This window comes from Stratiformator vulcanicus (assembly GCF_007744515.1).
In the GTDB taxonomy this organism is placed as follows: domain Bacteria; phylum Planctomycetota; class Planctomycetia; order Planctomycetales; family Planctomycetaceae; genus Stratiformator; species Stratiformator vulcanicus.
On record NZ_CP036268.1, the window covers coordinates 3,488,412 to 3,603,754 of the forward strand.

Annotated in this window: 101 protein-coding genes and 1 pseudogene (2 of these 102 cut by a window edge); 39 read left to right on the forward strand and 63 right to left on the reverse strand. The window is 59.1% G+C overall.

What is annotated here, in order from left to right:
* Positions 1 to 1,116 carry the 5' portion of a ribonuclease E domain-containing protein gene (locus tag Pan189_RS13720; RefSeq protein ID WP_145364543.1) on the reverse strand. It extends 837 nt beyond the left edge of the window, so only the first 1,116 of its 1,953 coding nucleotides appear in the window; its start codon is at positions 1,114 to 1,116; its stop codon lies off the left edge, out of view.
* A 389-nt stretch (positions 1,117 to 1,505) separates the two neighbouring features.
* On the opposite strand from Pan189_RS13720, the gene sppA reads away from it, so the two are divergent.
* Positions 1,506 to 2,522 (forward strand): signal peptide peptidase SppA, encoded by a 1,017-nt coding sequence (sppA, locus tag Pan189_RS13725; protein ID WP_145364544.1) that lies wholly within the window; start codon positions 1,506 to 1,508, stop codon positions 2,520 to 2,522.
* On the opposite strand, the gene Pan189_RS13730 is transcribed toward sppA, so the two are convergent.
* The 5 genes from Pan189_RS13730 to Pan189_RS13750 all read right to left on the reverse strand — a co-directional run bounded on the left by Pan189_RS13730 (position 2,480) and on the right by Pan189_RS13750 (position 8,461).
* Positions 2,480 to 4,432: an anti-sigma factor family protein gene (locus Pan189_RS13730; RefSeq protein WP_145364545.1), complete on the reverse strand. Its 1,953-nt coding sequence runs from the start codon at positions 4,430 to 4,432 to the stop codon at positions 2,480 to 2,482. The genes sppA and Pan189_RS13730 overlap by 43 nt on opposite strands.
* Before the next feature lie 118 nt (positions 4,433 to 4,550).
* Positions 4,551 to 5,189, reverse strand: a complete 639-nt coding sequence (locus tag Pan189_RS13735; RefSeq protein WP_145364546.1) for an RNA polymerase sigma factor — start codon at positions 5,187 to 5,189, stop codon at positions 4,551 to 4,553.
* Between the two features lie 267 nt (positions 5,190 to 5,456).
* The gene (locus tag Pan189_RS13740) at positions 5,457 to 6,542 is read right to left on the reverse strand and encodes a prolipoprotein diacylglyceryl transferase (RefSeq protein WP_145364547.1); all 1,086 of its coding nucleotides are present in this window, start codon (positions 6,540 to 6,542) and stop codon (positions 5,457 to 5,459) included.
* Between the two features lie 150 nt (positions 6,543 to 6,692).
* Positions 6,693 to 7,544, reverse strand: coding sequence for a pantoate--beta-alanine ligase (panC, locus tag Pan189_RS13745; RefSeq protein ID WP_145364548.1), 852 nt, complete (start codon positions 7,542 to 7,544; stop codon positions 6,693 to 6,695).
* An 83-nt stretch (positions 7,545 to 7,627) separates the two neighbouring features.
* Entirely contained in the window at positions 7,628 to 8,461 is an 834-nt protein-coding gene (locus Pan189_RS13750; RefSeq protein ID WP_310820478.1) for a DUF1571 domain-containing protein, read from the reverse strand.
* A 399-nt stretch (positions 8,462 to 8,860) separates the two neighbouring features.
* Between Pan189_RS13750 and Pan189_RS13755 the strand changes: the two genes are divergently transcribed.
* From Pan189_RS13755 to Pan189_RS13815, 14 genes and pseudogenes are all read left to right on the forward strand, one after another.
* Complete coding sequence (locus tag Pan189_RS13755) at positions 8,861 to 9,532, forward strand: hypothetical protein (RefSeq protein ID WP_145364550.1); 672 nt, start codon at positions 8,861 to 8,863, stop codon at positions 9,530 to 9,532.
* Positions 9,529 to 10,278, forward strand: a complete 750-nt coding sequence (gene scpB, locus Pan189_RS13760; protein ID WP_145364551.1) for an SMC-Scp complex subunit ScpB — start codon at positions 9,529 to 9,531, stop codon at positions 10,276 to 10,278. The genes Pan189_RS13755 and scpB overlap by 4 nt, the downstream gene beginning before the upstream one ends.
* A 518-nt stretch (positions 10,279 to 10,796) precedes the next feature.
* Positions 10,797 to 12,140, forward strand: coding sequence for an outer membrane protein assembly factor BamB family protein (locus tag Pan189_RS13765; RefSeq protein ID WP_310820479.1), 1,344 nt, complete (start codon positions 10,797 to 10,799; stop codon positions 12,138 to 12,140).
* A 33-nt stretch (positions 12,141 to 12,173) separates the two neighbouring features.
* Positions 12,174 to 12,566: a hypothetical protein gene (locus tag Pan189_RS13770; protein WP_145364552.1), complete on the forward strand. Its 393-nt coding sequence runs from the start codon at positions 12,174 to 12,176 to the stop codon at positions 12,564 to 12,566.
* A gap of 167 nt (positions 12,567 to 12,733) precedes the next feature.
* Positions 12,734 to 13,975 (forward strand): hypothetical protein, encoded by a 1,242-nt coding sequence (locus tag Pan189_RS13775; RefSeq protein WP_145364553.1) that lies wholly within the window; start codon positions 12,734 to 12,736, stop codon positions 13,973 to 13,975.
* 107 nt (positions 13,976 to 14,082) lie between these two features.
* Positions 14,083 to 14,292 carry a hypothetical protein gene (locus Pan189_RS13780; RefSeq protein WP_310820480.1) on the forward strand — a complete coding sequence of 70 codons (210 nt, stop codon included), beginning with the start codon at positions 14,083 to 14,085 and terminating at the stop codon, positions 14,290 to 14,292.
* A 391-nt stretch (positions 14,293 to 14,683) separates the two neighbouring features.
* On the forward strand, positions 14,684 to 15,118 hold the full coding sequence (locus Pan189_RS13785; RefSeq protein WP_145364555.1) for a VOC family protein: 435 nt from the start codon (positions 14,684 to 14,686) through the stop codon (positions 15,116 to 15,118).
* Between the two features lie 55 nt (positions 15,119 to 15,173).
* On the forward strand, positions 15,174 to 15,530 hold the full coding sequence (locus Pan189_RS13790) for an ArsR/SmtB family transcription factor (RefSeq protein ID WP_145364556.1): 357 nt from the start codon (positions 15,174 to 15,176) through the stop codon (positions 15,528 to 15,530).
* Positions 15,502 to 16,407 (forward strand): SRPBCC family protein, encoded by a 906-nt coding sequence (locus tag Pan189_RS13795; protein ID WP_145364557.1) that lies wholly within the window; start codon positions 15,502 to 15,504, stop codon positions 16,405 to 16,407. The genes Pan189_RS13790 and Pan189_RS13795 overlap by 29 nt, the downstream gene beginning before the upstream one ends.
* Positions 16,408 to 16,446: 39 nt before the next feature.
* Entirely contained in the window at positions 16,447 to 16,947 is a 501-nt protein-coding gene (locus Pan189_RS13800; RefSeq protein WP_145364558.1) for an SRPBCC domain-containing protein, read from the forward strand.
* The gene (locus Pan189_RS13805; protein WP_145364559.1) at positions 16,944 to 17,447 is read left to right on the forward strand and encodes a DinB family protein; all 504 of its coding nucleotides are present in this window, start codon (positions 16,944 to 16,946) and stop codon (positions 17,445 to 17,447) included. Before Pan189_RS13800 ends, Pan189_RS13805 begins: the two co-directional genes overlap by 4 nt.
* A 35-nt stretch (positions 17,448 to 17,482) precedes the next feature.
* Positions 17,483 to 17,938, forward strand: a pseudogene (locus Pan189_RS21805) (SRPBCC family protein); the annotation flags it as partial.
* Entirely contained in the window at positions 17,936 to 18,373 is a 438-nt protein-coding gene (locus Pan189_RS21810; protein WP_445785728.1) for a YybH family protein, read from the forward strand. The pseudogene Pan189_RS21805 and the gene Pan189_RS21810, both read left to right, overlap by 3 nt.
* Entirely contained in the window at positions 18,373 to 19,134 is a 762-nt protein-coding gene (locus Pan189_RS13815; protein WP_145364560.1) for an MBL fold metallo-hydrolase, read from the forward strand. The genes Pan189_RS21810 and Pan189_RS13815 overlap by 1 nt, the downstream gene beginning before the upstream one ends.
* Positions 19,135 to 19,644: 510 nt before the next feature.
* On the opposite strand, the gene Pan189_RS13820 is transcribed toward Pan189_RS13815, so the two are convergent.
* From Pan189_RS13820 to Pan189_RS13835, 4 genes are all read right to left on the reverse strand, one after another.
* Positions 19,645 to 21,309, reverse strand: coding sequence for a glycosyltransferase family protein (locus Pan189_RS13820; protein ID WP_145364561.1), 1,665 nt, complete (start codon positions 21,307 to 21,309; stop codon positions 19,645 to 19,647).
* 29 nt (positions 21,310 to 21,338) lie between these two features.
* Entirely contained in the window at positions 21,339 to 24,131 is a 2,793-nt protein-coding gene (locus Pan189_RS13825; RefSeq protein ID WP_310820482.1) for a zinc-dependent metalloprotease, read from the reverse strand.
* 338 nt (positions 24,132 to 24,469) lie between these two features.
* Positions 24,470 to 25,225 carry a PP2C family protein-serine/threonine phosphatase gene (locus Pan189_RS13830; protein WP_145364563.1) on the reverse strand — a complete coding sequence of 252 codons (756 nt, stop codon included), beginning with the start codon at positions 25,223 to 25,225 and terminating at the stop codon, positions 24,470 to 24,472.
* A 59-nt stretch (positions 25,226 to 25,284) separates the two neighbouring features.
* Positions 25,285 to 26,040, reverse strand: a complete 756-nt coding sequence (locus tag Pan189_RS13835; protein ID WP_145364564.1) for a PIG-L family deacetylase — start codon at positions 26,038 to 26,040, stop codon at positions 25,285 to 25,287.
* A gap of 263 nt (positions 26,041 to 26,303) precedes the next feature.
* Between Pan189_RS13835 and Pan189_RS13840 the strand changes: the two genes are divergently transcribed.
* Positions 26,304 to 26,891, forward strand: coding sequence for a methyl-accepting chemotaxis protein (locus Pan189_RS13840; RefSeq protein WP_145364565.1), 588 nt, complete (start codon positions 26,304 to 26,306; stop codon positions 26,889 to 26,891).
* Positions 26,892 to 26,978: 87 nt separating this feature from the next.
* Here the strand turns inward: Pan189_RS13840 and Pan189_RS13845 are convergent, their stop codons facing one another.
* The 4 genes from Pan189_RS13845 to Pan189_RS13860 all read right to left on the reverse strand — a co-directional run bounded on the left by Pan189_RS13845 (position 26,979) and on the right by Pan189_RS13860 (position 31,075).
* Positions 26,979 to 27,689, reverse strand: coding sequence for a PTS sugar transporter subunit IIA (locus Pan189_RS13845; RefSeq protein ID WP_310820483.1), 711 nt, complete (start codon positions 27,687 to 27,689; stop codon positions 26,979 to 26,981).
* A gap of 211 nt (positions 27,690 to 27,900) precedes the next feature.
* A complete protein-coding gene (locus Pan189_RS13850) occupies positions 27,901 to 28,800 on the reverse strand; it encodes a sugar phosphate isomerase/epimerase family protein (protein WP_310820484.1) in 900 nt (299 codons plus the stop codon).
* A 219-nt stretch (positions 28,801 to 29,019) separates the two neighbouring features.
* Complete coding sequence (locus tag Pan189_RS13855) at positions 29,020 to 30,066, reverse strand: DUF3500 domain-containing protein (RefSeq protein ID WP_145364568.1); 1,047 nt, start codon at positions 30,064 to 30,066, stop codon at positions 29,020 to 29,022.
* Positions 30,067 to 30,376: 310 nt separating this feature from the next.
* On the reverse strand, positions 30,377 to 31,075 hold the full coding sequence (locus tag Pan189_RS13860) for a DUF2461 domain-containing protein (protein ID WP_145364569.1): 699 nt from the start codon (positions 31,073 to 31,075) through the stop codon (positions 30,377 to 30,379).
* A gap of 197 nt (positions 31,076 to 31,272) precedes the next feature.
* On the opposite strand from Pan189_RS13860, the gene corA reads away from it, so the two are divergent.
* Positions 31,273 to 32,388, forward strand: coding sequence for a magnesium/cobalt transporter CorA (gene corA / locus Pan189_RS13865; RefSeq protein WP_145364570.1), 1,116 nt, complete (start codon positions 31,273 to 31,275; stop codon positions 32,386 to 32,388).
* Positions 32,389 to 32,402: 14 nt separating this feature from the next.
* On the opposite strand, the gene Pan189_RS13870 is transcribed toward corA, so the two are convergent.
* Positions 32,403 to 33,509: an FAD-binding domain-containing protein gene (locus tag Pan189_RS13870; RefSeq protein WP_145364571.1), complete on the reverse strand. Its 1,107-nt coding sequence runs from the start codon at positions 33,507 to 33,509 to the stop codon at positions 32,403 to 32,405.
* 174 nt (positions 33,510 to 33,683) lie between these two features.
* Between Pan189_RS13870 and Pan189_RS13875 the strand changes: the two genes are divergently transcribed.
* Positions 33,684 to 35,207: a PcfJ domain-containing protein gene (locus tag Pan189_RS13875; protein ID WP_310820486.1), complete on the forward strand. Its 1,524-nt coding sequence runs from the start codon at positions 33,684 to 33,686 to the stop codon at positions 35,205 to 35,207.
* Positions 35,208 to 35,269: 62 nt separating this feature from the next.
* Here Pan189_RS13875 and Pan189_RS13880 read toward each other — a convergent pair whose 3' ends face one another.
* Positions 35,270 to 37,105, reverse strand: coding sequence for a serine/threonine-protein kinase (locus tag Pan189_RS13880; RefSeq protein WP_145364573.1), 1,836 nt, complete (start codon positions 37,103 to 37,105; stop codon positions 35,270 to 35,272).
* Between the two features lie 342 nt (positions 37,106 to 37,447).
* Here Pan189_RS13880 and Pan189_RS13885 point away from each other — a divergent pair, with 342 nt between their 5' ends.
* Positions 37,448 to 38,170, forward strand: coding sequence for a DUF1223 domain-containing protein (locus tag Pan189_RS13885; protein WP_310820487.1), 723 nt, complete (start codon positions 37,448 to 37,450; stop codon positions 38,168 to 38,170).
* On the opposite strand, the gene Pan189_RS13890 is transcribed toward Pan189_RS13885, so the two are convergent.
* From Pan189_RS13890 to Pan189_RS21430, 7 genes are all read right to left on the reverse strand, one after another.
* Positions 38,157 to 39,362: an FG-GAP repeat domain-containing protein gene (locus tag Pan189_RS13890; protein ID WP_145364575.1), complete on the reverse strand. Its 1,206-nt coding sequence runs from the start codon at positions 39,360 to 39,362 to the stop codon at positions 38,157 to 38,159. The genes Pan189_RS13885 and Pan189_RS13890 overlap by 14 nt on opposite strands.
* 24 nt (positions 39,363 to 39,386) lie before the next feature.
* Positions 39,387 to 40,001, reverse strand: a complete 615-nt coding sequence (locus Pan189_RS13895; protein ID WP_145364576.1) for a Uma2 family endonuclease — start codon at positions 39,999 to 40,001, stop codon at positions 39,387 to 39,389.
* A 30-nt stretch (positions 40,002 to 40,031) separates the two neighbouring features.
* Positions 40,032 to 40,634 carry a toll/interleukin-1 receptor domain-containing protein gene (locus Pan189_RS21710; RefSeq protein WP_145364577.1) on the reverse strand — a complete coding sequence of 201 codons (603 nt, stop codon included), beginning with the start codon at positions 40,632 to 40,634 and terminating at the stop codon, positions 40,032 to 40,034.
* 9 nt (positions 40,635 to 40,643) lie between these two features.
* Positions 40,644 to 40,967, reverse strand: coding sequence for a hypothetical protein (locus tag Pan189_RS13905; RefSeq protein ID WP_145364578.1), 324 nt, complete (start codon positions 40,965 to 40,967; stop codon positions 40,644 to 40,646).
* A 24-nt stretch (positions 40,968 to 40,991) separates the two neighbouring features.
* The gene (gene acnA, locus Pan189_RS13910) at positions 40,992 to 43,754 is read right to left on the reverse strand and encodes an aconitate hydratase AcnA (protein WP_145364579.1); all 2,763 of its coding nucleotides are present in this window, start codon (positions 43,752 to 43,754) and stop codon (positions 40,992 to 40,994) included.
* Between the two features lie 241 nt (positions 43,755 to 43,995).
* A complete protein-coding gene (locus Pan189_RS13915; protein WP_145364580.1) occupies positions 43,996 to 44,721 on the reverse strand; it encodes an ABC transporter ATP-binding protein in 726 nt (241 codons plus the stop codon).
* Between the two features lie 119 nt (positions 44,722 to 44,840).
* Positions 44,841 to 46,589, reverse strand: coding sequence for an ABC transporter permease (locus Pan189_RS21430; protein ID WP_310820488.1), 1,749 nt, complete (start codon positions 46,587 to 46,589; stop codon positions 44,841 to 44,843).
* 256 nt (positions 46,590 to 46,845) lie between these two features.
* On the opposite strand from Pan189_RS21430, the gene Pan189_RS13925 reads away from it, so the two are divergent.
* On the forward strand, positions 46,846 to 47,037 hold the full coding sequence (locus tag Pan189_RS13925) for a hypothetical protein (protein WP_145364581.1): 192 nt from the start codon (positions 46,846 to 46,848) through the stop codon (positions 47,035 to 47,037).
* 68 nt (positions 47,038 to 47,105) lie between these two features.
* Here the strand turns inward: Pan189_RS13925 and lysS are convergent, their stop codons facing one another.
* Positions 47,106 to 49,385: a lysine--tRNA ligase gene (gene lysS / locus Pan189_RS13930; protein WP_145364582.1), complete on the reverse strand. Its 2,280-nt coding sequence runs from the start codon at positions 49,383 to 49,385 to the stop codon at positions 47,106 to 47,108.
* 188 nt (positions 49,386 to 49,573) lie between these two features.
* On the opposite strand from lysS, the gene Pan189_RS13935 reads away from it, so the two are divergent.
* Together Pan189_RS13935 and Pan189_RS13940 are read left to right on the forward strand one after the other, a co-directional pair.
* On the forward strand, positions 49,574 to 49,816 hold the full coding sequence (locus Pan189_RS13935; protein WP_145364583.1) for a hypothetical protein: 243 nt from the start codon (positions 49,574 to 49,576) through the stop codon (positions 49,814 to 49,816).
* Positions 49,817 to 49,925: 109 nt separating this feature from the next.
* The gene (locus Pan189_RS13940; RefSeq protein ID WP_145364584.1) at positions 49,926 to 50,288 is read left to right on the forward strand and encodes a helix-turn-helix transcriptional regulator; all 363 of its coding nucleotides are present in this window, start codon (positions 49,926 to 49,928) and stop codon (positions 50,286 to 50,288) included.
* Between the two features lie 43 nt (positions 50,289 to 50,331).
* On the opposite strand, the gene Pan189_RS13945 is transcribed toward Pan189_RS13940, so the two are convergent.
* Positions 50,332 to 50,700 carry a hypothetical protein gene (locus Pan189_RS13945; protein WP_145364585.1) on the reverse strand — a complete coding sequence of 123 codons (369 nt, stop codon included), beginning with the start codon at positions 50,698 to 50,700 and terminating at the stop codon, positions 50,332 to 50,334.
* Between the two features lie 22 nt (positions 50,701 to 50,722).
* On the reverse strand, positions 50,723 to 51,283 hold the full coding sequence (locus Pan189_RS13950; RefSeq protein ID WP_145364586.1) for a restriction endonuclease: 561 nt from the start codon (positions 51,281 to 51,283) through the stop codon (positions 50,723 to 50,725).
* An 83-nt stretch (positions 51,284 to 51,366) separates the two neighbouring features.
* On the opposite strand from Pan189_RS13950, the gene Pan189_RS13955 reads away from it, so the two are divergent.
* Positions 51,367 to 52,392, forward strand: a complete 1,026-nt coding sequence (locus Pan189_RS13955) for a sugar phosphate isomerase/epimerase family protein (protein ID WP_145364587.1) — start codon at positions 51,367 to 51,369, stop codon at positions 52,390 to 52,392.
* Position 52,393: 1 nt separating this feature from the next.
* A complete protein-coding gene (locus Pan189_RS13960; RefSeq protein WP_145364588.1) occupies positions 52,394 to 52,621 on the forward strand; it encodes a Trm112 family protein in 228 nt (75 codons plus the stop codon).
* Positions 52,622 to 52,672: 51 nt separating this feature from the next.
* On the opposite strand, the gene Pan189_RS13965 is transcribed toward Pan189_RS13960, so the two are convergent.
* Positions 52,673 to 53,131, reverse strand: a complete 459-nt coding sequence (locus tag Pan189_RS13965) for a universal stress protein (protein WP_145364589.1) — start codon at positions 53,129 to 53,131, stop codon at positions 52,673 to 52,675.
* Between the two features lie 209 nt (positions 53,132 to 53,340).
* On the opposite strand from Pan189_RS13965, the gene Pan189_RS13970 reads away from it, so the two are divergent.
* From Pan189_RS13970 to Pan189_RS13980, 3 genes are all read left to right on the forward strand, one after another.
* Positions 53,341 to 53,943: a CPBP family intramembrane glutamic endopeptidase gene (locus Pan189_RS13970; RefSeq protein ID WP_145364590.1), complete on the forward strand. Its 603-nt coding sequence runs from the start codon at positions 53,341 to 53,343 to the stop codon at positions 53,941 to 53,943.
* A gap of 379 nt (positions 53,944 to 54,322) precedes the next feature.
* Entirely contained in the window at positions 54,323 to 57,304 is a 2,982-nt protein-coding gene (locus tag Pan189_RS13975; RefSeq protein WP_145364591.1) for an MMPL family transporter, read from the forward strand.
* A gap of 170 nt (positions 57,305 to 57,474) precedes the next feature.
* Positions 57,475 to 58,485, forward strand: a complete 1,011-nt coding sequence (locus tag Pan189_RS13980; protein ID WP_310820491.1) for a TolB family protein — start codon at positions 57,475 to 57,477, stop codon at positions 58,483 to 58,485.
* Here the strand turns inward: Pan189_RS13980 and cydB are convergent.
* From cydB to Pan189_RS14025, 10 genes are all read right to left on the reverse strand, one after another.
* Positions 58,479 to 59,495 (reverse strand): cytochrome d ubiquinol oxidase subunit II, encoded by a 1,017-nt coding sequence (cydB, locus tag Pan189_RS13985; RefSeq protein WP_145364593.1) that lies wholly within the window; start codon positions 59,493 to 59,495, stop codon positions 58,479 to 58,481. The genes Pan189_RS13980 and cydB overlap by 7 nt on opposite strands.
* 144 nt (positions 59,496 to 59,639) lie before the next feature.
* Positions 59,640 to 61,133: a cytochrome ubiquinol oxidase subunit I gene (locus Pan189_RS13990; RefSeq protein ID WP_310820492.1), complete on the reverse strand. Its 1,494-nt coding sequence runs from the start codon at positions 61,131 to 61,133 to the stop codon at positions 59,640 to 59,642.
* 121 nt (positions 61,134 to 61,254) lie between these two features.
* Entirely contained in the window at positions 61,255 to 62,352 is a 1,098-nt protein-coding gene (gene mnmA, locus Pan189_RS13995; RefSeq protein WP_145364595.1) for a tRNA 2-thiouridine(34) synthase MnmA, read from the reverse strand.
* Between the two features lie 360 nt (positions 62,353 to 62,712).
* Positions 62,713 to 64,770, reverse strand: a complete 2,058-nt coding sequence (locus Pan189_RS14000; RefSeq protein WP_145364596.1) for a peptidoglycan D,D-transpeptidase FtsI family protein — start codon at positions 64,768 to 64,770, stop codon at positions 62,713 to 62,715.
* Positions 64,771 to 64,831: 61 nt separating this feature from the next.
* Positions 64,832 to 65,389: a hypothetical protein gene (locus Pan189_RS14005; RefSeq protein ID WP_145364597.1), complete on the reverse strand. Its 558-nt coding sequence runs from the start codon at positions 65,387 to 65,389 to the stop codon at positions 64,832 to 64,834.
* Positions 65,386 to 66,330, reverse strand: coding sequence for a rod shape-determining protein MreC (locus Pan189_RS14010; protein WP_145364598.1), 945 nt, complete (start codon positions 66,328 to 66,330; stop codon positions 65,386 to 65,388). Before Pan189_RS14010 ends, Pan189_RS14005 begins: the two co-directional genes overlap by 4 nt.
* A 74-nt stretch (positions 66,331 to 66,404) precedes the next feature.
* The gene (locus Pan189_RS14015) at positions 66,405 to 67,445 is read right to left on the reverse strand and encodes a rod shape-determining protein (protein ID WP_145364599.1); all 1,041 of its coding nucleotides are present in this window, start codon (positions 67,443 to 67,445) and stop codon (positions 66,405 to 66,407) included.
* 418 nt (positions 67,446 to 67,863) lie between these two features.
* A complete protein-coding gene (locus Pan189_RS21435; protein ID WP_310820496.1) occupies positions 67,864 to 68,013 on the reverse strand; it encodes a hypothetical protein in 150 nt (49 codons plus the stop codon).
* Positions 67,994 to 68,857 carry a hypothetical protein gene (locus Pan189_RS14020; RefSeq protein ID WP_145364600.1) on the reverse strand — a complete coding sequence of 288 codons (864 nt, stop codon included), beginning with the start codon at positions 68,855 to 68,857 and terminating at the stop codon, positions 67,994 to 67,996. Before Pan189_RS14020 ends, Pan189_RS21435 begins: the two co-directional genes overlap by 20 nt.
* Positions 68,858 to 69,058: 201 nt before the next feature.
* Positions 69,059 to 69,727 carry a hypothetical protein gene (locus Pan189_RS14025; protein WP_145364601.1) on the reverse strand — a complete coding sequence of 223 codons (669 nt, stop codon included), beginning with the start codon at positions 69,725 to 69,727 and terminating at the stop codon, positions 69,059 to 69,061.
* Positions 69,728 to 70,486: 759 nt separating this feature from the next.
* Between Pan189_RS14025 and Pan189_RS14030 the strand changes: the two genes are divergently transcribed.
* Both Pan189_RS14030 and Pan189_RS14035 read left to right on the forward strand, forming a co-directional pair.
* Positions 70,487 to 71,371 carry an STAS domain-containing protein gene (locus Pan189_RS14030; protein ID WP_310820497.1) on the forward strand — a complete coding sequence of 295 codons (885 nt, stop codon included), beginning with the start codon at positions 70,487 to 70,489 and terminating at the stop codon, positions 71,369 to 71,371.
* 173 nt (positions 71,372 to 71,544) lie between these two features.
* Positions 71,545 to 72,831 carry a GspE/PulE family protein gene (locus Pan189_RS14035; protein ID WP_145364603.1) on the forward strand — a complete coding sequence of 429 codons (1,287 nt, stop codon included), beginning with the start codon at positions 71,545 to 71,547 and terminating at the stop codon, positions 72,829 to 72,831.
* 340 nt (positions 72,832 to 73,171) lie between these two features.
* Here Pan189_RS14035 and Pan189_RS14040 read toward each other — a convergent pair whose 3' ends face one another.
* The 3 genes from Pan189_RS14040 to Pan189_RS14050 all read right to left on the reverse strand — a co-directional run bounded on the left by Pan189_RS14040 (position 73,172) and on the right by Pan189_RS14050 (position 77,832).
* Positions 73,172 to 73,660: a division/cell wall cluster transcriptional repressor MraZ gene (locus Pan189_RS14040; protein ID WP_145364604.1), complete on the reverse strand. Its 489-nt coding sequence runs from the start codon at positions 73,658 to 73,660 to the stop codon at positions 73,172 to 73,174.
* A gap of 576 nt (positions 73,661 to 74,236) precedes the next feature.
* Positions 74,237 to 75,484 carry a hypothetical protein gene (locus Pan189_RS14045; RefSeq protein ID WP_145364605.1) on the reverse strand — a complete coding sequence of 416 codons (1,248 nt, stop codon included), beginning with the start codon at positions 75,482 to 75,484 and terminating at the stop codon, positions 74,237 to 74,239.
* A 263-nt stretch (positions 75,485 to 75,747) separates the two neighbouring features.
* Complete coding sequence (locus Pan189_RS14050) at positions 75,748 to 77,832, reverse strand: ATP-dependent helicase (protein WP_145364606.1); 2,085 nt, start codon at positions 77,830 to 77,832, stop codon at positions 75,748 to 75,750.
* 232 nt (positions 77,833 to 78,064) lie between these two features.
* Here Pan189_RS14050 and Pan189_RS14055 point away from each other — a divergent pair, with 232 nt between their 5' ends.
* Both Pan189_RS14055 and Pan189_RS14060 read left to right on the forward strand, forming a co-directional pair.
* Positions 78,065 to 79,003 (forward strand): dihydrodipicolinate synthase family protein, encoded by a 939-nt coding sequence (locus Pan189_RS14055; protein WP_145364607.1) that lies wholly within the window; start codon positions 78,065 to 78,067, stop codon positions 79,001 to 79,003.
* A 240-nt stretch (positions 79,004 to 79,243) separates the two neighbouring features.
* Positions 79,244 to 79,786, forward strand: a complete 543-nt coding sequence (locus Pan189_RS14060; protein WP_145364608.1) for a hypothetical protein — start codon at positions 79,244 to 79,246, stop codon at positions 79,784 to 79,786.
* Positions 79,787 to 80,112: 326 nt separating this feature from the next.
* Here the strand turns inward: Pan189_RS14060 and Pan189_RS14065 are convergent, their stop codons facing one another.
* The 9 genes from Pan189_RS14065 to Pan189_RS14105 form a co-directional block, all read right to left on the reverse strand.
* On the reverse strand, positions 80,113 to 80,382 hold the full coding sequence (locus Pan189_RS14065; protein ID WP_145364609.1) for a hypothetical protein: 270 nt from the start codon (positions 80,380 to 80,382) through the stop codon (positions 80,113 to 80,115).
* 51 nt (positions 80,383 to 80,433) lie between these two features.
* A complete protein-coding gene (gene tmk / locus Pan189_RS14070) occupies positions 80,434 to 81,099 on the reverse strand; it encodes a dTMP kinase (RefSeq protein ID WP_145364610.1) in 666 nt (221 codons plus the stop codon).
* Between the two features lie 2 nt (positions 81,100 to 81,101).
* Positions 81,102 to 82,448, reverse strand: coding sequence for a tRNA (N(6)-L-threonylcarbamoyladenosine(37)-C(2))-methylthiotransferase MtaB (gene mtaB / locus Pan189_RS14075; protein WP_145364611.1), 1,347 nt, complete (start codon positions 82,446 to 82,448; stop codon positions 81,102 to 81,104).
* A 95-nt stretch (positions 82,449 to 82,543) separates the two neighbouring features.
* Positions 82,544 to 84,172 carry a hypothetical protein gene (locus Pan189_RS14080; protein WP_145364612.1) on the reverse strand — a complete coding sequence of 543 codons (1,629 nt, stop codon included), beginning with the start codon at positions 84,170 to 84,172 and terminating at the stop codon, positions 82,544 to 82,546.
* Positions 84,173 to 84,272: 100 nt separating this feature from the next.
* A complete protein-coding gene (locus Pan189_RS14085; RefSeq protein ID WP_310820498.1) occupies positions 84,273 to 84,752 on the reverse strand; it encodes a thioredoxin family protein in 480 nt (159 codons plus the stop codon).
* Positions 84,753 to 84,953: 201 nt separating this feature from the next.
* Entirely contained in the window at positions 84,954 to 86,873 is a 1,920-nt protein-coding gene (locus tag Pan189_RS14090; protein WP_145364614.1) for a DUF4340 domain-containing protein, read from the reverse strand.
* A gap of 73 nt (positions 86,874 to 86,946) precedes the next feature.
* On the reverse strand, positions 86,947 to 89,673 hold the full coding sequence (locus Pan189_RS14095; protein ID WP_145364615.1) for a Gldg family protein: 2,727 nt from the start codon (positions 89,671 to 89,673) through the stop codon (positions 86,947 to 86,949).
* Between the two features lie 171 nt (positions 89,674 to 89,844).
* The gene (locus tag Pan189_RS14100; RefSeq protein ID WP_310820499.1) at positions 89,845 to 90,621 is read right to left on the reverse strand and encodes an ABC transporter ATP-binding protein; all 777 of its coding nucleotides are present in this window, start codon (positions 90,619 to 90,621) and stop codon (positions 89,845 to 89,847) included.
* 451 nt (positions 90,622 to 91,072) lie between these two features.
* Entirely contained in the window at positions 91,073 to 93,766 is a 2,694-nt protein-coding gene (locus Pan189_RS14105; protein WP_145364616.1) for an ICP22 family protein, read from the reverse strand.
* Between the two features lie 199 nt (positions 93,767 to 93,965).
* Between Pan189_RS14105 and topA the strand changes: the two genes are divergently transcribed.
* Entirely contained in the window at positions 93,966 to 96,614 is a 2,649-nt protein-coding gene (gene topA, locus Pan189_RS14110) for a type I DNA topoisomerase (protein ID WP_145364617.1), read from the forward strand.
* A gap of 59 nt (positions 96,615 to 96,673) precedes the next feature.
* Here the strand turns inward: topA and Pan189_RS14115 are convergent, their stop codons facing one another.
* The 3 genes from Pan189_RS14115 to Pan189_RS14125 form a co-directional block, all read right to left on the reverse strand.
* Complete coding sequence (locus Pan189_RS14115; RefSeq protein WP_145364618.1) at positions 96,674 to 97,327, reverse strand: UbiX family flavin prenyltransferase; 654 nt, start codon at positions 97,325 to 97,327, stop codon at positions 96,674 to 96,676.
* A complete protein-coding gene (ubiE, locus tag Pan189_RS14120; protein WP_145364619.1) occupies positions 97,324 to 98,079 on the reverse strand; it encodes a bifunctional demethylmenaquinone methyltransferase/2-methoxy-6-polyprenyl-1,4-benzoquinol methylase UbiE in 756 nt (251 codons plus the stop codon). The genes Pan189_RS14115 and ubiE overlap by 4 nt, the downstream gene beginning before the upstream one ends.
* Positions 98,080 to 98,281: 202 nt before the next feature.
* A complete protein-coding gene (locus Pan189_RS14125; RefSeq protein ID WP_145364620.1) occupies positions 98,282 to 98,563 on the reverse strand; it encodes a transcriptional regulator in 282 nt (93 codons plus the stop codon).
* Positions 98,564 to 99,007: 444 nt separating this feature from the next.
* Here Pan189_RS14125 and Pan189_RS14130 point away from each other — a divergent pair, with 444 nt between their 5' ends.
* The 3 genes from Pan189_RS14130 to fbaA all read left to right on the forward strand — a co-directional run bounded on the left by Pan189_RS14130 (position 99,008) and on the right by fbaA (position 103,826).
* The gene (locus Pan189_RS14130) at positions 99,008 to 101,887 is read left to right on the forward strand and encodes a hypothetical protein (RefSeq protein WP_310820500.1); all 2,880 of its coding nucleotides are present in this window, start codon (positions 99,008 to 99,010) and stop codon (positions 101,885 to 101,887) included.
* 318 nt (positions 101,888 to 102,205) lie between these two features.
* Complete coding sequence (locus tag Pan189_RS14135) at positions 102,206 to 102,673, forward strand: hypothetical protein (RefSeq protein WP_145364622.1); 468 nt, start codon at positions 102,206 to 102,208, stop codon at positions 102,671 to 102,673.
* A gap of 127 nt (positions 102,674 to 102,800) precedes the next feature.
* Entirely contained in the window at positions 102,801 to 103,826 is a 1,026-nt protein-coding gene (fbaA, locus tag Pan189_RS14140) for a class II fructose-bisphosphate aldolase (protein WP_145364623.1), read from the forward strand.
* An 83-nt stretch (positions 103,827 to 103,909) separates the two neighbouring features.
* On the opposite strand, the gene Pan189_RS14145 is transcribed toward fbaA, so the two are convergent.
* Entirely contained in the window at positions 103,910 to 104,737 is an 828-nt protein-coding gene (locus tag Pan189_RS14145) for a hypothetical protein (protein ID WP_310820501.1), read from the reverse strand.
* Positions 104,738 to 105,013: 276 nt separating this feature from the next.
* Between Pan189_RS14145 and ispF the strand changes: the two genes are divergently transcribed.
* The 3 genes from ispF to ruvA all read left to right on the forward strand — a co-directional run bounded on the left by ispF (position 105,014) and on the right by ruvA (position 106,747).
* Positions 105,014 to 105,502, forward strand: coding sequence for a 2-C-methyl-D-erythritol 2,4-cyclodiphosphate synthase (gene ispF, locus Pan189_RS14150; protein ID WP_145364625.1), 489 nt, complete (start codon positions 105,014 to 105,016; stop codon positions 105,500 to 105,502).
* Between the two features lie 88 nt (positions 105,503 to 105,590).
* A complete protein-coding gene (gene ruvC / locus Pan189_RS14155; RefSeq protein ID WP_145364626.1) occupies positions 105,591 to 106,109 on the forward strand; it encodes a crossover junction endodeoxyribonuclease RuvC in 519 nt (172 codons plus the stop codon).
* 14 nt (positions 106,110 to 106,123) lie between these two features.
* A complete protein-coding gene (gene ruvA / locus Pan189_RS14160) occupies positions 106,124 to 106,747 on the forward strand; it encodes a Holliday junction branch migration protein RuvA (RefSeq protein ID WP_145364627.1) in 624 nt (207 codons plus the stop codon).
* A 96-nt stretch (positions 106,748 to 106,843) separates the two neighbouring features.
* On the opposite strand, the gene Pan189_RS14165 is transcribed toward ruvA, so the two are convergent.
* The 10 genes from Pan189_RS14165 to ald all read right to left on the reverse strand — a co-directional run bounded on the left by Pan189_RS14165 (position 106,844) and on the right by ald (position 115,075).
* Entirely contained in the window at positions 106,844 to 107,806 is a 963-nt protein-coding gene (locus Pan189_RS14165) for a ThuA domain-containing protein (protein WP_145364628.1), read from the reverse strand.
* A 183-nt stretch (positions 107,807 to 107,989) separates the two neighbouring features.
* Positions 107,990 to 108,526, reverse strand: a complete 537-nt coding sequence (locus Pan189_RS14170) for a hypothetical protein (protein WP_145364629.1) — start codon at positions 108,524 to 108,526, stop codon at positions 107,990 to 107,992.
* Positions 108,523 to 109,032, reverse strand: coding sequence for a hypothetical protein (locus Pan189_RS14175; RefSeq protein WP_145364630.1), 510 nt, complete (start codon positions 109,030 to 109,032; stop codon positions 108,523 to 108,525). Before Pan189_RS14175 ends, Pan189_RS14170 begins: the two co-directional genes overlap by 4 nt.
* A gap of 321 nt (positions 109,033 to 109,353) precedes the next feature.
* Positions 109,354 to 109,551, reverse strand: coding sequence for a hypothetical protein (locus tag Pan189_RS14180; RefSeq protein WP_145364631.1), 198 nt, complete (start codon positions 109,549 to 109,551; stop codon positions 109,354 to 109,356).
* A 154-nt stretch (positions 109,552 to 109,705) separates the two neighbouring features.
* The gene (locus Pan189_RS14185) at positions 109,706 to 110,671 is read right to left on the reverse strand and encodes an acyl-CoA desaturase (RefSeq protein ID WP_145364632.1); all 966 of its coding nucleotides are present in this window, start codon (positions 110,669 to 110,671) and stop codon (positions 109,706 to 109,708) included.
* 188 nt (positions 110,672 to 110,859) lie between these two features.
* The gene (locus tag Pan189_RS14190) at positions 110,860 to 111,585 is read right to left on the reverse strand and encodes a response regulator transcription factor (RefSeq protein WP_145364633.1); all 726 of its coding nucleotides are present in this window, start codon (positions 111,583 to 111,585) and stop codon (positions 110,860 to 110,862) included.
* Complete coding sequence (locus tag Pan189_RS14195; RefSeq protein WP_310820502.1) at positions 111,582 to 112,487, reverse strand: sensor histidine kinase; 906 nt, start codon at positions 112,485 to 112,487, stop codon at positions 111,582 to 111,584. Before Pan189_RS14195 ends, Pan189_RS14190 begins: the two co-directional genes overlap by 4 nt.
* Positions 112,488 to 112,603: 116 nt before the next feature.
* Positions 112,604 to 112,939, reverse strand: a complete 336-nt coding sequence (locus Pan189_RS14200; RefSeq protein ID WP_145364634.1) for a hypothetical protein — start codon at positions 112,937 to 112,939, stop codon at positions 112,604 to 112,606.
* Between the two features lie 121 nt (positions 112,940 to 113,060).
* Positions 113,061 to 113,906, reverse strand: coding sequence for a sialidase family protein (locus Pan189_RS14205; protein WP_145364635.1), 846 nt, complete (start codon positions 113,904 to 113,906; stop codon positions 113,061 to 113,063).
* A gap of 77 nt (positions 113,907 to 113,983) precedes the next feature.
* A complete protein-coding gene (gene ald, locus Pan189_RS14210) occupies positions 113,984 to 115,075 on the reverse strand; it encodes an alanine dehydrogenase (protein WP_145364636.1) in 1,092 nt (363 codons plus the stop codon).
* Between the two features lie 167 nt (positions 115,076 to 115,242).
* On the opposite strand from ald, the gene Pan189_RS14215 reads away from it, so the two are divergent.
* Positions 115,243 to 115,343, forward strand: the 5' end (the start) of a protein-coding gene (locus tag Pan189_RS14215; protein ID WP_145364637.1) for a Nif3-like dinuclear metal center hexameric protein. It continues 778 nt past the right edge of the window; the window shows 101 of its 879 coding nt (coding positions 1-101); the start codon lies at positions 115,243 to 115,245; its stop codon lies off the right edge, out of view.

Sequence of the window (115,343 nt, forward strand, 5' to 3'; positions counted from 1 at the left end):
GACCGATTTCGAAACGTCCGGGCGAGCCGATGCCGGTTTCCGCTCAGCCACCATCGTCGGCGAGCCGCCCTGCAGCGACCGTACGACTGGTGGTTTGGGCGGCTGATTCTTATCAGCTTCACCATCGCCGTTGTCGCGGCTGAAACGGCGTTTCAATGCTGCGATCAAACCGCTTCGGCGAGGTTTGTTCGACGTCTCCGGCCGATCGGAGGCCTCGGCGACTTCGGGCTTTGATTTCGCCTCGGCTTGCGGCGACTTGGATTTCGACTTGTCGGCATAGGCCGAGCTATAAGTATTGGCTGCGATGACGGCGTCTCGATCGGTCGACTCGCCCGCCGAGCGGAACGGGGTCGCCGACGATGTGCGACGAACGTTGGCGTCAGCGCCATTTGCTTTCGCCGCCCCTTGGGTCGACTTAGCGTACGCTTCTGCTAGAGGAGAGTTCGGTCGGACCTGTTCGGGACGTGCCGGAAGCTGCGGAGCAGGCGCGGGCGGCACGACGGCGAACTCGGGCTTTGATTCCACGAGTGGCGATTTCGGCTCGATCGAGAAGGCCGGTTGAGCCCGACGAGCTTTCGCGGACAGCGACTTCACTGCAGGCGGAGTCGGCGGAGCGACGGGTGATCCGCTACGACGGTTGCTCCGGGCGATCATTGCTCTCAGTCGGCTGAGCACTCCCTTATTCGATTGGCTTTTTGTTTCTTCAACCTTCCTTTGTTCCACCTTCTTCGAAGGCGCGACGGTCTTCTCTGCCGAAGCCGCCGAGGCGACAACTTTCGACTTCGGAGCCTTCGGAATCGGAGCGAAAGTCAGAGGCTCGCCCATCGCCGGTGCCGGCGCCGGAGGAGGAGAAAAAGTAGTCTTCGCGTCGACTCGCGACGCCGGTGCCGGAGCAGCGGGCGGCACGAATGCGGCCGGTCGGATTCGTTCGCCGCGGTCGCGGGTTCCTCCAACTGCCGACAGCTCTCGCTGAATCGCTTCCTGGAGCGTCAATTGGGCCTCGGCCCGCACCGGTTCGCCCGCGGGGGCCAACCCCGGCGAAACGATTCCGGCGATCAACACCCCCGCCGCACAGCGTCGTGACATGACCGATTGAAACAGACGAGCATGACCCATTGTGAGTTTACTCCTAAGGATGGCCGGTCGAGGCCGACGCGGTGCTGCCGTTGAGAGCGGGGAACTCCGTCGGGACCGTGACCGCAAACATTGCGACCGGCCTGAATCGGAGGAATAATGCACTCCCGCGGAAGTCTGTATCGACGCCAACGGGGGTACCGGTTGTTCCGGGTGTGACGGATTTGACTGTCTTTCCGGAAGCAGTACCGGCACGGCCCGGACGATCGTGACGACCCGCAAGGCTTGCCTAAACTTCTGCATCGCCGCCAGACTTCGCAGTTTACATCGCGGTCGGATGCATCAGTCCAATTCGAAACGAATGCTGATGCCGCATCAACACGTCTGCGGCGGCTTCGATCACTTCAATCTCAACACAGCATGGATTTGCAATGTCGAGTCTTCCGACCGCTGACAGTCGCCCCGCGAAGCCGCCGCGTAAGAAACGGAAGTCGTCGTGGGCCGCCCGCCTACTTCTGTTGCTATTGATCTGTTCGATCGGCGCGAACGCGTTCATGTACTCGCAATATGAAGAGTACTTTCAATTCAATTCGCAGCCGAAGGAGTCCTTCCGCGACGGAGACGCGGACTCTGACGACAAGATTGCCGTGATCGAGATCGGCGGGACGATCATGCCCCCCGTCACGGAGCAGACCATTGACTCGATCGAAAAAGCCAAAGACGACGCGGCGGTCAAGGGCGTGATCTTATCGGTCGACAGCCCCGGGGGAATCGTCGCGGACAGCCATCAGATTTATCATGCCCTCAAAGAGCTGTCGGCGATCAAACCGGTTTACGTCAGCATGAAGCGGCTCGCCGCATCGGGCGGCTATTACGTCTCGATGGGTATCGGCGAACAGGGACGCATTTTCGCCGAACCGACGACCTGGACGGGATCGATCGGCGTCATTATTCCGCGGTACGACATGACCGAACTGGGCTCGAAAATCGGCGTGCAGGCCGACGCGATCAAGACCGGGAAATTCAAAGACTCACTCAATCCGCTGCGACCACTGACGCAAGAGGAGGTCGAGTTGTGGAACGCGATCATCGATGACAGCTTTGATCTGTTCGTCAAGGTGATCGTCGACAACCGCCCCGGCTTGGACGAAGCGAAAGTCCGAGAGCTCGCCACCGGACAGGTCTACACCGCCAATCAGGCGCTCGAGGCCGGACTCGTCGATGAGATCGGGTTTGAAGACGCGGCGGTCAAAGCGCTCGAAGCGAAACTCGGACTGAGCAACACCCGTATCGTCACCTACACCCATCCGGCCGATTGGTCCGCGGCGATCTCACTGATCCAAGCACGCGACCATCGTGCAGAAATCTTGGAAACGTTCCTGAACGCAGGCGTGCCGAGAGCCTACTACTTGTTCTCGTCACTCACTCCGGCTTCGGTCGGCGACTGAGCCTCGACGGCCCGCTGCTTCGACACTTCGGCCTTCACTTCGCCGGCGATCGGCGGCGTTTCAGTCGGGGTTTCAAACACGAAAAGCACGCGGATCGGTCGAGCTTTGGACGAATCGTTCTGCGACTGCTCCTTTGCCGCGGCGTGCGAGCCGCTCGATGATTCGTCGGCTGCCTCGACCGGCCTTCCGCCCTTAACTTCGGCGACGGCGGACTCTTTCTTAGCCGACTCGGCGAGGTCTTTATTCGAGTTGAAAGACGTCTTCCGATCCGCATCGTCGGAACTTCCTGCGAACAGTTCTTCACGATGCCTCAATAACTCTCTCGCGGCCAATCGCTCGCGCTTGTCTGTGCGCTGTCGGTTCATCGGGGATCCCCGGTCGATATTTCGCCGCGCGGGAAGTTCCGTCTCGTCGATCATCACCAATTGCTGCGTATTTCGCAGTACTGGACTGGGCAGCGGCTTCATCTGATCCGGCTTCAACCCCGGCTTCATCCCCGGCTTAATCTCAACGGCGGAACCGACCGCACCGCGATCCTCAAGCGAATCAGACGCTATCGCTCTCTCCGGTTCTATCGAGAAGGCGTCGGCGGGCTGCGGAGCCGTCGGAGCCTGCCCCGCTTCGGGTTGCCCATTGGGCGATCGAGCCAAGTCTAAATTTTGTTCGCGACGGATCGATTGTCCCGACTGACGATCTTTTCCGCTTTTCTGTTTGCCCAGTTCCGCCCCGGCACTCTCGGCGTTTTGATCGGCGACGAGTTCCTGCGACTTCACGCCCGCTTCGGTCGGCTGAGCGACCGACTGTTGAGCAGCGGACGGCTGGGCGACCGATGGACGAGCGGTATTGACCGCTCGCTCTAATTCCATGTTCAAGTTGCGGGACTTCTCGGCGAACTCTCGTAGAGCCAATTCCCGCGTCGGGGCTTCCGCCGATTCGGCTGTCGCAACCGCAGAATCCCACCCGACGAACAGGTCGTTGCGTTCCGCATCGTCAACGGCTTCCGCCACGCGGTCTTCGGTCGATTCCACAAACACCGCCAACTGGCGACGAGCATCCCGAACGTTCGAGCGGGATAGATCGACAGCCAACCCGTCGCGGGCACTTCTGCCAAGGCCCGTCGAAACGGGCTGAGAAAGCGGAACCGAGTTCCGCAGCAGCAATGTCTGGAATGTGTCGACCGCCTTGTCGACATCAAGGACGGTCACGTAAACGATCCGCAGATCGTCTCCGTCTGATTCGAGGTGCGACGATGTCACGCCGACTTCCGCGGGCGTACCGAAATCACTGCGAGCCGACATCGCCCGCATGCGGGCCGCCGCTTCCTCCACGTCGTCCCGAGCGGGAGCAGCCGCCACAAGCTCGTCGACCGAAATTTCTCCGAACGCGGAAGGCGCCGGTAACGATCGTCGCTCGGAGGCCCGGTCATCGAGACCCTCAACCGAATCAAACGCGGGGGCCGCCGCGGGTTCGGCGCTGAAGTCCCTCGCTGCTTCAGGCAGTCGATCCGATTCCGACCGCAGGTCAGTGATTGAGGTCTGGCTCGCTGAGTAGGGCTGACCAGGCACGAATATCGTGATGGCCAGACAGATCGCCAACAGCCCCCCGATAACGCCACCGACCGCGCCCCACGAGACACGTCGCCCCGAGGGCGAAGTGGTGCGGAATCCGGTCCTGTGTTTCTTACCTTGCCGTTCGGTCATTCGCTGATGAATTGCCGTGCGGAGCCCTTCGGGTGCCCGCTGACGGGGCGATTCTCGCAGAATTGTTCCGATCCGTCCGAGTTCGTCCAGTTCCGCCCGCATTTGCGGCGACGCCTCCAGCATCCGCTCAACCTCGGCGCGCTCCGCGTCCGTTACCTCCCCATCAAGGTAGGCGGACAGCAATTCGGATTGTCGCAGTGTTTCACTCATCTCACATCAACGCTGCCGCGATCGGCTCTTTCGTTCGGAATAGATTCAGTCAAACAGAATAAATGTAGTCACAACTGTCCGGTTTGGTGGCGGACCACCTCTTCTCGGTCACGGTTCGTCACCCTTCATTTCGCGTATCAGCCACATTGGCGACCGCCGGCGTCTGCGGTGTGATCGACTGCGGCGAACATTCCGCCTCAAAGATCACGCGTAATTTTTCTCGCAACTCGGCGCGGCCGCGATGGATTCTGCTACGAACCGTGCCGATCGGCACCTCCACCACTTCCGCTATTTCGTCGTACTTGAGTCCGTCGATTTCTTTCAGAACGATCACCGCCCGAAATTCATCGGATAATTCGTCAATCGCTTTCCAGACCAGTTCCCGTCGTTCCGCCATCTCGAGCGAATGGGAGGGAAACGTGTCTGACCGTTGATCAACCGGCTCGATGCCGGCCGACTCTCGAGCGGCATCGATCGACCCACTCTCCAAGCGTCGTTTTCGACATCGGCTGATCGCCGCATTCATGGCGATGCGGTGCAGCCACGTCGAAAATGCCGACTTGCCGCGGAATGTATCAAGTTTTTGGTAGGCGTGAATGAAAGCGTCCTGAGTGACGTCCCGCGCATCGTCGATCGATCCGAGAAAGCGCACAAGGACATTGAAGACGCGATCCTGGTGGCGTTCGACCAAGTGGCCGAAGGCCTCGCCATGACCGTCCAATGTCTCTTTGATGAGCTCTCGGTCGGTACTATTCACGGGAGTTGCAGGTTAGACGCGTCAAAAGATGCGTTCGTTCCCGAAATCTTCACAGATCGGAAGGCCTTTGGGAAACAAATCCGGAAATCGGCCCGAACGGGACGACGCACCGACAGTCAATTTCTCACACAAGCCCAACAATCAATAGCCCGACACGCCAGCAAGGCCTTCACCTTCCGGCCCGAAAACCGCTCGCTCTCCGTCAGTTAGGTCCGAATGCACTTCATTCATTCGCAAGACCGAGACGGCGATGGGGTGTGACTCAAATCAAATCGCGGGGGCGATTGGTCGGCTTCGCGTTCGGACGAACAAATAGACGGACAGCGCTACACCGGTCAGCACCACGCCAAAGCTGACGAACTGCGAAATCGTGAAACCGGTCCCGAGCTGCCCCATCTCATCGCCCCGAACGAGTTCAAGCAGGAAACGGGTCATTGGATACGACATCAAAGCGAACGCCGAAACCGATCCGGCCGGGGGCCTCAGACGAAACAACGAAATCGAGACCGCAGCCAAAATCGCCGCGTTGAGTGAACTGTAGATTTGCGTCGGATGCAGCGCGAAGGTCGCTTCGGCCGCCGGGTCGATGAAGCCGCGCATCAGCAAGATGCCGTAAGGCACGCTCCCTTCAGGGAACTGAATTCCCCATGGCAGCTCGCAGCGATCGCCGAAGCAGCAACCGTTGAGCAGGCACCCCATCCGCCCGAACGCCAGCCCGATGAAAAAGGACGGGAACACAATATCCGCCAGCAGCAGCGGCTCAACCTTGCGTTTGAACGCGAAAATCGTCCCGGCCACCAAAACCATCAGCACGCCCCCGTAAAGGACGAGCCCGCCATCCGAAAGGTTAATCGCCGCAAACACCATCTCGCCGATCGAGGTCTTGTCCGCCATCACAGTCGGCCAGTATTGAATCAGAAAGAACAGCCGAGCTCCGCCGATCCCCGCGGCAAAGACCACGATCACCAAATCCCAAATCAGTTCGGGATCGATACCCACCGATCGGGCGCGCCGGGCTGCCAGCACGGTGCCGGTCACGAACCCGAGAAAGACCATCAAGCCGTAACCATAGATGGGAATGCCCCCCGACAAGTTGCTGCCGATCGCCGTCGAGGTGACCACGGCTGGAAGGGCAAGGATCGCCAGCGCAATGCCGCCCCACATCGCCGCCGGGAAAACCCAGTCGACGGTCCCATTCTTGAGAGCGGCTTCGCGACGCACCTGCCAAAGCAGGAACGCCCCGTAGACGCACCACGCCGCCAACACGACGATCAGCCCCACTGCGGCGACACCATCGATCGGCTCGAACGAGAAAAACGAATCGGCATGGATTCGCAACAACACCTGACGCATCGGCAGACTCCCTCCGGCTTCCAGAAATCAGCGATTAATCACAATCATCAATAAATTCCACGAACAAGCCGCGCACGAAGTAAGCGGATGAATTGGATCGTCACGCTTGATCCGCTTACTTCGTGCGCGGCTTGTTGTTCGTTCCAATTATCAGCGCAGTTCATCCACCAACACGTTGTCGATCAGTCTCACCTGCCCGATGCGGATCGCCCCGAGCAAGACGAGCGGTTCCGCCGTCGATGCGGGGACTTTCAACGTCCTCGCGTTTCGGAGCACACAGTAATCGATCTCAATACCAGGGTCGCGACCAATTTGCTCTCGCATGGACGATTCCGCCGTGTGAAGATCGGTCGCCCCACTGCGCAGCTCATCGCGGGCGGCGAATAAGGCTTTCGATAACGCCAACGCACGCTGCCGGTCCGCATCGCTCAGGTAGCGATTCCGACTGCTCAGCGCCAGACCGTCGGCTTCGCGAACCGTTTCGCAGGTATTGATCTCGACCGGCACGTTGAGATCGCGACACATTTTGCGGATGACCAACTGCTGCTGAAAATCCTTCTGCCCGAAGAACGCAATATCGGGCAGCACGATCTGAAACAGCTTCAGCACCACCGTCGTCACGCCGTTAAAATGGCCCGGGCGCTTCTCTCCTTCCAGCACTTCCGTCACGCCACCAATGCGGACCTCGGCCGCAAAGCCATCCGGATAGATCGCCTCTTGCTGCGGTGCGAAAATCAGGTCGGCGCCAGTCGATTCACACGCGGCCGAGTCCGCTTCAAACGTTCGCGGGTAACGATCGAAATCTTCGTTCGGCCCGAACTGCGTCGGATTGACAAAGATCGAAACCACCACAAAATCACAGCGCTGCCGGGCCGCTCGGATCAGGCTCACATGGCCCTCATGCAAAGCCCCCATGGTGGGGACGAAACCGACCGACTTCCGCGAATCACGGGCTTCACGGACGGCGTCTCGAAGGCCGGCAATCGAAGTCAACGTCTCCACGGCACACGCTGCTCGGCAAGAACGGAACGCTCCCTATCGGTCGCGGCTAAACTTGGCAGCTCACCTCTCACGATTCACTCGAATCAAAATTGATACTGGGGATTTCGTCGGTCGAAATCGGCATCGGTGAGGCGGACATCCGTGCGAATCTTCGTGTAGGCGTAGTCCTCTACGAGCACCGGCTTGCCGCCTTGGACCTGCGGGAACCCGTACTGCTGCACACGGACCGGAAGGTACGTTTCTTTGTCGATCCAAAGCCGTGTGACATGCCACTTGAAGACGCGTCGCGGCACCGGATGTCGGCTTTCGATCACAAGGACCGGTCGCTCGTCGAGCTTCGCATCCGGGTAATATTTCACTTCGGTCTCACCGTATTTCATCTCCGTTTCGTATTGCCTGATGATTGCCGAAACGAGATTCTCCATCCCCATCCGCGTGATCGGATGCCGCGACTCCGCCATCGCCATGTTGCCTTGGGGATCAAGTTCCAACGTGCCCGCCCATGACGCCAGGCCGGTCGCTTCGTGGGCCAGCAGGTTGCCGTTGTTCCGGCCTTTGACATACAGCACTTCACGTCCCGCGTTATCTTTATTGATAAACCGCATGTAGACGCTGAAGGGTTCGCGGCGGAACTTGATCTGAGTCTGCAGCGACTTCATCTCACGATTGATGATTTCCCGCTTCGAAAACACGGCGGAATAGTCTCCCGCTTCCTGCACGGCTTTGAGGCTCCGCTGCGCCCATGCCATCGCCGGCTTGAGCGGATGTTCCTTTGATTCGCCATCGGCCTCCTGTGCAAACGCAGCGCTGCCGCCCACCGTCGAAATCGCGGCAACCGCAATGGTCAACGTGACCCGTCGCAACGATGAGGCGATCACAAACTGAGAGAAGAACTTGAGCGGTCCGTATATCGGCATGGGTCGGCTCCGGTCCGTCATGCGGCCCGACTTGGCGTCGGACCTGATTGAATAATTTACACAAACGTCGTGCGGCAATCGGCCGCGATTTTGTAGCGGTTACATCGTAACGACGCGTGAGAAGCCGTCTACACCCTCGACAGCCGACAGCGAAAAGTAGGCGAAAAGGGCATTCCCGGCGTTCTACTGCGGCATTACCCGAACATATTTTGCACGCCGTGTGCCAATCTGCTCCAAATAGCGGGTGATCGAAGAATTTTCCGGCAGGCCGGAACGCGAAATGCAATTCGGACCTTCAGAGCATGGAATGCTCGACGCCGCTGCCGACTCGGACGGGACGATTCGTCCCCAGCACTCCGTGACGCAGCAGCAATTCACGCCAGCGGGAAGGAGCCCGAAATGTCTCAAATCACCGGCTTTGTCCAATCAGCGATTTTGATCGTCCCGGTCGTCGCCGTCCCCGCCTTGGCCATGTTCGGCCCGCCGGCCGGCAGCGAGCGGTATCAGGGATCGGATCAACTCAAATTGGAGGGCGACTTCGGCGAGGCCCTCGATGACACGTTCGGCGGAGACCTCGGCATTGCCGCCGCCGACCCCGCATCCGGCCAGGCGCCCCGCGCCGGCGATGCAATCAATCCGCCCCCACGAAGTGAATTCGAACTGACCAACGCTCGGACCGACGCTGCGGTCGAGTCGTTTCCGTCCTCGGCATCCAACAGCGGTCGCTCACTCGACGACGATCCCGGCTTTTCGACGGCTGATATGTTCGCCTCACTCGATTCAGGACGAGAGCAATTCGCATCCGCCCCCCGCGACTCAAAGTACGCGAGCAAATCAGAGCACAACAGCGATTCGCTCGACTGGCCCGGTGCGATCGATCAGCTGAAACGGCACGGCATCGAACGCTTTGCGTTGACTGAAGGCAGCCGACCCGGCAATTTCTACTTCACGTGCGGCCTGCCACCGAGCGGCCCCTATCGGACCGTTCGCCGCTTCGAGGCCGAGGCCGCCAATCCGACCGCCGCCGTCGCCGATGTCTTACATCAACTTGAGGAGTTCGCCCGGCAGTGAGTGAATCGCACTGGGGCCGACCCGTCCGATTGCCGACCGCCGCGCCGCGATCGTGGTCCGATTATCGCTGTCTGCGTCCGTCAGCCCCGCACGTCGCCGCCCTTCGCCCGACCAATGGTCGACCCATACCAACGGGGCGGAACCTCGACCGCGGTCGCTCGGAGAAACTCGCCCGGCTCGAAGCCGCGCTATTCGTCGCCGACGGCCCGCTCACGTCCCGCAAGCTCGCCCAACACGCGTTGCTGGCAGATACGAAAGAAGCCAACGCGCTGATCGACGAGCTCAATGCCGCCTTCGATGCCGACAGTTCGGCCTTCGTGGTCGAACGAGTCGCAGCCGGGTTTCAATTGATGACGCGCCCGGAGTTTGCCACCTGGCTCGACCGGCTGCACTCCCGCACCGAACGGATGCAGCTCTCCGGCCCGGCGATGGAAGTCCTCACGATCGTCGCCTATCGCCAGCCGATCACACGGGCCGACATCGAATCGATCCGCGGCTCTCAATGCGCCGACATGCTGAAGCAACTAATGGAGCGCAAACTCGTCAAAGTCGGCGGACAGGAAGACACCCTCGGCCGCCCCTATCTCTACGACACGACCCGCGAATTTCTTGCCGAATTTGGTTTAAGAAACCTCAGCCAACTCCCCGATGCCGACGCGATGCGGAAACCGGCGTCGGGGGGAGTGGATGAGCCGGGTGACACTAATGATGGGGAGAGTGGTGCAGCGAGCGACGAGGAAGAATAGAGGCGTCTGCCTCCGTCAGTTGCAGCCACCCGCACAGAAATCAAGGCCCGGATCTGTTTGTCGACGATGCCGGTCACGAAATCGCCGCACCAATTTGGAACGCGGCCGAATGTCCGATCCGGATTGTGTGCGTGAGCTTCTCGGGATGTGCCGACCGCGCCTTCCGCACCGCCGCGTCGAATGTTTCGGCGACAAAGTAATCGCCGGACTGCGGCTCAATCGCGACGTACTCGCCTCGATGATCCGGCTCAAGCTAAGCTCGGAGTCGGGATTCGTAAATTTTTTTCGATCGAGCAACGACTGACTTCGTAGCTTCTGAGATCATTAAGAACTCCGATTTGTTCAGATTTCAGTTCGCAAGGATACCATACGGTTCGGCCCTCAATAAAGCTGAAAGGACACCGCAACCCGCGACGCGCGCCATCCAATTGAACGCGTGATTGCGAACGCGTTGGAGCCAACCGGCAGCTATCGCTTAAGATTGCGACACACCATACACCGCCTGAACGGAGATCGCTGTGAGTCTTAGACTGATCCTGCCGTCCGCCCTGATCGCACTCCTTGCCACAACCGCCCTCGCCGCCGACGGCCTTCCCGATGGTGCCGGGGACAACTGGCATCGCTGGCGCGGGCCGAACGGTGACGGGACCGCAGCCGAGGGGGCGACGCCGCCGATTCGTTGGAGCGAGACCGAGAACGTCAAATGGAAAACGAAGATCCCCGGCAGCAGCTACGCCACGCCGATCGTGTGGGAGGATCGCATCTACATGCTGACCGCCGTCGATACGGGCCGAAAGCCGTCGCGACCGGTGAAACCAGTGAGCGGCTATCAGAGCGCCGCGATGCCCACCACGTTGTTCGACTTTAAGGTCCTCGCACTCGATCGCAACAGTGGCGAAATCATCGGCGAGACCGTCTGCACCACGCAGGTGCCGCATGAGCCGGGGCACAAATCGACCGCCTACGTGGCGTCTTCGGCGATCACGGACGGCGAACACGTCTACGCGTTCTTCGGCTCGCGCGGCCTCTACTGCCTCGACACCCGCGGCGAGATTGTCTGGAAGAAAGACTTCGGCAAGCAGGAAACACGTGCCGCCTTCGGCGAAGGGGCAACGCCCGCGCTCTATGGCGACACGATCGTCGTGCCGTGGGATCACGAAGGCCCTGACTTCATCGCGGCCCTTGACGCAAAAACCGGCGAGGAGAAATGGCGAGTTAACCGCGATGAGCAAACCACATGGGTGACGCCGCTGATCGTCCCGCCTTCCAATTATAAAAGCGGCGATCGCGTGCAGGTCATCATGAACGCCTCCAATCGCACGCGTAGTTACGACCTCGCCACCGGCGAAGAGATTTGGGAATGCGGCGGACAAGCCTCCAACCCCATCGCCACCCCCGTGACCGACGGCGAAAACGTTTACTGCATGACCGGATACCGAGGCTACGCGGTGGTCGCGATCCCCCTCGACTCCAAAGGCGACATCACCGGCTCCGAACAGATCGCGTGGTCCGAAACGTACTCGGCCCCCTATGTCTCCTCGCCGGTCCTCTACGAGGGCACCCTCTACTTTCCCAAGAGCCGTGACGCGATCTTAACAGTCCTGAATGCCAGAACGGGCGTACCGATCGTCCGCCAGATGCGGCTCCCCGGCCTCGACACGACCTACGCCTCCCTCGCCGCCGCCAACGGCCACATTTATATCCCCGGCCGCAACGGCACGACCTTGGTCTTAAAACACGGCGACCGCCCCCAGATCGTCGCCGAAAACAACCTTCCCGGCGGCATTGATGCCTCCCCGGTGATCGTGGGGAAGCAATTATTTCTTAAGGCAGGGGCGGATTTGTATTGCTTTGAAGACTAAAATACCGGCCTTCACTCAAGTGAGACAGAGATTGTGGCCACCTACGAATACAGCTTGACGCAGCCGCCGGAAGAACCGCGCGAACGAGAGTTATGGCTGCAACATGCGGCCGGATTCATCATTTTCGAGGACGTCCGAGCGCATGCCCGTCGGCAAGTCAATTCGGAACTGAATGGTTCGGCTCGCGAGGCCGCCTTCCAAGCCATTGACGACGCCGTCGGAGGATTAATGCAAATCTTGGACGGCGTCTCCGGCACGTTGAGCAACGATACGCATTCGGTGGGCCTGCGTGTGACAGTCGAACTCGAAGACGTTGCCACCGGCAAAAGTGTTTCAACGGTTGATCTGGCCGAAGGCGACGGCATGTGCATGGGCTATCACGGCTGGCTTGAAGGTGACTACGGCGCTGAGCGACCTTTCGAATGACGCCAGTGAAGATAATCGCGCTGATTGAGTAGCTGATTGCAGTCTTGAAGAGCCACCGTATCCGAATGCGTGGTTAAGTTCAGCAGACTATCGATTGCCGAGCTTTGGTAGCCGTTGCAAGGCGGATTGCCACAACGACTTATCCGAGCAACAACTCTGAGAGCGACATGTACCGCGAACTTCATCCCGCTTTGCAACGCTCGTACTGTTTCGTCGTGACCGCGACTATTCTGAACCTCTTCGCCACAGTTGCGCATGGCGAAGAATTCCCGGCTGCACCGCCGGTGCCTTTGCAATCTCAATTAACGTTCTCGACGCCCAAGGCTGCTCGCACCGTTGCAGAGTTACTCTCGCACCTGGCGACCGCTCAAGGTATGGAGATTAATTTCCCCTCTGACGAAATCGAACGCTCACTCTTCCGGCGTAAAGATCGACCACTGAATCGCAAGCCGGTGACCGCGAAAAGCTATTGGGGCACGCTGAAACAACTTTGCGATCAATATGATTATCGGGTCAAACTATACAATCGGAATAAAATCGATTCCGACGACGGGGCAAGGATAAGTCGGGCTAAGATCGTCGACCGCTTTCTCCTAATACCGGCAATCGACAAATCTCCCTTCGTGGGCGACGATCGCCGACACCTCGTCGTGGCCGCGAGGACGCCTCCCAATGACATTTTGTGGGACGCCGCCATCTGCTCGTCGGAATTGGTCAACGGCGAACACCGACTCTCATTGGCGAAAACGTCGAGGTATACATCCTACCCGATTTTCGGCGTCTATTCCTGGGGATCGCCGATTCCCGAGAAAGCAGAGTTGCCGTTGGGCAAAGGCCGATGGGAGCTACACGGAACGCTCCGAGCGTTTGTTTCCCGGAATCGCTGGTCGATTCCTCTGAGGGGCTCACGTGATTGGAAACTCGGGACTGTTGGAACGGTGAAGGTCGACGACCGTGGATTAGTTAAATCCTTTCAACTCGGTGATCACGGCAAGTTGGGACCGTTCGCTGACGCGAAGCAGCTCTACCGGATCGACATCATCACGTTGAACAAGGCAAATGCTGTCGTAACGGCGGACAATAATGAGTTGGAATATTTGTGGGATGAGCAGCTATGCGGCTCGCAATGGAAGCAGGTCTGCCGTCGGATGATTGGAAAATCTCTGGTCCGTCCGACCGAAGCACGATATCTGCTTGACAGCGAACCGCTTCCACTGAGCATGCTAACGCACCTGAAACCGAATCAAATTCAAATCGCCGTCTTCGATCGACCAGATAGCTTCGCTCAGACCGGCACGCCTACACTCGAGATCGGAGCGTTCATTCCTTTCGAAACGGAATTTAAGCTCGATGTCGACGAGGTTGTCAGCCCTCGAAAAAATAAACAGCTATTGAAAGAGTCACCTTAACCAACGGGGTTCCTTCCGAAGGTGACGATATCGTAGCCAAAAACACCCGCCCCATCTTCTACACCATTCTCCTCGGCACGTGGGCGATCCTGTGGGTCGTCGCCTGCGTGCATGATCTGGTGTTAATTCGGATCGAGCCGCGGCATTTTACGGAGTTTCATTATGATATTCCGTGGACCCGTGATCTTAATTTGCTGGCGGTTCTCTACGCGAGCGGGGCGTCGGTTTCGCCGGGGTTGTTCTTCGGGTTGCTGCTCTACTATTGCGGCCGCTGCGGGCCGGGGGCGAAGTGGCGGCCCCTCGGACTTTGTTGGTGATCGCCGGGGCCGTGCTCGCGGCTGTGGATGTCCTGGCGTGGTGTCTGGGGGCGAGGGCTTGGCAGCGGGTCGCCCTAGTTCACCCGGCGATGTTCTTCCGGAGTTCACGCACGGAATTCTCACGACGCAAACGGTGCAATTGACGCTGGATGTCGCGGGGATCGGCGGGGATTGGTGACCTGCGCTGCGATCTGGCTGAGGCGATGGTCGAAGCAAGGTGAAAATTCTGTCGGCCGACCGGGCGGCTCGGGCGCATAATCCGGCTGATCACTTCTGCTCGCCGAAGTGCTTCAACTTTTTGAAATTGCTGATTGACGGTTTCAGTTCGCAACAGTATTTTACCGTTCGGTTATGTAACCGTTCGGTACAGTACTCTGGAGGGACGTGAGCCGTGTCGAAGACTCTGATTCAGCCGTATCTCATGTTCGGCGGGCGTTGTGATGAGGCGCTGGAATTCTATCAGCGGGCGATCGGGGCGGAGGTGCAGACGGTGATGCGGTTCAGCGAAAGTCCCGAGCCACCGGAAATGCCGCTGCCGCCCGGTTGGGATAACAAGGTCATGCACGCCGCATTCAAAGTGGGCGAGTCGCTCCTCATGTGCTCGGACGGCATGAGCACCGAAGTCGACTTCAAGGGAATCACGCTCGCCCTCTCGCTGCCGATGGTGGAAGAGGTTGGGCAGAAATTCAACGCCCTGGCCGAGGGCGGCAAGATCGAAATGCCGCTGCGAGAGACGTTCTATTCACCGAAGTTCGGAATGCTCTCCGACCGGTTCGGCATCGGATGGATGCTGCTGGTGTACTCGGACGAGCAGGATGATGGTTGAGGCTCGGCGTTTAAAATAGCACTTTTAAGCCGAAGGATCGGCAGGTTGCGAAACGATGCCAACACTCGACGCGACATTCTCCGCACTCGCCGATCCGACTCGCCGAGCGATTCTGCGCCGACTGTCAAAGGGGGAACGCTCGGTAACCGAACTCGCCGAGCCGTTCGACATGACCATGCCGGCGATCACCAAGCATCTTAAGGTGCTGGAAAAGGCCGGCTTAATTGAACGCGGACGGAAAGCGCAAACGCGTCCGTGCCGACTGGCAGCCGAGCCGCTGCGTGAAGCGCAGGAGTGGATCGACCAATACCGCCGGTTCTGGGAACAGAGCTTCGACCGACTCGATGATTACTTAAAAGAACTTCAACAAAACGAGGGCAGCGATGAGCGTACCGGCCGCCGGAAGAAGTGAAACGGATGAGCTGACCCTTCGCATGGAACGGACGTTCGACGCTCCGCGGGAACTCGTCTGGGCCGCATGGACGCAGCGAGAGCACATTTCAAAGTGGTGGTGCCCGGAAGACTTTAAAGTCACTTCGGCACAGAACGATTGCACTCCCGGCGGCTCGTGGCGTTGCGGCATGCAATCACCGGAAGGGGAGCAGCATGTCTGCGGCGGAGTTTATCGAGCGGTCGTTCCGCCACTGCGATTAATCTTCACGATGGCATGGGAAGACGAACACGGCGAACTGGACCAAGCGACGACCGCAACCGTGACCTTCGAAGAGGTCGGCGATCAAACCTTGATGAAATTCGAACAAACCGGCTTCGCCTCGACCCATGTCAGGAACGAGCACCACGACGGTTGGAGCGGGGCCTTCGAGAACTTGAAATATCTGCTGTCACGGACGCTCTTGCTGACGAGGAACTTCGACGCTCCGCGAGAACTGCTGTACGAAGTCTGGACCAAGCCGGAGCATCAGGTCCACTGGTGCGTCCCGCTCGACTACGAAATAATTTCCTGCGAAGACGACGCGCGAGCGGGCGGGACCTACCGGTGCGGCATCCGCGCCGCCGACGGCAACGAGTATTGGATGAGTGGCTGCTATCAAGAGGTCGTTCCGAGGGAGAAGCTGGTCAGCACCTTCGCACTCGAAGATGAACAGGGCCGGCCGGGTCACGAATCGATCGTCACCGTGCGGTTCGAAGACCACGACGGCGGGACCCGGCTGACGTTCCTACAGATGCTGTTCGAGAACGCCGCCGGCCGCGATGCTCATCACAAGGGCATGCTGAGCACGTTCGTCAAGCTGGAAAGCTATCTCGGACGGCTTCGCGTGACCGCCTGAGCTTCGATCTTCTCTTAATCCTTAACGAAATTTCGAATCATGGCTGACCTGCCGCAAGCTTCGGAAACGACGTTGGTGCTCACGCGAGTCTTTAAGGCCCCGCGGGAGTTGGTGTGGAAGGCCTTCACCGAAGCTGAGCATTTGGAGAAATGGTGGGGGCCGCGCGGCTTCACGACACGTGTCGAAGAACTCGACTTCCGCGTCGGCGGAAAGACCCGGTACGTGATGACCGGCCCCGACGGGGCCGAGTATCCGGTCGAAGGCGTCTTTCAGGAGATCGTTCCCAACGAGCGGATCGTCAGCACCGACGAGTTCGCCGAAGACTTTCATCACCCCGAGTTGGGCGAGCTCCCCGAAGGAATGGTGGTTACTTTTTTATTCGACGAACTCGACGAAAAGACTCGGTTGACACTCCGGATCGATCACCCGAGCGTTGAGAGCCGGAAGCAGCACGAAGACATGGGCGTCGTCGCCGGTTGGCATTCCAGCTTCGACGGCCTCGATGAGTACCTCGCCTCGACTCTGGAGAACCAAACATGACAACCATCGAAACGATTAAGGCAGCGTTGGAGCTTTGCTACAACTGGACCCACCGGCTGGCCGCGGATTGTAAGGACATCGCGCTGACCTTCCCGACACCCAACGGAGGGAACCACCCCATGTGGGTCGTCGGCCACGCGGCTCACGCGAGTGCGGGGCTGTTATCCCTGATCGACGGCCGACCCAATCCGTATGCCGAATGGGATGCGATCTTTCAGGGCGGCACGCAACCGGTCGCTGACCCGACCAAATATCCGCCGTATGAAGAAGTGCTCGCCGCCTATGAGGCGAGTCACCGTGCGCTGATCGAATACGTCGATTCGATCGACGAGTCGAAACTCGACGACCCGCCGGCGGTCGTGATGGAGGCCTTCGCCGACAATCCGGACTTTAAGACCATCGGCCGGCTGCTGCTGTTCATCGCGATGCACGACATGTCGCACCGCGGCCAACTCGCCGACGCCCGCCGGGCCGCCGGTCGCGGACCGCTCGACTTCTGATCTTAAAGAATCTTAAAAACGAAAGTTACAATTTCATGAATACCGCCCAATCGACCGCTGATCGCGAAATCGTCATCTCACGCGTTCTGAACGCACCGCCCGAGCTGGTGTTCGACGTATGGACCGACGTGGAGCATATCTCCAACTGGTGGGGCCCCGAAGGCTTCACCACCACGACGCACGAGGCGGCGTTCGAACCGGGCGGCACTTGGCATTTCACCATGCACGGGCCCGACGGGACCGACTACCCGAACCGCATCATGTTCGACGTGTTGGAGCGGCCGTCACGGATTGAGTATCGCCATACCGGCGAAGCCGCGACGGCCGATGTGAAGTTTAATTCAATAGTCACATTCGAGGCGGTCGAAGCCGGGACGCGGCTGACAATGCGGATGGTGTTCGACTCGGCCGAGATCCGTGATCGGACCGAACGCGAATACGGGGCCGTCGAAGGATTTCAGCAGACCGTCAACCGGCTCAGCCGACAGGTGCGACATGCGCAGGAGAAGCGCGCCATCGAAGCGGTCATCGGCCGCTGGTGCGAGACCCTTTCCGCCCGCGATCTCGACGGTCTCATGGAACTCTATGCCGAAGATTTCGTGCTCTACGACGCGATTCCGCCTTACGTCTCACGGGGACTGGCCGCGTACCGTCAGAATTGGGAGCAATGCCTGCCTTATTTTCCCGACGAGTTCGGCTTCGATATTCGTGAGAAGGAAATCGAAATATCGGACGGCCTCGCCGTGGTGCATTTCATTCTAAATTTTACGTCGCCTGAAGAAAACCACCCTGCCACGCAAACATGGATGCGGGCCACGTCATGTCTGCGGAAGACCGACACCGGTTGGAAGTATTTTCATGACCACGTCTCCGTGCCCTTTAATCCCGAGACGATGGCCGCCGTCACCGACTACGAGCCCAATTAATGCTTGAAATTCGCCACCTGAACTGCGGCTGGTTACAGTCGGGGTCCAATCCACGCGCCTCATGCCATTGCCTGCTGTTGCAACAGGGCGAGCGGCTCGTGCTGATCGACAGCGGCATCGGCCTGAAAGACATTGCCGATCCCGAGGGCCGTATCGGCCGGGAGATGCTCGATATCGCCGGTTTTCAATTTCACGAAGAGCTGACCGCCTATCGTCAGATTGAAGCGATGGATCTTAATCCGGCGGGCGTGACCCACGTCGTCTTGACTCACGGCGACCCCGATCACACCGGTGGTCTCGCCGATTTCCCCGACGCGACAGTGCACCTTTCCGCCGAAGAGCTCGCCGCGATTGAAGCGGGCGATTTTCGGTATCCGCCGGCGCAGTTCGAGCACAGGCCGCGGTGGCGAGCCGTCGGTCCGTCGGAGCAGCACTGGTTCGAGTTTGAAGCGCGGCCGCTCGACCTGGGGCTCGACGGCTCCGTGCAGTTGATCCCACTTTTCGGCCACACGCTCGGCCACTGCGGCGTCGCCATTCAGAGTGATTCCGGCTGGCTGTTTTACATCGGCGATGCCTACTTCCTCCGGGGCGAGCTCACCGATCCCGATCACCCCGTCGGCAAACTCTCCGCGCAACGCGCCGTGAACGACCCGCAGCGTCGCACGACGCTCGAAACGCTTAAGCGACTGCATCGCGACCATTCCGATGAAATCACGATGTTCGGCTACCACGATGAAACCGAGTTTTCGTTCAAGTCTTAGCGGACTCTCCTATAGGTCGCTGCCGCAGGCCCCTCCGCGGCGAGACGCCGAGCCGCGCAACCGGCTCCGCTCAGGTAGAGGACAGACGGTGCACCGCCTCTACTTACCCCGCTGGTGGGCGCAGCCGTAAGGCTGCGGTTACCCCCATGCAGCGGATGTTGCCGCGGCAAAGCTGCCGGGCGCGCGTCCGATTTTTTCGAAGTAGCTATCAGCTTTCGGCTATCAGCTCTCAGCAAGTAATGAGAGCCGAGAGCCGAGAGCTGAGAGCTGAGAGCTGAGAGCTTCAATTTGGGAGACCGTGTGTTTCACCCACGTAAAGATATTTGTTTGAAAAGGAGTGAGATCGACGCAGCGATTCCACCAGCCAGAACTTCACCACGCAGGTCAGTTTGATCAACCGGTTGGTCGACTAGAGCGAAACCCCGTAAGTGTAGCGGGTTCAGGCGGCGATCCTTGCGAATACGCAGGCGTTGTGCGTCTGATAGCCGCCACAGATAGCAGGAAACTGCTCTAAAGCACGCCGGCGATTGCGAAGCCGGTGACTGTGCCGATTAAGTAGAGGGTGAAGAACCCCTGCGCGATAGCGATCCAGCTCGGCGATAGCCGGGTTGCCGAACGCGGCTTGTCGCGTTCTTCATTCGTGATGGCGGCGGCGCTCAATACCACTAACAGCGGCATTAGCAGAATCCACAGTCGCGCCACCTCACCGGAGTTCTTTCCTGAAATCCACAAACCGCTCCATACGATTACAATGGCGAGCATCAACGCCCCGTAGTCGGTTAAGGCGGGCCGGCATAATTCACGCCAAAGCCCAATTGCGGCCGCGCAGCAAATCGCCGGTCCGGCCGCGATCAGGAGTTCAAGCGGATTAACCGCGAGCCATCCGAAATAGCTTCGTGAAAACTCGTCGTAAAACCTGGCGTGGTTCCATAAATTAAGTCGCCAGATCGAAAGCAAATCGACTCCGGCGAGATAGAAGCAAATCAGAATTAATGCGACGAATGCCGCGGCCGCGCCGCCGCGGAGCAGGGCGGACCGAATAGTTCCGCGATCTTGACAACCGAGAATCATACGCAAAATTTCGAATACTCCCACGACGGCCACAATCGGTAGCAAAGCGAGACTGAGCGTCATCCCGATCAACGCCACGGCGGCGGCCGGAATCGCCAGCCACCAGCGACCCGGAAGTTGCGACGCCGCCCACAGCGCTAAGAAGCAACAGCCGAACAGCGGCAGCAGCAGGTCTGATTTCGGAAGAAATAATGCGACCGCCGGCGTTAATGGCCAAAGTGCAGCCGCGTTCCACGCAAGGTCATCGGAAACGAACCGTCGGATTAAAAAATAGAGCGGCACGACCGTCGCTGCGGCAGCCAATTGCGTGAGCATGGCGAACGTCCAGATCGTCGCCTCGGCGGCCGGCGTCAATTCGCCGGAGACGGCGGGCAGGTCTTCACCGATCGATCGAAACACCTCGCGCGCCGAATGTGGTTCGGTATTAATTGCGAACCGAGTGAGAAACGGCGACGCCTCGAATATTGCCAAGAGCGAGCGATACGCCACGACCAGACCCGGCGGATGAGTGCCGATATGCAGCACATCGCCTTTGCGCATCCGATCTTCATAGGAAGCGAGGAACGAGCCGAGGTTGCGAGCGTCGTTGGCGGCCAGCGTGTAATAGCCGGAGGAGGAGGGGAAGTAGAGCACGACCGCCGCTTTCCCTAATCGATGCTGAGACCGGATCGGAGTCTGCTGCGCTACCCACAGCCAGACGAAACCGCCGCACACCAGCAACATCAGACTCACCGCTCGTGCCCGAGGAGCGTCAACGAAGAAATACCGCGATGCCCGTCTCACGAACCCGACATAGACGACCAGCGCGAAGATTGCCGGGACTGCCGCGAAGGCGGACAGCCAGAGCGGTTGCTCGATCCGTTCCCATGCCCATTCGCCTGGAATGCCGAGCGGGATCGGCAATGTTAAGAGCACTGCCGCGGCTGCGGTCAAAACGAAGGCTGCGATGTCCAGCGATGAGGGCCGTCCGGGCAGCAGGGTCGGCGTCAAAGAAAGACCGCTCCCGTCCTCGGGCGATTCGGGACGGGGGCGGTCGATATGATCGGCTGGCGGTTTCTTCGGCTTTTTTCGGCCCATAATATTCCGGCCGCCGAGGGGCGACATTGACGGATCACGGACCTGCCGAATGTCGTTTAACCGCCTCTATAAATCAATTGAGCCGTCCGAGCTCTTTCGATCGCGTCCTGACATTCGCCGAGATGGGCGGCCGTGTACGAATCGAGCTTTTCAGAGCTGCGATCCCGATAGGCTTCGATCTTCTTGTCGAGTTCGATCAGGTGCAGGCGTGCCAAATTGGAAATCGGTTTGAAGGCCGCCACGTAACTTTGCGAATTGGTCGACAGGTCGATCAGTCGCGAAAGGTGCTCCCGCTGCAGGTTTCGACGGAGGCTCGAAATCGCCGGGTTCCGTTCAGAGAATTCGCCTTCCATGTCTTCACCGTCGTTCGATAGCTCCGACCAGATTTCATCTTCGATCGCGTCCATCAAGCCCGAGAGCGTCAGAACTTCTTTACCGGACGCGACAAGGAGTTCGTTATCGTGAACCCGCCGCAGCGTCGTTGGGTTCATGAGCATTGTGAGGGTCGAGGACTGCAGGCGAAGCACCTGATCATGCACCGGCCATGTCGAGTCCTGCATCGCGGCGGACCAGCCCATCTCATCGAACCACTTGTCGGTCGTGAGGTGCCGCATCAGTTCGGGGGTCAGCCCGTATGCCTCGTCGCGGAACGATTTCTTAAGAACAAAGTCGAGTGCATCCCGCTGCACGTCGGCGGCAACCGGATCGATCGGAGAGCGACCATTCGGATCGCCCTTCTTGTCGCGATAGATATGCGCGCCGCCAACCCAGTTGGCCATCATGGAGACAGCCCGCAATTGCAGCCCCAGAGTCAACGTGTACCCGTCACGGGCTTTGGCCCACGACTCGCCTTCGGCGACAAAATCTTCGAGCAGTCGCTTCCGGTGAAATTCTGCCAGTTCCACCTGGTCGAACGCATATTTGAGCGGCTCTTGGCCGAAATCGTAACGCCGAGCGAGCGGATCGGGTCCGTAGGTGTCTTCGTCCGTCGCGTACTGAAGCTCCGGCTCGGCCACGCGCTTGAGAATTTTCTCCAAGTCGGAGTCGAACGTGTAACCGTACTCGATCGCCCAATGGTCGTACGGGCCGATCCCGAGCATCGTGTACGGCCCCTGCGTTTCGCCCGCGTCGAGGCGAACATTGGTCGGGTTGTAGTCCATCACGGAAGCCGCGATCGGCTTGTCGGTGTCGAACGACTCGGAATTAATTTCTTCGAGCGAGTAGAGCGACGAGCCCTTGAAGTTGTGTCGCAAGCCGAGGGTGTGACCGACCTCGTGTGAAACCAGATGCGCCAGCAGCGGGCCGACGAACGACTCTGGCATGCCGTCGATCATGCTTTCCTTCGGCTCGTCCTTCTCCTCTTTCGGCTTGCCCGCTTCGACGGCTTCTTTGGCTGCGAGGGCCGCCATGTGCATTCGCATCACGGCGGTATCGAAGGCCGCATTGGAGGCGGCCAGGCAGAACCCATTAACTTGGCTGCTGCGTCCGAGCAATCCGTCGAACTGGTCATCGCCGAGCATCTTGGTGCTGATCATCGAATCGGGATGTGCCCCGGCGCCGTCGACCAATTGCTGATCGATTTGGCGGCTGACCGCGTCTCGGGAAGCCGGGTGAGCCATTCGCACACGCGGGTCCCAACTCGGGTTGTCGGCGAGCCAAGCGAGCGTTTCGGCGCTGAATCCTTCGACGGCGATCTTCGGGAGAAGGTCTTCAAACTGAAAGCGGTAGTACCGGATCCAGCCGTCAGTCAGCACGATGTCGGCATCGAGAATTTCGCCGGTCAGTGGATGCACGCGGCTGGGCCCGATGGCGGTGCCGATGTCGTTATTGAGCCACCGCACGAAGTTGTAGCGAACGTCTTCGGGGTCTTTGTCCATGTGAGCCCCGGAGTTCTTGTCCTGGTAGTAGACCTCGATCGCGCTGGCGAGGCCGACGTTTTCGAACGCCTTGTTCCAGTACAAAATTCCCTCGCGGACCCAGCGTCGATACCGGATCGGCGTCGTGTGCTCGATGTAAAACACGATCGGCTTTTTGGGCGGACTGAGCGAAAGATCGCCGTCCGCCTTTTCGAGGTGCCAGCGATTGATGTTTCGAATGTTGACATCATCAGCGCTGTATTTGCCGAGGTCGCGGTAGGTCGTCGTAAAATAGCCGAGCCGCGTGTCGGCTCGCCGAGGTTTGTACTTTGGATTGTCCTTGATGAGGCTGATCGAATAGTGAAGCGTCTGCAGCGTGCCGCGTTGGTTAGCGACTTCGAAAGAGATCTCGATGTTCTCGGGAAACGCTTTCGCCGCTTTCAATTCGAAAATGCCCCGGAGCTGACGATTCTGTACTCCCGGGCCGAAGAACTTCTCGGCCTGTCCGACGAACAGGGCATCGCCATCGATCACGGGACCGCCGCCGGGACCGTTGGTCACAATCGGCACCTGCAACAGCACGCGGTCGGTGAAGAGTCGTTGGACCGAAGATTTCGATTCATCATCGCCCGTCGATCGAACTTCGACGTTCGGCTGAATCAGGGCGAGGGTGTTTTGATATTTCTTCCAGTAGACGTACATGTCACCGCTTTGCAGCCCCGCGAACAAATCGCCGGAGGCAACAGTCAGAGCGATGAAGTACTTCTTCGATTCGTAGCCCTTGGGCAATTCGAGGTAGACCTGGTTGTCGTCCGCCTTGGTGTGAACCGTCCACATGCTCCGGGCACGGTCGGCCGTCGAGACGACCTTTTCGAAGCCCTCCAGCACTTTCGCGTGCGGAGGCAGCTTGTCATCAGCTGATGCGGTCGAAGCTCCGATCGAAACCGAAAGGATCGTGAGAAAGGTCGTCGGGGAGAGCAGACCACATCGCATCGCATTTCTCCGGGGGAAGCAGTGGAAAGTACGCTCGGGAGGTCGCGGCAGAATCCGCAGGACCGATCCCATCGGACGTCTCGCGGTGAGACGCTTGAAGATCATACGTCGCATAGACGCCGATGGTTGGGAAATTGCCCGATGGCGACAACACTGCCGACATCACGCAAGGCCCCGAATCAGTATACGAGGGCGGGCCGGTCGGGAACATGCGGTAACCCACTGATTTCGTCGGTGGATCGGCGTTCGGCGTTCAGCGTTCGGCTATCAGCTGTCAGCGACGGGCCAATTGGCGCTTGGCGTTGCCCGATTGGTCGGTGACGTGACGAAACCGATGCTCAGTCTGCCTCGACGTCAATGACCACGCAGGTGATGTTGTCTCTCGATCCGCCGGCCTCGGCGGCGCTCACAAGTTTCTCGGCCGCGTCTTGGGGGTGGGCGTGGTCTTCGAGAATTTGCTGGATATTCTCGATCTCGATACCGTCGGTCACGCCGTCGGAGCAAAGCATGAACCGATCGCCGGGGGCCGGCTCGACAGGCGAAGCCTGCGTTCCCTTGGAACCATCTTTCGTACCGAGATATCGGTAAAGCACGTTCTTGTAGCGATGAGTCGCCGCATCTTCGCGGGTGATTGTCCCCGCATCGACAAGCGCCTGAGTCAGAGAATGGTCGGTCGTCAATTGCGAAGTCACACCGCCGGTGTGGTGGTAGCATCGACTGTCGCCGACACCGCCAATAAATAGTTGGTCGGCCACCCGCACCGCGAACACGAGTGTCGTGCCCATCTGATGCATTTCGGGGTCGACCTGCCCGAGCGCGATAATTTCGGAATTGGCGTACGCAACCGCCTCGTCAATGCACTTGACGATTTCATCATGGCGATCGGCGGCCACGTCGTCTTGAAAGTCGATCCGCTGTTCGAGCGTGCGGGAGAACAGTTCCGCCGCCATCGAGCTGGCTTTTTCGCCCGCCGATTGACCGCCCATTCCGTCAGCGACCAAGAAGTATCGGCACTCCGGATCGACGTAGAGCGAGTCCTCGTTATTGTCCCGGAAATTGCCGGTGATGCTCAGATGACCGCAACGAAATCGCATTCGAATATTGCCGAATCACTTGGAAAAACTGTGAGGAAACGCAGATAGAGTGGTCAGCATCATTTCGGATCGACGGGCCCGACCGGAGGCAAAACCGTTCGCACCAAATCATTCGTTCCGATCGTTGTGGATGACAAGAAGACCTCGCCGTATTTGAACCCCGCACCGGCACCGAAGAAACCGTTGATTCCTCGGACCATGTCGAAAACACGTTCCTTCTCGGGCGGAAACTGAGTCCGATACGCCCGGATGGATTCCAATTTTACGTCGAACGTTTCTGAAATATCCATGACGAACGCACCTGAATTCTCGGGCATTGACAGGGATTTCAAGGCTAGAGGATACCAGACCAGCTTGGAAATCGTATGGACCGGCAGATTGTCGAACTTCTCGTCCCACTTCGTCAAACGCGAATAAAAGACCGCCGCATCGGTAATCTGCATCGCCTGCCAGTGATCAGGAGAGGCGAGCGGCGTCTTACCACCGATCCCCAAAACGATTTTGGGACGGAAACGTCGAAACACTTTTGCTAATGCGACCCGTTCGTCGAATCCGTCGAACAACCGGCGATTCGGTAACTCCAGTGTGATCCGTTCCTGGATGCCGAGAATACCCGCAGCCTCCGCGGCTTCGGCGAGTCGGACCTCGGGACCGGGGCTCCTCGGTGTGGGCTCGCCATCGGTCAGGTCGACGATTCCGATCCGATATCCCTGCCGTACGAGCGACGCAAGAGTCCCCCCACAGGCGATCTCGACATCATCCGGGTGTGCCCCGACGGCGATCACGTCCAACGCTTCAGGCAATTGCTCAGGCATATATCAAACCGCCATCGTCGTTCATGCAAAGATTCGGACGGATTGGAATGTCACGGGCATCATCGTTTCGAGTTCGGCTTTTGCCGCCTCTGATGAAGCCCCGATCGATCCGGTTCTCGATTTCGCCGTCACAATTGATCTATTCGTTCGCAAAAACCGCGGGCGAATCACAGCAATCGCCTCGCGGCCGTTGTTTTTAACATAGGTTTGTCGTGATTCATTTCAATCGAGCCACTGCAATTCTTGCGAGGCACACCAGCGTGATGAACGACTCCTCCCCGACCGAAAAGCCGAAGCGAACGAAGCGATTCGTCAGTTGGGAAATCCAAGGCCAGACCATCAAGCATGTGCTGGCGTATTGGTTCATTTACCACGCGGTCTTGTGGCACGCGATCTTTTTGTTCGATTGGTTGAACAGCCGCGGCAAGATACTGACCGGCGAACGCCCTTTGATGTTCCGCGATCTGTATGCCCAATTCGTTGCTGAGAACTGCGGCATTCTGATTTGCGCGGTCCTGCTGCTGCCGATTCTCGTGATTGACGTCGTTCGACTAAGCCACAAGGTCGCCGGTCCGCTGGTCCGATTTCAAAATGCCCTCGCTGAACTGTCGAAAGGCCGGAAGGTCGAACCGATTCGTCTGCGCGACGGCGACTGGCTGGGACAATTTGAAACGTCGTTCAACGAGTTTCTCGCCTCTCAAAACGTGAAGACCGCAAACGGCAGGTCAGCGGAACCGAAGGCCGACACGGATAAGGTTCTCGAATCAGTGCGGCAAGATCAGGCTGATCGTGCAAATGAACGGGAAGCGCCGCTGGCCGATCGAGGCGTCGTCTCATCCGCCGGTCGATAGTTCAAAAGCGACAGGACTGACGTGACTGGGGAAGCCCGAGTTTCGTAACAGACCCGGCTCACGCAAAAAGCCCGCTTTTAACGTCGGTCACTTTTTCGCCGCGATCGCGGCGTCGGCCTGCTCGATAATTTGGAACACTTCGGTGCTGTCCTCCGCCATCCGCAGGGCGTGCAGAAATTCGGAATCGTTGGCCATCCGACCGAGCCGGGCCAAGACCCGCAGGTGCGTTCGCGAATCGCGGCAGAGGATCAGAAAGAACAGGTCGGTCAGTTGCCCATCGGGCGAACCGAACGGAATACCGCCCGGGGCATAACCGAAGGCCACGATCGAATCCCCAAGCGTTTCGGGCATCGGATTCCGCGGGTGCGGGAAGGCGATCCCACCGGCGAATCCGGTCGAAAGGTCATCCTCGCGTTCCATCACGGCAGCGAGCACGCGAGCCGGTTCCCAGACCTCGTAAGTGCGACCGGCCGCCTCGATCAGATGTTCGAGCACCGACCGCTTCGACTTACCGGTGATCGGGAATTCGATGGTTTCCGGCCTGATCAGATGCGAGACGGGCAGGTCTTCGAATTTGGCTCCCGAGTGCGTCGACTGCTCCACATCACGCAATTGCGAGTCGCTGAAGTCGCGCATTTCCTGCTCGAGCCATTGCGTGATCTCACGTCCGTGAAATTGCCAGACGCCGTCCCGCTTGCGGCCCGGTATCCGACCTCGGTTGGCCAGCTTTTCTAACTCGCGACGGTCGCGCCCCAGTTGCCTGGCCAACTCGTCGAGCGAGAGTGATTCCTCCTGCACAGATTTAACTCCCCACACATTCCAAACGCGAAACGTCGACCGACTGCCGCGATCGAGCGCTGTCATCGTGTCAGGGGCAGCAGTCCGGTCGGAAGTAGTGTAGCCGCACCGAGTCGCGATCAAACAGCTATCGAGCGACTTTGGGTGGAATCATCCAGCAAAAGAATGTCTAACCGGCAGCCGCCGACAGTCTTGGCATTTGAGAACGGAGTTATTCGACGTGACGCGATGTCTCGCGTTTCTGCCCGATGACGGCGTCGTAAATCCGTCTCCAGCGCTCCAGCTTTCGCGATTCAGAACGCGGCACCCCTTCGCCGTTTCGAGATGTCTCCACCTCGACCGCTCCGCAGAAATCGGCCCCGAGCAGGCACTCGTAAATGCCCGCGATCGCGTGGTCGGAAATGCGATCACCGTGATCAAGACGCACAGAAATCGAGGACGGGCCGCCGTCGCCTGTCTCGAATTCGGCAAGAAAGTGCCGAAACGACGAAACGCGACGAAACTGCGATGTGCGGAGCAGCATGTGCACGTTCGGTGCATCGATGTCCGCACACATTTCATAGAGCCGGTGAGGGCTTTCCGCCAGAGGTCGCTTCGCCTCCGCAATCGGGCAGGCCGCATCGAGCGCCAGTCGCACGCCGAATTCGTGGGCGTGCCATGCGATGCGGCGGATCGCATCCGTGGCGATGCGGCGGGCATGTCGCGGGGTGAAACCGCGACAGCCTCCCAACGATACATTTAAAGTGCGACAGCCCAGCATCGCAGCCAGCGGGAGCGAATCGAGTGCGTCGTACACGGCGGACGCGATCTCGCCTGCGCCCTGCTCAACAAACCCGCCAAGCCAACCAATACTGGAGACAAACTGCCCCCGGCATCGGACCCTTTCAACGACGCGTCGGGGCTCGATCGAAACCAGTTTGGGTCGATAAAGAGATACGCCTTCGATGCCGGCGCGGCCGACTTCATCAAGGGACGCGTCAAGATTCCAGTTGGAAGTCGACGTCTGACACGCCGAAAGCTTCAGCGTTCCCGCCGGCGGGCGCGGCTCATGTTCAAGATTCGGCCATTCAGTTTGGAAAGAACGATTCGCAGTTCCGACGTCGGCACGCACTGGCTCCGGTCCCCTCGTTTGCCGTTCCTGAAACAACAGCGGCTCGCCGACACACTCCGCGGTCGTACGCGAGCCAACCGAGTTCCCATTTCTAAGCCATTGTGAAAATTGTCGACAGAGACTTATCGACAATTTTCTCAAACCTTTTGAAACTCAAAACGAACTCTCCTCACACTATTGACATTCATCGCCTCTGCGTGTGGGGCGGGAAGTACGGCCTCAACCCTCCGCACTGATCTTCGCCGACGGGTCGCTGGCGACGTTGACCCAGACATGCACGTGAGGAGCACCGCGGAAATACCAGACGAACGATGGTCCCTCCAGCCGCCAATTGTCCCAGACCTTGTCTTCACCGATGTCCCCGGTCTCATAAAACGAAAGCGAACAGGCTTCGAGCCCACCGTTCTGCTTCAAGCAGCGGTGGACCTCTTTGCGATCAGATTCCCGATACGGTTCGAGGAGCGTGTCGAGTACGCCGGTCAGGTGCTCCCGTTGATCAGCCGACATCTCGGCCGCAGCCAGGCCGGGATATTTGCCCTCTTTCTGGAAGTGAACTTCGCTCTCAGCCGGTTCAAACGCCAGTAGAGCTTCGTCCCGCTGCTTGCCGTCGAGCATCTCGTAGAGTTTGTTCGCCTTGACCGCCTGCGGCCAAAACACGTTGCCGGGATGGTCGGGCTTTTCGTTGAAGCCGCGGGCCGCGTGTCCGTAGAAGATCGGCCCGCCGAAGGCGAAATGCTCGGTGCTGTCGCCATCGCAGCGGATCGTGAGGTGACGACCGGTCATAACCAGTTCGAACTTCCCGCTGCCCGGCTCACCGAAGATGGCAATGCTCTGCCGCTTGCCGTAGCCCCCCGCGTCGTCCTTGAGTTGCTGCCGGACCTTGCCGTGCCACTGTTTATCGTACAGACCGAAGAAGATTGCCTCGATCATTTCCTGCTGATCGCGTGTGAAGAATGGGCTGATCACACCCGGTCGCGTGATCCGCCAGTTATTGCTCACATGCAATCGCAGCGGCATGTCTTTGGACCGCTCATCGGTCTGATCCCAACCGAAGCAAATCGACTCCCGCTGCTTCGGTGTGAGCGACTCGTAGAGGTCGGCGACGAGGTTCTCCGGCTTCGCTTCGGCATCGTTCGCTTTGACTTCAGTGGGAGCCGCGCCGAGTGAGCCCGCCCCGAGCGTCATCGCAGCCCCCGCCGCAGTCGCCCCGAGAAAATGCCGACGGTCGAGTTCGCTGTCGATGTGAGTGAGATTCGGCAGATTCATCATACGGCTCCTGTTCGATGACATTTCGCGATGGTCCCGGGGTTGCCCACACATAGAACACCGCTGATCGGTTTATGTTCCGGGATTCGTGTCCACTCGACAAGGTAGAGACTGCCCATCGCAGAAACTCAACACCAGCCCGACGCGCCAGCAAGGGATTTCGCTCCGACAGACATGAAGTCCTCGTTGGGCGGGCTGTGCCCGCCCTCGAAAAGCAGGGAGCCTGCCAACGCGAAAGTCACGCAGAGTAAGATCTTGCCATCCCGAGCAAATCCCTTGCTGGCGCTGCGGGCTTGTGGGGGACTCAAACTTAGAACGGCAAGTCGAGCGCGGAGCACAGCCAACGCATCAGGGGTTTGGACGCCTTCATTCGTTCCACGATCCGATCGGGAAAGTCGATCGCCAACACATCCGCCCGTGACAGGTCGCACACGCCGATAAAACTCTTCCGGCGGAGGTCCTCGATTTGAGGATGATCCTTAGGGAAGCCCTGCGGTGCGGTCTTCAGCGATTCCCCGGCCAATTCGAAAGTCGATGCAAACGCGTGATTGTTCTTCGCGCGCAGCCAGTTATTTGGATCGGCATCGATCGATCCGCGGAGTTGCTTGAGCACCTTCGTCTCCGGCATCCACATCCCCGCGCCGACGAAGCACTCGTCCGGGTGAAGATGAATGTACCAACCCGGCGCGTGCACATCGGCCCCGAATTCGTGGCGGAAGTGAATGCCGACGTTTGTCTTATAGGGGGTTTTGTCTTTCGAAAAACGGGTGTCGCGGTAAATTCGCATGATCGAGCCGCCGACCTTTTTGTCGATCGCCTCGAAAAACTTCGACACCTTCTTCAACCGCGGCTGCATCGCCCGCACGAATTCCAACGCCGGCCCAATCACGTGCTTCTCGTAGCGCGGTTTGTGCTCGGCGAACCATTCCCGATCGTTGTGAGCTTCGAGATCGGCTAAGAAGCGGAACGTTTCTTTCTCGAAAAATGGTGATCGGCTTGCTTCCGGCATAATGCTTTTCCTAAGACGCGACTTTTGCGCAAAATCATAGAGCAACCGGGTTCCCCGCACACGGGCTCCAGCGGAAGTCAGAAATTCCTCGCTGAAAATGTCGTCATTCACTGTCGAAGTTCGGCAACCCCTTTTCACATCCGCTTGATTCGATCATCGCTCGCGCTCGCCGTTCGTTTCTGCCGCAGAGGTTCCTCATGCCGACATTTCGACTGTCCAAACGGGTGAAGCGACCGAAAGAGAAATTTCGCTTTCGCCGTCGCTCACAACCGGGATCGATGCCGGGCACGATCGCACCGCCGGAAGATGCACTGCCGTCGAAGATGCGGCTCATCGTGTTCGACCAAGAATCGTTCATCGAGGAATTCATCACCGATGTTTCGCAAATCGAGCAGTACCGCACGCCGGGCCGCATTTGCTGGCTCGATGTCGACGGCTACGGGGAAGTCGAGACGCTACTGAAACTCGGCAAGATGTTCGGTCTGCACGACCTCGCGCTCGAAGACGTCGTCAATGCTCATCAACGGCCGAAAGTCGATGATTATGACCAGCATCTGTTTGTCGTCGCGCGGATGGTCCAATTCGACCGTGAATTAAGTTTCGAGCAAATCGGCATGTTCGTCGGGAACGACTTCGTGCTGACCTTGCAGGAAGGCCACGAAGGTGACGGCCTCGATCCGGTTCGCGAACGCATCCGCCGCGGCAAGGGCCGCGTCCGCCGCTCCGGCACTGACTACCTCGCCTATACAATCATTGACGCGATCGTCGACGGGTACTTCCCCGTGTTCGAACAGTACGGGGCCCGGCTCAGCGACATTGAAGACGAGATTGAAAACGGAGCTGAGGAACAAACGATTAACGAACTTCACCGCATCCGCCGCGACGTCCGTTCTTTGCGAAAAGCAGTCTGGCCGCACCGCGACATGCTCAACGTCCTGCTCCGCCCCGTGACAAGTGGATTCATCAAAGACGAAACGCAGGTCTTCCTCCGCGACGTTTCCGACCACGTTTCGCAATTAATCGACGCCGCGAACTATTATCGAGAAATGTGCTCCGACCTGCGCGACTTTCACTCGTCGCAAATTGACCGGCGGAGCAACGACGTCATGAAAGTACTCACGATCATCGCCACGATCTTTATCCCGCTCAGTTTTATCGCCGGGCTTTACGGGATGAACTTTAATCCCCACGAGTCGCCTTACAATATGCCGGAACTGGATTGGTACTTCGGTTACCCGTTCGCACTGGCCTTAATGGCGGGAACCGTTCTGACAATGCTGACTTACTTCTGGCGAAAGAAGTGGATCGGTTAACTTTAGCGCAGACCTTAACTCGCGCACGCCTTTCGAAATTTCGAGAACGACGGGAAGTATCCGCTGACGTGGGGATAGAGCCATTCGCGGTCTTCGTGGCGACCGGGCCAGCGCTGCGTCGTCGGGTGTTTGACACTCACGATTTCTGCCGCTTCATTCAGACCGGGCAGTTCGGCGACGTCGCCGACAAATACCTGCAACCCGTCAATCCCTTTCGCAAGCTCGAGTGCAAACCTTAATCGCTGCGGGCTCATCGGATGCCGCTTTAAGAACTCCGGTTCAATGACCAGCACCCGGTCCGCATCTTCACTGCTTCGCCAGCGAGGATTAAGGTTCCACATATGATACAGCAGTAATGGGCGACCCGGCGTCAAACCGCGAAACTCGCAATCGGGCACCTCCACCGGCAATTCCGGTTCCGACGTGTGGTCAACAATCTCGGGAACGGGACGTTCGACAAGTTCCTCATAAGAATAATCGAGGAACGTCCCGCGCTGCCGGTGCCCGCTGAAGCGATTCATATTGTCTTGATTGGCCCAGTATTTTTTGTGCGAGAAACTTCCCGCACACCACTGCCAATTCAACGTGTTGCTCGCAAGGTCACCGTCGAGCAGATGATAGAAGAACCAATCGGCCCCGCGTCTCCAATAGCAATGTGCGACGTTGCAAACCGTCGACGCCAGGTACATCCGCGCGTGATTGTGGACGTAACCGGTCTCTATTAAAGCGCGAACCGAATCGTCAAGCACATCGACGCCGCTGTCGGCATCAAGCACCGCCCGCGGCACACCGTCGGCCCGCACGTCTGCCTGCTCTTCGCGAACGTCTTCAAAAATGGCCTCGCCGAGCGCTTCATGCACCCGCTGAAAAAATTCTCGCCACAATAACTCGTCCAGCAGCTTTGACGCTTCCTGTTTCTTAAATCGCTCCAAAACCGCGTCCCGCACTTCCGGCAACGTGATCACACCGTGCGTGAAATACGGACTCAACCGTGTGACATCGCCATCGAGTTGATTTCTCGTCTTCCGATACCTCGGCGGGTCGATGGCGGCAACCCGCTCGCGGATGGCTTCCAGATCGGTCGGAAAATTAAATCGGGGATGAATCTGTTCGGCAGGCATCTTCGGTCACGGCTTACTGAATTGTCGGTCCGCCTGATTTAAGGCGCTGATCCGAAGCTGACCAGTCCGATTCGGCGAACCCGATTTGTTGAGCACGTGTCGACAGAAGCATTGTGTCGCCAAGAGCGACAGTCCGAACGTCACTTAATGTTTCATTCAACTTGCAGCCGCGTCATGGCTCGTACGGCCCGAACAATTCCGACCAAGCGCAGCGATCCGAATCGCGCGTCGCTCTCGATCCCGATGCAGCGGCACCTGACCGAGTTGGGGCTTGAATCGGTCGAAGCGTACCGCGAATGGTGCCGGCAGAATCACTTCTCGACGAAGCTCGACAAACACTTCCGCCAATTGCGGAAGGAGCGAGAGGTCGCGAAGCGGGACGCTGCCGATGCGCGCCTGGTTCGCAAACAGAAGGCCCGCCGGTCGAAGGAATCGATCATCGCGCTGATCTGCAGCGGACGCGTGCTGTCGGGCGTCGTCGAAGACCCCGTCCTGAGCCACGTCGCCGCGATCGTGACCGGTCACAGCGGACAGAAGAAGCTGCCCCACAACGTGCGTCGCTCACTGCGCGCTCTGCTCGAGCGTATCGTGGCTACGCACTCCAAGTTGCTCGATCGGGACGAGCAGATTGCCGCCTACCACAGCGCGTCCGGCAACAGCTATGTCGAACCCCTCATCCGGATTGCCGTGCAGGGCGCTCGCTGGCTGCGTCCGCTCGATGAGTGGACGCCTTCGAGCCACAACACCCGTCGCCAATTTTCATCGCTGTTGCGGCATTTGTTCGTCGAATACGAGATGCCGGAGTTCTTCGAGGCGGCTTGGTTTGCGGCAAACGGTTCGTTGGGAGATCAGAAGCGGCAGTGGTTCCTGCATGTCGGCCGCGGTCGAAATCTGCGGGAATGCGACCTGCCGCTGCGACTTTCGAAGAAAATGGCGCATCACGTCATGCGGGCTCCCGGAGATCTGTCGATCGTGTCGGCGCTTCGCTGGGGTCAGGTTCTCGGATCGGGCGGCGACGAACGGCTCGCCCGGGCGGTCGTGGCGACGCGGCTCGGCCATTCATTCGAGAACGAGACGTTTTGGGAAACGGTCATCAATTGGCTCGTCCACAATCCGATCGTTCCGGCCGAGGTCGGGCCGATCATCGACTACCTGCAAAACCAGCGATTTGAAGAGGGCGTCGTGCGCGGCCCGCGAGGGCAGCGGCAACGGGTCGCCCCGCCACAGCCCCGTTTGACGATGCGCGGACGGACCGCCGATGCGATGTTGCGACAGGTCGCCGATTGGCACGGCCGGTTGGCGGAGACCGGCCGGATCGAGTTCCGCGACTGGCCCGCCTGCGGAATTGCCGGCTTCGAGTGGGCCGATGACAAGGCCGACCGCCGCAAACCCCGCTACTGGACGATTCGCGAACTGCTCAGCACACGCGAGTTGATCGACGAGGGTCGCCGGATGAGACACTGCGTCGCAACGTACGACGAATGCTGCGTCTGCGGCGACTCTGCGATTTTCGCCCTTGAAGTCGACACGCTCGGGGGAATTGAAAAAGCCCTGACGATCGAAGTCGACCTCGAGTCCCGAGAAATCGTCCAAGCTCGCGGAAAGGGTAATCGCGAGCCGACGGAGCGAGAGTTGTTCGTCGTGTCAAAATGGGCTCGCTGGACAGGGCTCACAATCAACCGTTACATCCGCGACTAGAGTCGACCCCGAATCCCCGTGGTGGCGACGGGACGAACGACGCCATGACGGCGCTCGTCGCCTTAACGCCGCCGCGGGGGTAGTCCGGGCCGTCCCGGTTTCTTCCCAAGTTCCGGCGGCGGGCCGGGCAATGTCAGCGTGTGGTCGCGCAGCTCCTGCTCGGTAATGCGTTGATTCCCATCCGCATCGGCCTTGGTAAAAATTGTTCGGACGAAACGCGGAACTTCGTTTGCGACCAGTTCGCCGTTGCCGTTTCGGTCAAACCGCATGAGCGAGTCGACGAACTGCTCGGCCCAATCGGGGTAGCGGGGCGGGTTATCTTCATCCGGTTTTGGCTCGCTCTCGGTCACAGCGTCAGGTTCGGTATCATCCATTGGTTCATCGACCGGTGAGTCAGCCGTCGCACTGCCATCATCCGGCTCACTCTTGATCGATTCCTGATCGATGGCAGTTTCCGGAGGTGATGGAATCGAGACCGACGGGGGCAGGGTGCTTCGATCAGGAGGCAGATCGATGCCACGTGAGTCGACTTCGTCTTGCTCCGATTTTGAATTCGGTCTCAGATCAATAAACCGCGGTCGCGTTTCGTTTTCGCTCACCGGTGGTTCGACCGTCGCGAGTGGCGGATTCGAGATCGGCGGATCGTTCGACGAAGCCAGAATTCCGCCGAACAGCCCGACAATCAACAGAATCGCCGCAGCGGGGATCGCCACCATCGCCCACTTCGGAAGGGTCGAATCAGATTTGTCGTTTGCCTTCTTTCGTTTGACCGGGCGGGGTAGTTCTCGCTCGTTCTTCGCGTTCGACTGGTGATTGCCGGTGGCCGGGGACGTTGGATTCCCCGTTGCCGCTTTGCGGCGAACTTTCTTCAGTTCGGTCGCGGCCCAGTCGGCAGCCGCGGCTGACCTTGAGTCGGCCACCGTTTCGAGAACCGCCGTCGCCGCTACGTATTGCTTTTGCGCGACGAGGCTGCGAACCAATCCCTGCTTCTCTTTGAGCATCAGCGTCTCGGCGACCGGTATCTCGCCGCTGCTTGCCTTTCGAAGAAACTTCGACAGCGACGCGGCAAACTCCTGCATCGTCGCGAAGCGTTCCGACCGATCTTTCTCGAGTGCACGGCGGCAGATCGCGGCCAGAGGGGCCGGCACATCGGCCCGCAGCTCCTGTGGCGAAGGCGTCGGCTTGGAGAAAATTTCACCGATGATCGATGCGACTGAACCGGTCCCGACGAACGGGACGCGACCGGTGAGCATCTCGAACAGCACGGCCCCGAGGGCGAATACGTCACTTTGAGGTCCGATTCTGTCCGCAATGCCTTCGAGCTGCTCGGGGGACATGTAAGCGGGCGTCCCCAGCACCAAACCGTGCTGCGTGACCTGTGTTTCCGCCCCGGCTCCGTATGAGCGGGCGAGACCGAAGTCCATCACGATCGGCTCGCCGCGATGGTCGATCATCACGTTGCCCGGCTTGAGATCGCGGTGAATGATCCCGGCTTGGTGGGCTTCGTGCAGAGCCAACGCGATCTTGCGGGTCAAAATCGCAGCCCGCTTCGGCTCCAGCGTCTTTCCACCCTCGATCAATGCCGACAGCGGTTTGCCGTCGATATAGGCCATCGCGATGTAATGCCGGCCCTCGTGTTCGCCGACATCGTAGACCGGGCAGATGGAGGGATGCGAAAGAGCGGCGGCGGATCGAGCCTCGCGATAGAACCGAGCGAGAAACTCCTCGTCCTGTTTGCCGTCGAGCTTCGGCACTTTCAACGCGACCTTCCGCCCGAGCTGGGAATCGGCCGCGAGGTAAACGGAGCCCATCGCGCCCGACCCGAGTTCCCGCTCGATCGTGTAGCGTCCGAAATCGGTCTGGATCGCCCCTGCCGACATCACAAATCCCCGCGTCACAGGTTCCGCATCGACCGCCGCAATTGATTGTCGTTGACGCAGAACAGACTCGCCCCTGAGTATTGGACCGCACGCGAGCTCCGGTGTCGACCACGCCGCCGTCGATTTGCCCGATCGACTCTGCTTGAGTAGTAGGGTGTAATCGTCACTCCGCGTCCAAGTCAGCCTTTTCAGCCACTATCGAATCATTCGGAGAAGCGGCCAATGCGAATTATTTTGAAACCCTCAAAAGCGATTTCAATACCAGCCAGAGGGACAAGCCGATGGTCGATCAACCAGCGATTTTCCCGACGGCTTGTCCCTCGGGCTTGTATGCTGGGCAATTTGAAACCGCTCCTAGCCATGGCGGTCATCTGCGGAGCAACTTGGGGTGTGCTTCCTGCCACGGCGAGCGGTGAAGAGGAAACCGAAGGCTTCGCCGTGGTCGAACTGTTCACCTCCGAAGGCTGCAGCAGTTGCCCGCCGGCCGATCGACTTTTGGCCGAGTTGGATCAGAAGGCCGAGAAGCAGGACCTGCCGGTCTTTGTGCTCGGGATGCATGTCGATTATTGGAACAGCCTCGGCTGGCCCGACCGGTTCTCCAGCAAAGAGGTCACCGCCCGGCAGCAGCGATACGCCAAATGGATGGAGCGCAAAGGCGTTTACACGCCGCAGATGATCGTGAACGGTTCGACCCACTTCGTCGGTTCCGATGCGAAAGCCGCCGAACGGGCCATCAATGCGGCACTCGAGCAGTCCTCCGATGTGACGCTGAACGCTGAAGTCGACAAGACTTCAGACGATACCGGCCGACTCGAAGGAATGGTCGACGGGGCGGAGCAAGAGATCGAAGTGATCGTTGTGCAGCTTCGCGATACCGCATCGTCGAAGGTCACCTCCGGGGAGAATTCCGGCCGAACGCTGACGCACGTCAATATCGTGGAGAAGTTCTGGGCCCGACCGGTCGATGAGCAGGGGCGGTTTACTCTTGACCTCGCCGATCGTGGCAATCACGAGTACGTCGTTTTCGCCCAGCAGAAAGCTGACGGGCGGATCGTCGCGGCGATATCGCTTAATTCGAAGTAGAATCCTCACGACCGACGTTGCGATACCAGACGACATTCTTTGTCTGCCGACCCGCCAGCAGGATATCGAGCCCGCCGTCGCCATCAACGTCCTTAATTTTCAGATCGTAAGCTTGTTGGCCGCCGTCATTGTCGAGTTCGTGCGCGGTGAAAGTGCCGTCGGCTTGGTTCTCCCACCACCAGACGCGTTCCATCGAGAATGAGCATCCGGCGCAGTCGATGTCGCCGTCGCCGTCGAGGTCGGCGACATCGAACGCGTGGACGTCGCGGACCCCGGAATCGACGTCGTGCCTGATCCAATCAGGTGCCTCGAACCATGCCACACCCTCACCATGTCCGGCACTAGCCAACACATCGCGTCGGCTGTCGCCATTCATGTCGACAGCCCGCGGATGAGTCGCCCCGGGCATGCGGGCGATTAAATGCTTTTGCCACGCTTCGACCGACTCGGCAGGTTGCTCCCACCACGTCAACGTCCCGCCTCCGGACGCACCGAGCAACAGGTCGCCGCGGCTGTCTCCATTCATGTCGGCGAAGTCGAGATAATGAGCCCGGCCCTTGGCCTCACCCTTTGAAATTAAAGTTCGACCCGGTAGATCCTCGCGGCTGGCGTCGATAGGAAAATCGAACCAGGCGAGGCTATCCTGATACGGTCCTTTGCGGAAGGTCCCGGCGAGCAGGTCGTCGGCGCCATCCCGATCGACGTCGCCGACCGTCACACCGTGGACGCCGTGCAATTCGCGATCAACAACGTGCAGCGGCCACTCCCGGTCAGTGGTCCCGATATTCTCGATCCACGCGATCGTCCAGTCGCCGCCTGTCGGCTCTTTCGGAGACCGACCCGTCGCGATGGCGTTGCGATGGAAAATCCAGTTCGAGGTCGACCGGGACATCACGACATCGAGGTCGCCATCGGCATCGCAATCGAGCGAGCACCCGTGAAGCATCCGGCCCGCCGTATCTTCGACAAGCACGACCTTATCACCTGACGGTTGCAGCACCGCCCAGACTTTCGACTCGCCGACCGCGATCAGGTCGAGCTTCCCGTCGCCGTTCGCATCGACAGCATCAACGGCGAGGACCGGCTGCGTCAGAGCGTAGGCCTTCCGCTCGAATCGAGTCTCGCCGCCTCGCGAGTTGGAACCGATAATTAAAACGATAATCGCGAACGTCAGCGCACGAATTGTCGACATCAGCGAACTCGCTTAACAATGAAATTAAATTTGCCAGTGACCGGGCGGGTCCGCCGATTCCACTTCAATCAAAGGCCGATCACTTCCTGCGGTCAGTCGCCATGTCAGCGGCACCGATTCGGTCGTGATCGCATCCCCGTTCACCTTTGCAATGCCGACCGATGACATCACCGGCGAGCCGTCATTGCGATATAATTCCAGTTGCCACGGATCACGATCGACAATTAAGACCTCTCGCGTGCCAACGGCCGTGTAGAATCTTAATTTATCACGACTTCTATCGCCGGGGCTGACGATCTCAATGGCGAGATCAGGCCCACCCTGCCAGTGGGTGCCGCGGTCGATCGCGGGATTGCCCTTTAAATAAACGGCGATGTCGGGGCATCGGTGATTCTCTTTCCAGTCGGCGGCGCGATCGCTGACGTTACAGCCAGGAAAAGTCGTCCCGCGCATCGCTTCGTCCGAGGCGAAATGGAGTGGCCTCAACAAATGCGTGATCAGTTCCTGATGCTGGTTGTCGCGTGACGGCATCACGATGTAGAGACCGTCCCAGACTTCGTCCGGGCGATCGACTCCTCGCTCTTGGCGATCGGTGACCAGCTTTTCGGAGAAAAATTCATCGAGAACCAGGACAGGCATCACAGACACTCAAACGTAAGCAAATCGGGGTCAAGGGAACTGACAGCGCAAACGTGCTTCAAGACCCGGACTCCCTTGCACGAAAATATTCAAGGCCGGATCATTCTTCAATCGCTGCAGAGCCGGGTTTGAATGATTGGCTTGGCCGTCTAGGAAACTTTCGATACGGTCAGCCGACCAAGCTACGAAGTCCGTTTCCGGAGCGAAGACAGCAGTCGCATTCGTAACATTTAATAAGTTATGCCACGGAGTCCCAGTAATTCGCGGGTCGTACGCGGGAAGGAAGAATAGACCGAGTTCAACGTGCTGCGTCGCGGCGCCGCCGATCCATAGTGTTGTTGATAACGCTTCGCCATACGCCCGCTCCACAAGTTGCCAACCACGATGCGGAACCCGATTTAGTGACGCCTCGGTAATCAAGTACACAACCATCCGACATTCACAAATCTTGAGCTTCAAGGCTTCAAATGGGCTTCCTGCCGCAAGCGGATAATCGCGTCGGTCAAACCATGGGATCACATTCCGTGACCGTAGCTCTTCATCAAGTTCTTCGACTAACCAGCTCTTATCTTCGGAGTCATGTGAGAGAAATACGTCGAAATAGCATCTCGGATAAGTTGGTATTGTGAACACGCGGCCAACCTATTGACTCGGAGGGGGCGACAGCATGGGAACAAGATCGGTTGGAGCAAGTGAACCCGTAATACACGCGATAACTTCTTCTCCAACACCAGTAGGATGGAGAAAAACGCCGTGTTTGATTTCTGCTAGACCGACATCAACAAGCCGAACGCCTGCGGCTTGTATTTCACCGAACCCATATTTCTCGGTTAAATCGGCTGCGATCGTCTGAAACGCCAGCCCATGGCCCATTCGGCGATTCGGGTCAATCCGTGAAAACGACCGAAGGATATCTTTGTAGATAGGTGGAAGTTCATCCGCATATTGCTTAAGTGAATCATTCATCGAATTGTCTCCAAATTAAGAGAACTAACTCTTCGCCAACTGCCGCAGCACTGTGTGGAGGATGCCGCCGTTGCGGTAGTATTGGACCTCGACGGGGGTATCGACCCGGCATTGGCAGGTGAAGCGGACTTCATCACCGTCCGATTTCCTGGCGAGAACTTCGACGGCTTGGCCGGGCTTAAGGTCATCATCGAGATGAATCTCAAACGTTTCCGTGCCATCAAGGCCGAGGAAGTCGCGATTTTCACCTTCGCGAAATTGCAGCGGCAGTACGCCCATCCCGACGAGGTTGGAGCGGTGAATCCGCTCGTAACTCTCAGCGATGACGGCTTCGACGCCGAGCAGGTAAGTCCCCTTGGCGGCCCAGTCGCGGCTGGAGCCGGTGCCGTATTCCTTACCGGCAAGCACGATCAGTGGCGTATCCTGCTTTTTATATTCGAGCGACGCGTTGTAAATCGTGGTCGTCTCGCCACCGGGCGGATAGGACGTAAAGCCCCCTTCGGTGCCGGGGGCGAGTTGGTTTCGCAAGCGGATATTGGCAAAGGTGCCGCGGGTCATCACGCGATCGTTGCCGCGGCGACTGCCGTAGCTGTTAAAGTCGTGATAGTCGACGCCGTTCTCCATGAGATACTTGCCGGCGGGTGAATCTTTCTTAATCGCTCCCGCCGGGCTGATGTGGTCAGTCGTCACGGAATCGCCGACCATCACAAGACACTTCGCCCCTTCGATCGCGGAGATCGGCGGGGGATCGGCATCCATATCAACAAAGAAGGGCGGCTCCTGAATATAGGTGCTCGCTTCGTTCCATTCATAAAGATCGCCCGTCGGGCTCGACAGTGCCTGCCACTCTTCGGGACCTTCAGTCGCTTTCGAATACTGGTCGCGATAAAACTCCGGCGTGACGCTGGCTTCAATCGTATCTTTAATTTCCTGCTGAGTCGGCCAGATGTCTTTCAGGAAGACGTCGTTGCCTGCGGAGTCTTTGCCCAGCGGCTCCGTACTCAGGTCGATGTCGGTCGTACCCGCGATCGCGTAGGCGACGACCAACGGCGGACTGGCCAGATAGTTCGCCTTAATATCGGGACTGATGCGACCTTCGAAGTTGCGATTCCCCGAGAGGACCGCCGCCGCGACGATGTCGTTTTCATTGATCGCCTTGGAGATCGGCTCGGGCAGAGGGCCGCTGTTGCCGATGCAGGTCGTGCAGCCGTAACCGACGGTTTGAAATCCGAGCGCGTCGAGGTCTTCATTAAGACCGCTCTTCTCAAGATAGTCGGTCACGACGCGGCTGCCCGGAGCGAGACTGCTTTTCACCCACGGCTTACGCTTCAGGCCTTTCGCATGGGCCTTCTTAGCGACCAAACCGGCCCCGATCATGACGGACGGGTTGCTGGTATTCGTGCAACTGGTGATCGCGGCGATGACCACGTCGCCGTGCTTAAGCTGAAAGGTTTCGCCGTCGTATTCGACCTCGACACCGTCCGCTCCCGGGTCTTCCATGACAGCGACCGACTCTTCCGCTTCCGTCGAAATCGGTCCTTCCGCTTCCCAACTTTCGACGGTCGATGAACCGGCGGGCGACTCCTTGCCGAAGGTGATCGAGAGGTCCTGCCGCCACTGGCTCTTCATCGCGGACAGATCGATCCGGTCTTGCGGCCGTTTCGGCCCGGCCATCGAGGGTTCGACTTCCGACAGATCGAGTGCGAGGCTGCTGGTGAATCGCGGCTCCGGCGATTCACTCGTGCGGAACATTCCCTGGGCACGATAGTACTGCTCGACGAGATCAACCTCTTCGTCGGTGCGTCCTGTCCGGCTCATGTAATTGAGCGTCTCGGCATCGACAGGGAAGAAGCCCATCGTCGCTCCGTATTCCGGTGACATATTCGCGAGCGTCGCCCGATCGGCGAGGGTCATCGAGTCGAGCCCGGGGCCGTAGTATTCGACGAATTTCCCAACGACGCCGTGCTGCCGAAGCATCTGCGTAACGGTCAGCACGAGATCGGTCGCGGTCGCACCTTCGGGCAGTCCACCCGTCAATTTGAAACCGACGACTTCGGGTGTGAGCATGTAGATCGGCTGGCCGAGCATGACGGCCTCTGCCTCGATCCCGCCGACGCCCCATCCGACGACGCCCAGACCGTTAATCATGGTCGTGTGCGAGTCGGTCCCGACGAGACTGTCCGGATAGGCGACGCCGTCTTTGGTGAGGACACCTTTGGCGAGATATTCGAGGTTCACCTGGTGCACGATTCCGGTCGCCGGCGGCACCACGCGGAAGTTGTCGAGCGCGGACTGGCCCCACTTCAGAAACTGATAGCGTTCCTGATTCCGCTCGAATTCTCGTTCGACGTTCTGCTTCAAAGCCAAGCCGTGAGCGAACGCGTCAACCTGCACGGAGTGATCGACGACGAGATCACAGGGAACGAGCGGGTTGATCTTCTTCGGATCGCCCCCCATGCGAACCATCGCCGATCGCAGCGCGGCGAGATCGACGACCGCGGGCACGCCGGTAAAGTCTTGCAGAACCACGCGGCCGGGCTTAAACGGCAACTCGTCTGCCGCCACATTTTTCGCGTCCCACGCCGCCAACTTCTTCACGTCGTCTTCGGAGACGACAAAGCCGTCAACGTTCCGCAGAACCGCTTCAAGCAGGACGCGGATCGAAAACGGCAGCGTGCCGATGTCGCCGAGACCGGCATCCTGCAACGCGGGGAGTGAGTAGTAAGTGAATTCGCCCGCCTTCGAGCTGACCTTTTTAACGGCCTGAAACGGATCCTGCGCACCCATCGATCGATAATCCTGCTGAATTCCGACACCACCCGCAGAGCAGCCGGGGCGGTGCGTTGATGTAACTCATCCGACGTGAGGATGTTACACGCCGGGAAGCCGGAATTACAGCAGGGAATGTCACCTTGAGCGGTGACGAGAAGCGAGAAGCGAGAAATATCGAGCGAAAAGTGATTGACCGCGACAGCAGACGGAAAAAGCCCCGTTTTGCCCACTTCGCGCTTCTCGCTTCTCGGCTTTCTTACGCCGCGGCGCGCGTCGTTTCAAGCCGTCCTTCGAACAGGCGGACGGTGCGATGGGCCCGTGCGGCGATCGATTCGTCGTGCGTGACCATCACCACGGTCAATCGCTCATCAGCATTGAGGCTTTCGAGCAGCGACATGATCTCGTCGCCGGAACTGCGGTCAAGGTTTCCGGTCGGTTCATCGGCGAGCAAAATCTGCGGATGCCCGATCAAGGCCCGCGCAATGGCGGCCCGCTGCATTTCCCCGCCCGAAAGTTCTTTGGGCCGGTGCTTAAGCCGATGCGTCAGGCCGACGCGTTCGAGAATGGAATGGGCTTCCTCGCGATATTGACCGCGATTCTTCAAGTAAGCGAAGAACCCGTCGCGGATCATCATGGGGGTCAGCACGTTCTCCAGCAGCGTCAGCTCGGGCAGCAGGTGATAGAACTGAAAAATGAACCCGAACACGCGATTTCGAATCTGATCGCGCGACCGTTCCGGCAGGTCATCGATTCGCTGTCCTTCAAGCAGTACCTCGCCGACATCGGGCGTATCGAGCAATCCGATCAGATGGAGCAGGGTGCTTTTGCCCGATCCCGACTGCCCGACGATGGAAAGCAACTCGCCGCGATGGACCGAAAGATTAACCCCTTTAAGCACCGGAACTTTGTGCTCCCCTTTGCGGTAAGTTTTTTCGAGCGCGACCGCGTCGATCTGCAAGGGTTGCGGTTTTGGCGACTTCATCGGACGAACATCCGACTTGGGCGATGCTGGGGCGATGGCAGTCGTCATGGCGACTCGGAATGACATGGAGTGAAGGGAGCGGGAATCAGCAGGCCGACGGCTGCGGCGCGCCGTGTGAATTATTCGTAACGCAGGGCTTCGACCGGCTTAAGAGCCGCGGCCCGTCGGGCCGGTAATATACTGGCCAGAACCGCGATCGAGATGGCCCCCACGGAAACCCAGAAGACCATAATCGGACTGACGTGCGTGGGAATCTCCGGGAAGTAGTAAATCGTTTCGGGAAAGACGTCCCGGCCGGTGACTAACGTGATGAGGTCCGATATTTCGTTGATGTAATAAACGAACAGAAGGCCCAATCCGGTCCCGACCCCGCTTCCGACCAACCCCAGGCCGAGGCCGTAGGAAAGGAAGATCGACATGATTCCGTGAGCGTTGGCTCCCAGTGCTTTGAGGATGCCGATGTCACGCGTCTTCTCCACGACGATCATGTAGAAGATCGCGAGAATCCCGAAGCCGGCAACCGCGATGATCAGAAACAGCAAGATGTTCAGGATCATCGACTCGACCTCGACGGCGGCGAGCAACGGACCCTGTTTTTGCTCCCAGGTGCGGACGTTGTACACCCCGGGCGGGAACATCGACTTCAGGCGGCGGACGACTTCGTCCGCTTTGTCGAAGTCTTTGAGCTTGATTTGCAGGGCCGTGACCGAGCCTTTGCCGGTTTGCGGATCGATCATGCCGCGGACTTTTTGGAGCTGCTCCAGATTGCAGAATACAAGATTCGAGTCGTACTCGCTCATGCCGCTTTTGAAGACATCGACGATCGTCGCGTTGAAGCTGCACGCCGTCGGAGACCGTGATGCCGTGGCCGACGTGAATTGGACGTCATCACCGGGCCGCCGCATCAGCATTGTCTTCATCTTGCCGGTCTCGCGATCCTCGTAAGGATAGCTGATCAACTGCTGCCCGATGTAGCAGCGACCGTCGAGCGGCACTGAAAAATCGATCGGCTCGAACGGCTTGACCACGTCGACAAATTCGGGCGGAAGGGTCGACGGGTCGGTTTCGCCGAAACCGTCGAAGTCAGGACTTCCGCCATCCGCCACGGCTGATGGTTCCGTACCGCCCGGCTGTTGGGCGCCGACCGGCAAAATCAGTCCCGGTCGCGAGTCTTCCGGCTCAGTACTGTTTGTTCCGACTTCAAGTTGATCGTTGTTGCGGGACGCATCAGCTTGCGAACCGCTTGATCCGTCTTTGAACGGATCGGTCTTGAAAGGATCGGCAACGCCGGTTGCGACTTGCTGCGGCCCGGCGGTACCGCCGTGATACTTTCGGTTTTCGAACCAAGCCTGCTTCTCGGCCTTTGATTTGCGATAGTCGATCGCTTCGTCGGTCAGCTCCCATCCGGGCGGCTCGCTGCGATCACGCAGGGCCTGTTTCACGACGATGTCGTCTTCGATGACCGGATTGTAACTGGCAAGGTAGTCGACAAGCGGCCCGACGGTCGCTTTTTCCTCCGGCTTGATCCCGATCAACGTCACCGGTTGAGCAACGCTCTGCCCGGCGTAGTCGAGGTGCATGATACCGAACACCTCGACCGTGGCAGCCATGCCGTCGATTTCGTCGCCCACGGCCTGCCGGGCCATGTCGAACAGCACCTCCGAATCCGGGGCGCCGTCCATCGCGCGTGATTCGACGATCACATCGGCCAGTAGTCCGTGGATGCGGTCGCGCATCTGCGTGCTGAACCCGGCCATCACGCTGTTGACCACGATCATGGTTGCGACGCCGAGCGTCACACTGATGATGCTCGCCAGCGCGATATACCGCGTCCGGAGATACCGCGTGCAAAGAAGTAGCTTGTACATGGCAATCCGTTGCCTAACCGTTGCCTAATTTATGCTATCGGCTGTCAGCCATCAGCATTCTGCGACGCCATCCGCAGGGGGAGTAGATGGGTTGTAAACATTGCCAATGATCTTGTCACCCCCCGATTTTTCTGGAGTGGCACAGGGGCCAAAATTCGCAATTCGGTCAGCCGGAAGTGATCGAAGCATTCACCCGCCGGTAAACCTCGAAATCGGCTGGCTCGACCGCGATCGCCTTCAAACCGATCGAATCCAAATGCCCGAGAGCCGATCGGATGGCAATATCGGTCGTATCCGCCTCTCGATCGAAGTCGACCCGAAGTTCTCCGCAGTGAAGCCGCACCGAAGCGTCGTTGGCACCGACGTGTCCCAACGCTTCGGCGGTGTCTTCGAGGAATGCGTCGATGGCCCGATCGTCGTTGGAAATATTCGTTTCGCATCGAACTGATAAATTGTGTGTCCTTGCCGGGTGTTCTGACTTACTTTCGGTGCGAACTGGCGGGCACAATAAGCTCACTAATGTTTAGGTTGCGATTTTTGTTCTATCCAACGTTTCGCGACACCGTAAATGAAACTCGCCGCTGACTTTTGAGACATAGGATTTTCCGGTGGATCGTGGCGTGTACCGCCATGCCGAGAATCATCTCCAGAAGCAGAAGTATTTGCGGTCTGCTTGAATCGCCGAACCTGATCCTTACCGGCGAAGCTCTCAACAGCGTTCCAGTCTCCCAAGTCTTCTCTAATGACTTCCAAGATACGATAACCGTTTACGAAGTCTATGTCTTTCTGAACGATTAAACGGCACACCTTCGTAACCAAATCTGACTCGTCGAGGCGAGCCAGATGATCAGCGATGCGATCCGCCGGTGACTCACGATAAACAACTTGACCGCTGCTATCAGTAAGAGTCCGCACGCCATCTGCCGAAACGGTATCGACTGAACCATCACCGCTGTTAATGATTGTGACCACAGCACTCGCATTGAGTTCGATTTTGATTGGCGCAACTCGCATGAAGACGCTACATGTACCGTCTTTTCTAAATTCGAAGGCCCCAGCATCTTTGATCCGTAGCACCTTTCCGGTAATCAGTTTTGACAATGCGCAAAGCCGCAAAATGAATTCGTTTGCAAACTGATCGACCTCACCGACTGTGTTGAACGCCGCAAACTTTTTGTGATCGAGATAAGCACGGCCACTATTATCTGTCCGGATTTTCCAATCGTGCTGATTGAAGGTGTGCGATACAAATTCAATCGTTTCGTCATCAGCCACAATTTCCATCAGCCATTGCGAAAATTCAGGTTTTGGTGCACGCGACTGTGGTGCTTCCGGCCGCAACGTCGGGAACAAAATCACATCCCGGATGCTGCGGGTGTCGGTCAATAACATCACGAGCCGGTCGATGCCGATGCCGAGGCCGCCGGCGGGGGGCATGCCGATTTTGAGGGCCTGCAGGAACTCGCGGTCCATCTTGGCCATCGAGTCTTCTTCCGCCTGACCGTCGAGCTGCTGCGTGAAGAGTTCCTCCTGCAGCAGGGGGTCGTTCAGTTCGGTGTAGGCGTTGGCCAGTTCCATGCCGTGAACGAACAGCTCGAACCGCTCCGCAATACTGGGGTCATTCTGCTTCCGCTTGGTCAGCGGGCAGATCGACGCCGGGTAGTCCTTCACGAAGATCGGCCCGACGAGATTGTCCTCGACCGTCGCTTCGAACACATCACTCACGATCACGTCGGGGTGCCGACCCGCCGTCTCGATCCCGTGTTTCTTCGCCACCGAGGCGACGCCCTCACTGTCGGACATCTCACACCCGGCATACTCTTTAAACAATTCCCCATAAGTCTTCCGCTCGAACGGCGGGGTGAAGTCGATCTCCCCACCATCCCACGGCAACACCGGTCTCTCGGGATCGTCGGCCACCACCTTTGCGGCTTCGACAATCAAAGACTCGGTGAGGTCCATCATGGTCTCGTAGTCGCCGTAGGCCTGGTAAATCTCCGTCATGGTGAATTCGGGATTGTGCGTTTGATCGATGCCTTCGTTGCGGAAAACCCGACCGATTTCGTAGACCTTCTCGATCCCCCCGACCATCAGCCGCTTCAGGTGCAGCTCCAGCGCGATGCGGAGGAACAGGTCGATGTCGAGCGCGTTGTGATGCGTCGTGAAGGGGCGAGCCGCCGCTCCCCCGGCCACGTTGTGCAGCACTGGCGTTTCGACCTCGACAAAGCCCCGACCGGCGAGGGTCTTGCGGACGCTGGCGATGATTTTCGTCCGCTTGAGCATCCGCTCGAGCACGCCCTCGGAGTAGATCAGGTCGAGCGAGCGATGCCGCAGCAGCGTTTCGACATCCTGCAGGCCGCTGTGTTTCTCCGGCGGGGGGGCGAGCGACTTGCAGAGCATGGTTAGCGTTTCGACCTTGATCGAGACTTCGCCCGAATCGGTCCGCCACATCACGCCGTCAATTCCGATCAGGTCGCCCAGATCGGTCGCCGACATCAGCTCCCACTGCTCGACCGGGAGATCGCCTCGCGAGAACAATAGTTGGATCGTCTCGGTCGCATCTTTGAGCACATAGAACCGCAGCTTGCCCGCTTTCCGGCGACCCATCACTCGCCCGGCGACACGAACGCTGTCCCCGGCGACACCCGACTCCTCCGGGCATTGCTCGCGGACATCGGCGATCGGAATATGGCCATCGAACCGCTGCCCGAACGGGTCGTGGCCGAGTTCGCGAATCTTGTCCATTTTATCCCGGCGGGCCTGTTCGAGGCGATCGGGCTTACCGGGAGCGGGCATTGCGCAATGTGTCTACGAGTCAGCCGTCTGCACATTTGGATAATGCCGAGACAGCGGGATTTACGGGCGTGGGATGATCGGGCAACGGGTGGGGGGAATCAATGGAAGGACCCGATGTTGCAATTAAAAGCAACAGCAACTACTATTCGTTCATGGAGTACGCGACGAGATTCTGATGCGGACCAGACATGCCTTGGTACGAGTTCGTCTGGAACGACGAGATTGTGAACCATCTTGCCGAACACGGCGTGACGCAGGACGAATTCGAGGATGTGCTGACCAACGGCGATCCGGATATGGCCGCGCAGAGTCGCTCGAGTGACCGATTGATTCAATTCGGCGAAACCGCTGAAGGACGGCGTCTCGCATGCGTTTATGAGATGATTGATGACATCACCGTCTTGCCGACGACGGCCTATGACATCGATTAAACGGTTTTTCAAAGCGAACCGGTTTGGAAACAGTTTTGTCCGCGCGCACTAACGCGCGGCCCCATTGAAATTTGACTCCACGCGTCCTGACGCGTGGCCGGAGCAATCAATGAAGTCGAATCCGTTGCGTCGATCAACGACTGCGGAGGAGGCCGCGCAAGCGCGTCATGCCCGTAAGTCAGCCGAGTCCGAGCGTGATCAAATTCTTAAACTCGGTCGCGAGGCCTTCGCCCAGAAAGACCGTGCAGCGACGATGGCAGGCCGCATCGGGGCGTCGCTTCGAGCAGAAAGAGAACGGCTAGGTCTCAGCCTCTCAGATGTTGCCGGCAAAACGGGGATGAGCCGGGAAGCGATCTCGAAGCTGGAAACCGGACAGCGGTCGAATCCGACGCTGCTGACGCTACTTCGATACGCGTCGGTGTTGGGGCTCGATCTCGATATCGAATTGCGAACCCTGGTTGGGAATTCGTAGCGCCTCTTTGCTTCGGTTATCGGAGAAGCTGGTCCATCGCGCATTACGCCGGGGCCGCGGCCGCGAGGCGTTCGACGGCCTCTTCGACCTTGGCAACGAATTGATCCGGGTGATCTTGCAACTCATCCATCACGGTCGGCGCGGCGAAGATCGCCTCAAACGGCTGATCGGCCGCACTTCGCCGGACCATGTACTCGGCAAATTCCTTCTGCTCGTAGAGCCGGTCTTCGTTCGTCGTGTCCCCATCGAGGATCAGCAGAACGGGAGAGTATTCGCGGGAAATAATGTAGATGGAGGCGCCGAGCCCGCTAGTCAAATCGTGCCCGATGACGAGTTTATATTCGGCCGCTCCAGCCCACGCACTTTCCAGTGCTTGTAGCTGAGTCTTGCCTTGCAGAACTACGTAGACCATGTCGAAACCCGCCACCGAAGGTTCATGTCACATCAGACACGTTTTGATAGTTCGTAAGTGAAGGATACCCGTTCTCGACAGCGTCACGATACTTCCGCCTAAGCCAGTCGCGGAAATTGCCCTCAGTCAGAGCATAGCCGATCTGCTCGCCCGTCCAAAGCAGAATGGTTTGCGGTGCGCTAAAGGCGGCCAGAGTGATTGCTGGTACGGTGAACGTCGTCGAGACGAATACGCTTCCGATCGTTGCGGCGGGACGTCGAGCGAGTTGATTCCGCAACTTGGCAATCGGTTCGATCGCGATTGCTCGGGAGTAGTCTTTTGACTCGCAAATGACAGACAAGCCGTCGAAGTGGATCGCACCGTCGATCTGCTCGACCACGTCGCCATCGACGTCGACGGAGTACGGCCAAACGACATCCGCTCCTTCGATTTCGAACGCTCGCAGGATGAGATACTCGAAGGCCTTGCCCGGTGCCCAATTAGTTTCACCGGTCGTTCGCCCTCGGATTTGGTCCCACAGGTTGAGCAACCCCTCCCGGTCAAGGGTCTGGATTCGCCGACGGTACTCCGCTTCGGTTGCCATTGCAGTTCGTTTCGACTCCGGCAAATTCGCGTTATAGTCGCCGCCAGCATAGCCGAGCCGACACCCCAACGATACACCCGACCATGCCTGAGCAGCCCTCCGTTCTTCTGTCTTGCTTTGCCGACGAAGCAACCCGCACCGGTTCGAAAACGGCCGTGGAGCAGTTTGCCGCCGTCACCGCTTTGGGTCTGAAGCATTACACGCCGCGGTTCGTCGATGTCGATGGCTCCGGCACGATCGAGCATGTCGTTGATCTGCCGAAAGCGAAGTTGAAGAAGCTCGCGAAGTTGCAGGACGAATATGGGCTGAGCGTCACCAGCATCGGCTCGCGAGTCGGCAAGGTGAAGTTACTCGATCAGGATGACGCCTCGAAGAACCAGTACGTCCCGTTCGACAAATATTTGAAGACCGAGGTGAAACGGACGCTCGAAGCGGCCGACGCCTTGGATACCAAATTGATCCGAGGCTTCTCCTTTTATCACCCCGCCGGCGAAAAGCCGGAGGGTTACATTGAAGCGGCCGTCGAACGGGTCTCGGCGTTGGCGGACCTGTGCAAGGAGCAGGGTTTCGTCTACGGCCTCGAGATCGAACCGAATCTCGTCGGAGAAAACGGCTTCATCCTCGCTCAGATGATCCGGGCGATCAAAAATCCGAATCTCGTTCTGATCTACGACGGCGGCAACATCGCCGCCCAGAATAAGACGCGGCTCATCTGTCACGATGAGTTCAAAGCCATGCAGCCGCACCTCGGGTGGGTTCACATCAAGGACTACGCCATCGACCCTAATATGACTTGGGAGGGGCACGTCGATGAGGAGCGACTGAAGAACTTCGTGCCCGCCGACATCGGAGACTCGGGGCACGATCTGGCGCTTCGGGATCTCAAGGAATCGCTGCCGAAGCTCACCAAGAAGATGAAAAAGCTCGGTGCTCCCGGCTTCTTCCTCGAATTGGAACCGCACCTCAAAGGGGGCGGGCAGTTCGGCGGCTACAGCGGACCAGACGGTCTGGGCGTCGCCTGTCGGGCGCTGTGCCGGCTGCTCGACTACGTCGGCATCGACTATGATCTGAGGGACTTCGGCGATATTCAGGCGGCGAGGGGTTTCTGAGATGGCGTTCGATTTTAAATCGGTCCGCGACATTCTCCGCTGCCCACGCTCTCAAGCGGCGTTGTTACCCATTGAAGACGAACAGGGACCGGCGCTGGTCAGCACCGACGCCGAGAGTCGGCTGCGCTACCCGATTGTCGACGGGATTCCGGTGCTGTTGGCGGATGAGGCGACGGCACTCGATGAAGAGACGTGGGCGGCGCTGGTCAAAGCGAAAGACGAGGCATGATCGGCGCGCTCCCTGTCGGTCGCGGCTAAACGATGTTTAAATTTTTCGTCCTTACGGCATTTCGAATTTGTGCTCGCTGGGACGAACGGTCAGGACGGGGCAAGGAGCTTTGCGGACGACTTTCTCCGCGGTGCTGCCCATCAAGACGTGACTGAGCCCGCTGCGACCGTGGGTGCCCAGAACCGTCAGGTCGATCGAATGCTCCCGGCAGTAATGCAGAATCTCCAGGAAGGCCGGACCGTGACGGACGGCCCGCACGACTGAAAGCTCCGACGGCAACGGCAGATTCTCGAGCGATTGCTTCGCCGCATCGTCGATCTCCTTCACGTCGGCGAACGCCGGCGGAATGGCCATTGCCGGGTCGGGCAGAAAGACCATCGGGTCCTGAACCACATGCAGGACGTGCAGTTCGGCTTCGAACTTAATGGCGAAGTCGATCGCGTACGTGCGAGCCGCCCGCGAGTATTCGCTGAAATCGGTCGGAAAAAGGACTCTGTGGATTGTCACCATCGCGGGTCTCCCTGTTACCTTCTCTCCCACTGAAGGTGACGTGCGGAGACAAATGGTTCAATACCGCTCCCGAAATTGGTCTGAGTTCCTGCCTGCTGCGGAATCCACTGCGCCCCTCCCGTCAGTGGCGCGGGTTCCCGCGGAGACGCTTCCGAACTTGCAGGCGATGACCGTCCGTTAGCTGTTGCAGACAGCAGGAAATTACTCCCGTGTCCCGCCGCGACCGATTTCTACTCTTCGCGGCCGGGTTTGAGACCGCCCTCGCGATTCTTGCGGTCATCTTGGGCCTGTTGTTCCGGATCAATCCGGCCGGGACGCTTCGCTTCGATTGGTATGCGATCGGTTGGGGCCTCGGAGCGGTCGCCCCGGCGTTGCTGCTGTTCGGAATGGTCGACTCGTTGCCGCTGGAGCCACTGCGGCGAATCCGACGCCTGCTGCACACGACGTTGGGACAGACCTTTGCAGCCTGTCATCCCCTGGAATTACTGGTCTTGGCGGCGCTGGCCGGGATCGGCGAAGAGCTGCTGTTTCGCGGGTTCTTCCAGGTCTGGCTGGGGCAATGGGGATATTGGACCGGAATCATCGGGGCCTCCGTCCTGTTCGGCCTGGCCCACGCGGTGACACCAACCTACGCGGTATTGGCAGCGCTGATGGGTCTGTACTTCGGATTTCTTTTCGATCTTCAGGACCCGCCAAATGTGCTGATCCCGATCCTGACCCATGCAATCTACGATTGGATCGCCTTTTTGTGGATCGCGCGCGAGGTCCGCCGGGAAAGTGCCGAGTACGACCGAGTCGGCGACGAGACGTAACACGGGTGGCGGCGTTCCGTTGCATATTCTACAACTCGCCGCGATTCGGCTGCCATTGCCCGCTAATCGGGCGAGTCGTGTCAGACCTTAACGACCGGTTGTGACGAACCACGTATCTCGCTCGGGATTCGACACCTTGGCCTACAGCACTTCGCATTCAATTGCCGATCGTCCGAGTACCCCCTTGTTTGGAGGCTGTGACCGTCGGCTGCGCCCAGCGCGCCGATCGTTCGTCACCGATCGATTCGATCGGCGGCGATCACAAGACCTGCCCGGTCGACCGGAGAATCAAATATCCGGCAGATCGGGCTAGGGCAGAGTTCACAGTGCGTGAGGTCAGGACGATTTGGGCACGGCACGGACGCCGCGGATAGACTCGATGGCCGGGAACTCAACCGACCGAGGAAACGAACCGGTACTGACGGACGCGCTGCGCTCGATCACCCGCGCCGTTTCGGCTGCTCCCAAAGTGAGCTTGCTGCTCGCTTTGCTCGTCACCGGTGCGTGCGTGGCCCTGACGTGCTGCTATCTCCAATTCAAAACCGAGCGATCCGATCTGATTGATCCGACAGCTCCGTTCCATCAACGGTGGCTCAAATTCACCGAGTCCTTCGGCGACAACAACGATCTGGTCGCCGTCGTGCAGGCGGACGACCCGCGGCTGGTGCGAGACACCCTCGAAGAACTCGGCGCGCGAATCCGCCGCGACGAAACACACTTCACCAACGTCCTGTATAAAGTCGAGCCGGGAGCGCTCCGCCAAAAGGGGCTGCAGTATCTGAGCCCGGCGGAGCTTCAGGCCGCATTGCGAAAACTGGAGCAGTACCGCCCCGTTGCGCAGGGTCGTTGGGACCTCGTTCAGCTTGAAGCCGTTTCGAGACGATTGGCCTATCAACTCGAGGCGACCGGACGCGGCAGTTCAACGGCTCAAGCCGGAGCGCTGCTTTCGCACGCCGAGACGCTCTCGGAGAGCCTCGACACCTATCTGAGCGACCCGAACCAATTCCGGTCCCCCTGGCCGGGTCTGCTCTCGGTTGACGACAAGCTGGTGCAGGAGTCGATCCGAACCGTCTACTTCATGAACGCCGCCGGCACGATGGGCTTCGTTCGGGCCCAACCGCTTTCAAAAGGCAACGGACTCAACGGCAACGCCGTCGCGATCGATCGGCTTCGGGAAATTGCGGACGAAATCGAACATGAAACGCCCGGCGTCGCGGTCGGGATTACCGGCATCCCGGTACTCGAGAGTGACGAAATGCGTCGCTCTCAGGCCGACATGCTCAAAGCCTCGCTGATTTCCTTCGTGGGCGTCGGGATTCTGCTACTGATCGGTTTTCGCGGGCTGAAGCATCCGATCCTCGCGCTGGTGATGCTGGCGGTCGGACTCGCATGGGCATTCGGGTTCACGACCTTTTCCGTCGGGCACCTCAATATCCTGTCGGTCTCCTTCGCGGTCATATTGATCGGGCTCGGGATCGACTTCGCGATCCACTACCTGGCCAGATATCTGGAGCATCGCAAAGAGGGCTACGACCTCGAAGAGGCTCTTGAAGAAACAAGCGCCGGTGTCGGCACTGGCATTATCACTGCGGCGGTCACAACGTCTCTCGCATTCTTCTGTGCGACATTCACTCAGTTTCTCGGTGTGGCCGAGCTCGGGATTATCGCCGGGGGCGGCATCCTGCTGTGCGCACTGGCGACATTCACGATTCTTCCGCCGCTGATCGCGCTCGCCGATGCCGACAGCGACCCGGACAAACTTCCCGGTCCCAGCGGCGTGAACTGGATGCGGTTCGGATCATCGCGATTCCCGACCGTCGTTACGGTTCTCTCACTGCTCGTGGTGCTTGGGCTGGGCTCGCAAATGTTTGAGTGGAACGGCGGTGAACTCACGCCGCGGATTCGCTACGACTACAACCTGCTCAACCTGCAAGCCGAGGGCATCGAATCGGTTGAACTTCAGGAGACGATCGTCCGCGAAGCCGACAGCTCGCTGCTGTTTGCCGTCGCCGTCGCTGATTCGCCTCGTGAAGCACTCCAACTGAAGCAAAGATTCGAAGCACTGCCGAGCGTGCAACACGTGGAAGAACTGGCCTCGCGGCTGCCGACTCATCCTCCCGAGCAAACTCGGCAGCTCGTGCAAGCCGTCAAGAACGAACTCGGACGACTGCCCACGGCGGCTCCATCACTGACGCCGCCGAATCCCTCCGGTGTCGGCCGCGCATTCGAACAACTTCTCTACGCGGCACGCCGCGCATCTCATCCGCAGGCTCGAGCCGTCGCTGGAAAGATCGATCGATTGCTCGATCGCTTCGAACGGATGTCGATGAGCGCGCAGGCAAAATCGTTGCAAGAGTATCAGACCTTGATGACTCGCTCACTATTCGCCCAGTTCCGCGGTCTTCGCAACGCCTCGAATCCGCAGCCGCTGACCGTCGCCGACCTGCCGAAAGAATTGACCTCGCGGTTTATCAGTTCGAACGACAAGTGGCTGCTGCAGATTTATCCGCGTGAAGAAATTTGGGACATCGAGCCCCTCACCCGGTTCGTCAACGACGTGCGCTCGGTCGATCCTGACGTCACCGGGACACCCCTGCAGAACTTCGAAGCTTCCCGGCAGATTATGGGCAGCTATGAGAAAGCAGCCCTGTACGCGCTCGCGGTCATCTGCCTCGTGTTGCTGATGGACTTCCTCAGTCCCGAGAACAAACTGCTGACTTTGGCACCGCCGTTGGTCGTCGTGGCATTCACGGTGATGACGCTGCTCACCAAGGGCATTCAGCCGAATATCGTGTACGTCGTGAGCGGCTATCTCGCGATGGTGATCGCCGTCGCGGCGATCCTCGACTTCAGCAATCTGAGGGATGCCGCGCTTACGCTCATCCCACCCGTTGCCGGCGGCTTGATGATGTTCGGCGTCCTCGCGATGCTCAACATCGATCTGAATCCGGCGAATCTGATCGTGCTGCCGCTGGTCCTCGGGATCGGCGTCGATGACGGCGTACATGTCGTCCACGACTTCCGAATGCAGCGCAAGGGCGGGCGCTATGAGATGTCGCCCAGCACGATTAACGCAATCCTGCTGACGTCGCTGACATCGATCGTCGGATTCGGCAGCCTGACCGTCGCCGCCCACCGCGGGCTCTACAGCGTGGGGCTGGTGCTGACGATCGGCATCGCGAGCTGCATGTTCGTTTCGCTCGTGTTCCTGCCGGCGGTCTTGACGTTGATTTCCGGCGGACCAGTTCGCCGAACGAAGTCGAAAAAGGCGAACGGCGACGACGCGACCGAAGACGACCTCGAAGCCGCAACCCGGCCCGATAATGGCCGCCGCAAGAGCCAGAACCGCCGGGCTGCGTGACGGCCAAACGACTATCGAGCCCAGCCGTTTCAATCCTATCCGGCCGCTCAGCAAAGCTGCTCGAGCGAAATCCGGTTGAAGTGCGTTGAACACACGGATACGCTCCGGGCTGTCGGGCGACGAGGAAAATGCCTTTTCGCCAATTCGCTCATGCCGCTCGGAGGCTCAAGATGCGTATCAACCGAAAACCGACCTTAATCTCTACGCAAACCTGTTTGCTCTTCACCTTGATGGCGACGGCCGTAATACTCGGCGGGCTGCCGAGCAAGGCCATTGCCGGCCGGGGGCTGTTCTTAATCTCCTCCGATTTCAAAACAATCAAGCGAATCGATGCGGTCGACGAAAAGTTCAAAGTGCTTGGCTCACCGGAATTTTCATTCGACGGCAAGACGATCGTTCTCGACGGCTGGGAGGCCGGACAAAAACTGGACGACTCGCGAATCCTGATCGTCAACGCGGACAATACCGGCTTTAAAGACATCGGCGACGGCTGCCTGCCGAGCTTAAGCCCTGACGGCAAGACGATCGCCTACTCGCGTTATAATAACAGTCGCGGGGTCTGGCTATCCGACAACAAAGGCAAGAATAAGCGACAAATCGCGACCGATGGCTGGAGCATAAAATGGTTACCTGACGGTAAGCATGTCGTCTACACCACTTCCGACACACCGTTCGGACGATTCATCATTTATAATGTCGATACTGAGGAGTCCACCGCTGTCCCGCTCATCGGAGCCGTCCCCTTCTGGATGAGCTACTGGAACTTCGACGTCTCGCCCGACGGCAAACAGGTCGCTTTCAAGGGCAGCGGTCCAAACAACCTTAAACCAGTGATGATTGCCAACATCATTGAGAATACACCGAGCCTTAAAACGCTGGCTCAAAGCGGTCCGATGGAACTTTGCTGGCACCCGGACGGCAAGAAAATTTTATTCGTTCGCAAAGGCCGCAACGATGAGCATCGGCAGCTCTACTATTACCTACTTCGAAATGACGATGTCCTGGAAAAGAAATGGCCCGGACAGGATGACTCGTTCTCGATCAGTGCCTGCGTCATTTCTCGTGACGGCAAGCAGTTCGCCGTCACCGCCCCGGAAGACACGCCCGAGAAATCAGCGGATGAAGATGGCGGAACCACCGATGAGGATCCCGCGGCGGGTGACGCAAGCAACGATCAGTAACTGTGCTCGTCCAACTCCACCTTGCCGCGGAATGTCCAATACATGATCGCCGTATAGCTCAATATAAACGGGGCACCGATTACGGCGACGAGGGTCATTAATTTCAACGTCCCGATCGAGGACGAGGAATTATAGATCGTCAGGCTGTGTTCAGGGTTCGGGTTCGACGTAACCAAATTCGGCCACAGCGTAAAGCCGAACAGGAACACGAACGCCGCGATCATGCAGCTTGAACTGACGAAAGCCGTGATCGGCTTTTTATGATATAGGCCGCGCGGCAGGTTGAAGATCGCGAGCACGTTCAGCACGACCACGACCCACCCCCAAGGGTACTCTTTTAAATTCTGAGTCGCCCGATCGATCGTCGCCAGCGTCCACACGGACACGACGAGAAACAGTGCGAGAAACACAAAAAACGTCCGCCAGCGCCACGGTTTAAAGCGCGCCTGCAACTCGCCCTCAGTCTTCAGGTACAAATAATTCGCCCCGTGCATCGCCAGCAATGCCATCGTCATTGCACCGACCGTCAGCGCGTAGGGGCTGATCTGATGAAAAAAGTTCCCGACGAACACGCCCCGTTGGCTTAACGGCACCCCCGTCATCGCCGCACCGATCGCAACCCCGAACAGCAAGGCGGCGAGACTACTCGACACGCAAAAGCCGACGTCCCAGATCCGCCGCCAATTGGCCGACTTGACTTTCCCACGAAACTCGATCGAAATCGCCCGAAAAATTAAGCAGTACAGCAGGAGCATGAAGGCTAAATAAAATCCCGAAAACGCCGTCGCGTAGGCTTCGGGAAATGCGGCGAACAATGCCCCGCCGAACGTCACCAACCAGACTTCATTCCCATCCCACAGCGGACCGACGGAATTAAGAATTAACCGCCGCTCCTTATCGTCGCGCCCGACGAAATGCAGCATCGCCACGCCGAGGTCGAATCCGTCGAGGATCGCGTACCCCGCCAGCAGGACGCCGAGCAGCCAGAACCAGAGGGTTTGCCAGTCCATGTTTTTGGAGCAAGTAGCGAGGAATTGGGAGCGGGGACAGAAGTTAGAAGTCAGAAGTTAGAAGTCAGAAGTCAGAAGTCAGGAGTCAGGAGTCAGGAGTCAGGAGTCAGGAGTCAGAAGAGATTGTAATTTAGTAATGCGGGGTCATTCTTGTGTTGTTGACGGCGAGTCCGGATTGTTCTCCGGCTCCTTTATATCTTGCGTCAGCGACTTTGCATGATCGACTCGCCCGCTGGCGACATCTCTGAGGTCTGCTGTCTCGAGTTTCGTTTCGCCCAGCGGATCGGGACCGTGCTGAATCTTCCGATTTAAGAGGAAAATCCATAGCACGAATAGCAGACTGTAAATTAACCCGAAGCCGATAATCGACGTCAGCACATGTTCGGCCTTGACCGCTTCAGAGAGCGCTTCGCTCGTCCTCAGACCGCCGGTGACCTCGCCGTTAATAATGGTTGGGTAGACGATCCACGGCTGCCGCCCGACTTCGGCGGCGACCCAGCCTGCCTCGTTCGCAACAAATGCCGGCAGCACCGCGAACACGAAATACCACAGCAGCCACCGCTGTTCGAATAACGTGCCTCGCCACCAAAAAAACGAGGCCGTCAGTGTCGAGCCGATAAACATCATCCCGATCGCGATCATGATGTGGTAGGCCTGAAACGCCAGCCAGACCGGAGGCTCTCCGTAATCTTCTTCAAGATCGTCCAGCCCTTGGACAACGTAATCAGGGTCGAAGCCGACGAGCACACTCAGCAGGCCCGGCACGCCGACGCCATATTTGACCTCGCGGGCTTCCTGATCGGGCCATCCAAAAATGTAGGCCGTCGCATCGGCGGACGTTTCGAAGTGCCCCTCGAACGCCGCCAGCTTGGCCGGTTGATGCTCGGCGACGCTATCCGCCTGAAAGTGACCGGAAACGAGTTGTGCCAGTGATGAAACCGTCGCCAATAAAAGTGCTCCGGTAAACGATCGTTTGGCGAACTCTAAGTGCCGACCTTTCAGCAGGTACCACGCCGAAATACTCATCACGAAAAACGCCCCGAGGATAAACGCCCCCAGCCAGACATGAATCAGGCGATCGATCGTCGATGGGTTGAAGACCATCGCCCAGAAGTCGGTGATCTCGGCCCGCGGAAAGGCGATGCCATTGACCATATGCTCGCGAATTTCAAAGCCGGCGGGCGTCTGCTGCCAACTGTTGGCGACTACAATCCAGATCGATGAGAAAATGCCTCCGAGGCAGACCATGAGGGTCGCAAAGAAGTGCATTTTCGGGCCGACGCGATTCCAGCCGAACAGCAAAATCGCGAGGAATCCCGACTCCAGAAAGAATGCGAAAATCCCCTCTGCCGCGAGGGCCGAGCCGAACACGTCCCCGACGTACCGCGAGTAGACGGCCCAGTTCGTGCCGAACTCGAACTCCATCACGATGCCGGTCACCACGCCGAGGGCGAAATTCAGGCCGAAGATTCTTGTCCAGAAGCGGGCGGCGTTGTGATAAATCTCCTGCTTCGTCCACAGCCACTGGGCCTGCAGAAAGACCAGCACCACCCCCAGCCCGATCGTCAGGGGCGGGAACAGATAATGGAACATAATCGTCAGGGCGAACTGGAGCCGTGACAGCAGGAGAACGTCCATGATGCTCGCGTGTTCGAGGCGGAAGTGATTGCATCATGCGCGGCCGGTGGCAATGCGTCGATCGGAATCGGCTGCCGTGCGACGATTGGGCGCGCTTCCTGACGGTCGCGGCTAAACGGCTTCAACGAATCCAACCGCCGCCGAGGACTCGGTCGCCTTCGTAGACGACGGCGGCCTGTCCGGGGGCGACGCCGCTGACGGGGTCGTCGAATTCGACCTTCATGCGATCGGTGTCGTCGCGTGTGATCGTCGCGGGGCGGGGGGTGAACTGATAGCGAATCGCCACTTCGCCGCGGAATTCCTTGGGAACATCGACGAGCCAGTTCGTCCGATCCGCTTTGAGCGTTGGTTTCTTCAAGTCGTCTCGCTCACCGATCACGACGCGTTTCGTGTCGGCATCAATCTCGACAACAAACCGCGGAGCCCCGAATGTCACGCCGAGGCCTTTGCGCTGGCCGATCGTGAATCGCTCGTAGCCTTCGTGCGTTCCGAGGACGTTGCCGGCCGTGTCAACGAGTTCGCCCGCCGTTTCGAATTCGCCGCGATAGTTACGCAGGAAACTGGCATAGTCATTGTTCGGCACGAAGCAGACTTCGTAGCTGTCCTTCTTGTCGGCGACGCGCAAGCCTGTCTCACGCGCGAGTTCGCGGATCTGCGGTTTCTCGTAATCACCCACCGGAAACAGAATATTCGGCAGCAGGTCACGATCGATCCCGAACAGCACGTACGACTGGTCCTTCGACAGGTCGCGGCCGCGAATGAGTTGCGGCCGATTCTCCGCATCCGGAATGATGCGCGCGTAGTGACCGCTGGCGATCTTCGTAGCGCCGACGCTCTTGGCAAACTCCCACAGTCGGCCGAACTTCAGCCAGTTGTTGCACATCACGCAGGGATTTGGCGTTCGTCCGGCGAGATACTCGTCCGCAAAGTAGTCCTTGATCCGACCGAAGGCATCTTTGAAGTTGAGGGCATGAAACGGGATATCGAGCGAATCAGCCACCCGCCGGGCATCGGCGGCATCCTCCGCGCTGCAGCAACCCTGCTTGTGAGGTTTCGTCTCGATGATCGGCAGCGATGGTTCGCCGACGGCACAGGCCTGCTCTTCGGTCGCCCCCGACCGCATGAAGAGGCCGATCACCTCATACCCCTGCCGCTTGAGCAGCACGGCGGCAGCCGAACTATCGACTCCGCCCGACATGGCTAAGACAACGCGAGACATTCGGAGAGGTGAGTGGTTAGAGGCGAGGGGTGAGAGCCGATCGCGATGCGAGTCTTCTTGGATCATGCCCGATGAGCCAGCCGCCGGGGCAATGACATACGACGCTGCCATCTTACCGCACAGGCATCGCGCGGACGATCGAGAAAGAGAGACCTGTCGTTCGTTTATTGGGTCGCAGGTCAGTTTCGAAAACAAGGTGTGTTGAGCCGGGGTGGCCGGGGAAGGCGCTTTCGCCGCCCCCGGAACGCGTACTCTCCGACTCTTGACGGTTGGGAATAGGCCCGCCGGAGACAAGTTCACTGTGGGCGTCGTAAAGACGGCGTCCACGGCCACCCGTCTGAGCGGACGCACCAACTCTTATCAGAGCCCGTGCTGCGCTGATTGCATTTGTCGAATCTGAGCCAGGATCGCTCGAACCGTCCGCGTAACAGCTTCCCCGTCGTTGCCTCGGTGCTCCAGAACAATGGTGACGGCCAATTGCGGCTCTTTTGCCGGCAGAAATCCCGCAAACCAGGCGTGGGGTGCTTTGCTTCTTCCGACCTGCGCGAAGCCGATGCGTCCCGCGAAGTCTGGGTTCTCTTCGATCGTCTGGGCCGACAGTTCGAAGCCCTTCTGTAGAGCGCTGATTGTTCCCGCATCGAGATCGAGCTGGCGATCCGAATTGATTGATCGAATCTGCATATCACGTCGATCCCCGACCCGCGACGCACCGTAACCGGCGATCAGCCGCGGGCGGACAATCCGACCGCCGTTGGCGATTGCAGCCGTCATTTGAGCGACTTGCAGCGGAGTTGCGGTCAGCGTTGACTGGCCGATCGCGAATTCGAGCAGGCGGTCTTCATCGAGTCCGCCGCCGTTGAAACGCGGAAGTCGCCCCTTGGCCTCACCGGGGAGTGCAATGCCGGTCGCGCGGCCGAACCCGAACTTGTCGGCCCAATGGAGGAGGGCATCGGACCCGGCGGTCCGGCCCGCGTGATAGAAGTAAACCTGACAGCGACTCGCTAAGGCATCCGGCAAGGTCAGCGGGCCGTGCCCGATCCCGACGTTGAGGTACACTTCGCACCGATGCCGACTCGGATTGTCGAGAAATCCGACGCATTCGAACGGCTCCAACGCCTTTATTCCGCCCGATTCGACCGCGGCAACGCCGGTCACCGGTTTGAACAAGTCCCCCGGCGGCAGCGCCGCGGCAACGGCCCGGTGAAACAGACGACGTGACGGATCCTCATTCGCCGCCGTCCAAAATTCGGGGTGGCGATCGGAAGCCGCATTGAGGTCGAAGGTAGGGGCGGAGGCGAGCACGAGCACTTCGCCCGAAGCGACGTCCGAAACAACGACGGCCCCACCCGAGTCGGGACCGACCGCCGCCTTCAAAATTTCTTCGATTTGCCGCTGCAATCTCGCATTAAGCGTCAGCACCAAATCTTGCCCGATCTGCGGTCGTCGCAGCACCTCGGTTCGCGTGATCGAACCATCCGATTCGAACCAAACCCGCCGCTGTCCCTCGGTCCCGCGCAAGTGAAGGTCGAAGGTCCGTTCGATTCCCGCTTTCCCTTGGGCCGCACCTTCTTGATCTTCAAGTGCATAGCCGATGACATGCGCCGCGGTCGCCCCGAGTGGGTAGGACCGCTTGGAGTGGGGTGCGATTTGGACACCGGGGAACCTCTCGGGGGCCGACTCAATCGCCGCCGCCGCGGTCAGCGACACGGAATCGATCACGACGTGCGGCACGGTCTGCTCAACGATCACGAGCGGGTCGTTGCGGTATCGCTTCGGTGCGGTCGTCAATTCGTCCCGAACGACTTCCCACCACGCACGCATTCGAACCTCCTGCTCCTCTTGTTGTTCCTCTCGCCTGGCAAGGACGGCTTCATAAACCCGGCGGACTTCCTCAGTGATCTCTCGCCGTCGTTGAGCGAGGGTCGCCTCGGGCACGCCGGTCAATTCGGCGAGCCGCGTCCACAATGCATTGCGACGCTCGAGCGCTTCGCGACGCGCCTCGGCGAAGGAGAGATGCGGCGATGACGTTGCCGAATTTCGGCGGCTGCGTAAGAGTGATCGCGCCTGCCGATCGAGCCATTGCTCGTCGGGGGGTTCCTCAATCGAGCGAAAATGCACGCGGACTTCGAACTGCTGTTGATCCTCCGCCAACACGAGTCCGTCGCGAGAGAGAATTCGACCATCCCGCGCCGGGATCGGTTCGGTCCGGCTGCGGAGCGGGCTCAATGAAAACTCTTCGCGGGCCGCGACCGCCTGTTGCACCCACGCCAAACGAAACAGGCCCGCCGCAAGCGGCAAAATGAGCAGCAGACTCATCCAACGCAACCGCCGATCCGGCGCGGCGGCGCAGCCGTCATCGGCTCCCAGGCGATGCTGCCTGTGATCGGCGACGTACGGGTTCGTCGGTGCATTCCGCATTCTGATTCGACTGATTTCGCGAAAGTCGTATCGCCTTGGCGATCGCTGGGGACGCCCCGATCTAATGCCCGCGATTGGCAACCGGCGAATTCCAATTGAGTAACCATCGCCCGATCAAAATTAACAATAACGCCGCGGCAACCCATGCGGTCGCGGTCAAACCGCTGCCGATCAAACGGAGCTGCGATTCGGCAGCGGGCATCCGCCCCGCGGAGATCTCGGCAAGGATCGATCCGCCGCAGCCGATCCACACAAGGGCAATCGATGTTCGTATCAGAGACAGGACTGAGGCCATTACTCCCGACGCTTCTCGGCGCGTCCCGAATTCCTGAAACAACCAACCAATTGAAACCGCTGCCACAACGGTGGCACCGACGGGTCGTCCGGCAATCGCATCACAGAGCAGTCCGCCGAATGCCAAGCTGACGAGCGGCCAGCTCCCGCGAACCGGTCGCGCCGCCGTGAGGGCGAGTGCCGCGGTCAGCCATACCATTTCGATCACCGCAGCGCTGCCGTCGCCGATTGGATCGACGAGTCTCAGCGGGCCGCCACTGAGCGTGATCGACGCGACGACCAGCAATACCGCCATGACGAGAAGCTCTCGGATGAATGCGATCATGGCCGACCCTCATTAGAAGCGGCCGCGGTCCGAAGGCTCAAGACCTGCACGTGTCGAGAATTGGAAAAGGTGAGTGCCGGTTGTAGTTCGATGTCCCAGTGCGGCGCCCCCGCCGCGACCTCGGCGTTGCCGACGGTTCCATAAACACAGGTCCCCGGCAACGCATCGCTCGCCGAGGAGAGTACGAGATCGCCGGCGCGTATGGCGATATCCGAAGGCACGAATTTGATTCGAGCCGGCCCCCGTGTGGAGCCTTCGAGCACCCCGTCCGTCAGAATCGACATCGCATCGCCGCTGGGGCGTGCGATCGTGACCGAGGCTCGAAACTCGGGAGCACCAACTGTGGTGACCCGTGCCGTGCGCCCGCTACTGGAATCGACGCGTCCGAGAATGACTCGGCCGTCCATCACGAGGGCGTCATCAAGGCCGGCTTCAGTCGAGGTCGAAGCAACTGACTCCGGTAGTGAGATAACGACGCCCGACAGCGGTTCGCCGGCCTTCGATGACAGGAGCGGCGGGATCGCGGAATCGGCTCGGCCGCGGGCGAGCACTTCGCAATCCAGCAATGAATAGGCCTCGCTCAGTCCGCGGCGGATCGGCCCCGGCAAGGCGAGCTGAACTCGGAGACGTTCGTTCTCAGCCTGAAGCGCGGCCATCCGCACTCGGAGCGCGGCCGACGTGTTCTCAAAACTTTGCGACGGTACTTCTGCGATCGAAGGTTCGGACTCGGCGCCGGCCTCGGTCGCAACCGAACGCACGATCGCGGAGGTTTCAACGGTCAGTTCAAGCATCGCTTCGGAGATCGCCACACGAGTCGAGTCGGGCACGATCAGAAGACCGCAGCCGCCAAGTAGCAGTGTGAAAGCGGTGAGGCGACTCCAGCGTCGGTCCGCATCGGCCGATCGCCCCGCGCCGCTCACCATGTCGTACCTTCGCGTCATGAATTCGGAATTCTTGCTGTCGTATCAACGCGATTGACGGCCCGCCGACGCCGAGTCGCATCTTCGACTCGCTCTTACGCGGCCGACTCGAAATAGGGTCGCCACTGACGGAAGTGATCAACGCACAGAGCCGTGCCCCGAATGACGACCCGCGCCGGATCATCCACAAGTCGAACCGGCACGCCCAGTTGACGTTCGAAGTACTCCGGCAATCGCCGCAGTTGAGCTCCGCCTCCCGACAGCACGAGACCGACATCAGCCAGATCGGCTGCCAATTCCGGATCGCACGATTCGACGGTCGCCCGTAGCTCTTCGGTCATGATCTGAAGGACCGGAGCGATGGCTTCGCGCACATCCTCACTGGTAATAACAGCTTTTCGTGGAACGGCGCCGGCCGTGTCAATTCCGCTGACCTCGACCACGAGTTCTTCATCGAGCGGATCAGCGCTGCCGATTTCATGTTTGATGCGTTCGGCGGTCCGGCTGCCGACCTTCAATGAGTATTCTCGCCGCAGGTATGCGGCAATCGCCTCGTCGAACGCTTCGCCCGCGACGCGGCGGGCACGCCGTACGACGATATCGCCGAGTGACAGCACCGCGATATCGGTCGTTCCGGCGCCGATTTGGCAAATCCAATTCGCGATCGGCTCAGAAATGGGGAGCCCGGCACCAACGGCCGCCGCGCGCGATTGTTCGATCAGAAAGACATCTCCGGCGCCCGCGCGTTCTGCGGCATTTGTGACAGCGCGCCGTTCAACCGGGCTGATCGCACCGGGAACGGTCATCAACACGCGCGGCTTCAGGCCAAGTTTCGATCGACCCGTCTTCCGCAGAAAGCTGCCCAGCATCGCCTCGCAGAGGTCGAAGTCGTGAACAACACTGCCCCGGATCGGGTAGGCCGCCGTAATTCCGTCCGGCGTGCGGCCGATCATCTGCTTGGCAACGCGTCCGACAGCGGCGCCGCCACCGAGGATCCGTCGCGACTCGGAGTCGACCGCGACGACCGAAGGTTCATCGAGAATGAGGCCCCGACCACCGACGGCAACGCGCGTTTGATGCGTACCGAGATCGATCGCCAAGTCAGGGCAGAGTTGATGGCGCACTTGCGCGAACATGGCCGACGGCAATCCTTTCCGCCGGAGCACCACGTTGATCGGACCGACAGGTTCGGACCGACCCGGGCATTAACCCTCTAGGCCGGCGGGCGTTCCCGAACTGACGCGACGTTGCCAACGGCCGGCGCAGGCAATGCCGACGGAGTGCTCCTTGCGATTGCCGATCGTAGGAGGTGGCTCGACGCGCGACAAGAGCGGTTCAGATCGCTCGCGGCGACGCGCGTTCAAACGCACACGGCACGAGTTAGGTGTCCGGGGACGCCGCTTTCGCCGCCTCCGGAAAGAGAAACCCGAAGCTCGCGACTGCCGAACAAAGACCAAACCGAAGATCAGATCACTGTGGGCGCCGTAAAGACGCCGTCCACAGCCACCCCCATGAACTCTTTAGAATCCAGAGTGCCCCTCGATCGCGCGGCACTTACGGGGCGACCTGCCACTGATATTCGTTCAAGTGCAGGCACAGAAACACGATTCCCGCGATCAACGCACCACACGCGACGAACAGCAGTCCGTCGTAAATACCCGGAGAAGGGGGCGGTCCGGCAGACTTAGAGTTTCGTCGTGACATTGTCCCCTCGCTCAATCGTGACGTTCTTCGGTTTCAAAATGACTTTACCCACGGCTCGATCGGCTCCGACATCGGTCAGCACCACTTTGCCGAGATATTTGCCGCCATCGCTGGCGCGGTAGATGTACATCGTATGCCCCCGCTTGAGGCCGTCGTCGCTGCCCAGCGAGACGTCAACAAACTCGGAGCCGGCCGTCCGTTCGGGGCGAGCGATGTTGAGCACTTTGCCCTCGACGATCGGCGGCGGCGACGAATCGATGCCGTCGTGGTCGGCCGGATCGGTCGAGATACCGAGCGATCGCAAAATGTTTGTCAGGGTGGCGGTCTGTTCGAGCGAATCGGTGTATCGGTCCGTCAGGATGTCGACCTTCCGCTCCAGCGCGAACACGTCGTCTTTGAGTTTGAGACGCTCCGCGTTCAACTGGTTCTTCGCATCGATCAGGCCGTCATTGATTTCACGCAACGTTACGGCTTCGCGCCGGGCGGCTTCGGCCTGCTCCTCGGCGATGGTGGCGAGCTTCGATTTGACGGCGGCCGTTGTTTTTTCGGCATCGAGCATCTGCTGCACCGTGTCGAGCCGGGTCTTCAAATCGTCCCGGTCGCCGGTCAATTCGGCGAGCTTGCCTTCGGCATCGATCGCTCGTTTTTCGGCCGCACGAATCTGCTGATCGAAATCACCCTGGTTCTGGGTCATCTCCGTGTTGAGAGAATCGACCTGAGTCTGCAGAGTCTCGGCGTCTTTACGCCAGTTCAGTTCAGCTGTGTAGACCGCACCCGCGAAAGCCATGAAGCACACGCTCAGGACGAGCTGCACGACGATCAGAATTTTGCCGACAAACGTCATTGATCGACCTCTCGCTAGTCGCCGTTACGAACTTCTTGAATCGAATCGGCCCAGGGGGCTGATATTTTCGCTCGTTCCAGTAAATCAGTTCTGCATAGACGGCCCGTGCTCCATTGGGCGGCGTCCTCTGTTCTACATCGAACGAAACGAGTCCCGCCCGTCATCATGGTCGCCCAATCGACGCGACCGCGGCACCGCCGGTCATGTTCCGTCCGCGTAACCGGCACGTAGCTTTTTCTCCAACTGTTCCTTACGAGCCTCAGCTCGCGTCAAATTTCCTCGCAATCGGACCTGACGGTCTTCAAGTCTTCTTGTTTGCTCGGTAATCCGAAATCGCTCCGCCCGGATTTCCGCAAGAACGTTTTCGAGCCGGGCGACATCGGATCGACGTTGTTCGGCGATCCGCCGAATGCGGTCGGCCTCGGCACCTTTCGTCTTTTGTTGTTCAACGAATAACGCCGCTTCGGAGTTCAACTGAGCCATTGTGGCCTGCAATGCATCGACGCGGGCCTGAAGCCCCGATTCATCGATATTGGCGGCCTGCGTGGCAGTGTCGAATTGCATCGTCAGTGAATTGACGCGGCTGTCGAGCGTTGCCAATTGGTCCTGCAGCCGGCTTTGACGATCCCGCAAGGCCGCTGTGATCGCGCCCGGTAGGGCGGGACTGCTTTGAAGCGTTTGGCCGGTCACGCGATGCGTGATCGTCCATTGGGGGTTCTCGCCGCCGGTATTGGCGAAGGTGTAGTCGTCCATCTTGTCGGCTTCGGCCTGCCAATTGCGACCGCCGTAGGCCGTCACCACGATCAGCCCGAGAAAGAACAGGCTCATCAGAGTGGTGAAAACGACGAGTATTTTTCCGAACGCGGTCATGCGAAAAACACTTCAGGCCGATCGGCCAATGATTTCGAAGAAGATCAATACTTTGACGGCACTACACTTTGAAGGAACTGCTCGCCCGCGGTGTGACAGAAATTCCGTCGACCCTCGGAACCGAAGAGAGAATTTTCGGTCAGAATCGGTCGACGAGCGACCCATCACGTCGCGACGGAAGAACTTTCATCTAAGGACGATACGTTCCGGCTGCATTGAGTGTCAACGAGCGACCGACTCCATTCCTATTCGTAGCGCGACCTCCGTCAAAATCCCGGCGAAACCGAATCGACCGATTCGACCGGTAGAGCGGGTAGAAACGGGCCGCTCAGAGGCCAAAACAATCTGAGCAACCTGTTTTATCAAAACAATGTGAATTATCGACAATCACTTTGGATCACGTTCGCCATCCGGTAGTCTGCGCGTTCGGTGGTGCCAAAGCGGGTCACGACCGAACAGCAGCGTTCGCGGCGGCCGCACTTGCAATGGCGGTCATCGCGATTACGTTTTTCGCGAACCGAAGTTTCAGTTGGCGAGACGAAAAGGTTTTCGGTTCCGGGATCACTGGACATCTCGGCTCGAAATGTTTCGACTCTGGATAGTCGCCGACAGTTACTCAGGTTAGGCGGATCGTGTTGTTTTGACTGAATCTCGACCAAGAACGGCGAGAGTCAGTGCGATGAAGTTCGTTGGACACATTCGAAATCGATTCCCATTCGATTTCGAATAGATAATTACGACATTCTGGAGGGCCGGAGTTTGTCGGCGACGCAGAGCTACTGTCGGTTCGAAGAAGTCAATCGCGACATTCTCCTTGTCGTTCCCCGGCCCGAGCTGAACGACGTGCAATGGGCGGACATCGAGCAGATCGGTGACGGAATCGTCAAGCGGATCAAGAGTCGGGCCCGGCCGAAGGTCGTGATCGATCTCGGTGACCTTAAATACATGGGCAGCGCGATGGTCGCGCTGCTGGTCCGAACGTGGAAAGCCGTTGACGAAAGTCGCGGCCGGATGGCCGTTTGCAACGTCAACGGACTTGTGACGGAAGTTCTCGACCTCGCCGGGTTGCGGGAAAAGTGGACGTTCACGTCAGACCGCGATAGCGCGATTCAATCGGTCGGTGGGAGTAGCTCGGCTGCGAGCGGTTCGGGGTCGGGTGGATCGTCGATGCTGCCGGCAATCGGGGCGATCGTCTCGATCTTGATCGCCGTGCTGGGACTCCTCGGAGTTCTCGGATTGGTCGATCTCGCCCCGCCGGTCTCACTGGCGCTGCTCGGACTCGGCGGAGTGGCAGGAATCATATTCGGCGTCCTCGCGGTCGCGAGCGGCGGCGACTTGGGCAAACTGATCGGCGGTGCGGCCGCCGCCGCCGCCGCGTTGGTGCTCGTCGGTGGATTGGTCGCAATGGCCTACGACAAAAACGGTGAAATCGTCATCGACGACCCATCCGATCCTTCGGAAGAGCAGGGCTTCGAGGGCTTCGAGGGCGACGCGGAAGCGGGGAGCCTCCTCGATGTGCCGGACGACCCTGAAGAGCTGGGCAATCCGGAGGAGGCAGGTCGTTCCGACGACGTTGGCCCCGGCTTTCCGACTGGCACGGCTGAGGAACCGCTCGATACGGATGCAGCCACCAGCCCTGAATAATGCCCGTCGAGATATCGTTGCTGATAACCCGAACTACTCCGCGGATCAACGACTCCGCGACCAACGACCGATCGACCGTATCCTTCACAGTAATTCCTGCACAGTAATTCCTGCACAGTATTTTTTCTGATCAACTCGATTCCCGCTGCGTCTGATCTTTGGAGCGCTATCTCATGTCGACCGACCAGAGCGAATTGAAACCTGCGGAATCGTCCGCCACGCCTCGGCCTCAACCGTCCGGTAGTGGTGCGGGACGTCAGCGGGCGTTGCAGGCCGAGCTGACCGAGCTGGCCGAGGTGGTCGGCCCCGGTCCGCTCGTTGACCTATTGCTGGAACGTGCGTTTCAACTCAATGCGACCGACATCCATCTTGATCCCACCGCCGACGGCTTGCGGGTGCGGTTGCGGGTCGACGGCCTGCTGCATGACGTCCTCCGCCTGCCGACGGCGCTGCGAAGCAATGTCGTCTCCCGCGTGAAACTGCTCGCCGGGATGGATATCACCGAGCGCCGCCATGCGCAGGACGGCCACATTTCGAATTCGGCGCTCAAGCACGAACGGGACGTCCGCGTCGGTAGCAGCCCGTCGATCTACGGCGAGCGACTGGTGCTAAGGCTGATGCCCGACGCGAGTGCGTTCACCAAATTGGACGAACTCGGACTCGATGACGACCAGTCCGAGATTTTGCTCAAGCAGTTGCGGCAGCCCTACGGAATGCTTCTGACCGTCGGGCCGGTCGGTTCCGGAAAATCGACCACAAGTTACAGTTGCGTCCACCTGCTCAACGAACCCGACCGCAGCGTGACCACGATCGAAGATCCGGTCGAGCGTCGGGTTGAAGGCATCAACCAGATTCAGGTCGAGCCGAAGATCGGGTTCGGATTTCCCGAGGCCCTCCGCGGCGTCCTGCGGATGGACCCGAACATCATGATGGTCGGAGAAATTCGCGACCCGGAGACCGCGCACATCGCCGCCCGCGCAGGATTGACCGGGGTCCTGGTCATTAGTTCCCTGCACGCCAACGATGCGATCTCGTCGATCGACGTCCTGCGTGAATTCGGAATCCCGCCGATGTTCATCGCCGACTCGGTGAACTGCATCGTATCGCAGCGTCTGCTCCGCAAAGTCTGCCCGCAATCTCACGAGACGTATCACCCAGACGGGGCCGAGTGCGAATTGCTTGGTTTGAACTACGAAGAAGCCGAGAATATCGAGCTGGTCCGCGGTGTTCCGGCCGAAGTCAATTTTCACACCGGCTACGCCGGTCGTACGGCAATTTTCGAGGTGCTTCCGATCGACGAAGAACTCCGCAAGTCGATCCGCCGCGGCGCATCGCAGGGTGACTTGCGAGAGTTGGCAATCAGCAAGGGGATGCAGACACTCGAGATGTCCGCTCGGAAAAAAGTTCTCGCCGGTGAGACGACGACCGAAGAGATGCTACGCGTCCTGATGTCGACTTGAGCATTCGGGACTTCGCCCAATAAGAAAGCCCACGCGTTGCGACGCGTGGGCTTTTCTATTGATAAACAAACGAAACGGAAGTCACAAAAACAACGCCCGGCCGGACGGGGGAAGACGGCTTCCGTGCCGAGTCAACCATCCCTGGTGCAGAGGGTGGTGCTCGAACGGCAAGGGGGGTGCTGAGTGAGTCGTCGTCCTCAACCCCGCCCGATGGCCGGACGTCGAAGGTGCTTCCTTTCAAAAAGTGACTGATCGTTAAGCAGAAGATCGTCAAACCGTGAGGCGCTGGGCAGGCTCCGTCCCGCCCAATGATTCCTTGAGTTGTTGCGCTGCGGATCGCTTAGGAAGTCATTTCGCGGAAGAGCCCGGTGAAGGCCGGCATGTCTTCGCGAAGTTGTTCCAGCCACGCTTCCGGATTCCATATCTCCAAACAGACAACGGCTCCGACGACAATCACATCACCTCCCGTCGGAACGCCGAGAAACTCTCGGAAACCTTCGGGGATGAGCAGCCGCGACTGATTCGGGTTGGCGAGTTTCACCTCCCGCGATCGTGTCGACAGCATCCGTCCGAGTCGCTGCACGTCCTCCCATCGCTGTTCCATACGTCCGGCTTGAATCTTCTGCCGAACCAAATCGACGCCAGCCTGCTGACGCGAATGCCAATCGGCATAGGGCCACAGACTCAGGCATCCATACCGCTCCTTCGTCAGAATCGATTTCCCATCGTGGTCGCTCGCGCTGCCAGCAAGTTCGGCCGGCAACGACAGGCGATGTCGCTCATCGAGCGCTCGCTTGTATTCGCCGGATAGGAACGTGTCGGTTGCCATGGGTGGCTCGGCCGTCAGATTTGCCCGAACCTCCTATGGGCGGAATTCCCACGATCAGCGATCGCTTCTTTTCCTGATGGGCTGATTTCCCACACAGGAGAGAGAAGAATACGGCGAGCCCAACCAGTTGGCAATCATAATCGGCACAATTCCCACGATTTCCCACAATTGCGGAAGAGCCCTGAAGAGCGGGACACAAGCTCGCAGCGCTAGCAAGGGACGCTATCTCACGCTGACCGATGCGCGAGCAACTCCGCTCCGCAGAAGCGGAAAGCGAGTTAAGGCGCGCAAGCCTATCTAAGACCTGCTCGTCAACCTGGAGTGGCCCGGACAACGTCCGGGCGGCACAGCCGCAAGAGCATTCAGCTACCGACCACAATTAACATTGGGCGCCCGACTGGCAGTGACATCTCTGCCCAAATGCTCTTGTCGCTCCGCGACCCGGACGGCGTCCGGGCCACTCGTCGCCACAAAACTTGGGTCATGACGAGGCCGCACGTAAGGGACGCAAGCTCTCGCTGCCTGATGCTGAAACACCCTTGCGCTGCGAGATGCGATCGCGTGGGAAAGCTGCCCTCAGTCGCGGATGCCCGAGATCGAAACTTTGAGCGAACCGTCGTTGTCGCCCAAGCTGCCCCAGTCATCACTGCAGCGAAGGTAAAGGTGACCCGACTCATCCGCGGTCCAAGTCAAATCCGCTCCGAGTTCGAACGGATCGCTCAGCGCGTAGCTGTCGGGATCGAACAGCACGCCCATCAGCCGACCGCTACCGTCCGCGTCACCGTCTCCGGTCAATTCTGCGGCCTCCTTCGCGGTCTTCCACTGCCCGGTGGTCTGCACCTGATAGCTCTGACCTTCCTGAACCGCCAATCGACTCGGCTGCCATCCGCCGTCCGCGTTGACCCGCGCCACGAGTCGCCGCCCGCGCCGCAGCGGAACCGATTTGACTCTCCAGTTCCAGGCAATGAGGTCGGCTCGCAACCCGTTGTCGATCACGTCGAGAAAGAATCGGTACTCGAATTCGATCTCTTTGGCCGAGTTGCCGTAGGCCTGCTCGAAAGAGTCGGGCCGATCGAGCAGCAGATTCATTCCGAGCGGGCGAAATCGCTTGGAGTAATTGGGATTGTTCGCCAGCAGATGACACAGCGCCCAGCGCCACGTGTAGTTCTGCCAGCTATCGCCGGTTGTCTCGTCGGAGTTCACGATCTCGTTGAAGCTCTTCACCTCGTTCGACTGCAAATAGCGCAGCACGTGTTGCGGAAGCTGCACGCTTTGATCGCTATCGTCCCAATAGGCTCCCATCTCGGCCATACCCTCGCTGTACCAGAGCGGGCCGGTTCGCCCGAACGTCTGCGAGCAATAGGCATGAACGGCCTCGTGCAGGGGCGTCCCTTCGCGCGTCGACGCGTAGACCCGCGCATCGGCATTGAGGAGCCGGCCGGCCCGCCACTGCGACTGGGAGATCGTGATCCCGCCGCCGCTCCGGACCGAAGCCAGACCTTCGAGCGGAATACCTCCCGCCGGCCATTTCGAAACGTCGTCCACCACGTAGCAGTAAATCGTTTTACGATTGGGCTGCCCCCAGTACTTGGAGATCAGCACGAGCATCTTTTCGAGCCGGACGAGAAGCTCTTCGGCCTCATCCTTGGGCAGATCGGTCCGCACGACGAAATTGCGGGACCGATAGTCGGCGACATCAGAGTCGGCCGCCGGGGCAGTTCCGGGAGCGACCCGCTGACCGACTTGAGCTTGCGCCGGTGTCGACAACATGTTGAGCGCGAGCACGCAGAGCGTAAGTACGGGAAGCCGGAGCCGATACGACATCTATTTCGCCTTCGTGCCGAGGAGCCTTTTTGCCGATGAGTTATCTCGCACCAAATAGTCACCAGTTCATCGTGCAGGGTCAACCGGCAGCACAAGCCGCACGATGAAAGTTTTCTGATCGACAATACTGCGGGATGATTGTCTTACAAATCCGACTCGTCCGCGGAACCCGCAACGTCACGGGCGAGCGTCTCGACGAGCGCATCCTATTTGCCGAAACGCGTCAACGAATTCGTGAGCCGACTGCTTCAATTCCACCTTTTTCAATCCCACATTGAATCGAGGCGTTGATCGACCGCGGAACGGACGTTGGCGAGGGGTTCGGTCGACAGCGGCTTTTCCGGCAGCGGTTCGCCGCCGGCGGAGCGTTCGTTGAATCGACTTTGGACGTCTCCGCTGAGAAATCGAGACAGCGGCGTGAAGCCGTACGCGTCACTCAGACCGCGGCGTTTCGTGTATTGGCGTAACGGATGGCAGCAGTAGAGGTGGGTGCGAGCCCGCGTGAGCGCGACGTAGCAAAGACGTCGCTCCTCGTCGATTTTTTCGTCGCTCTCGAGCGACATGTCCGACGGAATGGCCCCGTCGTAGCAATTCATGACGAAAACCGCGTCGAACTCCAAACCCTTGGCCGAGTGGATCGTACTGAGCGTCAGAAAGTCTTCGTCCTCTTCCGGAGGACGACTCGCAAGTTCGCGGGTCGACGTCGGCGGATCGAGCGTCATCTCGGTTAGAAACGATCGGCGATCGGACGAACGAGCCGACAGCACTTCCAATTGTTCGAGGTCCTTTCGCCGCGTTGCCGCATGGTCGTGAACGAACTCGATCAGCCCATCATAAAACAGCCGGACGGCCCGAACCTGCTCTTCGACGCTCATCCAGGCATCGTCGGCTCCGAGCAGTTGCCGCAACAGTTTCACGAAGCCGGGCCAAAATTCTTTCGTCGCGGCGGGCGGGTTGAAGTCGTCCCACGCGGCAAAGTCGTGATCGGCCTCGCGAAGTCGATCGGCGAGTCGGGCGGCCGACTTCTCGCCGATTCCCGGCAATAACGTGAGGACTCGGCGAGCGGACAGGCTGTCCCGCGGATTCTCCGCCAGACGCAAAAACGCCACGAGGTCTTTGACGTGGGCCGTCTCGATAAACTTGATCCCGCCATATTTGTGGAACGGAATCCCCCGCCGGTTCAGTTCAATCTCGAGCGGGGCGCTGTGATACGAACTGCGAAACAACACCGCCTGCCCACGCAATTCAAACCCCTGTTCGGTCAAAGCGAGCACTTCATCGGCAATGAAGGAAGCCTGTTCCGCTTCGTCTTGAGCCCGAACCAGCATCGGTCGCGGCCCATCGGGCCGGCTTGCCCGCAAGTTCTTTTCGAGCCGCTCGGTCGCCCCGCCGATCACGTCATTGGCAAGGTCGAGAATCGGCTGCCGACTGCGATAGTTCAATTCCAACGGCACGATCGTCGCGTCCCCGAACGTGTCGGTGAAATCGAGGATGTTCCGCACCGTCGCGCCGCGAAAACCGTAAATCGCTTGAGCGTCATCTCCCACGACGGTCAGTCCGTCACCATCGGGACGCAGTTGCCGCAAGATGCTCGCCTGCAGCGGGTTCGTGTCTTGGTATTCGTCGACCAGCACATGGTCGAACTGCTTCCGCAGCATCGGCCCGGCTCGCTCGTCGGCGAGCAATTGATCCCAATAGAGGAGCAGGTCGTCGTAATCCAGGACTGCTTCAGCCCGTTTTCGCTCGCGGTAGGAGCGAAACAAGTCGCGAAGTCCATCGGAGAAGTCGATCAGATGGGGATAGTCGTTCTCAAGAGTCTCAGTAAGCCCGACGCCCGTGTTGACGATTCTGCTGTAGACCGCGGTGCAGGTCGCTTTCTTGGGGAACTTCGGCATTTTTTGCGGCAGTTCGAGTTCGCCCCGCACGGCATTGACGATGTCCTCGGCATCGGCTCGGTCGACAACCGTGAAGTCGGGCGGCAGCCCGACACCGGAACCGAACTGCCGCAGCAACCGCGCCGAGACCGCGTGAAACGTACCGCCGACCACTCCTCGCGCGGCCATCCGCGGATCGGAAGGACCAGAGGGAGTATCGATCTTCCGCAGCGACGCCTCGACCCGCTGCAACATCTCCGCCGCTGCCCGTCGCGTAAACGTCAGTAGTAGGATCCGCCGCGGGTCGGCCCCGCGGGCGATCAGCGCCGCAACGCGATGCGTGAGCGTGGTCGTCTTTCCGGTCCCCGCCCCCGCCACGATCAGCAGCGGTCCGCCTTCGTGCGTCACGGCGATGCGCTGATCCTCGTTCAGGTCGCTCAGCAAATTCGGCGGGGTTGTCGCTCCGTCCGTCATCCGGCCCTCATGGCTGCAGTCGTGTGATCTCGCGGCTGTGGGTGTAAATTGCTCGTCACAGCAGGCACCGATTGGTTGCGATTCGCGAAACGCACCGGCGCTGCCTCGGTGGGACGATCCCCATCTTCGCCAGTCAGACCGATCATGCAATCAAGGCGACTCACCGAATCGCGGCTGGTCCGACTCACCGTGTTTCGGCTGCGTCTCCATATCAATCATGAATAATAGCGACATGACACCATTTGACCTGCTGACGCCATCGCGAAAACCGCGCGGGATTTCGGCCGTGCTGATTCCCTTTCTTCCGGACGGTGAGATCGACTGGGACGCCTTCCGCGCCCACGTCGTGCGGACCGCCGACGCCGGGTTGGAGCCGGCCGTCAACATGGATACCGGTTACGTCAATCTCTTGACGGCCGAACAGAAACAGACCGCGCTCGAGCACACACGCGACGCCCTCGGCGGTCGACCATTCGTCGCCGGGGCCTTCGTCGCCGATCAACCGGGAGCAAAATTCGACGCCGACACCTACGGGCGCGAGATCGAACAAATCGAATCGTTCGGCGGAGTCCCCGTCATCTTCCAATCGTACGGCCTGATCGAACAACCGGGGCCGGAGATCGTCACCTCTTACGAAACAATCTCGCGATCATGCGATAAATTCATCGGTTTTGAACTGACACAAGCGCTGGCGCTGTTTGGATCAATTTACGACCTCGACACCTATGGCGGAATGATGCAAATCAAGAAGTGCATCGGTGCGAAGCACTCCTCGTTTGACCGCGAACCCGAATGGGAACGGCTTCGGTTAAGAAACAAACTTCGGCCCGACTTCCACGTCTTTACCGGGAATGACTTCGCGATCGACATGATTCAATACGGCAGCGATTATTTGTTAGGATTAAGCACCTTCGGCCCCGATTTGTTTGCCCGCCGCGACGACTTGTGGGCGAACGGAAACCCCGCGTGGCTACAGCTTAACGATGTCTTACAATACCTCGGCTACTTCGCATTCCGATCACCCGGACCAGCCTATAAACACACCGCGGCTCAATTTCTGAAACTCCGCGGATGGGCCCAGACATCGCAGACCCACCCCAATAGTCCGACACGACCGGAAAGCGATATGGAAATCCTAAAAGAAATCGCCGAACGATTAAGTTTGAAATAATTTTATTCTTCAACAACAGAAAATCGCGGGCCTTCATTTCATTTCTCAACCATCCTCGCGCAACTCTCTTTCATCTATTAGAGGACAGACGGTGCACCGCCTCTACTCACCCCGCTGGTGGGCGCAGCCGTGAGGCTGCGATAACCCCCATGCAGCGGATGTTGCCGCGGCAAAGCTGCGGACGCGCGTCCGGTTTTTAGCTCTTAGCTTTTAGCAATTAGCGGTTAGCAAAAGGATCTAATGGCACAACGGCGGCATAGTCGGAAGAAGCTGATTCAGCGGCTCCGGGGATTCGCAAAGCGGCATGACGGACCGATCACGATGCGGCTGTTTTGTCTGGAAATCCGGACGGGACCTTCGACGGTCGGCTATTATTTCAAACGCGGTTGGCCGGAACTGTGCCGGTTGGCCGACCTTCCGGACGAACCGCCACGGAAGGAGCCGAAGTACTCGGCCGAGCAACTGCTTCGCGCCTATGGCAGCGTCGGCTGGTACCTGCGGCGTTCCCCCACGCTGAAAGAACTCGCCGCCATGACCGGCGTCGCCGGCGACACGTGGCTGAGGTGCTTCCGCTGCAAACGCACGCTCCAAATCGCCTACACCCGCTTCGAAATCTTCAAGAAAGTCCCCGACCCATTGCCGACGCCGGACGAAGAACTGTGGCTGCCCGACTTTCTGATTAAGCACCAACGGCCGGAGGATTATTGGGACGGGGTGCGGGAGTTGCGTGCGGAAGTAGCTGCGCAAGGTGACCCCCTCTCCCTGGGGAGAGGGTCGGGGTGAGGGGAACGCGACGGCGGTGTGAATTAATACCGCGTTTGCGATGCTTCTATCCGGCCGAACGAGTATCAAATAATGCCGGCCTACAAACACCCCCGCGTCCCCTCATCCGGCCTTCGGCCACCTTCTCCCGAGGGAGAAGGGACGCAACTTCCCCCTCTCCCTGGGGAGAGGGTCGGGGTGAGGGGAACGCGGCGGCGGCGTGAATTAGAACCGCGTTTGCGATTCTTTTATTCGGCCGAACGAGCGTTCAACAATGCCGTCCTACAAACGCCCCCGCACCCCCTCATCCGGCCTGTCGGCCACCTTCTCCCGAGGGAGAAGGCGACTTATTCATTCAGATTAAATTGCTCATTGAAGCGATAACGCTCACTCTCTTCATCGTATTCAAGAACCTTCGCTTCGACCAAGGTGGCCAGCATTGCATGAAGGCCGTTCCCTATTGGGTTATTTGACCACCAGACCCACTTCCGCCGGCGGAACTCCTCCCCAGATGGTCCAACCAGCCCGAGTAAGACAGCGAGCTCAAATTCTGCGACATCCGACTCGACCCATTCCTTAAGAGAGTCCTTTAAGGGTTGAAGGCTTTCACTTTCCATGACCGACCACTTCAAACTACGCGTGAGACATGGCTGGAACAGCAGGGCGACTTAGCCAATTCGCTGATGTTGAATTTCGCCAGCGATTTCATGAATTGGACGCACCTCACTGAGTGTATCATTGCAAGCGATGGCCACCCAACTGTCTTCGATCTCTGCAAGCTCCCGATAACACTCCCGCACCTTAATTTGATACTCCAAATTCTCCTCCTGCAAATCGACGGTTAATTCCGTGTAGTCGCGTTTCGCTTTCTTCTCGACCTGCTTTCGCGCGAGGTCGGCGGGGAGGTCGAGGAGGATCGTCAGGTCGGGTTTGGGGATGCCGTAGACTTCGAATTCTAGTTGCTTGACCCGCTCGATGAACTCGGCTCGCTCGTCTTCCGGAACGCGGGCGCCTTGGTGGGCGAGGTTGGAGCCGTAGTAGCGGTCGAAAATGATGTAATCGTTTACTTCGGTGGCGGCTTTAACGACCGGCAGTGATTCGAAGCGATCGCCGGCGTAGAGCGAGGCGGCGAGGAAGGGGTCGACCTGATCGAGGGGGCCGAAGCCGCCGTTTAAGAACTTGGCGACGGCTTGACCGAAGAGCGTCTCCTGATAGCGGGGAAAGCCGATTAGCTCGGCGGTGTGGCCCACTTCGCGAAGCCGTTCGACGAGCAGTTTTGCCTGCGTGCCTTTCCCGGCTCCATCGATGCCCTCGATTGCGATCAGCTTGGCCACGGTTACTCCGCCGCCTCTTCGCCGCGATCTGCGATCAGGAAGTGCCGCGTGACCTCGCGGCCGGTCGCCGAGACGAACTCGCCGAGGTCGGAGGCTGCGCCGGGGAGTTCGACCGGGGTGTAGGTGCGATCGGTGCCACGGACGATGCCGGGTTTCGACTCATGCTCGCGTTCGACCATGACCTCGAGCGGCCGACCCACGAGTGAGCGGTAGTATTCGGTCGCGAGGTCGCGCTCGACCTCGGCGAGGTAATCCATGCGGGCCTTGCGGACCTCGGGCGCAACTTGATCGGGGAAGGTAGCGGCCTTGGTCCCGCGCCTGGCACTGAAGGGGAAGAGATGAATCTTCATGAATTGCGATCGGCGGCAGGCTTCGACCGTCTCTTCGAACTCGGTATCGGTCTCACCGGGGAAGCCGACAATCACATCGGTTGTGAAGGCGACATTGCCGAGGACCTCCCGCATGCGATCGAGCTTCTCAATAAATCGTTCGACGCTGTAACGGCGGCGCATGCGGCGGAGGACCGTTTCGGAGCCGCTCTGCAGCGCGGGGTGGAACTGTGGGCAGAGATGCTCGCAGTCGGCAGCGGCGTGGATAAAGTCGTCGTTGACTTCGACCGCTTCGATCGACGAGAGACGCATCCGCCACTCGCCGGGGATGCGATCGAGCCGGCGGAACAGGTGCCACAGCCGGAACGGCGGCTTACCGCTTTTGCCACGGGTCGTGTCGACGCCGTAGTGGCCGACGTGAATTCCGGCGAGGACGATCTCCTTGTGTCCGTTGTCGACGAGCCGACGGACTTCGTCTTCAATGTCTTCCGCCGAGCGGCTCTGCAGTCCGGGGCGGACCGAGGGGATGATGCAGTAGGTGCATTTGAGGATGCAGCCGTCCTGCACCTTCACATAGGCCCGCTTGCGGCCGTCGAAATGATCGATCCCGCGGGGCAGGTCGCCGATACCGAGGCGTTCGAAGACGTCGGGCAGTTCGCGCTTGTCGGTGACGACCTCGAACACGCCGGGGAGCTGTGCGACGGCTTCAGGATCGCGGGTCGCGTAGCAGCCCATCACGACCGTCTTGGTGCCCGCATTTTGGCGGGCGAGCTTGCGAATGATTTGCCGCGATTTCGAGTCGCCCGTCGATGTGACGGTGCAGGTATTCACAATGCAGACATCAGCCGGCTCATGCTCGGCGGCTTCGCGGTAGCCGTTCTTGAGCAGGCCCTCTTTGACGAGTTGCGTTTCGTACTGGTTGACCTTGCAGCCGAGCGTGACGACGCGGCACGTCGGCGCCGCATCATCGCGGGCCGGTGCGAGGGTTTCGTTCAGAACTGGGAGAAGAGTTGCAGACATAACGGTATCGTAGGGCGGGCTGTGCCCGCCGCAACCGGAGCAACGGGAATCGCCTCCGCAGATTGGTGGGCACAGCCCGCCCTACTCGAAGATTCCTATGAAGGACGTCGGCTGCGACCCCCGCGTCGGCCGCGGCGCGAGCGACCGCTACCCGAACCGCCGGAGCCTTTCGCGCTTCGATCGGACGGCTTCACAAGCAGATCGATGACCTCATCCCAAGTGGGAATATCATCGTATTCGCTAGATGAAGAGGCGGGTGCATCGTCGCTATCGCGATCGCTGTCAGACGACGAATCGTCACCCTCACTTCTCGAACGCGATGAGCGCCGTCCCCGCCCGCCACGGCGTCCCCGCCGACGGCGGCGCGAGCCTGATGAGTCGTCATCCCGCTCCGCCGATTCCTCTGAATCGGAGTCCTCTTCATCCGAGTCTGAGTCGTCCGCTTCGAGGTCGTCTTCATCTTCGGCCGATTCCGAATCGTCCGAGTCACTGTCGTCTTCGGAGCGTCGTCGGCGGCGTCCGCGACCCCCGCGTCGGCGGCGACGGCGACGAGGTCGACGTTCCGAATCATCGCCGTCATCTCCGGAATCTTCCGCCTCATCGGTCGACGCCTCGGAGACGTCGTCTTCTTCTTCATCATCATCCGAATCAAAATCAAGATCGGAGGCGAAATCATCGTCTTCGCTCGATTTACTGCGGCTGCGGGGCTGGTCGCGGCTGCTGGAACGTCGACGACGCGAGCGTTTGCGGTCCGGCCGATCGCGAGAGTCATCGCGATCTTCGGCCGTTTCGCTCGATTCGGCTGCTTCGTCCGAGTCGCTCAACCCGAAGCCGAAATCATCGTCGTTTGACGAATATGCCGATCGAATGTCGTCCTGGTCGTCCGACTCAAAACTCCGTTTGCCGACGTATTTGTCTTTTTGCTCTGGTTCGGATTCCTCTTTGTCACGCCCTCTGTCCCGGCGACTGCGGTCGCCGCCTCGGGCCGAAGGTTTCGAGCGCGACGAGCCTTTGCGATCTCGGCCTCGGGACGAGGGTGACCGCTCCGATTTGCTCGAGGAGCCGGAATCATCCCAGCTCAGTTCTCCCAGCGGATCCCAGAAGGCGTCATCTTCATCGCCCGTGTCGTCATTACCCAAGTCTTCATCAGACTCGGCATCGGGATCGGTACTTGCCGTCTCTTCGATTTTCGTCTCTTTGGATCGATCGGCACCTCCGCGCCGACCTCGTCGGCCACGTTTCGGCTTTCTGTCGCCGCTTTGGGTGTCTTCGTCGATCTCGGAATCATCGGCGATGCTCTCGGAGAGTTTGACGTCGCGGCTATCGTCCTGTTCTATCAATTCCGGGACTGGTTGCGCGGTGTCGGAGGTCTCTTCCTCATCTTCAAAAGAGACATCGGGCTCATCGTCGAATGAGAACACGGGGTCGGCAGCGGATGACGTCCGGACCACCGAAGGCTTCCGTCGCGGGATCGCCGGTTCGGGCGAGTTCGAATCGTCGGTCGATTCTTCGCTCACGGGCGCCGCGGGCGAGACCTGGTCGTCGGGCGACGGATCTGCAGTCGATTCCGCATCAGCGGGCGCGGCCGATTCGGGATATTCGTCGCCGAACTCCTCATCGTCGATCTCTTCTTTTGAGAGATCGATGCCAAACAAATCTTCAGCCAGCGACTCCCACGAGGCTTCGTCTTCGGGGTCGGGCTTGCCGGAAAGTGGTGTATTCATAGGCCGCGACGGTACTTACGTCGGCCCGAATTTTCAAGCCGCGCAGCAATCGGAGTGGCCTGTGATTTCAAAGAGCGGGCGATGTCAGGCAGGCGATCGATTACCTGCGGGTCGGCGTCTGATGACCGACCTGTTTGATCTCCGAGTGCAGATCGCGAGCGTCTTCGAGCCGTTCCCAATAGTCACGCGGACTCTTGTTTCCGACCACCCGACCGAGCAAATCGGCCTCCGGGCTCAGAATGACCGTGCAGGGAATCTGTTTGACTTCCAGAATGTCGGCGATGCGGCGATCAGCGTCGTAGTCGAGATGAACGGGAACAAATTTCTCGCCCACGTAGCCCGACATCGTGGAGTTGCTGAGCGTCGCTCGCTCAAACTTCTTGCAGAAGGTACACCAGTTCGCACCGAAGACGAGCAGCATCGGCCGTCCGGTCTTCAAGGCATCGGCCTGCGCCTCATAGATGTCTTTTCGCCACGCAATCTCAGTGGACGGATCCGCGGCGTACGAGGTCTTCGAGACGGCCGCCGCGACGACCACGAACGACATGGCGATAACAGCAACGTACGGCAGGCGGTGCATCATCCGAACTCCTTCGATCGTGAGAACCGATGCCCAATGCACCGGTCCTCATCGTCGAATTCGGTCGAAAGAGTCGCTCCACTTGAAGCGAACATGCCGGTTGGAACGATTTTCCGAGTTTTCGGCCACGATGCCGCTCTGATCCGGCTCACACCCTAACACGTCCGGTTGCGCCGGAATCGGTCGGGGGTTGAGTCGGCATCACGAGTCGGCGGGGTCACGTTCGCTCGCCTCGCCCTCTTCCTGCGGTCCGTCGCTCTCGGGTTCGCTCCCGTCGGTTTCGCCGTCGTTGGCATCTCCGGGATCAGATTTGCCGTCACCAGATTCCGTGTTCTCAGATTCTGTGTTCTCAGATTTTGTATCGTCAGATTCGTCGCCGGACTCAGCGGGACCGCGGCCGGCTTCGACCGGCGCGGCTTCCTGTTCGCCCTCGTCCGCCCCACTTATCGTGGCAGGAGGCTTGGTATCCGCCTCCGCTTCCTTTTCTTTTTCCGGTTCAGCTTCCGGTTCTGTATCGAGACCGGGCAATTGCAATGAAGGACCGGATGACGTTCCACTCGGCGTCCCGCCTTCGTTCGGTGATTCCGAATCAGCCGGCTCAGCTTCTTTCGCTTCGACGAGATCACCGCGCGACAGTTTGACTTCCTCAAAGTCCTGCGCACTGATCACGTAGTACCAGTCACCGAACCGCGAATTGAGTTCCTCGACCTTGTCGCGAGCCGCCGTGAGTTTGCGGTCGTACTCTGCTTTGGCCGTTTCGTAATTTTCGCGAGCCTTTTCGGCTTCCGACGGTTCTGATTCGGACTCTTCGCTGCCCGCGCCTTCGGCGTCCGCATCAGTTTCACCGGTGTCCGAATCGGGTTCAGATTTTTCCGGAGGAGAGGGGATTTCACCGAGCATGTCAGCCGCGAGCCGGGCCGCGACGAACACGTAGCGACTCTTCAAGGATGACAATTTTCCGTCATCGGACTCGTCGCCCGATACACTCTCGCCGTTCGAATCGTCCGAGGAATTTTCGCCTTTTTCGTCCGACTTCTGATCGCCCGACGCTCCGAATTCGACGTCGAATTCCGTGCCCGTAAACAGGTCGCCGAAGTACACGTCGTAGGCGACGCCGTCGTCAGTCTTCAGGGTGACCTGTCCCTGCTTGGCGAGCAATTCATCTTCGCCGGGCTTCTCGCCTTCCGTGATGATGAAGCCCTTTTCGATCAGGTCGAGACCGATCCGGCTGGCCTCACGCTGCGAGCGCACGACTTGCGGATCGAGTCGCAGGTCGGCCGTCAGTCCTTCGGGCTTGGGCCGGACACCCACGATTTCCATGCTGTTCAGATTGCGGACCAATCCATTGACCGCCGCACGATTGACCTGCTCGGTCGCCTCATCGACTCCCTCAAGCGTCCATGGGCCGCTTGATTCTTCGCGGTCGAATACGAGAAGCGTAGTCGGTGAAATCGAGAGTTCCGGAAACGAGCCCGAGATTTCATAGTCCTCGACGACAAGCTCTTTCACATCGCCTGACTCAATTTCCAGCACGTCGGCGTTGACCCAGTCAGAGAATTTCGTCGACAGGTCGATGTCGAGGTCGGCGATAAACACCTCGTCTTCGTCTCCGCGTCGGAGATAAACACCTTCATCGTCCGGCAATGCTTTTCCGACAATGAAATCGGCCAGCACGTCACCGGCCGCATTCTGAACCGTCAATCGCTGGCCGCGTCCACGAAGCGATTCATCGGCGTCACTGAGCGGATCAATCACGCCGTATCGTTCATGTTCGGCAGAGCGTCGGCTGACGAGGGGGCCGCGTTTGATCCCGACGAATGAGGTCGCCGTATCGGCTAACTTCTCGGCGGCATCGGCGGGATAATCGTGCGGCGAGATTCGAAACAGACCGTCGACCTGCGCGACCCGAAACGTCTTTCGTTCCGTCGTCTCTTCGTCGTAGGTGACGACCTCCAGCGCGGCGGCTTCGAACGGGTCCGAAAAATCGGGGAAGTAGGCTTTGCCGACTTTTTCGTATTCCGGCGGCTCCCCCGGTGCGGTCGCGTAGCTCGCGCCGAACGCCACCGCGATTGAGAGAATCGCTCCGCCCAAGAATGTCCCGGTTTTGACCCATTCGTTCATCGTTTGCCTCCGACATTTGTCGGTTCGTTGTAAGAAGACGATTCGTTGCGCCAGCTCTATTGATTCGGCCAGCTCAGTCGCGGCGGAGACGATCGGGATCGACCGTCTGTCGCTCCGACGTCACTCGGACGATCGAAACGATCAGTCCCAATAAGACCGCCGGCAGAGGCGGAGCCAGAATCGCGACCAACCAGAACAGTTCTTCAGTCTTGCGAATATCGCGGAGAGTCTTTGCCTGCAGCTTTTCGTTTTCGCGTTTGGCATCCCGCCGGGCGTTCTCTTCAAAAACTTCCATTTTCAATTGCTCTTCCGAGGCCAGCAGAGCCAGTTGCTGCTGCTTCTGTCGCGGATCGAGGTCGTCATCCTGTTCGACCAACTCTTTCCGCTTCGCGAAGGTCTCGCGGCGTTCCTCGAGCTGCTCATCGAGTTCGCTCTCGACGCGCTCCTTGTTCTGTTGCAGGTCGTCGTAGAACGTCGCGGTGCGATCTTCAACTTTCGTCAACGTTCGTTGCTTGGCTCGCCGCGAGCGAACGGCCACGAACTCGTCCTGTCCGGCCAGAATGTCGACCGCATTGAGCACAAACGAGACGTTGTCGAATTCGAACGCCGACTCTTGCAGACGCATTTGGAAGAACCAATCGGCCACGCAATCGGCATCGGCCACGAAGATGACATTGGGGCCCTCTTCGCCTTCGGCCGGTTGAATGTGAGCCGCTATTGCGTGGACGTCGCCATCCATCACGTACGTGACATCCTGCTTGAGGCGCTGTGCCGGCTGAAAAGTGAAGGGATTAAACGAGCTTTCGAATAAGTCTTCCCACTGCAGAAGACCCGAGTTCGCGCCGCTGACAAGCAGCGGCGTAAATTGATGCTCGGCTCCTTTCGTGTTTTGCACTTCGCCGGGGTAGGCGACAAGCACTTCTTCAAGCCCCGTCGTGGCCGGGCTGTCGTCCGAAAGGGCCGCGGGGTTCTCCCGCCGGTTCTTCACGAACACATACTCGAGCGGGATCCGCGTGCCGAATTCGGGGTGCGGGTTATAGCGATCCCACAGAATCGAGTCGTGAGTCCACGACAATTTCAGGGTCCGCATCAGCGTCGCGAGCGTCCCGTCGTCCGCCTTCGGCTCCGGTGGTTGCTGCTGTCGATTAAACGGCCCCCCGGGCGTCGGCTTACTGAGCCGCGGAGCGACGGTCACAAATCCGCCGCCATTTAATGTCATCGGGAACGGGTCATCGAACACCAACACCGGTTTGCCCGATTTCACGTAGGTGACGAAATTGTCCATCTGCGGCTGCGTCAGCGATGACGGCATCACGGCCATCAAAACGTCGTACTTTTCTTCGTCGATTTCGGCATCGGGCGAGACCGCCTCGACGTTGTATTGGAGCTTTAGCTCTTCGACGATCTGCCATTCGTTTTGGCCACCGATCACGCCCGCGTCGGTCTCCAGCACCCCGACCGTGAGCCGCTCCTTATTCGCGACGGTGCCAAGGGTCCGGGTCAGTTCATATTCGAGTTTCGAACCCGGACCGACCCGCGAAATCGTTTCCTCATCGTACGGACTGGTGAAGAACACGCCGAGATAAATGTCCTCTTCGGTCTGACGCCCGTCACGTTCCGAGACGACCCGCTGCGGTTCGATCCCGAGCTGTTCGGCCTCTTCCACTTCAGCGCTGAAGGGCTCGACGCTCACAAACCGCACGTCGACCTTCTGGCCGCCCAATTGATCGTACTGCCGCAGCAACCCGAGTAACCGCTTGCGGACCGGTACGAATTCGCGCGGGACTTCTTCGCTGACGAATGCCTGAATCTGCACCGGTTGATTCGGATCAATCTCGTCGAGCAGCGACCGTGTCGCATCGGTCAGCGTGTAGAGCCGCTCACCCGTCAAATCAGCACGCATCGTGCCGTAGTTGGCAAGCACATTGAGCGCCACAAGAATCGTCGCCAGTGAGACCGCCCTGAGCGTGTACTGCACCCCCATCAACGCCGAGACGTCGGCCGCCCAATGCCGCCGGCGGATCACAATGTAGTTCAGATACAGCGTGAAGACGCACAGCGAGGCGAAGTAGAACATCCCATCGGCGGGAATGACGCCGAGCGTGAAGTCACGCAGATTTTCAGAAACACTCAGCGCCGTCAGGGCTTCCTGCGGCAATTCGAACAGCCCGAAGAAGGAGCGCGGCGCCGCGGCGATAAAGACTGGAATCGCACACACGACCGCCCCGAGCACGAACGCCACCGTTGTGCTGCCGGTGATGGCACTCATCAACATGCCCGCGCCGAGCAGCCCGGCCCCGGCAAACCAGTAGCCGAGATAGGTCGTACCGAGGGCTCCCCAATCGGGATTGCCGATCCACTCCAGAAACAGCAGGTCGGTCACCGAGAACGCCAGCACGGCCGTGTAGACCGAGAGCACCGAGAGATACTTGCCGATCAAAATGTCGAAATCGGAGGCCGGAAGCGTGAAGAGAAGTTCCTCCGTGCCGAGCTTCCGCTCATCGGCCCAGGCCGCCATCGTGATCGCGGGCACGAGGAATAAGAGCAGGATCGGGAAGACCTCGCTGAGTTGATCGAGGTTGGCGAGATTGTCCGTGAAGAATCGCTGGCTGAACGCCAATAGCGAAGCCGCGACCACGAACACCACGATGAACAGGTAGCCGATCACTCCGGAGAAGTACGACGCGACGTTGCGGCGGTAAACTGCCCGAAGCGTCGGGCTGCTGACAAATCGCCACAGCGCGACAGCGAAGGGAAGTAGTGCCGCCAGAAATACGAGCAGTCCGATCGCGCTTTGCATCTGTATTCGCTACTCCTGTGCTGCGAGTCGAGATCCGAATGTGTGACGGTCTCGAGTCACAAACTTCCGATTGAAAACGACAAAATCAAAGACGACAACTCGGAGGGACCGTTCTGCAGGTGGTCGGAGCCTCACTACTGCCATGCGATTGGCAATCGCGGAGCGATCTGCTTAGGCCGACATCGCCGGCTCGCCGACCGTCAACTCGCGGAATCGGCTCTCCATCTCCGCGTCAGTTGTCCCCATCTCTGCGACCGCGCCATCAAAGACGATTTCGCCCTTGTTGATCAGAATGACGCGATCGCACATCGCCTGCACCTCTCGCAAAATGTGCGTCGACAGCAGGACCGTCTTCGTTTCGCGAAGTTGATGCACGAGATCGCGGACCCCGTGCACTTGATTGGGATCGAGCCCTCCGGTCGGTTCATCGAGGATCAGCACTTCGGGATCGTGTATCAATGCCTGCGCCATGCCGACCCGCTGGCAAAAACCGCGCGACAGTTTCGAAATCGGCTTCCGCCACACGCTGCCGAGCGAACAGGTTTCGATCACGAAATCGAGTCGCGACGATAACGTCCCGCCCGACAACCCCCGGGCCGTTCCGGCATATCGAAGCAGCCCGTTGGGCGTCATCTCTGCGTAAAGCGGACCGCTCTCCGGCAGATAGCCGAGCGTCCGGGCCGCTTCGATCCGATGGTGAGCGACGTCAAATCCGCCGATCGAAGCGGAGCCTTCACTCGGCGCTAAAAAGCCGGTCAGCATTTTCATCGTGGTCGACTTGCCGGCACCGTTCGGCCCGAGAAACGCCGCGACCTGGCCTTGAGGAACAGAGAACGAGACGTTCCGCGCCGCCACGAACGAGCCGTAAAATTTCGACAAGCCGTTTGCCGAAATCATGGGAGTCCCGGCGTCACCGCCGGTCTCAGATGTTGCATCGGCTTCCTGCATGGGCGAACCCTCCCCATCTATTTGAAGAACGCGTGTGTCGACGCACCGGAGAGTGTCAAATCGATCAGACGCAACTTTCATTCGAATTACGTCGTGCTTTCGCGTCGGTCGACATTCTCATCTGCCTTCGTCACCCGCTATCACGGACTCTCGCAAAGCACCAAATTGCTCAACAATGTCTCATTGAGCGGTCTGACGAATCCGGCGTCAGTCGAAATTTGTCGCAGACCGCTCTGACGAGAGTTACGTTCGGACCACTCCGCGGCGTTGGAATTTGCGCGGGAATCGCGGCAAAAGCAAGCCAGCCGTACAGGAACGACGTTACGAGGCGACGGCCGAATTGCAGCACCGATCGCGACCGGCGAAACGGATTCACGCTTTCGCCGCTAACGGCAATGACGATGCCTCAGTGCGAAATAGTGAGTCCGGCGACCTCGCCCGAAATCCCGCTCTACCGCTGTTGCCGGGCCGCCTCGTTCCATTGAACGTCGTATTTCTCGGCCAGATCGGCCTGCCAGCGGACCATCAGATTCTGGCGTTCACTCCGAAGGATTCCGGCGTACGGCGACATGAACTGGAAGAAGTTCTCGTTCATGAATTCCTGCCGCAACGCTTCCATGTCACCCGCATTGTTGGGTGACCGATCGAGGACTTTAACCACGTAATAGGTCGATCGATCCAGACTCGGAGCCGATCCGATTTCACCGTCGCCCAGTTCTTCAAAGACGGTATCCATAAAGTCGGGGCCGACAGGTTCGAGGCCCGGCACCTGTGAGGGTTCGAGCACCGGCAAGTTCAATCCGAACGTCGGCGCCGTCGACTGTCGCAACCAGGTGAACGGCGGCGTCGTGCGAACGGTGAGTGCTTCACCTTCCTTGTCGCCGGTCACCGTCATCGGACCGGAATCGGTGGCCAACGCTTCTTCAAGGCTCTCTTTGCCCGACTCACGTGCCGCCTCCGCAACGGCCTCGGCACGTTCTCTTGCCAACTCGGACGATTTCACGGCGTACCACGCTTCGGTGACCTGCTCGACGATGCCCTCCTCATCGTAATCCGGAACATAAGCATCCCGATCATCGAGCTTCCAAAAAGCGAATCGGCTCCCCTCGGTCGGATCTTCAGCAACTTGAGTAATCAGAATCCGAACGCCACCGTCGGGTCGATCCTGAAACACCTGAGTGGCCACGTTATTGAGATTACGCCCGAACGGATCGCTTTGAGACTGAGGGTCGACGGCCAACCCGATCGGGTATTCCTCCGACTCGACGAGATCACGGAAGGTGACCAATTTGGTGGTCGCGAAGTTCAAGTTTTGCTCGGTAGCATACTCGCGGAGTTTCCGCACGGCTTCACGTGCCGCCTGATCCCACGCCTCCTTCGCAGCCGCCTTCACGTCGGGATCTTCGGCATCGAGTTCGCCGATGCTCACGTCCGCGAACGTGTTGTCCGTGATCGCCTTCATCTGTTTTTCGGCGGCCTCGATCTTTTCATCCAGAACCTCAAATGCCCGCTCCCGTTTCAGCGATTTGCGAATCTCCTCACGAAGCTCTTCATTCAATTCACGGAACTTCGGAACGTCCTTCGGTTCGATTTTCATTTCAGAACCGGACTCATCTCCCTTTTCTTCGTCCGATTTCTCATCGCCCGACTCTTCATCTGACGTGTTTTCGTCGGAGCCCTCATCGGCAGACGCCGGCTCTTCGCCAGTGTCGGCCTCCAGCGGCTCGGCTGAATCCGGATCGTCCTGCAGGAATGCGAACCCATTGAAGCTCTGCAGTGGAAGCGATGACTGCGCATCGCTCTCCTCCGCATCGCCCGCCTCCTCGTCTGCTTCTGGGCTCTCACCGTCCCCGCTCTCGCCGTCCCCGCTGGCTGCATCGGACGGATCAGCCTCACCGGAATCAGTTTCGTCCGACTCCGAAGAGCTCGGCGCGCCTTCGCTGCTCTCCGGCGTTTCGGTCGACTCCTCCGCAGCGTCCTGTCCGGTTTGTTCTTCGGCTTCGGCCGGCCGACCGGCCTCGGCGGGCGGTGCGGTCACTGTGTCAGAGCCGCTGCCGGTTCCGCCGGTTCCGAACGGATCGAAAGCCGGGCCATCGAGCGACGGAATCGTCAGATCCTTAAGTAGGTCCGACTCTTCGCGACCGAATGCCGGGTTGCGGAAGAGCGTTTCCTTGTTCTCTTCATAAAACGCTTTGACTTCCTTCTCGGTCGGTGCTTCGACTTGATCGAGCGCGGTGAGGTAGTCGGCTTCCAGATAAACGAGTTGAACCTTGCGATCCTGACGAAAACCGGGTTCGCCGGGTCCGAGCTGTCCCGGACGGGCGGCCCGATACTGCTCGAAGAATTGTCGCAGTTCTTCCTCCGTCGGCTCCGGAACGTCATCGCGAAACGCGGCGGCCGGGAGTTCAGCGATCGCCAACGACTCCCGAACGTTCGCCCGTTTGAACAACGTCCACAGTTCGCCCGGAGTAGGAGAAACCGACGGGCTGAGCACATAGGCCGCCCAGCGAGCCCGCAATTCCGAACGGAGTGCGTCGAAGACTTCGCTTTCGGCCGCACGCGTTGCCTTGAGCGCTTTGCGATAACCGTCCGACGTTAAATCGTTTTGCGTGGCCTCTTTGATGAAATCGAGGACGGCCCGGTCGTCGACCTGAATCCCGAGCCGCTCCGCTTCTTTGGTCAACAAAAAGTGATTCAGCATCGCGTCGGGCGTCGGCTCGCCGAACTGCTGCATCCGTGTCCGAGGTTCTTCGCCCGACTCCTCAATCGCCTGACGCTGCGCTGAGATCAGAAAGGCGTTTGCGAGGGAGCGTTGTCGGCCGAGCCGATCCATTTCGTTGAAGGTCAGGCTGCCCGCATTGGTCGATGCGACGACTTGGCCCGGATTCAGGTACGGCATGAAGATGCCGATCGAAGCCCCCAGAATCGCTCCCACTGTGCCGATCGCGGCCCCCTCCCAGCCACTCTTGCCACTCAGAAACCAAAGCGCGGCCCCCAGCATCAGGGCGGCCACGAGCGGCATCATGTTCCCGATCGTGCTCGGATCGGAGAAGCCGAACACGACAAAGGCGAACATCGACAGCCCGATCAGAGGGACCATCAACGTCTTGGTGTTTTTCCGAAAAATATCGAACGGAGAGGACATCGGTGTCGACTCGACTGGACGGGACGAAAGTGGGCTCCGGCGACCGGGGCCCTTGACAGGTTGCGCAGCGATCATTTAAGCATGCCCGTCTTGCGACGGCCTGCGCGGCCGCATTCTAACGCTGCGTACACAACAGGCAAAGCTCGCCGGACGGGTCGTCCGGTCGCTCTCACGTCACCCCCCGACTGGACTTCGATCCGTGGTTGCCAAGGCGAAGAAGACGCTTGTTATCGTGGAATCGCCTGCCAAGGCGAAAAAGATTCAAAGCTTTCTCGGTCCGGGATACGAAGTTCTCGCCAGTTACGGGCACGTCCGTGACCTGCCGTCGAAGGCCGCCGAGATTCCCGAGAAGTTCAAAAAAGAGGCCTGGTCGAACCTCGGGGTCAACGTCGAGCAGGATTACGAACCCCTCTACGTGATCCCCAAGGACAAGAAAGATCGCGTCAAACAACTCAGAGATTCGCTCAAAAACGCGGACGAACTGCTCATCGCGACGGACGAAGACCGCGAGGGTGAGAGCATCGGCTGGCACCTGATCGAGTTGCTCAAGCCCAAAGTGCCGGTCCGGCGGATGGTCTTCGCGGAAATTACCAAAGACGCCATCCAGCGCGCGATCAACGACACGCGTGAATTGGACGAAAACCTCGTTGCCGCACAGGAAACACGCCGGGTCCTCGACAGACTGTACGGCTACACCCTCAGCCCGCTGCTGTGGAAAAAGATCGCCCGCGGGCTGTCGGCAGGTCGTGTTCAATCAGTCGCGGTGCGAATGCTCGTGGAACGGGAATTGGAGCGGGCCGCCTTCCGCAGCGGTAGCTACTGGGATCTCGCCGCGAACCTCAAGTCGGGGGAATCCACGCCCTTCGACGCCGCGTTGCAAACCGTCGGCGGGCGAAAGATCGCGTCGGGTAAAGACTTTGATGAGACCACCGGTCAACTCAAGACCGACGCAAATGTCCTGTTGCTCGACGAAGCCGCCGCGACCGAATTACGAGAACGAATCGAGAAATCGGACTGGTCGGTCGCCGAGGTCGAGACGCGTGACCAGAAACGCAATCCCTACCCGCCATTCACCACCAGTACGCTTCAGCAAGAGGCCAACCGTAAACTGAGTCTCTCAGCCCGGCAGACAATGCAAATCGCCCAGAAACTCTACGAAGAGGGGCACATCACCTACATGCGGACCGACAGCGTCTCGCTCTCAAATGAAGCGGTTTCCGCCATTCGCCGCACGATCGACAAGCGATACGGGCACGATTACCTGAGTCCCCAGACGCGGACGTTCTCCGGCAAATCGAAGAACGCCCAGGAAGCCCACGAGGCGATTCGACCCGCCGGAACGGCGATGCAAACCGCGAAGGAACTGGGCCTCAGCGGCGGTCAGGCGAAGCTCTATGATCTGGTCTGGAAACGGTCGGTCGCCTGCCAGATGGCCGAAGCACGCCTGAAATTCCAGACCGTCACGATCAAAGCGGACGATGCCGAGTTCCGGGCAACCGGTCGGCACGTCGAATTCCCCGGATTTTTTCGAGCCTACGTCGAAGGCTCTGACGATCCCGAGGCCGCGCTCGACGATACAGAGTCAGCGTTGCCCCCGCTCTCCCAGGGCGACCAACTCAATGTCGAAGAGTTGAAGGCGCTGCCGCACGAGACGAAACCGCCGGCGCGATTTACTGAAGCCTCTCTGGTTCGTCGGCTCGAAGCCGAGGGCATCGGTCGACCGAGTACCTATGCCAGCATCATCGGCACGGTGCAGGATCGCGGCTACGTCGAAAAGCAGGGGAGTCAACTCGTCCCGACATTCACCGCGGTTGCCGTGAATCGACTCCTACAACAACACTTTCCGGACCTCGTCGATTACAGCTTCACCGCCGATATGGAGCAGAAGCTCGATGACATCTCGAACGGCGATAAGAACCGGCTGCCCTATCTGAACCGGTTTTATTCGGGTCCGTCGGGGATCGATCAGCAGGTCAAATCGAAAGAGGAGGGGATCGACCCCCGAACTGCCTGCACCTTAAAACTGGACAACCTCGACCCGGACGTCCGCATTGGTCGGTACGGTCCGTTCTTTGAAGTTCAGTCAGACGGCGAACGGGTCACGGCTTCGATTCCGAATCACATCGCTCCGGCCGACCTTACGGAGGAAATGGCCGAAAAATTAATTCGGGAGAAAAAGGAAGGCCCCAAGAGCCTGGGTGCCCACCCCGAGGAAGGCCTCCCGATCTATATCAAGAACGGCCCGTACGGTCCCTACGTGCAACTGGGCGATATCACGGAAGAAACGCCTAAGCCGAAGCGTAGCGGCATACCCAAAAGCATTAATCCCGAAGAGGTCGATCTCGAAACGGCTATCAAGCTCTTAGGCCTCCCGCGACGACTCGGCCATCATCCCGACACGGGTAAAGTCGTTAACGTAGGCATTGGTCCTTACGGACCGTACGTGCTGCACGACCGAAAATATGGGAGCTTCGACAAAAAGACCCACACGTTCGAATACGATGGCGAGTCTTACAATATTTTTAATGTTACGCTCGATGCGGCTTGCGAAATGTTGCGGCAGTCGAAGAGCCGCGGACCTGCCAAACCACTTCGCGAACTGGGAGAACACCCCGAAGATAAAAAACCGGTCGGCATCTTCGAAGGCCGTTACGGCTCTTATGTCAAACACGGCCGCACCAATGCGACCTTACCCAAAGACCGCGATATTAAAGAAGTGACACTCGAAGAAGCGGTCACAATGCTGAATGAAAAGGCCGCCAAGAAGGGCACAAAGAAAAAAGGCGCTAAGAAGAAGGCGACAAAGAAAAAAGCCGCCAAGAAAAAATCCGCGAAGAAAAAAACCTAAGAAGCAAGGCGAAAGCCCACGGGTTGCAACCCGTGGGCTTTGGTGATCGATTCTCGATTTTACTCCCCCCAGCGCTTCATCAGCGAAGCATCGACATCGAGTTGATCGCAGACGCGGGCAACGACGAAATCGATGAGGTCGTCGATGCAGGCGGGTTGATGATAGAACCCCGGCATGGCCGGCAGAATGACGGCTCCTGCGTCACTGAGCGTTTTCATATTGCCGAGCTGAATACCGCTCAGCGGCGTTTCACGCGGGACCAGAATTAATTTTCGGCGCTCCTTTAAATGCACGCCCGCAGCGCGATGGATTAAGTTTGAACTTAACCCGCCCGCCAAGCTGCCCAGTGTGCCCATTGAGCAGGGGCAGATCGCCATACCCGCCGTCCGGAACGAGCCGCTCGCAATACCCGCGGAGTAGTCGTTCCCTGAGTGATAGACCAAGCGGCCCGCTTCGATCGCTTTATCGACTTCTTCCCCAAATGCCTCATCTCGACCGCGTGGCCCGAAATTCGGATTGCGGGCGGCAAGCAAATCTCGAATTTCAAAATTCTCGAGGTCGATCTTGATTCCCAATTCAGCGCGGAAGACCTCCGTCGCGGCGCGGCTGATCGTTAAATGCACTTCCCGACCCGCCGCGATTAAGACTTCAAGCAGCCGAACCCCGTACACGGACCCGCTGGCACCGCAGATGGCAAGGACGATCGGTTTCATGCCGCGGCGTGATCATTAGCGGTTGCGGTTGAGGCATCCGGCTTGCGGGCGACGTAAAGCGTCGCAATGCCGAACGTGAGCGGCTTCCAAGTTGCGTTGGTCATGCCGCACGATTCCATTAAGTCGGTTAATTCTTTCCCGTCGGGAAACTCGCCGACCGACTGCGGCAGATAATCGTAGGCAGACTGGTCATTCCGGGCGAGTAATTGGCCGATCACGGGCAACACGTTTCGGAAGTACCACTGGTACAGCGGGCTGATGATCCTGTTCTTCGGCTTTGAGAACTCGAGCACCAGCACCTGACCACCCGGCTTGGTCACGCGGGCCATCTCTTTCAATCCGCGTTCGGTACTCGTGACGTTCCTTAATCCGAAGGCGACCGTCACCGCGGCAAACGTATCGTCGGCGAACGGAAGTTCCTGCGTATCGGCTTCGATAAAGGGAACACGGTCCGCGGCGGACTTGCCCGCCCGATGCTTCTGGTTCGCGATCTCAAGCATTTGATGCGTGAAATCGCTGCCAACGACCAATCGAGAACCCTTTTGGTGCCGCGCGATCGCCAGGGCCAAATCGCCCGTGCCCGTGCAGGCATCAAGGATCGGTCCCTCGACTTCGAAATCGATCGCCGCGACCGTGCGATGTCGCCAGTAATAGTCGACACCGCCAGACAGGACGTGATTGTTCAGATCATAGCGCGAGGAAATCTCCCCGAACATCTGCCGGATGCGTTGGCCGGACTTATCCACACTCATGCGGTCACTCAGTGAGGCGTTGCGGTTGCGTCAGGATTGTAGCAACCGCAGAACTCCTCGGCCTCTTCACCGGCCCGCCAATGTTACCGCAGGACGGGCGAAATCTGGTGAATGGACCGGCTTGCGCGACCCCTCCGACCTGGCTCCACGCTCCGGGCGTGCGAAAGCCTGCGTGATCGACGGTTGATCGCCGCAATCAGCCTCAACAGCCTTCGATCTGTTCTCGAAGTTCGTCGCGCTCTTTGCGCGTCATATCGAGGTCGAACATCAGGTATTTGATGTCGAGCCGCAGTTGGGCCAACGCCTCTTGGACGAGCGAGAGGATTCGCCGCCGCCGCTTTGTGGCATCGACGACCCGAACGTAGGCGGGTTCGAGTTCCGCCTGATATTCGGCCGGCAACTTCGCAATTTTCCGGGCCATTTCGACCAGTTCGCGCGGCAGGGCTTCCTGATCGGGGTCCGGCAAGCGGGATTCGGTGCTCATGGTGATTCAACTCTTGGTGACTTTTGGCAACGCAACGATATTGAGATGCCCGACGACAAAACACAATCACCAATCACAAAGCTTTCCCAAATAAAGGGTTGCGCCCAATATGGCGATCCGACCCCGGTAGTTTCCCGAGGTTCAAAGCGATATAGGTCCGTCGCGTCAAACTTTGTAAATTTCAGCAGTTACGACGATATCGAGGTCGTGCGGGCCTGTTGACTTTCCGCAACACGGTTCCGCCAGCAAATTTGGTGATTTGAGGCAGGCGTGAACGATCCCATGTCGATCATGCGTATTGGAACGGTCGTGCGGACCGGTTTCTACGCGAAATGCCACAGATTTCGGCGAAACGATGGCCCGAACCGGCTTTCGATGCGGCCACAAGGCCGCCGGGGCCTTCGTGCGCAGCGTTGGTCTTGTTCTCGAAGACTAATCTTCGGGGTGTTTCTCGCCGGAATGCTCGTCGCGGAAGGTTCGAATACCGCAGCGGCGAAACACTACACCGAGAGCTTCGACGACCCGAACACCACGACTCTGACCGCGGAACATCACGAGTCGGACGTGCGGCTGCTGGCCCACCGGCGAAACGATCGTGTGTTTCGCGAAGGCAAAGCCGCTGAGCAGTTTCAATTCGCGACGACGCGAATCGGGTCGATCGTTCAACTCAAACAGGCCCTTCCACCGGCCCGCAGGCTCGATGAGCTCTCAGCCTCGGTTCTGGTCCGCTCGAACGTGCCCGGCGTGACGGCCAACTTGCGGTTGGTCTTTCCCCACCAGATCGATCCGAGCACCGGAAAGAATCTGACGGCGCTCATCAGCGGCAATCGATACGTACGTCCCGGCCAATGGGAGCGGCTGACCAGTCGGACCGATCAGAAAGCGTTGCGAGACGAGTTGCGGCGGATTCGATATCGGCTCGGCGTCTCGAAGATCGATCAGCGTGATCTGTATGTCGACCAACTAGTGATTAGCGCCGCGGCCGGTGGGCCGACTCTCGAAATTCTGGTCGATGAGCTCAACTTCGGACCGATCGTCGAATCGAAAGCGAAATCGGCAATCGAGCAGGTTGCTTATGAAAGCGATGTCGAGATCGATGCTCCGGTTGAGTTCCGCCTTGGGCGATTTCGGGTGGAACAGAAGCCGTTCTTCCCGCGGATGGCTCCCTATCGCGGTGAAGACCCGGCGGCATTTGCCGACGCCGGCTTCAATGTGGCCTGGATTTCCGACTATCGCGACACCGAATTGATCAAACGCCTCGCCGCCCACGGGGTCTGGTGTTCGGCAACGCCGCCGCGGGCTCTGGATACCGAAGGAAATGTGTTGGCCGCACGCTCGGCCGATCTTGTACCGTTCACGGTCGATACGAAGCGCATTCTGTTCTGGAATCTCGGACGTCGCATCCCGGCCACCGCACTCGACGGTCTTGCCGATTGGCGGAAGCAAATTCGTCAAGCCGACCGCGCCTACAATCGACCACTGTTAGGCGACGTGACCGACGGGGAGCACGTCTACTCGCGATACCTCGAAATGCTCGGTGCGAGTCGAACAAGTACGAATACGACGTTCGGCTACCGTGACTACCGGGACTGGCTCGAGGAGAAGCGTCTGATTGCACGACCTGGAACGTATTTCTGGTCTTGGGTTCCGACCGAGCCGGCCTACGGCCTCTCCAGTCGACGAGAGGCCGCCGGGCTGGACCCTGTGATTGTCGAGCCTGAACAAATCCGCTTGCAGGTTTACAGCGCTATCAACGCCGGATGCCGGGCCGTCGGTTATTGGACGTCAGGCCCGATCGACCGCAACGACAACGTTTCGCTGGAGCGTCGGCTTGCACTGTCGGCAATCAATACCGAGCTTTCGCTCGTCGATGACCTACTGGCGGAAGCGGTTGCGGTCGGTGAAGTGCCGTTTTATGTCGATCTTCGCAAGGCTGGGAGTTCAGGATACCGCATCCGATCTTCGAACACTCCGCTCCGTCCGGAAGATGACTTTTCGCCATTCGCGAAAAAGTCGACGGACGCGGGGGCAAGGCAGGCGGCGATGTACCGCACCGGCGGCGGGCTGCTCATTCTGCCGGTCTGGTTCGGTCGCGATGCTCAGTTGTGCCCGGGCCAGTTGGCAGCCTCCGACGTGTCGCTAATCGTTCCGGGTGTGAATGACTCGGCTTCGGCCTGGGAAATCACCCCGACTCGAATGCGGAGCCTGAAGCGGGAGCGCGTTCCGGGCGGCACCAGACTGACGATTCCCCGGTTCGATCAGACGGCAATAATTCTGATCACGAGCGATCGCACCCTCATCGCCAAGCTGCGCGAACGCATCTCCGAGATTTCGCGCCGAGCGGCGGAGACTGAGGTCAAATTGGCCGAACTCAAACTGGAGCGGGTTCGAAAGACCAATGCTGCGCTCGCGGAATACAACGCCCGGCAATCGGACGGACCACAACTACTGGCCCGGTCGGAATCGACCGCGATGCAAGCTCGACAGGCATTGCAACGAGGCGATTACGACTTCGCCGCCGTCTCGGCAAAATCAGTTCGGCAATATCTGCGAATTCTGCAGCGGGCACACTGGGATGACGCCGTCCGCCCGATGTCGACACCGCTGAGCAGCCCGCACACCGCCGCATTCAGCACCCTGCCAGATCACTGGAGACTCCTTGCATCGCTTGGCTTGAGCGTTTCGCCCCCGATAGAAAACTCGAACAGCCTGCTCACCGGCGACTTTGAGTCGATCGATGCCATGTTGACGGCTGGCTGGAAACACGAGCAGAATCGTCTCGAAGGCGTCCGCACAATGGCCGAACTGGTGCCGGACGCAAAAAGCGGCGAACACGCCCTCCGGCTGCTCGCGGCGCCGCAGGTGAAGAGTGAGACCCCACGCTCGATCAACGAGAGCCCGGTCACGATCGAGTCGCCGCCGGTCGATGTCGAACCCGGACAGATTATCCACATCAGTGGGTGGATCAAGATTGAGCGGCCGATCGTCTCAAACCTTGACGGGCTGACGATTCATGACAGCTTGAACGGTCCGTCAGGCGCGTTGCGGTGGAAGTCGACCGGGGGTTGGACCCGCTTCGAAATGCTTCGCGAAGCGTCCAGCTATGAGGTACTGACGGTGACGTTCGCGCTCAATGGATTGGGTGAAGCAATCATTGACGACATCCGCATTATTGCGCATCGGCCCGGAACACTGACGGCAACAAAACCGGAGGAAACCCGCAGCGCACCGGTCCGATTCCTCGACCGGCTCCCCGGGATCAACCGTTTGACCGGTCGACGCGGAGATAGCGATAAGTCGGGCAACGGCTCTGAACGGCGTTAAATCTAGTCGGCTGTCTCAACGTTCGTCGAAGGTGGTTCAGATTTGCTGACGAAACCGACGTTCCACAGTAGGTCAGTTCGCACGTAGCAGAATCTCAGAAGAGTGGCTGTGGACGGCGTCTTTACGACGCCCACAGTGATCATGTTTTCGGCACAGCTCCGTCTCGGAATTCCGAGTTCGAGAGTTCGCATTCCGGGGGCGGCGAAAACGCCGTCCTCGGCCACCCGAAAAGTAGTACGTCTTTCTTTCTGAGCTGGTTCACGAACCGACAATCTGAAGGTTCGCCAACGCGGACGAGTGGCTCTATAATCCCGCGAGATGAAGAATGATAAAGAAGTTTGTGAGTTCATTGATGAACTTGTTTCCGAAGCCGTCTCACTCGCCGCTCGCTCCCAGTTTCCGCTGCACTTCGAACGGTCCGAAAGTAGCGAAGCCGTCTATCTGAGCGTCGCCCGCGACGCACCCGATGCTACGGTGTGGTATGGTTTGCGGATTGCAGCCCATCAGCCCGCCCACGTTTCATCGTTCGATTTCGAGCAATTGATTCTTCCGCAGCGATTGACCTGCGAGAGCCGCCATCTCGCCACGGCACAGGTCGGAACCTGGGTAGCGGACGGCTCGGTCGTTGTTGCTGATCCCCGGGAAGTTGATGAAGCATTGACCGCCGAGGCTCTACAGCGGCGCCGGCAATACGGGCATTGGCGACTTTCGAACCACGAGTTCTGCCAGATTCGCCATCGCGTCCACCTTCGAGCCAAATGGGCGTTCGAGTTGACGCGGGCCTGATATCTCGGATCAACTCACGTCCTCCGCGACCCGCTGCTTGAATGCCCGTGCGGACCGTGATATGACGGACGAAATTCAAATATCCGCCCGACGTTCGCTTCGTCGGGCCTGCTGAGAGGAACTTCCGATGCCGATTGCGACACCGGCCCAATACGCCGAAATGCTCGATGCCGCCCAAGCTGGCGACTACGCCTACCCGGCGATCAATGTGACTTCGCTGATCACCATCAATGGAGCGCTGAAGGCGTTTGCCGACAAAAAATCGGATGGCATCATTCAGGTCTCTCTCGGCGGCGGTAAGTTCGCCTCGGGATTGAACGTCGGCGACTCCGTCTTCGGTGCGATCGTGCTGGCCGAAGCGACTCATCGATTGGCCGAAAAATACGATGTGCTGGTTGGCCTGCACACCGATCATTGCCAGCCGGGCAAAGTCGACGGATTCCTTAAGCCGCTCATCGCCGAAACCGCCCGACGGCGAGAAGCCGGACAGTCGAATCTGTTTCAGTCGCACATGCTCGATGCCTCGGAGCTTCCGCTCGACGAGAACATCGCGCTCTCCAAAGAGCTACTGAAGATGTGTGCCGACAACGAAATCATCCTCGAAGTCGAAGCCGGGGTCGTCGGTGGCGAAGAGGACGGCGTCGATAATTCCGACCTGCCCGATGACAAGCTCTACACCTCTCCTGAAGACATGCTCGCCGTGTACGAGAGTCTCGACGGCATCGGTCGCTACATGTTCGCGGCCACCTTCGGCAACGTGCATGGCAGCTACAAGCCGGGGGCAGTCAAACTACGGCCGGACATCTTGAAGCAGGGGCAGGAAGCGGTCATCGGCAAATATGGCGAGAAAGCCAAGTTCGACCTCGTTTTCCACGGGGGATCGGGCACACCGGTCGAGCAGATTCGCGAAACGCTCGATTACGGCGTCGTGAAAATGAATATCGACACCGACACGCAATACGCGTTCACGCGACCGATCGCCGATCACATGTTCAAGAACTACGACGGCGTGCTGAAGATCGAAGGCGAGATCGGCAACAAGAAGGTTTACGATCCGCGCTCCTACCTCAAAGCCGCAGAAGAAGGCACCGCGACCCGACTCGGCGAAGCCTGCGATGCACTGCGCTCCAGCGGCAAGTCGATCTATAAATAGCTTCGGGAGTGACGTCCCGATTTTGATGCAACCATCACGCCGGCTGCTCGTTCATAACCGGGCAGTCTGCTTTTTTATTCGCGCTAAGGCGTTTCGCCGGCATCGACGCCGACAAGACGAATCACAGCCAGCCGCCGCACCGGCCCGTTGTCGGTTTCATCGAGGAAGAACTGGCCGCCGGCCGTTTGCTCGGGATCGTTCGTCGCCGTAACGATGGCCATCTCGCCGGCATTGAGCGTCAGAGTAAATCGGTCTTCGAAGAAGCGATGGGCTTTTCGCCCGTTGCCCATTCGCCAGCCTTCTTCCGTCGCCACGGGGCGAAGTTTGTCGCCTCCGAAATGGATTTCCGGAAGGAAATCGAGCTCGGCCCATCCCTCCTGCAAACTTCGACAGGTGACCTGCAAAACGGGAGTGGCGCCGACCAGCTCTTTCTCCGGCGTTTGATCAGTCGCGGGCACGGTAATCGGTCGCCCCAGCGGAGCCGTCTCGACTTCGGTCGTTCCCCCCGATCGCAACACGAGTTTCCGGCCGGTAAATCGTCGCTGAGCCGGATCGAGTCCGATCTCATCGAGTTCGCCGAGTAATTTCTGCAATGCGACCGGCGGTCGAGAACTACTGATGCCGATGCGGAAGCCGTCCTGAGTCAGTTGTTCGCGTTTCCCAGGTTCCAACGCCCCGATCTGGTCAATTTCATCCCACAAGGCAGGTCCCAGCAGGGGATCATCAGCCGGACGTTCCAGATAGATGACTTCGACTCGCACGAGATCACCGGCGAGTTCCGAGAGCGGTCGCAGTACGGTACGCGGCCCCGAGACGTCTTCGGAATCACTTTCAATGCCCAATCCCGGTGTCAGCGCAGAGCAACCGGCAACGAACGCGGCAATTGCCGCGCCGATCGTGAGCAGGCTCAAGGCTGAGTGGTATGGTCGCACGGAAGTCTAAGGGCAGAAGGGAATTGGCCCGCCCGGCGGAAGGGAATGGCGAAGGTGTAGACTGCCAAAGGCGTTAGTGTCAATTGCGATTTCCGATTCGAAGCGCCGCCACAACGGCTCGGCGATCACAAACGAGCATCTGCTCATAAACGACGCTCAAAGCGGTCACTAGAGCCGACGTTGCCGTTGCGGGTCATCTGGCCCGGCTTTACCATCCGCGTGAATTCCAACCACCCTCAAATTCCCGCCCCAACTATGTTTCGCGTCGGACTCGGTCAGGACTGCCACCAACTTGTGCCCGGCCGCCCCCTGCTTCTGGGCGGAGTTGTCATCGACCATGAGAAAGGCCTTCAGGGACACAGCGATGCCGATGTCCTGCTGCACGCGGTGACCGATGCGATTATTGGGGCGGTCGGACGCGGCGACATTGGCGAGTGGTTCCCGAATACCGACCCGAGCTTCCGCGGAGCCGATTCTCGACACCTACTGTCTGCAGTGATGCGTGAGGTGACCGCGGACGGTTGGACCGTGATCAATATCGATTGCACGATCAACGCCGAGCGGCCCAAACTCAGTAAACACAAGGCCGCAATTCGCGAAAGCATTGCGGAACTGGTCGGCATTTCCGCAGAACTCGTCAATGTGAAGGCCAAGACCGGCGAAAAGGTCGGACCCGTCGGACGTGAGGAAGCAATGACGGCCGAGGCCGTTGCTTTGTTGGAACGGCCGGATGCCGAAGATTAAAAATTAGCGATCAGCTTGAGCGGCAGGCGCAAGTCGGCCTGCGAGATGTCGCCATCAACTGTTACGTCATGGATTGGCTACGAACGTCATGGGCGAAAGGATCCTCGGCATCGACCCCGGCCTCCAGCGCACCGGGTACGCCATCATCGAGCGAACGCCGCGCGGGCCCCGTCTTGATGAAGGGGGTGTCGTCCGCTCCAACCCGGCCGACTCACTGGTCGATCGCGTGACGGAGATCGCCTCGGGGATCGAAGAGATACTCACCGAGTGTCGGCCCGACCGCGTCGCACTCGAACAGGTTTTCTCGCACGGGCGATTCCCCAAGACCGCCATTCTGATGTCGCACGCCCGCGGCGCGATCTTGGCCGCCATCGGACGCTCGAAGACGCCGCTGTCTCACTACACGCCGACGCAGGTGAAACGGACCCTGACCGGGTCGGGTCGGGCCCCCAAAGAGCAAATGCAGGACGCGATCATGCGCGAGCTGCAATTAAAGGCCATCTTGGAACCTCACGACGTCGCCGACGCCGCCGCGATGGCCCTGTGCGGCTACTACGATTCCGCGAATGAGATTGCCCTGCGGCCCTCTCATAAATCTCCCACCTAAGGCCTCCGAACGACGTGATCACCCGTATCTCCGGTATTCTCAACCGTGTCAGCGACTCCGAAGCCTTCGTGCAGGCCGGGCATTTCGAGTATGAGGTATTAATCCCCGACTTCGTCCGCCGGCAGGTCCAGCCGCTGATGGGTAATGAGGTCCACCTCCGCACGATCGAATATCTGGAGGGCAACCCTCAAAAGGGCCGGCTCACCCCACGCCTCGTCGGATTCTTAAGTGACGCCGAGCGCGACTTCTTCGATTTAATTTGCAGCGTCGATGGAGTCGGCGTTCGCAAGGCGCTGCGTGCGATGGTTCGTCCCGTCCGCGAGGTCGCCCATGCGATCGAAGAGCAAGACACCAAGCAGCTCTCCACGCTCCCCGGCATCGGCCCCGCGATGGCCGAACGCATTGTGGCGAAACTTCGCCGCAAGATGACCCGCTTCGCCTTAATGGCCGACCGCGACCTGCCCGCCGACTCGGAAACCGGCCACGACGTCCTCACCGAAGCCGCCGAAGCCTTAATCGCCCTCGGCCACACCCCCGCCGACGCGTCCGCCAAAGTCGAATCGGTCGTCCAAGGCGGCAAGAAATTTAAGTCCGTGGAAGACCTCTTAATGCAGATTTACCAGCGCGAGAATGGTTGAGTGCTCGGGCCATACAAGCCCGAGGCGCGAGCCGAGGTATTTCGCCTGCTCACCTGTAAATGTGTCGCAGGGGGGATTGAGCGACAACCTCGCCTCTTAATCCTTCCATTCAAAGGGCCGCTGGCTCGCCTTCTCAGCCGTCGGGAAGTCTTCGGGCACGGGGATCGTGACCTTGCCGGTGGCGGCCCATTCGGTGCCGCGGAGAAAGGTGGTGATGAAACTGACACCTTCGAACGCCGGGGTGTCGTCGCCGAGGATCGTGTGGAACACGCGACCCTTACCATAGTCGAGCACCATCAGTGCCGGCTCGTGCTTTACGAACTTTTTGGGCAGTGAAAGATCGAAGCCGGTCGCGAGGACCGTCATGTTCGTCGCGGGGCCGCGCAGGTGGGCATAGCATTCGTCTTGAGACGTCATCCAGACCGCCGGCAGCCCCTGCATGATGGGGTGATTCGGCTCACGCACCGTAATCGGGTATTCATGCTTGCTCCCGTGGGTCCCCGCCTTACCGGGAGACCGGTCCCGCACTTCCTTGCCGCCCTCGAAGTAAACGCGGGGCCCATCCTTCTCGGTCCGCCCGCCCCAGCCGCCGATGCCGATCATCTCGTTGTAGGCGGGCCATTCGGGAAAGGCATTGTTCGCCGCATGGACCACGACAAATCCGCCCCCGCCTTTCATATATTCTTCGAACGACTTCTGCGTCGCCTCCGGCCACGGCGCCGCCTTCCAACCGTGGTTGTTAATGACGACATCGTATTCATTAAACTTCGGTGCGTAGTTCGGGTCGGTCTTCGATGCTTTAAGAAGCTCCTTCTCGCCGACGTCGGCGTGCGGCAGATACTTCCGCTCACGCTCCGCCTTCCACAGGTACTGAGTCCGGGCGACGTCGACGTCGAACAATCCGGTCTCCTCGAGATACTGCTTCATCATGACCGTCGACTTCGGCCAGACGGCGTGATTGTTCTGGCCGTCCAGAATCAACGCTTGCAGCTTCTCTGCGGCGTGTGACGAACTCGCGAGTACGGCCAATAGCAATGTGGTGGTGATGAGAAACTTCATTTTGGTCAACCTGCAATGAGTCACGGGTATTCTTCTGTCAGCGATCTAATCGCCAAGACATGAGCATGTCGACTGGGTCAGGCAAGGCACAGGGACCACTCGAGAAGTTGAACGCCAAAAAGCGAACAGTCGAATCGATGATCGATTCAACCCCCATCTACGCAAGAAAATTCCGAGCCGTCCTCAGCCCGGATGCGCAAACAGCCCCGAGAGCTGTACAACTAGAAATCCGTGGGCGTCAACGGACCCATCGCCCGTGACGGTAACCACCTTGCCGGGAGCTAGGTCGAAGACGGTGCCTGCGGAGTGCGGTAGGACCTCTCCCTGTTGGTCAACCACCTGAATGACGGCGTAAGAGTCCTCTTCCTTCCACTTCCAGCGGCAGAATGGGCAGGTGCTGGGGTCGTGGTCCGGGCCGATGTTGTAGTCCGATTCGGGATAGCCTTCCGAGACATAAAACGTCGCCTGGTCCTCGGCAGACCAGTCTTCGAAGTTGCGATTGCCGACCTTCACGATGAGCGTGACTTCGGGATTGTCGGCGACCTGCCGTCGTGCCTGCTCGATCGTGACCGCCCCCTGCGGCTCCTGCTCCAGCAGCAGTTGCTCGCGAACGGTCAGCACCTCCGGCGGGACCGATTCACCGCATCCCCCCAGGGCCACACAGGCGACCGGGAGGGCCAGCAGCAGCATTGTTGGCAGGGCAGTTCGGCGGCGGCTCACTCTTCCGCCCCGCCGGAGGACGCGAGGTTCTGCAGACTCGAAATGACCGAGTCGATATCGCTGCCGACGTCGTCCCAGGTCTTGCCCGATTCCTTCCCGTGAATCGTCTGGTCGAGTGCCCCGTACGACTCAAAAAGAGTCTCTTGAGCGGTCTCAACGGTGGCCTGTTGCTCTTCACTCAGGCCAGCCTTTTTCGCCAAGCTCACGAGGTCTTCGAGCACGTGCCCCACGGCGTGGACCGGCCCGTCGGCCTTTTTCAAATCGTTCTCCGCGAGCGCCGCTTTGACGGTGTCCCGCATTTCGGTCAGTTGTTCGACGGCCCCGGCGAACGTCTCCGGGTGCTCGTCGGCATGACCGTGATCGTGCCCGTGGTCGTGGTCGTGACCATGCTCGTCATGGCCTCCGCCCTGCTGCGCGGTCGTGTCGGCGGTCGGGGTTCCGTTCGTACATCCGAGCATCAGGAGGCCCGATGCCGCGAATGTGACCGAAAGTAAAAAACTCTTCATGATGGCGACGCTCAATTCGTTAGCAGGTTACATGGAGCACAACGGCTCCGGCAGTCTCGTCCGCATGCAGTACGGTGGAAAAGTCCGGACTGTTGGGGCGGAAGCTCTGGTTTTTGATATCTTTCGAAGACCGCAAGGTGATTCAGTTCTTCCAGTTATGGAGAACGAGGTAAATGTCACGCCGAGCGGTTCTTGTTCCGTCGACTCTACCGTCAGGGCGGTCACATTACCTGCCCCCCGCTCTCATAAGGCAGCTCTATAAAACCGTCCTCAGCCACCATATTGGAATGAAGACATGATTAGCCGGGTGTTATTTCCCCATCACTCCTCACCGGAGTCGGTCGCCGCGCCGACGACCACCAGAATCAGCCCCACGACGGCCATCCCGATGCGGATGCCCCAGCCGATGGTGGGGCCCCAGAGGTCGACCCACATCAGCAGGATGAACTCGAGGCCGAGCAGGTTGAGGATCATCGAGCCGATGCCGAACAGGAGCAGGGTTCCGCCGAGCTTTGCCATGTTTGAACTCCGGTGAGTCTTGCGTTTAAAGCGAGCAAGAACGGCAGGGTATCGTTTCGCTCATAGTGAACAAGTCATCGCGGATCGGCGCATAAAAAAAGCCCACGGGTTGCAACCCGTGGGCTTTGCGATGATTTCTAAACGCCGATGCCACTCAGTGAGAGTGAGCGGGGTTCTTGTCTTTGACGTCGTAGGCGAGGCCCGTGGCTTTGAGACCGCAGATGACCCAGTAGGTGGGATCGAATTCCCACCACTTGTGGCCAGCCCGAGCGTTCGACGGGTGGGCGTGGTGATTGTTGTGCCAGCCTTCGCCGTAGGCGGCGATGGCGACCCACCAGAGGTTCTTGCTCTCGTCGCGGCTCTCGTAGTTACGATAACCCCACAGGTGGGTGGCACTGTTAACGAACCACGTGCTGTGGTAGCCGCAGACCATTCGCAGGCACAGGGCCCACAGGACCATCGGGATGCCGCCGATCGCGTAGAGGATCACGCCGGTGCCGATCAGCCACCAGACGTAAGTCTTCTCGTACATTAAGAGCAGCTTGCGGTCTTTCAGCTCCGGAGCGTAATGATCGAGCAGCATGTCGGCTTCGGCCTGCGGTCGCTTCAGGAACATCCACAAGATGTGAGCCCACCAGGCCCCTTCATTGGGAGCGTGCGGGTCGCCGTGTTGATCCGATTGCTGATGGTGCAGGCGGTGCGTCGCGGCCCAGCGGAGCGGGGTGCCTTCACCGGAAATCACGCCGCAGAAGATCACGAACCAGTCCGCCGGATGCCGCAGCTTGAGTGAACGGTGAGCGAGAAAGCGGTGATAACCCAGGCAAATGCCAATGCTCATGGTCATCCAGTGGAGCACGACGGCCGCGGCCAGAGCCTGCCACGTGAAGAAAAACGGGGCCGCCAAGGCTCCCGCGTGCATGCCGACGATCCACGCCGTGATCGGCCAGTCGACCTCGCTCCATTTTAAGCGATCAGGCGCGAACGAATCGTGGACCGCTTCGCGCTCCAGTTGTTTCTGCGACTTTTCCGGCTTCGGCTCGGCGACGGCGGTATCGAGCGTGTCATTGGTATCGATAAAAGCGTCGACGGACGCCGGTGCTTCAAGTAGGTCGGTAGGCATGGTCTGCTCTCGGTGGGTCTGAGGATCAGGGGCCACTCGGCCGCCGCACCGGGGGATTTCCTAGGTGCGAACGCCAAGGCGGTCGATCTACGTGAAACTATACCGACGCCACAAGAGCGATCGGTCAGCCGACCGTCACGGTACTGTCACACTTGTGTCACAGCCGTAAGCCGTTTCACAAGAATACGTTACGAGTCGCTTCGGGCGCGGAATTTATAGCCTGTTCCGCGGACGGACAGCAGGAACTGAGGATTGGCGGGGTCGGCCTCGATCATGCGTCGGAGCCGCATGACAAAATTGTCGATAGTTCGGGTTGTGACGTCGGAGTCGGGGGGCCACACGTTCTCGAGGATTTCCATTCGCGGAAGGACCCGGCCTTCATGCTGAATGAAGTAGCGGAGGAGTTGGGCTTCGAGGGTGGTCAGTTCATGCTTTTCCTGCTTGTCGGGCCGGTCGATCACCACCTGAAATTGATCGAAATCGATTGTCACGCCGTCGAACTGAAACTGGCCGCCGGGCGTTGAAGACGTCACCTCCGCCTCCCGGTCGGAACGCCGGGCCAGCAGATTCTTCACGCGGGAGATGACCTCGGGCAGAGAAAACGGCTTCGACAGGTACTGGTCGGTCCCGGCGTCGAAGGCGAGGGTGCGATCCTCGGGAAGCTGTCGGGCGCTGAGAATCAGAATCGGCACCCGGCGATCCTGCTTGCGAATCTCCCGGCAAACGTCGTAACCGCTCATGCCCGGGAGCATCAGGTCGAGAATGATCACGTCAAAAGGCGACTTATCGCCGGAATAGTGATTCAGCGCGCTGCGGCCGTCCATCGCCACGGTGACGGCGTAGCCTTCCTGCTTAAAATTGAACGCTAGCCCGGCGGCCAGCGCTTCCTCATCTTCAACGATTAAGAGTTTCATCCTTCCCGCCCCGGCAGTTCGACTTCGAAGATGCTCCCCGGCTTGCGGTAGCGGTTATAGACGTGGATGTGGCCGCGGAGAATGTGGACCAGCGTGCGGACGATGTAAAGCCCCAGCCCGGTCCCTTTTCGAGTGCGTTGCAGTTCGTTGCCGCCACGATAGAAGAGATCGAAAATCTTCTTTCGCTGTTCGGGCGGCACGCCGGGGCCGCTGTCGGCGATCCGCGTGACGACGCGGCGACGATGCACGCGGACCTCCACTTCAACGGATGGTTCATCACCGCCATATTTAACGGCGTTGTCGAGCAGATTACCGAAGATCATCTCGAGCAGCATCGGTCGGGCGTGCACGAAAGCGGGGTGGGCATCGAAAGCGAAGACCGGTTCGAATTCGACCTGATGATGTTTGCAAGCGTTTTCAGCACATTTGCGGAGGAGCGGTTCCAACGCCACATCCTCGGGAGAGGTCTCCTCGCCGAGGCGCTCGAGCCGGCCGACCTCGAGTAATTGATTTATTAATTCTTCGAGACGACTGAGTTCTCGGGCCATGGTCTCATAGAACTCAGTCCGCTGCTCCGCATCGAGTTCCTGTCGCATCCGCAGCGTGTCGATATAGAGCCGCAGTGACGCGATCGGACTTTTCAATTCGTGCGTCACGCTGTCGACGAAATTAATCTGCCGCTGGTGCAGACGGACTGATTTGATGCTCAGCACAAGATAGAAGGTCAGCCCGACCAGAATCAGCGCGAACAAAACCGTCCCGACCGTGAGCGCCGACCATTGCGACCCTTGGGCTAAAAAGATGATCCAGCAGACCATCAGCGCGATATTCAGCGACATCAGAACCACGCTGAGCGTGATCGGCAAGTGCAGCGTTCGCGATTTCCGAATGAGGGTGGGCAAAAGGAGAGTTTAGAGTCTAGAGGCTAGTGTTGAGAGAACCGAAACGCGACCCGGTCTACCCATGGGGAGTCTAATATTTCAGCGGGGCCTTCGTCCGAACACACGTCGACCTGTCGTTAAGTCTCATCTGGAGCACGTTCATCAAGGACCCCGATCTCGTGGTACAGGGCATCCATCAGATCACCAACGACGCGGGCATGTTGAAACAGTTCCGGATGAAGAAGTATCGTCGGATGATCCTCCATGAAGTCTGCCCAAGTATTTCGAATGAGATGGGCACGGTCGAGTGCCTCATGCGCACCGAACGTCCCGGGGCCGAAACTCGATTCGAGCGTCGGCCCCTCGGACGTATCGCAGTGGTTGAATCGAGCTTCTTTCAACATATCAGCGTGATCGTGTAACGCCTCCGCGAGCGTCGACTTGAAGGCAGACTCCAATTCTACTGAATTCATTCAAATCTCCGTAGCTTCATTAACTACCCCTACTGACTGCCAACCACTTTACTTACAACGTCTTTAATTTCGATCTCATTGAAGGAAGTCGCAATGACAGGCGACAACTTGTCTTTAACATCTATGCCTCTGCGTAGATAATGGCTTCGATGTGATTGTCTAATTTAAGAACTTCGTCGAATTTGTAGCCATCGGTTGAGCGGAGAATCCGACCTTTCCAGTGCGAGCCGACGAAGACGCCATCGCCGTAGCAGCAGGCGAGCGGGGCGTTCTCGTTGGGGATTCGCTCCCACGAGCGGCCGTTGGGCGACTCGAGTGTGCCCCCGTTGCCGACGGCTACGAATTTCTCTCCAGTCCAAATCACGGTATTAAAGTGTTCGCCTTCGAGCCCGCGTTCTTTAAAGTTCCATTTCAGGCCGTCCTGGCTCGACATCCGCAAGCCGTGCAGTCCGACACCGACATAGGTTCCGTCACCATAGGCGACGTCGATCAATGTATCGATCGGCTTGGTATCAGGGGCGTCTTCCCACTTTCTCCCGTCTTTCGAACGGGCGATGCGGCCGCTCCCGCCGACGGCGACGTATTGGTTGTCGCCCCAGACCAATCGAAGCAGCCCTTTGCCCTTTTGATCGTCTTTGGTCCAATTCTGGCCGTCGTCGGTGTAGTAAAACGTCGTGCCATTGTAGTTAACGTCGGTGCCGGTGCCGATGAATTGGCCGTTGCCATAAGTGATAAACCCGATGCCGTTCCCACCCTTGGGTAATGATTGAGCTTTCGACCAATTCTTACCGTCTTTGGTGACGGAATAATCATTCTTGCCCGCAGCGATCGCGGTGTTGTTGCCGAAAGCGACCGTTCGGAAGTATCGGCGATCGTCCATTTCCGGCTTCGACCACGTTCTCGCGTCCCGCGAGCTCATGCGGACGCCTTTGTGACCGACCGCGAGGTAGAAACCATTTTTTGCCATGGGACTGAGCTATTTTGATGTGGGAGACAATTAAGGTTCACAACGCGACTCTATCAGAGCGATCCGAATCAGACTGATCAATTCAGTTCAGCATACTCAAGTCCGAACGTATCGGCGACGGCGCGATTGGTGACGCGACCGCCTTGAAGGTTGATGGCCGATCGCAGCGCCGCGTCGGTTTGCAACTGGCCCTGCGCGATGCGCATCACGAACGGAAATGTCACGTTGCACAGCGCATAGGTGCTGGTGCGACCGACGGCGCCGGGCATGTTCGTGACGCAGTAGTGCACAATGTCATCGACAATATAGGTCGGCTCGGCGTGCGTCGTCGGGCGAGATGTTTCGAAGCAACCGCCCTGATCGATGCAAACGTCGACGATCACGGCCCCCGCCTTCATCTCTTTAAGATCATCAGCCGTGACGAGCCGCGGTGCGCGGGCCCCGGGAATTAAGACGCCACCAATCACGAGATCGGCTCGGCGGACCTGATCTCGGATATTGTGCCGATCGCTAAACAGTGTCGTGACGTTGGATGGCATCACGTCTTCAAGGTGCCGCAGGCGGTCGACGTTGATATCCAGAATGACGACCTCGGCTCCGAAGCCGGCGGCGATCCGGGCCGCCTCTTTGCCGACGATTCCCCCGCCGAGCACCACGATCGTCGCCGGTAATACCCCGGGGACGCCACCGAGCAGAATGCCGCGGCCCTCCTGCGGGCGTTCCAGATATTTCGCGCCCTCCTGAATACTCATCCGCCCGGCAACCTCGCTCATGGGGGTGAGCAAGGGAAGATCGCCTTTAACGCCGCGGAGTGTCTCATAGGCGATCGCCGTGATGCCGCGTTGGAGCAACGCCTTCGTCAATTCCTCACTGGCGGCGAGGTGATAGTACGTGAAGACCATCTGTCCTGATCGGAGTAATGGCCACTCTTCAGGCTGCGGCTCTTTGACTTTCACCAAGAGTTCAGCAGCCGCAAAGACGTCTTCTGCCGAGTCGACGATCGTCGCCCCGTTGGCGGCGTAGACCTCATCGGGCAGACCGCTACCGTCGCCGGCGCCACGTTCAACAAGCACCTCGTGCCCCGCGGTGACAAGTTCCTCCACTCCCGCGGGCAGCATCGCCACGCGATACTCGTCCGATTTCACTTCCCGCGGCACACCGACGATCATGGACGCTCCCTTGGCTCGATTCCTCTTACGCAAAATCATACGTTGAGAGGCCGGGATCTGCAGCCACACACGAAGAACCCGACCTTTCAATCAATCGACCGGCAAGTGTGCGCGTTGCCGTCACCGTCGATGTCGCCGAATCGCCAAAGCGCTCACAGGACAACTTCATGCCGACCGTTCACGACCTCCGTCGGGCGCTGGAAACCATCGCGCCGCCTACGATCGCCGAAGACTGGGACAACGTCGGGCTGTTGCTCGGCGATCCCGA

What these genes read in the sequence shown, in the direction of transcription:
- Pan189_RS14125 (WP_145364620.1), bottom strand. Translation starts at nt 98,563, where the DNA reads ATGAGCACCGAATCCCGCTTGCCGGACCCCGATCAGGAAGCCCTGCCG.
- lysS (WP_145364582.1), bottom strand. Translation starts at nt 49,385, where the DNA reads ATGCCCGCTCCCGGTAAGCCCGATCGCCTCGAACAGGCCCGCCGGGAT.
- Pan189_RS13885 (WP_310820487.1), top strand. Translation starts at nt 37,448, where the DNA reads ATGGCGGTCATCTGCGGAGCAACTTGGGGTGTGCTTCCTGCCACGGCG.
- Pan189_RS13915 (WP_145364580.1), bottom strand. Translation starts at nt 44,721, where the DNA reads ATGAAGTCGCCAAAACCGCAACCCTTGCAGATCGACGCGGTCGCGCTC.
- Pan189_RS14205 (WP_145364635.1), bottom strand. Translation starts at nt 113,906, where the DNA reads ATGGCAAAAAATGGTTTCTACCTCGCGGTCGGTCACAAAGGCGTCCGC.
- Pan189_RS13990 (WP_310820492.1), bottom strand. Translation starts at nt 61,133, where the DNA reads ATGGACGTTCTCCTGCTGTCACGGCTCCAGTTCGCCCTGACGATTATG.
- fbaA (WP_145364623.1), top strand. Translation starts at nt 102,801, where the DNA reads ATGCCGATTGCGACACCGGCCCAATACGCCGAAATGCTCGATGCCGCC.
- Pan189_RS14045 (WP_145364605.1), bottom strand. Translation starts at nt 75,484, where the DNA reads ATGTCGTATCGGCTCCGGCTTCCCGTACTTACGCTCTGCGTGCTCGCG.
- Pan189_RS14165 (WP_145364628.1), bottom strand. Translation starts at nt 107,806, where the DNA reads ATGAAGTTTCTCATCACCACCACATTGCTATTGGCCGTACTCGCGAGT.
- Pan189_RS14065 (WP_145364609.1), bottom strand. Translation starts at nt 80,382, where the DNA reads ATGGAAAGTGAAAGCCTTCAACCCTTAAAGGACTCTCTTAAGGAATGG.
- Pan189_RS13890 (WP_145364575.1), bottom strand. Translation starts at nt 39,362, where the DNA reads ATGTCGACAATTCGTGCGCTGACGTTCGCGATTATCGTTTTAATTATC.
- Pan189_RS14135 (WP_145364622.1), top strand. Translation starts at nt 102,206, where the DNA reads ATGAAGAATGATAAAGAAGTTTGTGAGTTCATTGATGAACTTGTTTCC.
- Pan189_RS13800 (WP_145364558.1), top strand. Translation starts at nt 16,447, where the DNA reads ATGGCTGACCTGCCGCAAGCTTCGGAAACGACGTTGGTGCTCACGCGA.
- Pan189_RS14000 (WP_145364596.1), bottom strand. Translation starts at nt 64,770, where the DNA reads ATGCGGAATGCACCGACGAACCCGTACGTCGCCGATCACAGGCAGCAT.
- Pan189_RS14010 (WP_145364598.1), bottom strand. Translation starts at nt 66,330, where the DNA reads ATGACGCGAAGGTACGACATGGTGAGCGGCGCGGGGCGATCGGCCGAT.
- Pan189_RS14085 (WP_310820498.1), bottom strand. Translation starts at nt 84,752, where the DNA reads ATGCACCGCCTGCCGTACGTTGCTGTTATCGCCATGTCGTTCGTGGTC.
- ruvC (WP_145364626.1), top strand. Translation starts at nt 105,591, where the DNA reads ATGGGCGAAAGGATCCTCGGCATCGACCCCGGCCTCCAGCGCACCGGG.
- Pan189_RS13945 (WP_145364585.1), bottom strand. Translation starts at nt 50,700, where the DNA reads ATGGTCTACGTAGTTCTGCAAGGCAAGACTCAGCTACAAGCACTGGAA.
- Pan189_RS14005 (WP_145364597.1), bottom strand. Translation starts at nt 65,389, where the DNA reads ATGATCGCATTCATCCGAGAGCTTCTCGTCATGGCGGTATTGCTGGTC.
- Pan189_RS13975 (WP_145364591.1), top strand. Translation starts at nt 54,323, where the DNA reads ATGGCCGGGAACTCAACCGACCGAGGAAACGAACCGGTACTGACGGAC.
- Pan189_RS14175 (WP_145364630.1), bottom strand. Translation starts at nt 109,032, where the DNA reads ATGAAGAGTTTTTTACTTTCGGTCACATTCGCGGCATCGGGCCTCCTG.
- Pan189_RS14015 (WP_145364599.1), bottom strand. Translation starts at nt 67,445, where the DNA reads ATGTTCGCGCAAGTGCGCCATCAACTCTGCCCTGACTTGGCGATCGAT.
- Pan189_RS13755 (WP_145364550.1), top strand. Translation starts at nt 8,861, where the DNA reads ATGTCTCAAATCACCGGCTTTGTCCAATCAGCGATTTTGATCGTCCCG.
- Pan189_RS13895 (WP_145364576.1), bottom strand. Translation starts at nt 40,001, where the DNA reads ATGCCTGTCCTGGTTCTCGATGAATTTTTCTCCGAAAAGCTGGTCACC.
- Pan189_RS14185 (WP_145364632.1), bottom strand. Translation starts at nt 110,671, where the DNA reads ATGCCTACCGACCTACTTGAAGCACCGGCGTCCGTCGACGCTTTTATC.
- ubiE (WP_145364619.1), bottom strand. Translation starts at nt 98,079, where the DNA reads ATGAGTGTGGATAAGTCCGGCCAACGCATCCGGCAGATGTTCGGGGAG.
- Pan189_RS13830 (WP_145364563.1), bottom strand. Translation starts at nt 25,225, where the DNA reads ATGCGATTTCGTTGCGGTCATCTGAGCATCACCGGCAATTTCCGGGAC.
- Pan189_RS13855 (WP_145364568.1), bottom strand. Translation starts at nt 30,066, where the DNA reads ATGAATCTGCCGAATCTCACTCACATCGACAGCGAACTCGACCGTCGG.
- Pan189_RS13965 (WP_145364589.1), bottom strand. Translation starts at nt 53,131, where the DNA reads ATGGTGACAATCCACAGAGTCCTTTTTCCGACCGATTTCAGCGAATAC.
- Pan189_RS13790 (WP_145364556.1), top strand. Translation starts at nt 15,174, where the DNA reads ATGCCAACACTCGACGCGACATTCTCCGCACTCGCCGATCCGACTCGC.
- Pan189_RS14190 (WP_145364633.1), bottom strand. Translation starts at nt 111,585, where the DNA reads ATGAAACTCTTAATCGTTGAAGATGAGGAAGCGCTGGCCGCCGGGCTA.
- Pan189_RS14100 (WP_310820499.1), bottom strand. Translation starts at nt 90,621, where the DNA reads ATGCAGGAAGCCGATGCAACATCTGAGACCGGCGGTGACGCCGGGACT.
- Pan189_RS13775 (WP_145364553.1), top strand. Translation starts at nt 12,734, where the DNA reads ATGTACCGCGAACTTCATCCCGCTTTGCAACGCTCGTACTGTTTCGTC.
- Pan189_RS13860 (WP_145364569.1), bottom strand. Translation starts at nt 31,075, where the DNA reads ATGCCGGAAGCAAGCCGATCACCATTTTTCGAGAAAGAAACGTTCCGC.
- acnA (WP_145364579.1), bottom strand. Translation starts at nt 43,754, where the DNA reads ATGGGTGCGCAGGATCCGTTTCAGGCCGTTAAAAAGGTCAGCTCGAAG.
- Pan189_RS14055 (WP_145364607.1), top strand. Translation starts at nt 78,065, where the DNA reads ATGACACCATTTGACCTGCTGACGCCATCGCGAAAACCGCGCGGGATT.
- Pan189_RS13955 (WP_145364587.1), top strand. Translation starts at nt 51,367, where the DNA reads ATGCCTGAGCAGCCCTCCGTTCTTCTGTCTTGCTTTGCCGACGAAGCA.
- Pan189_RS14200 (WP_145364634.1), bottom strand. Translation starts at nt 112,939, where the DNA reads ATGAATTCAGTAGAATTGGAGTCTGCCTTCAAGTCGACGCTCGCGGAG.
- Pan189_RS13980 (WP_310820491.1), top strand. Translation starts at nt 57,475, where the DNA reads ATGCGTATCAACCGAAAACCGACCTTAATCTCTACGCAAACCTGTTTG.
- corA (WP_145364570.1), top strand. Translation starts at nt 31,273, where the DNA reads ATGCCGACATTTCGACTGTCCAAACGGGTGAAGCGACCGAAAGAGAAA.
- cydB (WP_145364593.1), bottom strand. Translation starts at nt 59,495, where the DNA reads ATGGACTGGCAAACCCTCTGGTTCTGGCTGCTCGGCGTCCTGCTGGCG.
- mnmA (WP_145364595.1), bottom strand. Translation starts at nt 62,352, where the DNA reads ATGTCTCGCGTTGTCTTAGCCATGTCGGGCGGAGTCGATAGTTCGGCT.
- Pan189_RS13905 (WP_145364578.1), bottom strand. Translation starts at nt 40,967, where the DNA reads ATGAATGATTCACTTAAGCAATATGCGGATGAACTTCCACCTATCTAC.
- ald (WP_145364636.1), bottom strand. Translation starts at nt 115,075, where the DNA reads ATGATCGTCGGTGTGCCGCGGGAAGTGAAATCGGACGAGTATCGCGTG.
- Pan189_RS13795 (WP_145364557.1), top strand. Translation starts at nt 15,502, where the DNA reads ATGAGCGTACCGGCCGCCGGAAGAAGTGAAACGGATGAGCTGACCCTT.
- Pan189_RS21435 (WP_310820496.1), bottom strand. Translation starts at nt 68,013, where the DNA reads ATGTCACGACGAAACTCTAAGTCTGCCGGACCGCCCCCTTCTCCGGGT.
- Pan189_RS13740 (WP_145364547.1), bottom strand. Translation starts at nt 6,542, where the DNA reads ATGCGTCAGGTGTTGTTGCGAATCCATGCCGATTCGTTTTTCTCGTTC.
- Pan189_RS21430 (WP_310820488.1), bottom strand. Translation starts at nt 46,589, where the DNA reads ATGTACAAGCTACTTCTTTGCACGCGGTATCTCCGGACGCGGTATATC.
- Pan189_RS14050 (WP_145364606.1), bottom strand. Translation starts at nt 77,832, where the DNA reads ATGACGGACGGAGCGACAACCCCGCCGAATTTGCTGAGCGACCTGAAC.
- Pan189_RS13820 (WP_145364561.1), bottom strand. Translation starts at nt 21,309, where the DNA reads ATGTCGCCCCTCGGCGGCCGGAATATTATGGGCCGAAAAAAGCCGAAG.
- Pan189_RS13750 (WP_310820478.1), bottom strand. Translation starts at nt 8,461, where the DNA reads ATGCCGATATACGGACCGCTCAAGTTCTTCTCTCAGTTTGTGATCGCC.
- Pan189_RS14180 (WP_145364631.1), bottom strand. Translation starts at nt 109,551, where the DNA reads ATGGCAAAGCTCGGCGGAACCCTGCTCCTGTTCGGCATCGGCTCGATG.
- Pan189_RS14115 (WP_145364618.1), bottom strand. Translation starts at nt 97,327, where the DNA reads ATGAAACCGATCGTCCTTGCCATCTGCGGTGCCAGCGGGTCCGTGTAC.
- mtaB (WP_145364611.1), bottom strand. Translation starts at nt 82,448, where the DNA reads ATGTCTGCAACTCTTCTCCCAGTTCTGAACGAAACCCTCGCACCGGCC.
- Pan189_RS14095 (WP_145364615.1), bottom strand. Translation starts at nt 89,673, where the DNA reads ATGCAAAGCGCGATCGGACTGCTCGTATTTCTGGCGGCACTACTTCCC.
- Pan189_RS14025 (WP_145364601.1), bottom strand. Translation starts at nt 69,727, where the DNA reads ATGACCGCGTTCGGAAAAATACTCGTCGTTTTCACCACTCTGATGAGC.
- Pan189_RS14020 (WP_145364600.1), bottom strand. Translation starts at nt 68,857, where the DNA reads ATGACGTTTGTCGGCAAAATTCTGATCGTCGTGCAGCTCGTCCTGAGC.
- Pan189_RS13870 (WP_145364571.1), bottom strand. Translation starts at nt 33,509, where the DNA reads ATGCCTGCCGAACAGATTCATCCCCGATTTAATTTTCCGACCGATCTG.
- Pan189_RS14060 (WP_145364608.1), top strand. Translation starts at nt 79,244, where the DNA reads ATGGCACAACGGCGGCATAGTCGGAAGAAGCTGATTCAGCGGCTCCGG.
- Pan189_RS13835 (WP_145364564.1), bottom strand. Translation starts at nt 26,040, where the DNA reads ATGCCTGAGCAATTGCCTGAAGCGTTGGACGTGATCGCCGTCGGGGCA.
- Pan189_RS13730 (WP_145364545.1), bottom strand. Translation starts at nt 4,432, where the DNA reads ATGAGTGAAACACTGCGACAATCCGAATTGCTGTCCGCCTACCTTGAT.
- Pan189_RS13815 (WP_145364560.1), top strand. Translation starts at nt 18,373, where the DNA reads ATGCTTGAAATTCGCCACCTGAACTGCGGCTGGTTACAGTCGGGGTCC.
- Pan189_RS13950 (WP_145364586.1), bottom strand. Translation starts at nt 51,283, where the DNA reads ATGGCAACCGAAGCGGAGTACCGTCGGCGAATCCAGACCCTTGACCGG.
- Pan189_RS13840 (WP_145364565.1), top strand. Translation starts at nt 26,304, where the DNA reads ATGAACGACTCCTCCCCGACCGAAAAGCCGAAGCGAACGAAGCGATTC.
- Pan189_RS13825 (WP_310820482.1), bottom strand. Translation starts at nt 24,131, where the DNA reads ATGCGATGTGGTCTGCTCTCCCCGACGACCTTTCTCACGATCCTTTCG.
- sppA (WP_145364544.1), top strand. Translation starts at nt 1,506, where the DNA reads ATGTCGAGTCTTCCGACCGCTGACAGTCGCCCCGCGAAGCCGCCGCGT.
- Pan189_RS14090 (WP_145364614.1), bottom strand. Translation starts at nt 86,873, where the DNA reads ATGAACGAATGGGTCAAAACCGGGACATTCTTGGGCGGAGCGATTCTC.
- Pan189_RS14080 (WP_145364612.1), bottom strand. Translation starts at nt 84,172, where the DNA reads ATGAATACACCACTTTCCGGCAAGCCCGACCCCGAAGACGAAGCCTCG.
- Pan189_RS14105 (WP_145364616.1), bottom strand. Translation starts at nt 93,766, where the DNA reads ATGTCCTCTCCGTTCGATATTTTTCGGAAAAACACCAAGACGTTGATG.
- Pan189_RS13875 (WP_310820486.1), top strand. Translation starts at nt 33,684, where the DNA reads ATGGCTCGTACGGCCCGAACAATTCCGACCAAGCGCAGCGATCCGAAT.
- Pan189_RS14035 (WP_145364603.1), top strand. Translation starts at nt 71,545, where the DNA reads ATGTCGACCGACCAGAGCGAATTGAAACCTGCGGAATCGTCCGCCACG.
- Pan189_RS13805 (WP_145364559.1), top strand. Translation starts at nt 16,944, where the DNA reads ATGACAACCATCGAAACGATTAAGGCAGCGTTGGAGCTTTGCTACAAC.
- Pan189_RS13940 (WP_145364584.1), top strand. Translation starts at nt 49,926, where the DNA reads ATGAAGTCGAATCCGTTGCGTCGATCAACGACTGCGGAGGAGGCCGCG.
- ispF (WP_145364625.1), top strand. Translation starts at nt 105,014, where the DNA reads ATGTTTCGCGTCGGACTCGGTCAGGACTGCCACCAACTTGTGCCCGGC.
- Pan189_RS13935 (WP_145364583.1), top strand. Translation starts at nt 49,574, where the DNA reads ATGCCTTGGTACGAGTTCGTCTGGAACGACGAGATTGTGAACCATCTT.
- Pan189_RS14040 (WP_145364604.1), bottom strand. Translation starts at nt 73,660, where the DNA reads ATGGCAACCGACACGTTCCTATCCGGCGAATACAAGCGAGCGCTCGAT.
- Pan189_RS13925 (WP_145364581.1), top strand. Translation starts at nt 46,846, where the DNA reads ATGCCCGAGAGCCGATCGGATGGCAATATCGGTCGTATCCGCCTCTCG.
- Pan189_RS13960 (WP_145364588.1), top strand. Translation starts at nt 52,394, where the DNA reads ATGGCGTTCGATTTTAAATCGGTCCGCGACATTCTCCGCTGCCCACGC.